Source organism: Vibrio sp. T20, assembly GCF_007858795.1.
In the GTDB taxonomy this organism is placed as follows: domain Bacteria; phylum Pseudomonadota; class Gammaproteobacteria; order Enterobacterales; family Vibrionaceae; genus Vibrio; species Vibrio satsumensis.
The window spans coordinates 1-115,343 of sequence record NZ_VFEB01000125.1; the positions used below are offsets into that span (position 1 = coordinate 1).

The 115,343-nt window shown below is 42.8% G+C and carries 92 protein-coding genes and 1 pseudogene (1 of these 93 running past the window's edge); 39 read left to right on the top strand and 54 right to left on the bottom strand.

The annotated features are described in order from the left end of the window. Window positions 1–187: 187 nt before the first annotated feature. The 5 genes and pseudogenes from FTW16_RS14425 to FTW16_RS14450 all read right to left on the bottom strand — a co-directional run bounded on the left by FTW16_RS14425 (window position 188) and on the right by FTW16_RS14450 (window position 4,235). A complete protein-coding gene (locus tag FTW16_RS14425) occupies window positions 188–391 on the bottom strand; it encodes a hypothetical protein (protein WP_146491578.1) in 204 nt (67 codons plus the stop codon). Window positions 392–918: 527 nt separating this feature from the next. Further along, complete coding sequence (locus tag FTW16_RS14435; RefSeq protein ID WP_146491579.1) at window positions 919–2,307, bottom strand: hypothetical protein; 1,389 nt, start codon at window positions 2,305–2,307, stop codon at window positions 919–921. Window positions 2,308–2,391: 84 nt separating this feature from the next. Continuing rightward, window positions 2,392–3,249 (bottom strand): annotated as a pseudogene (locus FTW16_RS14440) (ISNCY family transposase); the annotation flags it as partial. A gap of 302 nt (window positions 3,250–3,551) precedes the next feature. Continuing rightward, window positions 3,552–3,863 carry a stress response translation initiation inhibitor YciH gene (gene yciH / locus FTW16_RS14445; RefSeq protein ID WP_008221404.1) on the bottom strand — a complete coding sequence of 104 codons (312 nt, stop codon included), beginning with the start codon at window positions 3,861–3,863 and terminating at the stop codon, window positions 3,552–3,554. 3 nt (window positions 3,864–3,866) lie between these two features. Continuing rightward, window positions 3,867–4,235 carry a DUF3319 domain-containing protein gene (locus FTW16_RS14450; protein ID WP_060981728.1) on the bottom strand — a complete coding sequence of 123 codons (369 nt, stop codon included), beginning with the start codon at window positions 4,233–4,235 and terminating at the stop codon, window positions 3,867–3,869. Between the two features lie 100 nt (window positions 4,236–4,335). Between FTW16_RS14450 and FTW16_RS14455 the strand changes: the two genes are divergently transcribed. Beyond that, window positions 4,336–5,304 (top strand): tyrosine-type recombinase/integrase, encoded by a 969-nt coding sequence (locus tag FTW16_RS14455; RefSeq protein ID WP_146491580.1) that lies wholly within the window; start codon window positions 4,336–4,338, stop codon window positions 5,302–5,304. A 161-nt stretch (window positions 5,305–5,465) separates the two neighbouring features. Here the strand turns inward: FTW16_RS14455 and FTW16_RS14460 are convergent, their stop codons facing one another. Further along, window positions 5,466–6,461: a D-alanine--D-alanine ligase gene (locus FTW16_RS14460; RefSeq protein ID WP_146491581.1), complete on the bottom strand. Its 996-nt coding sequence runs from the start codon at window positions 6,459–6,461 to the stop codon at window positions 5,466–5,468. A gap of 179 nt (window positions 6,462–6,640) precedes the next feature. Continuing rightward, window positions 6,641–7,204 (bottom strand): SPOR domain-containing protein, encoded by a 564-nt coding sequence (locus FTW16_RS14465; protein WP_060981319.1) that lies wholly within the window; start codon window positions 7,202–7,204, stop codon window positions 6,641–6,643. A gap of 216 nt (window positions 7,205–7,420) precedes the next feature. Between FTW16_RS14465 and FTW16_RS14470 the strand changes: the two genes are divergently transcribed. Beyond that, on the top strand, window positions 7,421–10,102 hold the full coding sequence (locus FTW16_RS14470) for a bifunctional acetate--CoA ligase family protein/GNAT family N-acetyltransferase (protein WP_146491582.1): 2,682 nt from the start codon (window positions 7,421–7,423) through the stop codon (window positions 10,100–10,102). Here the strand turns inward: FTW16_RS14470 and FTW16_RS14475 are convergent. Next, the gene (locus tag FTW16_RS14475) at window positions 10,094–10,981 is read right to left on the bottom strand and encodes a LysR family transcriptional regulator (RefSeq protein ID WP_146491583.1); all 888 of its coding nucleotides are present in this window, start codon (window positions 10,979–10,981) and stop codon (window positions 10,094–10,096) included. The two genes, FTW16_RS14470 and FTW16_RS14475, sit on opposite strands and share 9 nt — an antisense overlap. Before the next feature lie 224 nt (window positions 10,982–11,205). Here FTW16_RS14475 and FTW16_RS14480 point away from each other — a divergent pair, with 224 nt between their 5' ends. Beyond that, a complete protein-coding gene (locus tag FTW16_RS14480; RefSeq protein ID WP_146491584.1) occupies window positions 11,206–13,353 on the top strand; it encodes a TonB-dependent hemoglobin/transferrin/lactoferrin family receptor in 2,148 nt (715 codons plus the stop codon). A gap of 339 nt (window positions 13,354–13,692) precedes the next feature. On the opposite strand, the gene galE is transcribed toward FTW16_RS14480, so the two are convergent. From galE to FTW16_RS14500, 4 genes are all read right to left on the bottom strand, one after another. Further along, a complete protein-coding gene (gene galE, locus FTW16_RS14485; protein WP_061016972.1) occupies window positions 13,693–14,706 on the bottom strand; it encodes a UDP-glucose 4-epimerase GalE in 1,014 nt (337 codons plus the stop codon). Window positions 14,707–14,791: 85 nt separating this feature from the next. Further along, window positions 14,792–16,765 (bottom strand): diguanylate cyclase, encoded by a 1,974-nt coding sequence (locus FTW16_RS14490; RefSeq protein ID WP_146491585.1) that lies wholly within the window; start codon window positions 16,763–16,765, stop codon window positions 14,792–14,794. Then, window positions 16,765–17,301, bottom strand: coding sequence for a YfiR family protein (locus FTW16_RS14495; RefSeq protein ID WP_146491586.1), 537 nt, complete (start codon window positions 17,299–17,301; stop codon window positions 16,765–16,767). Before FTW16_RS14495 ends, FTW16_RS14490 begins: the two co-directional genes overlap by 1 nt. Next, the gene (locus tag FTW16_RS14500) at window positions 17,291–19,354 is read right to left on the bottom strand and encodes a TonB-dependent receptor plug domain-containing protein (protein WP_146491587.1); all 2,064 of its coding nucleotides are present in this window, start codon (window positions 19,352–19,354) and stop codon (window positions 17,291–17,293) included. The genes FTW16_RS14495 and FTW16_RS14500 overlap by 11 nt, the downstream gene beginning before the upstream one ends. A gap of 169 nt (window positions 19,355–19,523) precedes the next feature. Here FTW16_RS14500 and FTW16_RS14505 point away from each other — a divergent pair, with 169 nt between their 5' ends. The 3 genes from FTW16_RS14505 (at window position 19,524) to FTW16_RS14515 (ending at window position 22,112) form a co-directional block, all read left to right on the top strand. After that, window positions 19,524–20,267, top strand: a complete 744-nt coding sequence (locus FTW16_RS14505; RefSeq protein WP_017095551.1) for a 5-oxoprolinase subunit PxpA — start codon at window positions 19,524–19,526, stop codon at window positions 20,265–20,267. 134 nt (window positions 20,268–20,401) lie between these two features. Then, window positions 20,402–21,169, top strand: a complete 768-nt coding sequence (locus tag FTW16_RS14510; RefSeq protein ID WP_146491588.1) for a 5-oxoprolinase subunit B family protein — start codon at window positions 20,402–20,404, stop codon at window positions 21,167–21,169. After that, complete coding sequence (locus FTW16_RS14515; protein ID WP_146491589.1) at window positions 21,162–22,112, top strand: biotin-dependent carboxyltransferase family protein; 951 nt, start codon at window positions 21,162–21,164, stop codon at window positions 22,110–22,112. Before FTW16_RS14510 ends, FTW16_RS14515 begins: the two co-directional genes overlap by 8 nt. 131 nt (window positions 22,113–22,243) lie before the next feature. On the opposite strand, the gene FTW16_RS14520 is transcribed toward FTW16_RS14515, so the two are convergent. The 3 genes from FTW16_RS14520 to FTW16_RS14530 all read right to left on the bottom strand — a co-directional run bounded on the left by FTW16_RS14520 (window position 22,244) and on the right by FTW16_RS14530 (window position 27,345). Next, window positions 22,244–23,698, bottom strand: coding sequence for an FAD-dependent oxidoreductase (locus FTW16_RS14520; protein WP_146491590.1), 1,455 nt, complete (start codon window positions 23,696–23,698; stop codon window positions 22,244–22,246). A gap of 532 nt (window positions 23,699–24,230) precedes the next feature. Next, window positions 24,231–26,669, bottom strand: coding sequence for an ABC transporter permease (locus tag FTW16_RS14525; RefSeq protein WP_146491591.1), 2,439 nt, complete (start codon window positions 26,667–26,669; stop codon window positions 24,231–24,233). Window position 26,670: 1 nt separating this feature from the next. Beyond that, window positions 26,671–27,345, bottom strand: coding sequence for an ABC transporter ATP-binding protein (locus FTW16_RS14530; protein WP_146491592.1), 675 nt, complete (start codon window positions 27,343–27,345; stop codon window positions 26,671–26,673). Here FTW16_RS14530 and FTW16_RS14535 point away from each other — a divergent pair. The 5 genes from FTW16_RS14535 to mrdA all read left to right on the top strand — a co-directional run bounded on the left by FTW16_RS14535 (window position 27,344) and on the right by mrdA (window position 35,386). Beyond that, window positions 27,344–27,961: an arylesterase gene (locus FTW16_RS14535; protein WP_076657240.1), complete on the top strand. Its 618-nt coding sequence runs from the start codon at window positions 27,344–27,346 to the stop codon at window positions 27,959–27,961. The genes FTW16_RS14530 and FTW16_RS14535 overlap by 2 nt on opposite strands. 81 nt (window positions 27,962–28,042) lie before the next feature. Further along, entirely contained in the window at window positions 28,043–29,242 is a 1,200-nt protein-coding gene (gene fabV, locus FTW16_RS14540) for an enoyl-ACP reductase FabV (RefSeq protein ID WP_146491593.1), read from the top strand. 178 nt (window positions 29,243–29,420) lie between these two features. Next, window positions 29,421–31,328 (top strand): GGDEF and EAL domain-containing protein, encoded by a 1,908-nt coding sequence (locus FTW16_RS14545; RefSeq protein ID WP_146491594.1) that lies wholly within the window; start codon window positions 29,421–29,423, stop codon window positions 31,326–31,328. A 120-nt stretch (window positions 31,329–31,448) separates the two neighbouring features. Beyond that, window positions 31,449–33,104 carry an ABC-ATPase domain-containing protein gene (locus FTW16_RS14550; protein WP_146491595.1) on the top strand — a complete coding sequence of 552 codons (1,656 nt, stop codon included), beginning with the start codon at window positions 31,449–31,451 and terminating at the stop codon, window positions 33,102–33,104. A gap of 383 nt (window positions 33,105–33,487) precedes the next feature. Beyond that, on the top strand, window positions 33,488–35,386 hold the full coding sequence (mrdA, locus tag FTW16_RS14555) for a penicillin-binding protein 2 (protein WP_146491596.1): 1,899 nt from the start codon (window positions 33,488–33,490) through the stop codon (window positions 35,384–35,386). 131 nt (window positions 35,387–35,517) lie between these two features. On the opposite strand, the gene FTW16_RS14560 is transcribed toward mrdA, so the two are convergent. Next, window positions 35,518–36,138, bottom strand: coding sequence for a DNA-J related domain-containing protein (locus FTW16_RS14560; RefSeq protein ID WP_146491597.1), 621 nt, complete (start codon window positions 36,136–36,138; stop codon window positions 35,518–35,520). A gap of 310 nt (window positions 36,139–36,448) precedes the next feature. Next, window positions 36,449–37,288, bottom strand: a complete 840-nt coding sequence (locus tag FTW16_RS14565) for an isopenicillin N synthase family dioxygenase (RefSeq protein WP_146491598.1) — start codon at window positions 37,286–37,288, stop codon at window positions 36,449–36,451. Between the two features lie 201 nt (window positions 37,289–37,489). Between FTW16_RS14565 and FTW16_RS14570 the strand changes: the two genes are divergently transcribed. Beyond that, on the top strand, window positions 37,490–38,098 hold the full coding sequence (locus tag FTW16_RS14570) for a DUF2238 domain-containing protein (RefSeq protein ID WP_146491599.1): 609 nt from the start codon (window positions 37,490–37,492) through the stop codon (window positions 38,096–38,098). 125 nt (window positions 38,099–38,223) lie between these two features. Here FTW16_RS14570 and FTW16_RS14575 read toward each other — a convergent pair whose 3' ends face one another. The 5 genes from FTW16_RS14575 to FTW16_RS14595 all read right to left on the bottom strand — a co-directional run bounded on the left by FTW16_RS14575 (window position 38,224) and on the right by FTW16_RS14595 (window position 42,015). Beyond that, window positions 38,224–38,475 carry a hypothetical protein gene (locus tag FTW16_RS14575; protein ID WP_017067298.1) on the bottom strand — a complete coding sequence of 84 codons (252 nt, stop codon included), beginning with the start codon at window positions 38,473–38,475 and terminating at the stop codon, window positions 38,224–38,226. 21 nt (window positions 38,476–38,496) lie between these two features. After that, on the bottom strand, window positions 38,497–39,405 hold the full coding sequence (locus FTW16_RS14580) for a DMT family transporter (RefSeq protein WP_146491600.1): 909 nt from the start codon (window positions 39,403–39,405) through the stop codon (window positions 38,497–38,499). A gap of 30 nt (window positions 39,406–39,435) precedes the next feature. Further along, on the bottom strand, window positions 39,436–41,127 hold the full coding sequence (locus FTW16_RS14585) for an SgrR family transcriptional regulator (RefSeq protein ID WP_146491601.1): 1,692 nt from the start codon (window positions 41,125–41,127) through the stop codon (window positions 39,436–39,438). Window positions 41,128–41,281: 154 nt separating this feature from the next. Then, window positions 41,282–41,515 (bottom strand): DUF3389 domain-containing protein, encoded by a 234-nt coding sequence (locus FTW16_RS14590; RefSeq protein WP_146491602.1) that lies wholly within the window; start codon window positions 41,513–41,515, stop codon window positions 41,282–41,284. A 74-nt stretch (window positions 41,516–41,589) separates the two neighbouring features. Further along, complete coding sequence (locus FTW16_RS14595) at window positions 41,590–42,015, bottom strand: hotdog fold thioesterase (RefSeq protein WP_048660192.1); 426 nt, start codon at window positions 42,013–42,015, stop codon at window positions 41,590–41,592. A gap of 139 nt (window positions 42,016–42,154) precedes the next feature. Between FTW16_RS14595 and FTW16_RS14600 the strand changes: the two genes are divergently transcribed. Continuing rightward, window positions 42,155–42,943, top strand: coding sequence for a M48 family metallopeptidase (locus FTW16_RS14600; RefSeq protein WP_146491603.1), 789 nt, complete (start codon window positions 42,155–42,157; stop codon window positions 42,941–42,943). Between the two features lie 137 nt (window positions 42,944–43,080). Here the strand turns inward: FTW16_RS14600 and FTW16_RS14605 are convergent, their stop codons facing one another. Then, window positions 43,081–44,163: a site-2 protease family protein gene (locus FTW16_RS14605; RefSeq protein ID WP_057622219.1), complete on the bottom strand. Its 1,083-nt coding sequence runs from the start codon at window positions 44,161–44,163 to the stop codon at window positions 43,081–43,083. 357 nt (window positions 44,164–44,520) lie between these two features. On the opposite strand from FTW16_RS14605, the gene FTW16_RS14610 reads away from it, so the two are divergent. The 3 genes from FTW16_RS14610 (at window position 44,521) to FTW16_RS14620 (ending at window position 48,998) form a co-directional block, all read left to right on the top strand. Further along, window positions 44,521–45,780, top strand: coding sequence for an outer membrane protein transport protein (locus FTW16_RS14610; RefSeq protein WP_057622220.1), 1,260 nt, complete (start codon window positions 44,521–44,523; stop codon window positions 45,778–45,780). Between the two features lie 13 nt (window positions 45,781–45,793). After that, window positions 45,794–48,220: a VolA/Pla-1 family phospholipase gene (locus FTW16_RS14615; RefSeq protein WP_146491604.1), complete on the top strand. Its 2,427-nt coding sequence runs from the start codon at window positions 45,794–45,796 to the stop codon at window positions 48,218–48,220. Window positions 48,221–48,440: 220 nt separating this feature from the next. Continuing rightward, complete coding sequence (locus FTW16_RS14620; RefSeq protein WP_017060062.1) at window positions 48,441–48,998, top strand: PhnA domain-containing protein; 558 nt, start codon at window positions 48,441–48,443, stop codon at window positions 48,996–48,998. A 77-nt stretch (window positions 48,999–49,075) separates the two neighbouring features. On the opposite strand, the gene FTW16_RS14625 is transcribed toward FTW16_RS14620, so the two are convergent. The 4 genes from FTW16_RS14625 to FTW16_RS14640 all read right to left on the bottom strand — a co-directional run bounded on the left by FTW16_RS14625 (window position 49,076) and on the right by FTW16_RS14640 (window position 54,508). Further along, window positions 49,076–50,365: a DEAD/DEAH box helicase gene (locus tag FTW16_RS14625; RefSeq protein WP_146491605.1), complete on the bottom strand. Its 1,290-nt coding sequence runs from the start codon at window positions 50,363–50,365 to the stop codon at window positions 49,076–49,078. A 338-nt stretch (window positions 50,366–50,703) separates the two neighbouring features. Further along, the gene (locus FTW16_RS14630; RefSeq protein ID WP_017059812.1) at window positions 50,704–50,892 is read right to left on the bottom strand and encodes a hypothetical protein; all 189 of its coding nucleotides are present in this window, start codon (window positions 50,890–50,892) and stop codon (window positions 50,704–50,706) included. Window positions 50,893–51,205: 313 nt separating this feature from the next. After that, on the bottom strand, window positions 51,206–52,207 hold the full coding sequence (locus tag FTW16_RS14635) for a TerC/Alx family metal homeostasis membrane protein (protein ID WP_048612514.1): 1,002 nt from the start codon (window positions 52,205–52,207) through the stop codon (window positions 51,206–51,208). A 561-nt stretch (window positions 52,208–52,768) separates the two neighbouring features. Continuing rightward, window positions 52,769–54,508 carry a bifunctional metallophosphatase/5'-nucleotidase gene (locus FTW16_RS14640; protein ID WP_146491606.1) on the bottom strand — a complete coding sequence of 580 codons (1,740 nt, stop codon included), beginning with the start codon at window positions 54,506–54,508 and terminating at the stop codon, window positions 52,769–52,771. Window positions 54,509–54,746: 238 nt separating this feature from the next. Between FTW16_RS14640 and FTW16_RS14645 the strand changes: the two genes are divergently transcribed. Continuing rightward, window positions 54,747–56,498 (top strand): ATP-dependent endonuclease, encoded by a 1,752-nt coding sequence (locus FTW16_RS14645; protein WP_146491607.1) that lies wholly within the window; start codon window positions 54,747–54,749, stop codon window positions 56,496–56,498. A 188-nt stretch (window positions 56,499–56,686) separates the two neighbouring features. Here the strand turns inward: FTW16_RS14645 and FTW16_RS14650 are convergent, their stop codons facing one another. Both FTW16_RS14650 and FTW16_RS14655 read right to left on the bottom strand, forming a co-directional pair. Then, complete coding sequence (locus FTW16_RS14650; RefSeq protein ID WP_017059817.1) at window positions 56,687–57,181, bottom strand: DUF1097 domain-containing protein; 495 nt, start codon at window positions 57,179–57,181, stop codon at window positions 56,687–56,689. Window positions 57,182–57,385: 204 nt separating this feature from the next. After that, window positions 57,386–58,291: a LysR substrate-binding domain-containing protein gene (locus FTW16_RS14655; protein ID WP_010429535.1), complete on the bottom strand. Its 906-nt coding sequence runs from the start codon at window positions 58,289–58,291 to the stop codon at window positions 57,386–57,388. 274 nt (window positions 58,292–58,565) lie between these two features. Between FTW16_RS14655 and focA the strand changes: the two genes are divergently transcribed. Further along, on the top strand, window positions 58,566–60,017 hold the full coding sequence (gene focA / locus FTW16_RS14660; RefSeq protein ID WP_146491608.1) for a formate transporter FocA: 1,452 nt from the start codon (window positions 58,566–58,568) through the stop codon (window positions 60,015–60,017). 380 nt (window positions 60,018–60,397) lie between these two features. On the opposite strand, the gene FTW16_RS14665 is transcribed toward focA, so the two are convergent. The 3 genes from FTW16_RS14665 to FTW16_RS14675 all read right to left on the bottom strand — a co-directional run bounded on the left by FTW16_RS14665 (window position 60,398) and on the right by FTW16_RS14675 (window position 61,902). Continuing rightward, window positions 60,398–60,967: a YceI family protein gene (locus FTW16_RS14665; protein WP_128164231.1), complete on the bottom strand. Its 570-nt coding sequence runs from the start codon at window positions 60,965–60,967 to the stop codon at window positions 60,398–60,400. Beyond that, window positions 60,964–61,503, bottom strand: a complete 540-nt coding sequence (locus tag FTW16_RS14670; protein WP_048660207.1) for a cytochrome b — start codon at window positions 61,501–61,503, stop codon at window positions 60,964–60,966. Before FTW16_RS14670 ends, FTW16_RS14665 begins: the two co-directional genes overlap by 4 nt. A gap of 153 nt (window positions 61,504–61,656) precedes the next feature. Beyond that, window positions 61,657–61,902, bottom strand: coding sequence for a DUF2164 domain-containing protein (locus FTW16_RS14675; protein WP_017059821.1), 246 nt, complete (start codon window positions 61,900–61,902; stop codon window positions 61,657–61,659). Between the two features lie 290 nt (window positions 61,903–62,192). On the opposite strand from FTW16_RS14675, the gene FTW16_RS14680 reads away from it, so the two are divergent. Beyond that, window positions 62,193–62,828: a hypothetical protein gene (locus tag FTW16_RS14680; RefSeq protein ID WP_146491609.1), complete on the top strand. Its 636-nt coding sequence runs from the start codon at window positions 62,193–62,195 to the stop codon at window positions 62,826–62,828. A gap of 575 nt (window positions 62,829–63,403) precedes the next feature. Then, on the top strand, window positions 63,404–64,141 hold the full coding sequence (locus tag FTW16_RS14685; protein ID WP_146491610.1) for an EAL domain-containing protein: 738 nt from the start codon (window positions 63,404–63,406) through the stop codon (window positions 64,139–64,141). 231 nt (window positions 64,142–64,372) lie between these two features. On the opposite strand, the gene FTW16_RS14690 is transcribed toward FTW16_RS14685, so the two are convergent. Genes FTW16_RS14690 through FTW16_RS14700 form a run of 3 tightly spaced genes read right to left on the bottom strand, consistent with a single transcriptional unit; the run spans window position 64,373 to window position 69,572 of the window. Further along, entirely contained in the window at window positions 64,373–67,432 is a 3,060-nt protein-coding gene (locus FTW16_RS14690; protein ID WP_146491611.1) for an efflux RND transporter permease subunit, read from the bottom strand. Next, on the bottom strand, window positions 67,429–68,484 hold the full coding sequence (locus tag FTW16_RS14695) for an efflux RND transporter periplasmic adaptor subunit (RefSeq protein WP_146491612.1): 1,056 nt from the start codon (window positions 68,482–68,484) through the stop codon (window positions 67,429–67,431). Before FTW16_RS14695 ends, FTW16_RS14690 begins: the two co-directional genes overlap by 4 nt. Next, a complete protein-coding gene (locus FTW16_RS14700) occupies window positions 68,484–69,572 on the bottom strand; it encodes an efflux RND transporter periplasmic adaptor subunit (protein ID WP_146491613.1) in 1,089 nt (362 codons plus the stop codon). The genes FTW16_RS14695 and FTW16_RS14700 overlap by 1 nt, the downstream gene beginning before the upstream one ends. 150 nt (window positions 69,573–69,722) lie before the next feature. On the opposite strand from FTW16_RS14700, the gene FTW16_RS14705 reads away from it, so the two are divergent. After that, window positions 69,723–70,469, top strand: coding sequence for a TetR/AcrR family transcriptional regulator (locus FTW16_RS14705; RefSeq protein WP_146491614.1), 747 nt, complete (start codon window positions 69,723–69,725; stop codon window positions 70,467–70,469). 132 nt (window positions 70,470–70,601) lie between these two features. Here the strand turns inward: FTW16_RS14705 and FTW16_RS14710 are convergent, their stop codons facing one another. From FTW16_RS14710 to FTW16_RS24810, 3 genes are all read right to left on the bottom strand, one after another. Next, complete coding sequence (locus FTW16_RS14710; protein ID WP_146491615.1) at window positions 70,602–71,879, bottom strand: DEAD/DEAH box helicase; 1,278 nt, start codon at window positions 71,877–71,879, stop codon at window positions 70,602–70,604. Between the two features lie 57 nt (window positions 71,880–71,936). Next, on the bottom strand, window positions 71,937–72,548 hold the full coding sequence (locus FTW16_RS14715; RefSeq protein ID WP_146491616.1) for an ACP phosphodiesterase: 612 nt from the start codon (window positions 72,546–72,548) through the stop codon (window positions 71,937–71,939). Window positions 72,549–72,722: 174 nt separating this feature from the next. Then, window positions 72,723–72,851 carry a hypothetical protein gene (locus FTW16_RS24810; RefSeq protein WP_017059831.1) on the bottom strand — a complete coding sequence of 43 codons (129 nt, stop codon included), beginning with the start codon at window positions 72,849–72,851 and terminating at the stop codon, window positions 72,723–72,725. Window positions 72,852–73,297: 446 nt separating this feature from the next. Between FTW16_RS24810 and FTW16_RS14720 the strand changes: the two genes are divergently transcribed. Beyond that, window positions 73,298–74,521 carry an aromatic amino acid transport family protein gene (locus tag FTW16_RS14720; RefSeq protein WP_146491617.1) on the top strand — a complete coding sequence of 408 codons (1,224 nt, stop codon included), beginning with the start codon at window positions 73,298–73,300 and terminating at the stop codon, window positions 74,519–74,521. Between the two features lie 148 nt (window positions 74,522–74,669). After that, window positions 74,670–76,094 (top strand): methyl-accepting chemotaxis protein, encoded by a 1,425-nt coding sequence (locus tag FTW16_RS14725; protein ID WP_146491618.1) that lies wholly within the window; start codon window positions 74,670–74,672, stop codon window positions 76,092–76,094. A 145-nt stretch (window positions 76,095–76,239) separates the two neighbouring features. On the opposite strand, the gene FTW16_RS14730 is transcribed toward FTW16_RS14725, so the two are convergent. The 5 genes from FTW16_RS14730 to FTW16_RS14755 form a co-directional block, all read right to left on the bottom strand. Then, window positions 76,240–79,323, bottom strand: coding sequence for an efflux RND transporter permease subunit (locus tag FTW16_RS14730; RefSeq protein WP_146491619.1), 3,084 nt, complete (start codon window positions 79,321–79,323; stop codon window positions 76,240–76,242). A gap of 5 nt (window positions 79,324–79,328) precedes the next feature. Further along, window positions 79,329–80,429 (bottom strand): efflux RND transporter periplasmic adaptor subunit, encoded by a 1,101-nt coding sequence (locus tag FTW16_RS14735; protein ID WP_186728073.1) that lies wholly within the window; start codon window positions 80,427–80,429, stop codon window positions 79,329–79,331. 351 nt (window positions 80,430–80,780) lie between these two features. Further along, window positions 80,781–81,506: an HAD-IA family hydrolase gene (locus FTW16_RS14745; RefSeq protein ID WP_146491622.1), complete on the bottom strand. Its 726-nt coding sequence runs from the start codon at window positions 81,504–81,506 to the stop codon at window positions 80,781–80,783. A gap of 354 nt (window positions 81,507–81,860) precedes the next feature. After that, window positions 81,861–83,669 carry an HD domain-containing phosphohydrolase gene (locus FTW16_RS14750; protein ID WP_146491623.1) on the bottom strand — a complete coding sequence of 603 codons (1,809 nt, stop codon included), beginning with the start codon at window positions 83,667–83,669 and terminating at the stop codon, window positions 81,861–81,863. A 60-nt stretch (window positions 83,670–83,729) separates the two neighbouring features. Continuing rightward, window positions 83,730–84,224 carry a hypothetical protein gene (locus FTW16_RS14755; protein ID WP_146491624.1) on the bottom strand — a complete coding sequence of 165 codons (495 nt, stop codon included), beginning with the start codon at window positions 84,222–84,224 and terminating at the stop codon, window positions 83,730–83,732. Between the two features lie 248 nt (window positions 84,225–84,472). Between FTW16_RS14755 and FTW16_RS14760 the strand changes: the two genes are divergently transcribed. The 4 genes from FTW16_RS14760 (at window position 84,473) to FTW16_RS14775 (ending at window position 90,565) form a co-directional block, all read left to right on the top strand. Beyond that, window positions 84,473–84,949, top strand: a complete 477-nt coding sequence (locus FTW16_RS14760) for a CreA family protein (RefSeq protein WP_146491625.1) — start codon at window positions 84,473–84,475, stop codon at window positions 84,947–84,949. A gap of 128 nt (window positions 84,950–85,077) precedes the next feature. Next, window positions 85,078–86,382 carry an inosine/guanosine kinase gene (locus FTW16_RS14765; protein ID WP_146491626.1) on the top strand — a complete coding sequence of 435 codons (1,305 nt, stop codon included), beginning with the start codon at window positions 85,078–85,080 and terminating at the stop codon, window positions 86,380–86,382. A gap of 293 nt (window positions 86,383–86,675) precedes the next feature. Further along, on the top strand, window positions 86,676–88,424 hold the full coding sequence (locus tag FTW16_RS14770; RefSeq protein ID WP_146491627.1) for a formate--tetrahydrofolate ligase: 1,749 nt from the start codon (window positions 86,676–86,678) through the stop codon (window positions 88,422–88,424). Window positions 88,425–88,660: 236 nt separating this feature from the next. Next, complete coding sequence (locus tag FTW16_RS14775) at window positions 88,661–90,565, top strand: diguanylate cyclase (protein WP_146491628.1); 1,905 nt, start codon at window positions 88,661–88,663, stop codon at window positions 90,563–90,565. A gap of 35 nt (window positions 90,566–90,600) precedes the next feature. Here FTW16_RS14775 and FTW16_RS14780 read toward each other — a convergent pair whose 3' ends face one another. Then, entirely contained in the window at window positions 90,601–91,206 is a 606-nt protein-coding gene (locus tag FTW16_RS14780) for a beta-phosphoglucomutase family hydrolase (protein WP_146491680.1), read from the bottom strand. A gap of 87 nt (window positions 91,207–91,293) precedes the next feature. Between FTW16_RS14780 and arfB the strand changes: the two genes are divergently transcribed. Then, the gene (gene arfB / locus FTW16_RS14785) at window positions 91,294–91,704 is read left to right on the top strand and encodes an alternative ribosome rescue aminoacyl-tRNA hydrolase ArfB (protein WP_004730912.1); all 411 of its coding nucleotides are present in this window, start codon (window positions 91,294–91,296) and stop codon (window positions 91,702–91,704) included. Window positions 91,705–91,796: 92 nt separating this feature from the next. Here the strand turns inward: arfB and FTW16_RS14790 are convergent, their stop codons facing one another. Next, on the bottom strand, window positions 91,797–92,114 hold the full coding sequence (locus FTW16_RS14790; protein ID WP_017111955.1) for a helix-turn-helix transcriptional regulator: 318 nt from the start codon (window positions 92,112–92,114) through the stop codon (window positions 91,797–91,799). A 201-nt stretch (window positions 92,115–92,315) separates the two neighbouring features. Between FTW16_RS14790 and FTW16_RS14795 the strand changes: the two genes are divergently transcribed. Beyond that, window positions 92,316–92,642 carry a hypothetical protein gene (locus FTW16_RS14795; protein WP_146491629.1) on the top strand — a complete coding sequence of 109 codons (327 nt, stop codon included), beginning with the start codon at window positions 92,316–92,318 and terminating at the stop codon, window positions 92,640–92,642. A 123-nt stretch (window positions 92,643–92,765) separates the two neighbouring features. Here FTW16_RS14795 and FTW16_RS14800 read toward each other — a convergent pair whose 3' ends face one another. The 3 genes from FTW16_RS14800 to FTW16_RS14810 all read right to left on the bottom strand — a co-directional run bounded on the left by FTW16_RS14800 (window position 92,766) and on the right by FTW16_RS14810 (window position 96,293). Beyond that, window positions 92,766–93,827 carry a S1 family peptidase gene (locus tag FTW16_RS14800; protein WP_146491630.1) on the bottom strand — a complete coding sequence of 354 codons (1,062 nt, stop codon included), beginning with the start codon at window positions 93,825–93,827 and terminating at the stop codon, window positions 92,766–92,768. Between the two features lie 262 nt (window positions 93,828–94,089). Continuing rightward, on the bottom strand, window positions 94,090–95,223 hold the full coding sequence (gcvT, locus tag FTW16_RS14805) for a glycine cleavage system aminomethyltransferase GcvT (protein WP_146491631.1): 1,134 nt from the start codon (window positions 95,221–95,223) through the stop codon (window positions 94,090–94,092). A 446-nt stretch (window positions 95,224–95,669) separates the two neighbouring features. Beyond that, window positions 95,670–96,293 (bottom strand): helix-turn-helix domain-containing protein, encoded by a 624-nt coding sequence (locus FTW16_RS14810; protein ID WP_017064652.1) that lies wholly within the window; start codon window positions 96,291–96,293, stop codon window positions 95,670–95,672. A 440-nt stretch (window positions 96,294–96,733) separates the two neighbouring features. Here FTW16_RS14810 and FTW16_RS14815 point away from each other — a divergent pair, with 440 nt between their 5' ends. The 3 genes from FTW16_RS14815 (at window position 96,734) to gcvP (ending at window position 101,427) form a co-directional block, all read left to right on the top strand. Beyond that, window positions 96,734–98,026, top strand: a complete 1,293-nt coding sequence (locus FTW16_RS14815; protein ID WP_146491632.1) for a serine hydroxymethyltransferase — start codon at window positions 96,734–96,736, stop codon at window positions 98,024–98,026. A 51-nt stretch (window positions 98,027–98,077) separates the two neighbouring features. Then, window positions 98,078–98,458 (top strand): glycine cleavage system protein GcvH, encoded by a 381-nt coding sequence (gene gcvH / locus FTW16_RS14820; protein ID WP_017105929.1) that lies wholly within the window; start codon window positions 98,078–98,080, stop codon window positions 98,456–98,458. 89 nt (window positions 98,459–98,547) lie between these two features. Next, window positions 98,548–101,427: an aminomethyl-transferring glycine dehydrogenase gene (gcvP, locus tag FTW16_RS14825; protein ID WP_146491633.1), complete on the top strand. Its 2,880-nt coding sequence runs from the start codon at window positions 98,548–98,550 to the stop codon at window positions 101,425–101,427. A 139-nt stretch (window positions 101,428–101,566) separates the two neighbouring features. On the opposite strand, the gene FTW16_RS14830 is transcribed toward gcvP, so the two are convergent. The 3 genes from FTW16_RS14830 to FTW16_RS14845 all read right to left on the bottom strand — a co-directional run bounded on the left by FTW16_RS14830 (window position 101,567) and on the right by FTW16_RS14845 (window position 105,214). Beyond that, complete coding sequence (locus tag FTW16_RS14830; protein ID WP_146491634.1) at window positions 101,567–102,403, bottom strand: alpha/beta hydrolase; 837 nt, start codon at window positions 102,401–102,403, stop codon at window positions 101,567–101,569. A 1,024-nt stretch (window positions 102,404–103,427) separates the two neighbouring features. Beyond that, entirely contained in the window at window positions 103,428–104,309 is an 882-nt protein-coding gene (locus FTW16_RS14840) for a DMT family transporter (protein ID WP_146491635.1), read from the bottom strand. A 23-nt stretch (window positions 104,310–104,332) separates the two neighbouring features. Next, complete coding sequence (locus FTW16_RS14845) at window positions 104,333–105,214, bottom strand: aspartyl/asparaginyl beta-hydroxylase domain-containing protein (RefSeq protein ID WP_146491636.1); 882 nt, start codon at window positions 105,212–105,214, stop codon at window positions 104,333–104,335. A gap of 411 nt (window positions 105,215–105,625) precedes the next feature. On the opposite strand from FTW16_RS14845, the gene FTW16_RS14850 reads away from it, so the two are divergent. Next, entirely contained in the window at window positions 105,626–107,008 is a 1,383-nt protein-coding gene (locus FTW16_RS14850) for an MATE family efflux transporter (RefSeq protein WP_146491637.1), read from the top strand. A gap of 113 nt (window positions 107,009–107,121) precedes the next feature. On the opposite strand, the gene FTW16_RS14855 is transcribed toward FTW16_RS14850, so the two are convergent. The 3 genes from FTW16_RS14855 to FTW16_RS14865 form a co-directional block, all read right to left on the bottom strand. After that, window positions 107,122–107,679 carry a prepilin-type N-terminal cleavage/methylation domain-containing protein gene (locus FTW16_RS14855; RefSeq protein ID WP_146491638.1) on the bottom strand — a complete coding sequence of 186 codons (558 nt, stop codon included), beginning with the start codon at window positions 107,677–107,679 and terminating at the stop codon, window positions 107,122–107,124. Window positions 107,680–108,257: 578 nt separating this feature from the next. After that, a complete protein-coding gene (locus FTW16_RS14860) occupies window positions 108,258–108,854 on the bottom strand; it encodes a hypothetical protein (RefSeq protein ID WP_146491639.1) in 597 nt (198 codons plus the stop codon). 478 nt (window positions 108,855–109,332) lie between these two features. Then, window positions 109,333–110,388: a DUF1254 domain-containing protein gene (locus FTW16_RS14865; protein ID WP_146491640.1), complete on the bottom strand. Its 1,056-nt coding sequence runs from the start codon at window positions 110,386–110,388 to the stop codon at window positions 109,333–109,335. Between the two features lie 402 nt (window positions 110,389–110,790). On the opposite strand from FTW16_RS14865, the gene FTW16_RS14870 reads away from it, so the two are divergent. The 6 genes in view from FTW16_RS14870 to FTW16_RS14895 are tightly spaced (at most 19 nt apart) and all read left to right on the top strand, a layout consistent with a single transcriptional unit that may run on beyond the window. Further along, window positions 110,791–111,759: an AAA family ATPase gene (locus FTW16_RS14870; RefSeq protein ID WP_146491641.1), complete on the top strand. Its 969-nt coding sequence runs from the start codon at window positions 110,791–110,793 to the stop codon at window positions 111,757–111,759. Between the two features lie 15 nt (window positions 111,760–111,774). Then, the gene (locus FTW16_RS14875) at window positions 111,775–112,707 is read left to right on the top strand and encodes a DUF58 domain-containing protein (protein WP_146491642.1); all 933 of its coding nucleotides are present in this window, start codon (window positions 111,775–111,777) and stop codon (window positions 112,705–112,707) included. 19 nt (window positions 112,708–112,726) lie between these two features. Further along, window positions 112,727–113,272 carry a DUF4381 domain-containing protein gene (locus FTW16_RS14880; protein ID WP_146491643.1) on the top strand — a complete coding sequence of 182 codons (546 nt, stop codon included), beginning with the start codon at window positions 112,727–112,729 and terminating at the stop codon, window positions 113,270–113,272. Further along, window positions 113,259–114,296, top strand: coding sequence for a vWA domain-containing protein (locus FTW16_RS14885; RefSeq protein WP_146491644.1), 1,038 nt, complete (start codon window positions 113,259–113,261; stop codon window positions 114,294–114,296). The genes FTW16_RS14880 and FTW16_RS14885 overlap by 14 nt, the downstream gene beginning before the upstream one ends. Further along, on the top strand, window positions 114,289–115,269 hold the full coding sequence (locus tag FTW16_RS14890; protein ID WP_146491645.1) for a VWA domain-containing protein: 981 nt from the start codon (window positions 114,289–114,291) through the stop codon (window positions 115,267–115,269). The genes FTW16_RS14885 and FTW16_RS14890 overlap by 8 nt, the downstream gene beginning before the upstream one ends. Beyond that, a protein-coding gene (locus tag FTW16_RS14895) for a hypothetical protein (RefSeq protein WP_146491646.1) crosses the window boundary here: on the top strand, window positions 115,263–115,343 show its start. 639 nt of this gene lie beyond the right edge of the window; 81 of the gene's 720 nt are visible here — the first part of the coding sequence; its start codon is at window positions 115,263–115,265; the stop codon falls past the right edge of the window. Before FTW16_RS14890 ends, FTW16_RS14895 begins: the two co-directional genes overlap by 7 nt.

Below are 115,343 nucleotides of genomic sequence, written 5' to 3' on the forward strand. Positions count from 1 at the left end.
GAAACTGTGAACCTATTGGTGACGTTCACCTAAATCCAGAAAGAGAAGCTGCTTAGTAAATAAGCAAATGATGACAACTACCTTGAAAAACGCCGATAATCTAGGGGCAAGTAGCCGCGAACGTGGATTTTGATGAGCTTTTCGGCCATCGTTGGTGAGAAGTCAGAATAATGCTCACGAACAAGTTTCAGTTTTTCAATTCTGAAATGTTCTGAGTAGCGTCGATTACTTGGGCGACCACGCGCTGCGTGTGTAAGACTTTGCGCGCCAGAGAGTCAAGTTGGTTCACCAAACGCCGGATATGACGCGCAGATAGATTCAAAATGACAGCAGCCTCAACTTGGCGTAGTCGTTTTTCACGTACGTCAGTCAGAACCTTGAATCTAAGCATCCGGATAACTCCTAAGCAGACCAATTTAGGTAAGCTTAGGAGGATATTTTAAAACGGCTCAAACCGAACATTACAAAATTGCTCCAACAAGCCAACTGCGTATTATGCTGAATGGTGTGTTGATTTATTGTTAATCATAAATGGTTGTATTTATAAGTTTTTTAAAGTTCTGCAAAGTGAGCAAACCTATCTTTTTTACGCAATTGAATGCAAAATGACTAAGGAAGAAGTCGCTAAACTGTGTTTCAAATTTGTGAGTACACTCTCGGAGTGGGATAAGGGGCATAACACCTCCGGGTGTAAACGACTTATGAGAATGGGGCGGGGCCGGGACTAGCTGCCAGTAATGACTGGCAGCAGTTAATAATGCACTACGATAGGCTTGAGCTTTTAACTGGTCAGCTCGTCACACCACAATAAATATTAGCTGGTATTGATTCAGTCGGACTTAGAAATAAAGCGTCCAGACAACTGCTTAAACTTGCTAGAGCAATTGCGAGAATCGTAAGCTGTTAACTAACGCAACACTAAGTTACAGCGCTAGTATCATTTTTACTGGCGTTTTTCTTTTTACGCTTGTTTTTTTTACCGGCCTTATTATGTGAGGGAAATTGCTCCTCAGTATTTTTTGCTATTGTGTTGAACATATCTGGAGCAAACCGCTCGGAGAAACCAGCAATGAATGCAAAGATATATAATGCTTTATCTAACTCTTTGAAAGTAGAAAGAGCTAAGTCTGATTCTGCTAGTATAACGGTGAAGAATCCAAATATTACACCGATAATACTTCTTGTCATGGCTTCGACACCAACCCCAGATGCACTCATTGTGGAGCGAATGTTGATAGTATTGTGTCGTTGGAGGATGGAAACAAAAGTGCCAGATAGTGCACACAACATAGCTTTGTAGTACAGGGAAAAATCTTCAAATTCGTAAAGTAAACACATCAACATTAGGCCAACAAACATAGTGAAGCTGGTTGAGTATACAAAGAATTTTACTCGTAATGAAGCTACAAATTTCTCATCCAACTCTTCCTCTACAGTCTTAAAAATTTCGTCCACATCAATGGAACAGCTATCCTCAATAGAACTATCAGCATTGATAAGTGAAATTTTGATACAGTGCTGCAGAGACATTGCGATTTTATCTAACGCAAGTTCCAATTCATCACCTTTCAACATTTGTTTGGCTAAAGTCTGTAACTCTCTAGCGCGACTTTGTGCGAGTGCAAAAGGCAGTGATTGAGGGAATTTAAAAGTAAACGTGAATTTTATATCGTTATTTTTATCTAAGTAAAGTTGATAGGTAGAGTGAAAAGCGTACGTTTTCTTGACATTCTTAGTGTCATTTTCTAATTGTTGATATACATTTTGAAAACGCTCTTTTACTTTACTCTTATCGGTGAATTTGTTGGTGTAAGCTGCTGCGTAACATTCATCAGCAATGACGTGCAAACCAGGTCGAGAAAATATCATATTTGAGTTTAATATTCTCTGTTTTACATCAGCATACAATATTTGAGCATCATACTGGCTAGGGCTAGTCCCTCCTAGAGTGAATGAGCAGAGGTTGCCTTTAGTACAATAAAAAACAATTGAATGTGAATTAGCTGCTAATACACTTGATACTTCAGAACCACCCAACTTTTGGCCGTTATCATATTCAGTGAATAGACTTAAACCTTTGCTTAGCCTTCGCTGAATTGCTCTGCGAGTTGATTGTACAATGTTACTTAAATCCTCGGAATCGATACTTAGATCAATTTCGTCTTCAGAAATAGTTTCGTCTTCAGAAATAGTTTCGTCTTCAGAAATAGTTTCGTCTGCGGAAATAAATTCGTCTTCAGAAATAGTTTCGTCTGCGGAAATAAATTCGCCTTCTAGGGTGACCCCTTCATTACTCTTACTTGTCACTGTTCTTACCGTCTTTTTGTATTATCTTTCCATTATACCATTCCCTTTAAACTATATAAAACAAACACCTAACGCACTGCGTTTGCGATGGTTAAAATCGGCGATGAAGTAGGGAAGCCAGGCGTTGGCTTGCTCGATGGTGTTGATGCCTTGTAAGCGCATCTCTTTAACCAGCCGGTCTTGCAGCGTGAGGTTGGCTCGCTCAACGCGGCCTTTGGCTTGGGAGCTGTTGGCACAGATGAGTTCTATCGCCAGTTCTTTCAACACGCGCCCGTATTGAGTTTGGCCAACTTGTTTGTGTTTCTCCTGATTCACTCGAAATATGGAGTGTTTGTCGCTGTAAAATGCAATGGGTTTACCGTGCGCGTCGAGGTATTCACGCGTCGCCAACATGTAGTCAAACGCGGATTCCGTCTCGCTGAATCTTAGGTTCATCAAGCGGCCAGTCGCATCGTCAATGAACACCAATAGGCAGCATTTGTCGCTGCGGCCTTCAAACCAGTCATGATGGGAGCCGTCAATTTGGATAAGTTCACCCAAGCAATCACGACGGTAACGAGGCTGATAGACCCGAGGTTTTCGTTGTGAATGTGGAAGCCACAGTCCGTCGGCGATCATCCATTGACGGAGTGTTTCTTTAGAGACGGATAGATTGTGTCGTTCAGTCAGTTTTTCCAGAGCGAACGTTGGTGAGAAGTCAGAGTAATGCTCACGGATAAGTTTCAGTATTTCAATTCTGAAATGTTCTGAGTAGCGTCGATTACTTGGGCGTCCACGCGCTGCGTGTGTAAGACTTTGAGCGCCAAGAGAGACAAGTTTGTTTACCAAACGTCGGATATGACGGGCAGACAGATTCAAAATGATAGCAGCGTCAACTTGGCGTAGTCGTTTTTCACGTACGTCAGTAAGCACCTTGAATCGATGAATATCTTTTTCACCCATAGTAATAAGCATCCGGATAACTCCTAAGCAGACCAATATAGGTAAGCTTAGGAGGACATTTTAAAATGGCTCAAACCGGACATTACTAAATTGCTCTAACAAGCTCAGTGCGTATTATGTACGTTATGTTAAATTGAATTTGATGTTTATAAGGCAGGACTCTTTGTGTGATGCCCTGCCTTTATTTGGTGTCGATATTCTCTGAATTATACTGTGTATTTAACCATAATGGTTATTTACCATAAAATACCTAATATCCAGTGATAATAATCTTCGATTTTAACCCTGGTATTAGTTAGAGCTTAACCGCCTGCAAATTTAACTTTGTAGCCTTTCTTTTCAAGGTGCGCTTTGATCTTGTCACGAGCGTCACCTTGAATCTCGATGTTGCCATCTTTTACGGATCCACCACAGCCACAGACTTTCTTAAGTTCTGCTGCCATTAGTTTTAATGGTGCATCATCTAGGTCTAAGCCAGTTACGACAGAAACGCCTTTGCCTTTACGGCCTTTGGTTTCTTTTTGAATTCGAACGATACCATCGCCTTTAGGACGCTGGACTTTCTCTTCTTCAGGCTTAATGCGACCTGTTTCTGTTGAATATACTAAACTCATAACTTATTTCTTTTGTTGCTCTGCTTTTTGTTTTGCGAGTAAGTAAGCTTCTATATGACGCTGAATTGCAACCTTGCCGCCTTTGATAAGACGTCCGTTAAACATGCAATACCACGCGTTAGGCTCACCTGTGTCATTCTTTATCTGATAGCCGTTGAAGTTTTCAGTTTGGCCACCAGTTCCTCTCGACTTATTTAACGTCGTGAACTCTTTCGGGTCAATAATAGATGCGGTGTCAATCCACCAATCAATACTCTTTTTCACGGCAGCTAGGTTGCCCTGAATAACATTGTTCTTTAACTTAGCACGCCAAACCGTGTTAGTGGCATCCGTCGATTGCAGATGGACGCTTCGGTAAATTGAATTAGCCATATCCATTAATCATCTTTTTGTTTTCACTACATTAATCATAAGTATACTTATAATGATATCAAGCATAATATGGTAAAAACACCTGTCGAGGTACGGTAATTTGAGAAAAAATGTCCCTATTCTAACCGACTCTGTGAGAATTAATTCATTTGTTGAAAAATTGAACAGGTGCGCGACAATTGAAATTATAGATGAGTTGACAGGATTTCAATACTCTCGTAATTCACTGTTAGGTATCTACAGTGATTGGAATCGCTATCATGCGTTCTGTACCAAACATCGTATTAACACACTTCCCGCATCTATAACCGCTGTTCGTCGTTTTCTCGAGACGGAGTCTAACGATAGAAAATACGCATCTCTAAAACGTTACACCGCAACGCTTAGTATGCTTCATACTGTGTTGAACTTTGCTAATCCAATCAAGCACAGGCAAGTTCGCTTTACCCTGCTCCACTTACAGTCGCAAATGGCCGGTGACGCGAAGCAAACCAATGCTATGACATCTAAGCATCTCACTGATTTAAATGTGTTACTCTCCGACGACAAAGCAAACTTGAAAGAGATCAGGGATATAGCTATTTATAACGTGATGTTCGAGTGTGCTTTAAAACGCTCAGAACTTAAGGCGTTATCAATGACTGATGTTGAGTACGTTGAAGATCATTACCAAGTCACGGTCAAAGGTTCGGCTTATCAGTTGTCACAAATAGCCAGTGTTGCACTTCAACGTTGGCTTTCGTTTACTGGTACACAAGATGAGTTGCCAGTATTTCGTGCGATAGACAAGCATGAGAATATTGGTTTGCAGCCTTTAGATGATTCGTCCATTTACCGGATATTGAGACGAGCTAGCGACTTACTTCAACTGCCGGAAAACCACTATTTCTCTGGAAATTCGATTCGTGTTGGTGCTGCACAAGAGTTGTCGAAACAAGGTCTTAAGGTTAGAGAGATTCAGGACTTTGGCCGCTGGCTTAGCCCCGCAATGCCAGCCCAATATGTTGGCTTTTCGGGTACTGCTGAAAGTGAGAAGATGAAGTTTAAGGCGCTAACCCCTTGGCAATAAACGGTTCGTAGATTATTTGGATATTGTTACTTGGATATAAGTAGCGGCTAAAACGATCGATTTTTAAAAACGGCCAGCTTTAAACCCAACAAGTGCTTTGGCAGAAAACTCAATGCACTTGTTGGGTTTAGCTCTAAGTGAACGAAAACGAGTTAGAAGACCTAAGAAAGACTTGTTCTCACGCAGTTCTCCAAGAACTGGCTGAATTTGTGACCGGCATGCTCAACCATTTTAGGGAACATGGAGATTGGCGTCATACCTGGGAACGTATTTACTTCGTTCAGGTAGATTTCGTTGTCTTGCGTTAGGAAGAAATCAATACGAGACAAGTGACGAAGCTTCATCTGAGTGAAGACTTTGCGTGCGCTGTCTGCAATCAATTCACGCTGTTCATCTGTTAAGTTACTTGCTTCAACTTCGGTAATGGAGTGGCTGTCTGCACTGTACTTCTCTTCGTAAGAGTAAAATGCGCCATTAGGTGCAATCACTTCCCCCGGCTTGCTAATATGTAGCTCGCCATCGATTTCATAAGCAGCAACTTCTAGCTCTCTAGGCACCACTGATTTCTCAACCAATACTTGGTCCGAAAAAGTGAACGCCTTGTTGATCGCTTCGCTTAAATCTTCTACTTGGTTAACTTGGTAACAACCTACGGAAGAGCCTTGACGGGCAGCTTTCACGAACACTTTACCCCAATTTTCAAAGGCTTGAGTCGCTTGTGAGTGAGCTTGTTCATCGTTTTCTGATAAGAATAGATAAGGCGTGTTTGGAATGCCAAGCGCGTCGTACCAAAGCTTTGAAGTGATTTTATTGAAGCTGTTGTTACTTGCTTCTGAACCACAGCCTAGATACGGAATTTTAGCCATTTCAAACAGAGATTGAATGTCACCGGTTTCCCCCGGGAAACCGTGAATACAAGGCACAATGAAATCGACTTTAGATTCTAAATTGTCACCGCGTAAGGTTTGATCGTTAATATCAAGATAAACTAATTCACCTGAATCAAGACACCAGCCCTCGTTTTTAATTTCAACTCTTACAACGTTAAAATCAGCAACGCTATTGAGTTGTTCAAAAAGGTAATTAGCTGAAACTAAAGACACTTCATGCTCTGAAGATCCACCGCCGCAAAGTAGAAGGATGTTTGTGGTGTTCATGGGTAAATTCGGTCCTTGAAACTAGGAATACTGACTTCAATGATAAACAAAAGTCGAGATAGGTACAGTGTTTTGATTGTTAAAATTGCGTTCGAAAGAGCGAGCGATTAACTATTAAACAAAACAGCGAGTCTTAAAACAAAAGAAGGAGCATTTGCCCCTTCTTTATGAATTAAAACTTAGTTCAACTTGTTAAGCGTTGGGTATTCAGAGTTCTTGATGTCATCAATGCTCTTAACAAACGGCTTCAAGTTTTGGAAAGTGCTCGGCAGCGTTGAGATTGCCTTTTTAGCTTCTAAGCGCGTTGCATAGTCACCATAAAGTACGGTGAACCACTTAGTGCCGTTAACCATTTTGTAGTTTTCCCAAACTGGCTGAGAAGTCGTAGGTAGCATTTTCACGAAAGAATCGACTTTACTTTGGCTGCCAACAGCAACAACTTGAACTGTGTAACCAAAACGCTGGTTCATGTCTTGTTGTTTCTTCGTTGGTCCTGTCACTACTGCAACTGGCTTAGCTTTAGTCGTTTGAGTGACTTTCTGTTCAACAGGTTCAGTTCTGATCACGTTGACAACGTTTTCTTCAACAACGCCTGTTTGCTCAGATTGAGATACAACTGGAGCTTCAACTTTGGCCGTCTTGTACTCTTCTTGATAACTATCTGAAGTGACATTGGTAACGTAGTCGTCAGATACACATGCAGCCAAGAGCAGTGGCAAAGTCACAATTGCAAATTTTTTCATGGAAAGCTCTATATCCTTAATAATAATTACTATAAATCATGCCGATACGTCGGTTTAGAATCAAGTTAACTTTGAGATTATACACCATTAGTGGGTGACCTATTTCACAAACTTTATGCAGTGTCTGCTTATTCATCTTAATTCGGTGAATTTGCCATCAACCCGTTAGTGAAAAGTAAGTTACGATGAACTTACGTGCATTGCTAGGATATGTCTATGAATCATCTTGATCCCCTACTTAAACCCCGCTCAATCGCTGTTGTTGGTGCTTCTCAACGAGAAATGCGTGCAGGATATATCGTCATGAACAATTTGTTGCACGGGGATTTCAAAGGTGCGGTGATGCCGGTTACGCCAAAATATGACTCGGTGGCAGGTGTACTCTCTTACAAAAACATTTTGTCGCTGCCGATCGTTCCTGACCTTGCGATATTGTGTACCAATGCGACTCGTAATGTCGCCATTTTTGAAGAGCTGGCTGAGAAAGGCATCGCTTCTGTCATTGTGCTTTCATCCGACATGCAACAACAAAGTGATAATGGCGAGACGTATGACGCAAGATGCCTGGCGATAGCCAAAAAGAACAACATCCGAGTGCTTGGCTCCAATAGTTTGGGGGTGATTGTCCCTTGGTTAAATTTGAACGCATCATTCTCTCCAGTAACAGCATTACCTGGTAAAATCGCCTTTGTTTCTCAATCTGCTGCTGTGTGTACCACGATTTTAGATTGGGCTAATGACAAAGAGATCGGCTTTTCAGCGTTTATCTCGATAGGCAATGGCAGTGATATCGAATTCTCGGAATTATTGGATTACCTGAGTACCGATTCTCATACTGAAGCGATACTACTTTACGTTGATAGCATTACTGATGCTCGGCGCTTTATTTCTGCGGCGCGTGCGGCATCGCGAAACCGACGCATTCTGGTGTTAAAAGGCGGTCGCACGGCGAAAGGCAGAGCGGCGGCCATGGCCCATACTGGCGGTGCTGACACTTTAGACATTATCTATGACTCTGCGATCCGACGTAGTGGCATGCTACGAGTTAAGAACTTACATGAACTGTTTGCTGCGGTAGAAACACTGACTCATTCAGTGCCCTTACGTGGTGAGCGTTTGGCTATTGTTACCAATGGGGGCGGCCCTGCAATTATGGCAGTGGACACCCTATTTGAGCGTGGTGGTAAACTCGCAGAGTTATCTGAAGAGACACTCGACCAATTGAACAAGGTGTTGCCATCGAGTTGGTCTCATAGCAATCCTATCGATATTGTTGGTGATGCTGGTGATCAGCGTTATATCGATACCATAAACATCTTACTCGATGGCGATGAAGCGGATGCGATTCTTATCATGCATAGCCCTTCAGCAATTGCACATTCCGCTAGAACGGCTGAACGAATTATTGAAGCGATTAAGAAGCACCCTCGCCACAAGCGCTTTAACATCCTGACGAATTGGTCTGGTGAGTTAACAGCTAGGCCAGCGAGAAAGCTGTTTACCGAAGCGGGTTTCCCGACCTATCGAACGCCTGAAAGCTCAGTGGTCGCATTCATGCACTTGGTCGAGTACAGACGTAACCAACGTCAGTTAATGGAAACGCCGACCACGGCAGAAAAAGTGCACATTGAAGACTTGGCAGATGCAAAAAATTGGATAGAGCGCCAACTGCTGGATAAAGATACAGTTAGTCTTGATACCCATCAAAACAGTCAGTTTTTCAAGCACTTCAACCTTGATGTGCTACCCACATGGATCGCTTCCGACCCAAGTGAAGCGGTACATATAGCTGAAACAATTGGTTATCCGGTTGCCGTAAAACTTCGTTCTCCAGACATTGCGCATAAGTCGGACGTTCAAGGCGTGATGCTGAATTTACGAAACAGTAGTGAAGTCGCGAATGCCGCTCAGGCAATTCTCGATCGATCTCAATTGTCGTTCCCTACCGCGCATATCCATGGGCTGTTGATTCAAGGAATGGCCAAGCTTGCAGGCGGCCAAGAACTGCGAGTTAAGGTTACAACGGACGAAACCTTTGGCCCTATCATTTTACTTGGCCAAGGTGGCTCTGAGTGGGACGAATCGATTGATGCCGCGGCTGCTTTCCCACCGCTTAACATGACACTGGCCCGTTACTTGATCATTAGGGCGATAAAAAGTGGCAAGATTCGCCTGCAAAAACTGCCTAACCCCATTGATATAGAAGGTTTGTCTGAGCTGTTGGTCCGTATCTCTCAAATGGTGGTGGATTGCCCAGAGATACACGATTTGGATATACACCCAGTACTCGCTAATGGAGACAAATTTACGATATTGGATGCCGATATTATATTGAAAGCCTACGAAGGTGATCCACAAGAAAGACTGGCGATTCGCCCTTACCCTGTAGAGCTTGAAGAACGCATCCAGTTAAAAGATGGGACAGAAGTGTTGCTGCGCCCTATTCTTCCTGAAGATGAACCACTTCATGCCGACTTCATTAATCGTGTCTCTAAAGAGGATCTCTACAAGCGTTTCTTTAGTGATGTGGGCGAGTTTAATCATGAAGCATTAGCTAATTTTACTCAGATTGATTTCGATAGAGAGATTGCGTTTGTAGTGGTACGTGAGGAACAAGGCGTTCCAGCGATTATTGGTGTGTCCCGTGCGCTGATTAACCCAGAGAATACGGACGCTGAATTCGCGATATTGATTCGGTCTGATCTTAAAGGTGTTGGTTTAGGTCGAATTCTTATGACTAAGGTTATCGATTACTGTCGTGCGAAGCAGACAAAACAGATGTCTGGTATGACAATGCCAACCAATAGAGGGATGCTGACACTAGCCCAAAAGCTCGGCTTCGAGCTAGATATCAGTTTTGAATATGGTACTGCAGATATGGTGTTACCGTTACTTTAACGCCCATGTCTTTTTAAGATGTTGGATACACCAAGACTTGGCGTCGCCCATTTTGTTGCGTCGCCAAGCCATCACAATATCGATAGGTTGCGGTTCTGTTCCCGAAATCTGCTGTAGAACGCCAGATTCGATCAATGGTTTCGCTATAACACTCGGTAATGTACCAATCCCTAATCCCGTCGTTAGAGCTTCTACTTTTGCAGGGAAGCTTGTTACGGTTAAACGAGGTTGTTTCTCTAGAATGTTGCGACTTAACGCTGGTTGATCGCGTGCAGTGTCTGCAATTGCAATAACCCTGTAACTTTCCCTCGCCTTTTGGTCGAACTCGCCAGAGCGCTTATGAACGTAGTGGCTTGATGCCGCGACCCATACCATTTCCATCTTACCAATGGTGTCACTTTTCATATCGTTTGGAATCGTGTCGAGCTTGGGACATACCAACAAATCGGCTCGGCCATCTGTCAGGGATTCCCAACATCCGGCTAAGATCTCTTCTTGTAAGCGAACACGTGTTTTGCTGATTTTCCCGAGTTCGTCGACCAACGGGAAGAAATTGGCAATAGGAATGATGCCATCAAAGGCAATGGTTAAATCGAGCTCCCAGCCATTAGCAAGAATATTCGCATCGTTAACGAGTTGTTCAGTGGCACCAAGAATGATTCTACCTTGCTCTAATATTAACTGCCCCGCTTCCGTGAAATTTGCACGGTGGCCTGAGCGATCAAAAATCATGATATCTAAGTCTTGTTCTAACTTCTGGATTTGATAACTCAATGAAGAAGGTGCTCGGTCCAGTTCATTCGCTGCAGCTGCGAAACTCCCACGACGATCAATGGCATCTAATATGTGTAATGCTTCAAGTGTTATTGGACTATGCATAGCTTTCCTACTTTATAAATGAGATCTGAATCACAAAAACAGAAGCATTCATGCCGCGAATGGAACTGTAAAAGTCTTTTTAATACAGGTATTTAAGAGTATTAATTATGAATTAGTTGATAAGATTGAAAATTATTTAAATGCAAATAATAGTAATTATCATTTGGATCCAATATTATCTTTCGCAAATCAAGATAAGACTATGGAACTAAGGTAACTATCAGATGTATAAGCAATCCCTACTCTCTGCTTCAATCGTTTTAGCGCTTTCATCAACATCAGCCTTTGCTGACGATTATGCCCTATTTGATGAGGTTGTTGTATCTTCGACTCGTACTAATCAAACACTTATCAATACAGCAGCTTCTGTTACTGTCATTTCGGATAAGCAAATTGAAGAGAATATGGCGAAAGATGTGAATGAAATCTTCGAATACACTCCGGGTGTAACGATGAATTCAAGCTCTCGCCAAGGCGCACAGACTATCAACATTCGTGGCATGGAAGGTAAACGCGTTAAGATTTTGGTCGATGGCTCTTCTCAGCCAGGTTCATTTGATGGTGGTCCATACGCATTTATCAATTCTAGCGGTATTTCAATTGATCCCGACATGCTTAAAAGTGTCGAAATTATCAAAGGTGCTGCTTCAAGTTTACACGGAAGTGACGCAATTGGTGGTGTTGTTGCCTTTGAAACTAAAGACCCTTCTGATTTCTTGAAAGATGGCGAAGACTTCGGTGGCCAAGCGAAACTGTCTTACTCTTCAGAAGATAATTCTTTTAGTGAGCATGTTGCATTAGCTAATCGATTCGGTGATTTAGAAACATTGGTTGCCTACACTCGTCGTGACGGTGAAGAGCTTCAAAACTTCCGCGACTCTAATAACTTAGAGAATTACGCAGTAGAAGATCAAGACACATCAGCCGATAACCTATTGGTAAAATTGCAATATCAATTGAATGAAAGCCATCGTATTGAGTTTCTAGCTGAGCTAATCAAAGACACTTCAGACTCTGACATTTATCACTCAAGCTACGATAGCTACACGGGTGCAGATGATACAGAGCAAAATCGATTTGCGATTAAACACATTTGGTTCGCTGATGGCGCAATTGCCGATACCGTGACCAGCAAAGTGTCGTACATTTCTAAAGAAGAGAATGGTGTGACGAAGCGCTTTAAACCTGCAGGTCCTGGTTTCCCCCCTTATGTCCCTGCTAACAATGACAATCTTCAAACAAAAGACTATGAATACACCGAAGATAAGCTAGAGATAGAAACACAGCTTGATAAAGAGATTAATAACCATTACCTAGTTTATGGTGCTACTTATACACATAGTGACATCAGCAATACAAATATGGAGTACAACTCTGATCCTGCGACTGATGACAAGCTTTATGTATACACTCCTGATGCTAAAGAACAAAAGTTTGGTCTATTTGTACAAGACGAAATTAGTTTATTGAATGACAAGCTCATTGTTACCCCAGGAGTACGCTTTGATTACTTCTCAACAGATCCAGGAAAAAATACAGCTGAATCACTAACTGATTTCTCAGATTCTGCAGTAACAGGGCGTTTAGGTACGACTTACAAACTCACAGATACAGGTACTGTGTTTGGGCAAATTAGCCAAGGCTTTAGAGCTCCTTCATTTGATGAACTGTACTATACATATGACAACCCTGGTCACGGTTACGTAAACGATCCGAACCCAGATTTGAAATCAGAAACAAGTATTTCATACGAGTTAGGGTACCGTCACAATACTCAGGCTTCTTCATCTGAAATTGCCGCTTACTACAGTGATTACGATGATTTCATTGAAACTGTGGTAACGAAGAAAGTTGGTGGTACGACACACTACTCTAATGTTAACTTAGAATCTGCAACGATTAAGGGCATTGAGTTCTCTAACACGTTACTTTGGGATGTTTTAGTGGGAGCGCCTGAAGGCATCTCAACTCATTTCGTGGCGTCTTACACTGAAGGTGAAGACGGTAACGGAAATGCACTAAACAGTGTGAACCCTTGGAATGCTGTATTAGGTCTTAACTATGATGCGCCAAGCCAAAACTGGGGTACTAGCCTTAAATTAAACTATACGGCTGATAAATCTGGTTCAGACATCAACTTTGATGATGAAAATGGCGGTAACGCTGGTCAAGCTGAGCTTCCAAGTGCAACCGTTGTTGATTTAACGGCTTACTACAAGCCTATCAAAGACTTAACGATTCGTGGCGGTGTGTTCAACCTAACAAACGAAGAATACTACCGTTGGAATGATGTTCGCGGAGATGATGAGCTTTACAAAGAAAACTCTCAAGCGGAAAGAAACTATGGCATTTCAGCTAAATACGAATTCTAATTCGTTAAAAAGCTGAACTGCAGATACTAAAAAGCCAGCTAAATGCTGGCTTTTATTATTTCACTAAAAATTGTATCAAAAAGGGGTAAGTGAAATTACTTCTCTGCCATTTCTTTCTTAACCATTACTGCAGCAGCAATGATAAAAGTGATGATTAGACCTAGTTCCATGATTAACTCCAAAGAAAATTAACATTAAACATATAATTCGCAAGCATGATAACAACAACCGATACAGAATGATACTTTTTAACCGCTAATTCAGTTTTTATTCGATTTAGATCAAAAAAGATGCTCTAAAGCATCTTTTTGTACATTAACCATTCATGAAACAACTCGGTTAGCCAGGAAAACCATCAGGGTTGGTTGACTGCCAGCGCCATGTATCTTCGGTCATTTCAGTCAGTGTGCGTGTCGCATTCCAACCGAGTTCTTTTTGAGCTTTGGCTGGGTCTGCCCAACATTCAGCAATGTCACCCGGACGACGATCAACAAGTTGGTAAGGGATATCTTTGCCGCTCGCTTTTTCAAATGCTTTAACCATATCTAATACACTTGAACCGTTACCTGTACCAAGGTTGTAGATATGAAGACCGTCTTTACGCCCTACTTTCTCGAGCGCTGCAATGTGGCCGTCAGATAGATCCATTACATGGATGTAATCACGAACACCGGTCCCATCTTTTGTTGGGTAATCACTACCAAAGACAGATAGGAATTCACGTCGGCCCACTGCTACTTGAGAGACAAATGGCATTAAGTTATTTGGGATACCTTGCGGGTCTTCACCTAGCTCACCACTTGGATGTGAACCTACAGGGTTAAAGTAACGCAGCAGTGTAATACTCCAATCCGGATTGGCTTTTTGGAAATCGGTTAAACACTCTTCAACCATTAGCTTACTTCGACCGTAAGGGTTCGTCGCACTAGTTGGAAAATCTTCTGTGATAGGCACACTCGCAGGATCGCCGTACACCGTTGCTGAAGAACTGAATACTAAAGTTTTAACACCAGCGTCACGCATTGCATCAACAAGAACTAACGTGCCATTTACGTTATTGTCGTAGTATTCAAGAGGCTTTGCCACTGACTCACCGACTGCTTTAAGGCCTGCAAAATGGATAACCGCTTCGATGTTATGTTTCTTCATGGTTTCAGTTAAAAGCGCTTTATCACGAACGTCGCCTTCAATGAAGCTAGGGCGAACGCCAGATACCTTTTCGATACGCTCTAGAACGCTTGGTTTACTGTTGTACAAGCTATCAAAAAGTACAGGAGTCATACCTGCGTTAATCATCTGGATACTTGTATGGCTACCAATGTAACCCATGCCACCTGTAACTAGAACATTCATGTTTAGCAGACCTTTTAATTAAAAATACTCAACCTATCACTTATGATACAACAACTTAGGTTGAGGTCACAAATGCCTGAGGCAATTAACCATCATGAGAGAACACAAATTGCCCTTTTCCTTTGCGTTTCGCTTGGTACATCGCCTCATCAGCAATTCTCAGAATCACGTCAATATCGCGCTCAGAGCCATCAACTAAATGGATCCCCAAGCTTGCTCCAACATGAAGTGAGCTCTGTTTATAATTTACTTCTTGTTCAATAAGCTCTAACAATCGTTCAGCTAACTTAACCAACAAGGCTTTGTTTGTCTGTTTAATAATAAGAACGAATTCATCTCCCGACAAACGTGCAACCAAATCACCTGCCCGTACCTGAGATAACAGCCTATTTGATACTTGTTTGAGAATTGCGTCGCCCGCATCGTGTCCATAATTATCGTTAACGTGTTTAAAACCATCAAGATCCAAATAGATCACCGCAAAGAGCTGATTTGAATAATGACTAGAGGTTATGACATCATCCATCACCTTATACAGTTGAGCCCTATTGGCTAATCCTGTTAACGCGTCGTGATGAGCCAAGTGTTCGAGCCTCTCCATCTCTTTGACGTTAGATAAATCCGACAGCGTTAATACCATATCAAACTCATCTTTTTCATTGTCTGATGAAACTCTATTCACTTTGACAAACATTGGAATCAAGGTGCCAGACGCACTCTTCTCCCAGATTTCTCCTTGCCACTGGCCATAATTTTCCAATGAGCTACGAATAGTCGGCATTAATGAAGAGAATTGTTGCCAAGAAAATGCTTCAAATGGTGTTTTGTCCACCAGCAGATCGGCGTGATAACCGAGAAGTTGAGTCACAGCTGGGTTAACCATAGTAATTACATTAGACGAATTTAATACTATAAGCCCGTCTTTACTGTTCTCGAAAACACCTGCCGCAATACGTTGGCGGCTCATTGCTATCTCTATTTCAGTTACATCTTGTATTGCATAAAGTATACGGCCCTGTTTTGACAGCGAACGACTACTCACACGAAGCCAGCGCTTTGATTGAAATAGATCTGTGGTTTCAAGTAGTTCGTCATTGAGCTCAATATTGGCGTCGATGACGTCTTGTAAAAATCCTTTTTGCTTCGTTGTGATCAGCTCTTGGATCAACAAGTTGTCAAGAAACGCTTCTGAGCACTTAAAAATATCACGAGTGGCGACATTCGCATGAACGATGAGCCCTTTGTCGTCCACGACTAACAACGAGTGCTGAACGGTTTCAACCACTTCATTTGCGAATGATTTTTCTTCTTGTAATTTATCTAGCGTAAAATTGATTTGGTTATCGCGATGTTGAAGCCTTTCCAGCATGGTATTGAATGCGCGAACCAGATCCCCTATCTCATCACGGTTGGTTGCGACTAATTTTGGTTGTTCTGATCGGCGCTCAACAAAGGCTTGCATCGCCTCATTGAGGTCAAACATCGGCTCGATAATCAAGCGTTGAACCAATTTGACCAATATTCCCCCTAATATGACCAGAAACAACAGGTAGACGGCTGCAACCTTGAAAATATTCGTTAAGATCGAATTAAACGTCTGTTTTGATATCGTCACTCTCAAGTTCGCGATAACAGCATCATCCAGAGTCACCGGAACAAGCAAAAAGATGAAATGTTCAGAGATGGCAAATTGATGATCCGCGATATCAATTAATTCATCAGCAGTCGGCCTTGGGATCAAGGTATTGCTCACTTGATAGTTAGCAAATAACTGCTCATTAGTGTCATAGAGCTTTACCCTCACAATATCTCTATCTGCAATGAACGCTGATAAAATCTCCTGAGCAGACGACTTATCTTCAAATAAGATTGCTGCTTGTAGGTTATATGCTACCCCTTGCGCCAATACCTTAACTCGCTGGATCAGGCTCTCTTTCTCTCGCTCAAAAGTGACAGTGTAATTAACTGATTGAATAGTGACGAAAGTAACCCCGATAAAGATAATAATCGGCAAGATCAACTTGTTTTTAATCGATATATTATTAATGAAAGACAGCATTACTGGCCCTCCACTATAGCGATTCGTAACAAATTTGAACCGATGATATATTCACCACGTCTCGCGTTTGTTAAGTTGATTTTAGGTTTGAGCTTGTTATCAATGTGCGTTAACTCAATGATACCTCCCATATCCGTAAAGTTAGGAATATCACTGATCGTGACAGTATGGGGTGAGTGTGCATTGCTACTAAATTCGTTATTATCCAGATCAGATAGATAGGTGATATCACACTTAGGCGCCACCGATTGTTGAACTCGGATATCGAGTGAACGAATAGATTTCCCTTCTGTAATTGACGCTAGTACTTTGCTTACTTTTTTATCGCCGATAACGCAAAAGTTAACAACATTCATTGTGCTTTCGTCATTCCAACGAATAAAGTTCGCAATTCTAAACAGGTACACCGCTTTAACTTCATGCGGTTTGAAGCTAGCCGCCGATGTATTCCAAGGCACAATAAGCATAGTCAAAGCGGCCAGGCTTAATTTAGTGAAGCAGAGCTTAATGCGGTGCTTAAGCCATTTAGAATTCATGAGAGACCCTCACATACACCGACTCTTGATTGACGCTTTTCTGAGATGTGAATTCAGCTTGATAGCCGTCACTCTTACCTATGTTTTCAACAACCACTTCAATTAAAGGCGCTGCGGACGATTTTTTCCATGCGAGACGCGCATCAAAGGTTATTTCATGCGGGTAAGATTGCCATTCATATTGAGTGCCATCACCCGCTACCCAATAGTCTGGGTAATTCACATTAATGTACTGGCCTATCACATCGAATTGCCAACTATCGGTGATATTCCACATCAACTGTGCCGTAGCTAAATGTTCATTATCAATATCGTAATAAACACTCGTTTGAGGGCTAGATTTAGGGTCATCACCTATATTTTCACCTTCTAGCGTTGTGTAAGCGTAGCTTAGGTAGCTGGTTAGATCTTCAGTTAGGTGATAACTCGCCCCCAACTCTAACCCATAAGTTTTCGCTTTATAGTCGTCAGATAGCGCGCCGACATAGACATGATTTGCCGGGATATCGCTAGCGTCATAACTATGGAAGCGAAGGTTGTCATGTTCACTTAAATATATCGTCGCATCGAGCTCGAAGTTTGAATTGTTAGAATAGCGATATCCCATCTCAGCTGTAATGACACTCTCTGTTTCTAGGTTCGAGTTCGATTTATAGACATCGAGGTAACTGTCATTTGAATCGGCATAGTAACTGTTGAAGTAGTATGTGGAGTTTGAATCCATATAAGAAGGCGCAACGACCGCACGACTTAGTCCCGCCCAGACAGAGTGACGTTGATTTAACTTGTATAAACCGCGCAGTTGAGGTGAAAGTTCCGTCGAATCACTCTGTGTAAAGTGTTCTACCTTAGCGCCAACCGTAATAGATAGTGCTTCGGTCAATTGAATTTGAGATTGAACAAAAGCATTCGCAATATAGTCATTTGCTGATTTAATGTTATAAGCTCGACCGTAGTAATCTGGGTTATACCAATCGACGTCAGAAACTTGGCTTGAAGAGAAGTCGAGATACATGTATCGCAATCCACCGCCGAGTGTCATTTGATGGCTTACCGATAACTGGCTGATATAGGTAGAGTCAAAATCGATGGTGGAATAGCTTCCCGGGGCGTCTGGCGCATTGTCCTCATTATACTCTCCCCATAGCGAATACGAGAGTGTCGAATTTTCTTCAAAATGAAGGGAGTCGTTAAATTGGACGTAAAAAGATTGACTCTTGTTATCGAAATCATTGGATTCTGATTCGACAAACGATCCTGAGTTGTCATACTGGAACGTGTACAGCTCAGACTCATAAAAGCTTTTTTCACCGCCTATACGTAATGACCAACTTTCATTGGTATTGCTCGGTTGAAACACCATACCAGCAGTTTGCGCTTTCCATTTTTCAGATTCGTTTGTGCGATACGTTGGTTCTTCTCGGTACTTATAAAACGCACGAGCGTTCACATTGTCGTTCAAGCTTAAGCCCTGACGAACGCTAAACTCATAGTTATCCGTATTAGAAGCGACACCAGAGAGATAAGTCCCCTGTGTATCATTAGCAGACTTAGTAATGATATTTACGACGCCGTTGACAGCATTGCCTCCCCAAATTGTACCACCCGGCCCTTTTAGTACTTCGATTCGGTCAATATCAGCGAGTACGTAATCAACGTCGGACCAATAAGTTCCACCATAGACAGGGCTAAATAGGCTCCGCCCATCCATCATCACCAACATTTTGTTATAGAGACCGTCATGAAATCCTCTTGTAGAGACAAACCAAGATGTTTCATTGAATTTAGTAACTTTTAAACCCGGTACGAGTTTTAAAACTTCGGCGATACTTTTTGCACCGCTGCGCTGAATTCGCTCGTTTGAAAGTACATACACAGACGAGGGAATATCTGTGAGTTTTTGAGTAACCTTAGATGCTGTTTCCATTTCAACATCTAACATAGATAGCTCTTCAAGGCTCATTGACATGAGTTGATCTAGAGAGTTTTCCTGAGCCATTACACAAGCTGGTGTGGTCAATGCTAATCCTAAGCAAACTGGTCGGGAAATCATACGCTCACCTAATATACAGACAAATATTAATGTTTTTATTGATAATAGACTATATATGAAATGCTGTACTAATAAATTCATAACCGCAAAACTTTGAGTTAGGTCACTGTTTAATTCTGTCATTTATACGAACGTCTTTAGATACAACAACGTAAAGGATTAACACCACGTGACAACGAAGATTCTGCTTAATTGCGACATGGGAGAAAGTTTCGGTAACTGGAAGATGGGCGATGATGAATCTGTCATGGAATGGGTTGATATGGCGAACATTGCTTGTGGTTTTCACGCTTCCGATCCGCACGTTATGTCCAAGACCATTAAACTGGCTCAGCACTATCATACTCAAATTGGTGCTCACCCCGGTTATCAAGATTTAGTTGGTTTTGGACGTCGCTCTATCCCCCATACCATGGATGAAATCAGTGAACTGGTTTGCTATCAAGTCGGTGCACTACAAGCGCTTTGCCGCTATCACCATACCTCTGTCGGCTACGTGAAACCTCATGGTGCCCTTTACAACGATATGATGGCAAATATCGATGTGTTCAACGCTGTTGCCCAAGCGGTCGCTGAGTTTAATATCCCCTTGATGATTCTCTCTTCATCAGACAATCAGCAATACTTGGATATTGCTGACGATCACGACTTGCCACTCTTATTTGAAGCATTTGCCGATCGTGCCTATTTAAATAACGGACAGTTATCACCGCGAACTCAAAAAGGCTCGGTTTACGTCAATCAAGACGACATCTACAACCAAGTCATGCAAATCATTAACTATGGTTCTGTCACGACCATTGAAGGTGAAAGGCTACCCATTGAAGCGGATACCATCTGTGTCCATGGCGATAACCCTCAATCCATCGCATTAATTAGAAAAATCAGACAAGACCTCAATGCTTTTAACTAGCGCGTGTGATGTGTAGGGCGCACGGCTTAATCGCTTGCCTAACCAATAACTCATAAAATCTAGTTCCTGGACATGGAAGTTAGACACGCCAAGTAATCAAACCAAAGGTAAGCAAACAAACGTATGGAAACGAAATGACGACGAATCAGATTGAATTCAATATAGTGCCAGTCGCAGAATGTAGTATCTTGGTCACCTTGACGCTATCGCCTTCAAATAAACAATCTAGTGCTGAATATGCGCAGTACATGGCTCACTTTTCCGATGCTATTCGCCAAAACTTAGCATCAGTGTTGATGAATGTGACACCGGCTTACCACACCGTTCTGGTAGACTACTTGCCTTATCGAGTTTCAGAACATCAGTTCATTCAACAACTCAATGATTTGTTGAATCACTCTCTATCGTCTTTCTCTAATGTGAGTAACACTCGTAATACTATTGATCTTCCTGCCTATTATTCACCCGAAACGGCGCTCGATTTAGACAGGTATCAAGACAAAGACCTGTCTCTGGACGATATTATTCAATACCACACCTCACAGACATACAGCGTCAGTGCGATTGGGTTTACGCCTGGCTTTGCGTTTATGTCTGATGTGGTTAATGAGCTTGCTTTGCCCCGTCATTCCACACCCCGCTTAAATGTACCGAAAGGCAGTATCGCCATCGCGGATACAAAAACGGCTGTGTACCCTTCGGATTCACCGGGTGGCTGGAATATTATTGGCAATTGCCCGCTGCCGTTGTTTGAGCACAGCCAATTGAAGAACGCTGGTAACACGCAAACGCCACTATCACTACTTAATGTCGGTGACACCGTTCGTTTCACCGCGATATCAAAACAAGAATTTATTGAGCTTAGGTTTATGGCGATTAGTGGAGGTGCCGTTAATGGTTAAAACAATAGCTAAACCAACACTGACAGTGATTAAGCCCGGACCGTTGAGTCTAATTCAAGACTTTGGGCGATTTGGTGTTGCTCACCTTGGATTGACACAAGGAGGTCCGGTTGATGATTACTCTTATAGCTGGGCCAATCACTTATTGGGAAACCCAGTAAACCGAGCGGTATTGGAAATTACGCTTGGGCAATGCGCGTTGCGAATCGATTTTGATTGCGAAATGGCATTATGTGGTGGCGATTTACAAGCTAAGCTCGATGGTAAACCACTATCTAACTGGCGTACTTTTCAAGCTTTCGAAGGGCAAGTTCTTTCATTTGGTTTACCTAAAAATGGTCTAAGGGCGTATTTAGCCGTTAAGGGTGGCTTCGATGTTCCATTAACTCTTCATAGCTGTTCTACAGTGACTCGTGAAAAGATTGGTGGATTAACACAAGATGGAGAGCCATGCCAGCAAGGGCAACAAATAGCTTTTACCCAACACCAACTATCTCGCCCATTTAAAGCACTGAGTGTCACCTTCCGATACACACCTAATTACAACCTACCAGTGAACCTACGAGTTATTGAAGGTTATCAAAGCGAGCTATTCTCGAAGTCAGCAAAAGAGACTTTGTATAACGCACAGTATAACGTTGATCAAAACTCTAATCGGATGGGCTATCGACTTAGTGGCGACCCAGTCGCCTCGCCTGAGATTTCGCTTTTGTCAGAAGGTATCGCCTTAGGCTCTATTCAAATCCCCCAAGATGGGCAGCCTATCGTGTTGCTAAATGATAGGCAGACCATTGGTGGTTACCCGAAGATTGGTTGCGTCGCGAGAATCGACTTACCACGCTTAGCACAAGCCAAGCCTGGACATGAAATATCGTTTAGTAAAGGCGACAGGCTGGGCTTACAAGATGTATGGTGTCAGTGGGCGCAATTTTTCGGTTATTGATGCGCACCTTTAGATAAATGCCACTCGATCAAGACGTATAAACTAAAAGTCCAGCTTACTGTTGGCAGCAAGCTGGACTGTGCTTTTGGCAAGACAATCGCGATTTAAGCGCTAGGCGAATTAGCGTAATTTTAACCGTGTTCTTGCCCTGATACCTTAGCAAGAGCATTTGGGTAGCCGCGCTCTTGAGTTAAACCTATCGCTCTATTTTCAATATCACCCAACTCAAGTGACAGTGTCACTGGGTGGGTCTCTTCAATCGAAACAGCCTCCGCAATATCAAACCATTGCTCAGCAACTTTTTGCGCCGCCTCTAACGTTGAAGACGCTTTTACTACTTCAAGTCGAGCATAGCGATCACCACAGAATGAAACGTCTGAAGCTCGTAAGCTAGGATCGGTTCCCGGAATCTGTTGAGCACCGAACAACGGCTTGCCGCCCACCTGTGCAGAGAGAAAACTTGGAATGAACTGAGACATATGCTTTATTGCAGCACGAGTTCTTAATTCAAGCTGCTCTTCACTCCAACCCGATACGATTTTCTTAAGAAGCTTCGAAGGTAACTGTGGCTGTGACGAATCTGTTGATGAAGAAACAAGACCACCCTCAAACAGAGTAATCCCTTCTGTCATACCGTGAAGTTGGAACACACCATCAGCATACGGCGTTAATTGGGCCATGCCTTGCGGTGTGCCTCTAGGACCATGGAAGATAACCTCTGGCCACTCTTCCTTACATTGTTGTGAAGATGGCCACTCTGTAACGTATGCAGCTTTAAACTCAACAAGTCTTTGCTGCTTAGAGCCAACAAAGTCGTCCACGATACCCGTTTCAAATCCACTCGCATTGATCAAGTAATCGGTCGTTAGTTGGCAACTTTGGTTTTCGGCGTCTGTATAAGTCAAAATCCAAGCTTGGCCTGTCGACTCAACAGATTGTAATCGGCTGTTGGTTAACACAGTACAGTTTGCTTGTTGCCCCAAAGAGAGTTGAGCGGTTGCAGATAAGCGGAATACGCTCCAACCATACTCTTGAACCATAGCAACAGGATACTTAAGGGCTTCTAAATCGGTATGTTTGGCAAAAGGAATACACCAATCATCAAGCGATGTGGGTTTCAGAGGCTGTGTTTTCGCAGAAAGCGCTAATAAATCTTGTTTGCTGTACAGCTTGTAATACTCTTCCGGATCACCCAGCACTTGGTTGCTTTTATCTTGTTTAACAAGCGCGGCATAAGCGTTCTTGATTATCTTAAGGCGAGGAAGTAGATCCAACGGTTCTCCACCATCACTGTGCGGAACCGCGATGATTGTAGGACGAATATTGATCGTATGAGGGAACAAGCGGACGGTATCAATTGACTGCGTGAGTAACTGAAGACACTGCTCTACAGAAATATCTCGATACAAATTGCCGCCAGCGTGCAAGTGGCAAATGGGTGGCCCATTAACCAAACTTGGCCCTTTTTCCAAGATAATGACCTTAAAACCCAGCTCACTAAAATGAATAGCGCTCGTGGTTCCGGCAATACCACCACCAACAATGGCAATAGAAGGTTGATTTGTATCCGTTTTGTTGTGGTTCATCGTGTTCTGTAGAATAAGATTAACTGCCGCTATTCTACTTTTGTTCTGAGATGAATTAAAACACATTTTTATCAAGGTCTTAGATAGGCGGGATTTAATATCTATGTAAAAAACATAAATAACCTCTTGACTCAATAACTCCAGATAGAGTTTTGAAGGTTATTCTAACAGTCAAATTTGTCCTAAGTGACGCCACATAAAGGCTGCCTAAGTACTCTTAAAACATAGAGGTTAACTTATCCCTAAAGTTATCCACCGTTTTTGTGGATAACTGTTGATAACGTTCTTGCTAAGTTGCGCAAACCCTTTGTTTACAGGGACTAACCACTGTTCATTAAATCGGCATTATTGCGCAATTAGTTTTAAAAAATACTAAAAAGTTGGAAAATAAAGGTGAGATATTTGCTAGTTGTGCTACGCGTTGGTCAAATAAAAAACGGTCTAAAGCGACGCCTTATAAATAGTGCATGACTAAATACAAATAATCTCACTTTTAAACCGTTTTAAGCATTTGGTTAGATCACGCTAATGACTAACCAAAATCCTTGTTTACTGGTGCCAATAGACGTTTTATCAAGCTGTTCACCACTGCGGCCAATGTTATAAATGTTAGCACAGGTAGCACCACCCAAAGCATCGGGTGGAGTGAAGGTTCTAGTTCGAAGCCAAAGTTCATTACCCCTGCGACACTGAGCTCAGAACCGAGCGCAGCAATTGAGCCTGCCACTAATGCCATTAAACCGTACTCACACCAAATGGTATTGAGAATGCGTTTCTTACTTGCGCCTAACGTTCGGTATAAACGTATTTCTTGTTGTCTTTGAGATAAGCTCAATCTCAACAAAGTAAAGATAAGCAACAGCCCCGCAACCACACCTAACGCCGCAAGTACCGTTATCGACCAAACAATCTGTTTGAGCAACTCTTGGATCTTGCTGCCCATCTTACGAATATCCATCAAACTCACGGTTGGGTGATTTCGAGAGAGTTTGTTGAGCATTTGATTGTGTCGCTCTTCTAATCTAAAGCTCACTAGCCAAGTAGAAGGAATAGAGCTCAAAACATCTGGCGTAAATATGAAGTAGAAGTTCGGCTTCATTTCTCGCCACTCTACTTTACGGATGCTGTTAACCTTGGCTGATACATTTTGACTGTTGATGGTAAAAGCAAGTTCATCTCCAATTTTCAGACCTAGCTGCTCAGCCACGTCAGATTCAACAGATACGCCCTGCTCCTGCGTCCATTTGCCTTCAAGCACTTCATTGTACTCGGGCAAGCTATCTCCCCATGTGAAGTTGATTTCGCGACTTAGAGCATCAGTTCGCTCTGATGTGTCGCTATACTCAGATGCTTCGACACTATTGATAGTCGTCAATCGTCCACGAATGATTGGGAATGCTTGAGTACGTTCGACTTCATTTTCATCAATGGTTGCAAGGTAACTGTCTTTCTCATAGCTTGCAATGTTAAGTGCAAACGCGTTGGGCGCATTCTCGGGCAAGGTTTGTTGCCAATCTGACAGTAGATCGCTTCTCACCAACCAAATGATCGATAGCAGCATCAAAGATAGCGCTAAAGAACCAAATTGAATCCCTGTTGCTAATGGTGTGCGATTAATTCGGCTTAATGCCAAACGCATAGATGTCGTTGTCGGCAGCTTGCCAACTAAACGCAGAACAAACGTACTGACAATCGCGAGCACTAAGAACAGGCAAGCGATACCCGCTAGAACTATCCATACCAATAGATTGTCGCCATACATCAGCATCATTGGAATAATCGGTACCAGTAACAACAAGTATTTCTTGTAGCTTTCATTGGACTGATGACTTGATTGAATAACGCTGATTGCAGAAGTGTTGACCAAGCCAATTAACGGAATACCAAGAGCAGGAGCACCAATTAAGATGCTTGATAAAATAGCCAAGATAGCAGGTTCAATACCATAGCTAGGAAGTGGCGTTGGTAATAAGTCGCCCAGAGGTATACGAAGCAAAAACTCTAAGCCGATACCGATGGTAATTCCCAGTACTGCACCGATAACCACTAACAGAGATACCTGTACTGACAACCATTTAACGATCCACTGCTTGCTTGCTCCCAAACTCTTAAGCATCGCGATGGTTTTGCGACGACTCGCAACATAATGTTGGCACGTGAGTACCAAAGTGGTCGCAGCCATGATCACAACGATAGCAACCGTTAACGAAAGATATTGAGTTGTGCTTTCGAACATGTCGTTGGTACGACTGGCTGAATCTTGAGTACGCCAGCGATCGCTTGGTGTTAATTCTATACTCTCTTGCGCGGCTTTCAGTTTTGTATCATCACCGTTTAGAAACAGCCTAAAACTAACACGACTGCCCGGTTGAATCGCTCCAGTGGCCTCGATATCGCTGGTATGAATTAGCACAGCAGGCATTTGTTGGAATGGGTTAAAGCTCAAGCCTGGTTCTTGTTTGATTCGCCCAGTTATCGTTAAATCGGCATCGCCAATAGTGACATTGTCACCAATATCAACCTCTAACTGTGCGAATATTCGCTCGTCTAACCAAAGTTCACCCGGCTTAACATGGTTACTGGATGCTTTATCTGCACCCTCTAAGATCATCTCACCGCGTAAAGGGTAATTACTTTCAACCGCTTTCACCGTCACTAACTGCATCGAGTTGTCACTGAATGCCATGGTTGAAAAACGAGTCAACTGAGAGCTTTCAAATTGCTCAACTTTAGTGAGGTCTAATAAGGATTGCGGGATTGGGTTTGCTGAGATAAACACACTATCGGCAGTAAGCGCATCTTTGCCTTGTTTAACAATCACCTGCTCCATACGTTCGGCCAATGCCGACAATGCAAAAACACACGCAATGATCAGTGTTAGTGCTATGGAAACTGGCCACAACTGACCGTGTCGAATCTCTTCGACACTCCATGAGAACAGGCGTTTGTTCAGTCCGTTTGATGAATTCAATTTAGACTTCCTCTATCTGACCGACATGCATCTTAAGTGTTCTTTGGCAACGTTGCGCAAGCTTAGGATCGTGTGTCACTAATACTAATGTGGTGCCGTGAGAAGAGTTGAGCTCAAATAATAGTTCAACGATTTTTGCTGCGGTTTGTTGGTCTAAGTTACCGGTTGGTTCGTCAGCAAAAAGGATTTTTGGCTTGATCATAAAAGCACGAGCTAAAGCGACCCTTTGTTGTTCACCGCCTGATAGCTGAGATGGCAGGTGATCAAGTCTGTCTTGCAAGCCCACGGACTCAAGCAAAGCCGTCGCACGTTCGATGTCTTCGTCTTCACCTTTAAGTAAACAAGGAAGCGTGACATTTTGTAGCGCAGAAAGGCTTGGAATTAATAAGAAGCTTTGAAATACAAACCCGACCGACTCACTTCGGATTTTCGCCCTAGCTTCGTCATCAAGCTGTGAAAGTGACTGCCCTAGTAAACTGATTTCGCCATTCGTTGGTACATCAAGCCCGGCAAGCAACGTCATTAGGGTCGATTTACCTGCACCAGACGTGCCGACAATCGCGACAGTTTCGCCTTCGCGAATGTTAATATCAACATGCTCTAGGATTGTTAAATGTTCTTGATTAGTAGACACTGTCTTCGAAACGGATTCGGCTTTAATGATGGATGTATGCATGACTAGACTAATTTCCTTTTTATTCTTTATTTTATTTTCAACCGCTTCTTTGGCTCAAGATACCGAGTTAGATTCTAAGTTACTGGTCCTTGGTGATAGCTTGAGTGCTGGTTACAACATGGACATCAAACAGAGTTGGCCAAGCTTGTTACCAGACGCGTTAGCAAAGCATGACAAAACGGTAACCGTAGTTAATGGAAGTATTTCTGGTGACACAACTGGCAATGGTTTAGCTCGCCTACCACAACTGCTTGAAGAACACGCTCCAGACACCGTTCTTATTGAACTTGGTGCGAATGATGGGCTTCGTGGATTCCCACCTAAGCTGATGTCTGCGAATCTTGATCAAATCATTGAGCAGATTAAAGCTGCGGGCGCGAAACCTATAATGATGCAGATTAAAATCCCACCGAATTACGGAAAGCGTTACAACCAGCAATTTGAATACGTTTTTGCAGCGCTTGCTGATCAACAAAACGTGCCACTTTTGCCGTTTTTCCTAGAGCATATCATCCTTAAACCTGAGTGGATGATGAACGATGGACTGCATCCAAAACCAGAAGCTCAACCTTGGATTGCTGAATTCGTCGCCGAAGAATTATATCAGTATCTTTAAGTTTTAATGGTCTAGCTCAATAAATTTTACACAGCTTTACGTTAGCCTGAGTGCATATCACCGTTAACTGTAAGGTTATTTATGCTGATCGAACCTGTTATCAAGGGTGTGGTAGCCAAAAGCGCTCACCCTCTTGGCTGTCAAGAAGCCGTAAAGCAACAAATCAAGTTTGTTAAGAGTGCGCCGCAAATCAAAGATGGCCCTAAACGAGTACTGATTATCGGAGCTTCCTCGGGCTTTGGCCTTGCCGCTCGTATTGCCCTTACTTTTGGCGGCGCAAAAGCTGACACTATAGGCGTCTCATTCGAGCGTGGTCCAAACGAAAAATCCCTAGGTAGTGCCGGTTGGTACAACAACATCTACTTCAAAAAAGAAGCCGAACGAGAGCAACGCACTGCTATCAACATCGTTGGCGACGCATTTTCGCAAGAAACACGTTCACAAGTTGTCGAAGCCATTGAAACCTACTTCGAAGGGGAGGTGGATCTAATTATCTATAGCTTAGCTGCAGGCGTTCGTCCTAAACCAGACTCTGAGGAATTTTGGCGCTCTGCGATTAAGCCTATTGGGGAAAGCGTAACGGGTGCAACTATTTCGCTGGAACATGACAACTGGGTGACCAACACTCTTGATGCCGCGACGGAAGAAGAAGCCGAAAGCACACTCAAAGTGATGGGCGGCGAAGATTGGGAACAATGGATAGATGAGCTCATCAACGCTGAATCTATTGCACCAGGTTGCAAGACAATCGCATTTTCATATGTTGGTCCAGAAGTCACGCACCCTATTTACTTAGATGGTACGCTGGGACGCGCTAAGATTGACCTTCATCAAACAAGCCACGCACTCAACCTAGAGTTAGCAAACTTTGATGGCAACGCTTACGCTACGGTCTGTAAAGCCCTAGTCACTAAAGCGAGCGTTTTCATCCCAGGACTCAGCCCGTACCTACTTGCTTTGTATAAAGTGATGAAAGAGAAAGAGACCCACGAAGGTTGTATCCAGCAAATGCAGCGTCTGTTTAGCAGCAAACTTTATGGTCAATCAAAAGTACCACTTGATGGCGAGCGATTGATTCGTATGGATGATTGGGAACTAGACCCAGAAACCCAAGCTCACGTAACTGAGCTAATAGAAAATATGGATGAAAACAACTTCCAAACTTTAGGCGATTACCAAGGGTTTAAAGAGGAATTTCTGCAATTAAATGGATTTGCTCAACCATCGGTAGACTATAGCCAGAAACTTAATACAGAAGATTTTATAAAATTAAAGCCTTAATCGAAACTTATCTCATTACTGAGATCCGGATTCACATTTGAAAACCTCTGCAAAATTGCGGAGGTTTTTTCGTGCAACATTTCTTATACTTACTAAACGTAAGATTCATAGTTTATTTGGTTCATCATAATTAACACAGGATGTGTTGATGCATTTAGCATAATTGACTCGGAGTCATATGAAGAAAATAAAAACGCTAGACTTAGATATTCCAGACGATATGGAGTCCGGTTGGCAGAACATTGTTGACCTCTTAGCTCAAATCACTCAAGTGCCTGCTGCACTCATCATGCGTGTTCACGCCAACTATATTGAAGTGTTCTCAACCAGTCGCAGTAAAAACAACCCATACAACAAAGGCGATTCTGAAACCTTAGGCAATGGGCTTTATTGTGAAACGGTGATGGAGTCTCAACAACAACTTGTTGTGCCCAATGCCCTCGCTGATCCTGACTGGGAAGACAACCCTGACATCAAACTAGGCTTAGTCTCTTACTGTGGTATCCCACTACTTTGGCCTAACGGCGAATTGTTCGGTACCATTTGTATCTTGGATTCGAAAGAGAATCACTACACACCAACCTATATTAAGCTTTTGGAAAGCTTTCGTACCTCGATAGAATCTCAGCTTAAAACCCTGTTTCAGCATGCTAAGCTCACTCAAATGAATAGAGACTTGAAAAATCGTGTTTATACACGTACTAAAGATCTCGCTAGCCTCAATTATTCATTAAATCAAGAGATTGATAAGCGAAGAGCGGCAGAACAAAAGATCAATTTTCAAAAGAATCATGACCTCGGTACGGGTTTTTTGAACCGAAACGCATTTGAATCCCGCTTAAACCACAAGCTAGCGTCACAACAAAGACTGACAGACTGCTCATTTGCCGTCGTTCATATTGGTTTTACCAACGGCAGACGCATACAGGCTCGATACGGCTATAACGCGTTAGACCAAGTGCTTGTTGAATACCGAAAACGCATCGACAGTATTTCTGATATTGATGTATTAACTGCACGCCCTACTTCGGTTGACCTCGTATTGGCGTTTAGCGTTAAAGATTTGCACCAACGCCTCGAAGAACTCTGCCAAACGCTAGTTAAGGTCGGGCATTCAGAATTCGATATCGAAAGTGACAAAGTGCATCTGCATGCCTTTATAGGAATTGCAATTACGAACGGCGAAGATGACGCGGAAAGCATTCTACAAAAGTCTTCTGAAGCGATGTTAGCGTGTAAAGATTCAGGACAAAAGTTCGCTTACTACTCTCAATCTCATACCGAAGAACAAACCCACATTAATAAGATCGAAGGCTATTTGCTTCAAGCCGTTCGTAATGATGACCTTATGCTCTACTTTCAACCCAAAGTCTGTCCGTTAACACATCGCTGGGTTGGTGCAGAAGCTTTGCTTCGTTGGCGACATCCTGTTTTGGGTGACATTTCTAACGAAACCCTGATACATATGGCTGAGCAAAACGGTTTGATTTTCGAAGTGGGTAGCTTTGTTCTACGTAATGCGATTGAAAAAGCCAAAGAGTGGTCCGAATACGTCGACGATTTCAAAATGGCCGTGAATGTATCTGCAATTCAACTCAAGAACGTACACTTTGCGGAACAAGTGGTTCACCTACTCGAAACCTACCACTTAGAGCCTAGCTTCTTAGAGCTTGAGGTCACGGAAAGCGGCCTTATTGCAGATGAAGTTGTCGCTAAGAACACCTTGGAATCGTTGCACGACATTGGAGTTACATTGTCACTTGATGACTTTGGGACAGGCTACGCCTCTTTCAGTTACCTGAAGAAATTTCCGTTCGATACCATTAAAATTGACAAGAGCTTCATTGATCAAATGCTTAACTCTCAGGAAGACTCGGAAATTGTTCGTTCTATTGTCCAAATTGCCAAAAAGCTCGACCTAAAAGTAACCATTGAAGGCATAGAATCGGAAGTTCAGGAGCAATTTATTATCAATGAAGGCTGCGATGTGGGCCAAGGTTACCTTTACGGAAGGCCAATGCCGAGCCAAGAATTCGAACACAGCTTAATCAATCAAAACTATTTGGGGACTACTCGTTACGCTTAAAGCGAAAAAGAGCAGTTAGTTTTGGATTTAGGTCTACTTTCTCTTTACTCTAAAGGTGGTGATTTTTATAATCGCCGCCTTTCTGTTTTTATCTTTCCCCTTATATAGGCATTCCTCGTTATGGATCAGTTGACTGCAAAGCTTAAAAAGCTCGAAAAACAAAACTACCGTGCATATCAACAAATTAAAGGTCAATACGACTTTGCTGATTTTGAATTACACATCGACCACATCCAAGGTGACCCATATGCGTCAGCTTCTCGTTTTCGTGCAACGCGCGCGTGGTCGTTAACTGGGTTAGATTGGCTGAAAGAAAAGTCTTACGAATACCAAGTAGCAGCACGTGATTTTATCGCGCGTAGCTTCTCTGAGTTCGCAAAACAAGAATCGACCGTGTCTATCGTACTGACAGGTCAAACGGTATTAGACAACACAGCCGTTGTTTTCACAGAACACGGCATCGAAATCCGTTTCCGTATCAATCTACCTGCCGATGGCCGAAGCATTCTTGCTAAGAAAGCGAACAACATTATTACGTTTTACTTACCGAAGTTTATTCGTCGCGCGACGCTTGAGCGTGAATTGAACATCGACGCAATGATTAAACATTGTGAAACGATCGAAGACCAAGAAGCGCTGCGTGCTCAACTAGATGAAAACAACCTAGCGGCATTTGTTGCTAACGGCAGCGTGCTACCACGTATCGCGGGTAACTGTGACCTACCAATGAAAGATGCAGTGCCTTTCGTTGCTCCAAAATCATTGAGCGTTACTTTAAACACACCAAACCAAGGTGATGTGACAGGCCTAGGAATTCCAAAAGGTATCACGCTGATTGTTGGTGGTGGCTTCCATGGTAAATCTACGCTGTTGAACGCGGTTGAACGTTCTATCTATAACCATATTCCCGGTGACGGTCGTGAAGGCATCGTGACTGCGATTGATACGATGAAGATCCGCGCTGAAGATGGTCGATGTGTGCACAACTTGAATCTATCGAACTATATCAATCATTTACCAATGCAGAAAGACACCTATAATTTCAGCACACAAGATGCGTCTGGCTCTACGTCTCAAGCTGCTTGGTTGCAAGAATCGATTGAAGCCGGTGTTCAAACTCTACTTATCGATGAAGATACGTCAGCGACTAACTTCATGATTCGTGATGAACGTATGCAAGCGCTAGTGTCAAAAGGCGACGAACCAATTACCCCACTTGTTGACCGTATAGGCCAATTACGTGAAGAGATGGATATCTCTACCATTGTTGTAATGGGCGGTTCTGGTGATTACCTAGATGTAGCGAACACTGTGATTCAAATGCACGACTACCAAGCGGTAGATGTGACTGAAAAAGCAAAAGACGTTATTGCTCAGCACCCTACTCAGCGTACTAACGAATGTGAGACGGCTTTAGAAACGTTTGTGCCGCGTTCATTGAACCGTGCTTCACTCATGAACATTCTGACTGATGGTAAGTTCCGTGTTAACGCGAAGGGCAAAGAGTCACTGCGTTTTGGTAAAGAGTTTGCAGACCTTTCTGCCCTTGAGCAATTAGAGTCGCCGTCTGAAGTGAACGCGATCGGTTGGGCTTGGTTCCAATTCGCACAAACTCCAGGTTGGTCAAACAACCCTGCGAAAGAGTTCAAAGCTATTTTAGAAAACGAATGGCACGCTAACATGCCTAACTACGGTGACCTAGCGAAACCAAGAACATTAGATGTGATGGCCGCTCTGAACCGAATGCGTAAATCTCAGTTCAAGCCTTCGAACTGATTTCGTTAAATAATAGATTTATTGCGCTTCTAGGCTTTTGAAGTTCTAAGTTTCTAATTTACTAAAGCTTCTAAGCTACTAGCTACTAAGTAAGCAAATTAACGTTCTACGGCTCTCATTCTGAGGGCCGTAAATTTATCTGACCTCTATTTATCTAACCTCTAGTACTCTCAAAACTCTTCAACTCTAGAAATTCACAAAACCAATCATTACATCAATTACTTATCAACTTTTCTAATGAGAAAATTAAAGGCGTTGTTTACCGCCATCTAATGCCTTAGATCTCCTAAATCATGACACAGCTTTTACAAAACCCTAGTGATATTCAGATAAAGTCCCGACTCGACAGGTGTAACCAAATGTAACAAAACTTTGAGGCTTCAATGAATCATAAACGCGTTAAGATGCGTGACCATAAAAAAGAAGTAAACCTATTCAAAAATCGTGTAATCGTCGCGTTTTGTGGGATCTTGCTCTTCACTCTTGTCTTAGTTGGTAACCTGTACCGACTCCAAGTCGAAAACTTTAAAAGTTATCAAACTCGTGCCGATGGCAACAGAATCAAAGTACTCCCTATCGCCCCTACTCGAGGGCTGATTTACGACCGTAACGGCGTCTTGCTTGCGGAGAACAAGCTTGTCTTTGATCTGACGATGATTCCAGAGCAAACCGACAATGTCGATGCAATGCTCGCCAAGCTAGACAAATACGTCCCGCGTGATGCCGAGCAGATCGCTCGATTCAAAAAACGTTATCACAACACTCGCCGTTTCAAATCAGTGACGATATTAGAGAATCTAACGGAAGAAGAGATTGCAAAGTTCTCTGTGCATCAATACCAATTCCCCGGCCTATCTATTGATACCAGCTTAAAGCGCTTTTATCCGAATGGTGAAGTCCTTACTCATGTATTAGGCTATGTAGCACACATCAATGATAACGACCTCAGAAAGCTCGAAGAACAAGGTATAGACGCAAATTACCAAGCTACAACAATCATCGGGAAGCTTGGAGTTGAACGTTACTATGAAGATATTCTACATGGGACTAAAGGCTATCAAGAAGTCGAAGTAAATAGTCGTGGACGAGTTGTCCGAACTATTGAGTACGTGCCGCCAGTAGCTGGCAAAGATATCGTGCTAAATATAGACCTTGAGCTACAAAAATACGTCTTTGAACAACTTAATCACCGAACTGGCAGCGCAGTTATTCTCGACCCTAAAGACAATAGTGTGTTGGCGATGGCATCAAGCCCAAGTTATGACCCGAACCTATTTGTGGATGGCATTTCGAGTAAGAACTACCAACGTCTATTAAATGACCCTGCTCATCCGTTGGTAAACCGCACGACCTTAGGTGTTTATCCTCCTGCATCAACTATTAAACCATTTATGGCAGTGGCAGGACTGCAAGAACATGTCATCTCTGAGGATACCATTCGTAATGACCATGGGGTTTGGAGAATTCCGGGGTCAAAACGAAACTCTAAATCATGGCGAGATTGGAAGCGCTGGGGTCATGGCCCTGTCGATGTCACCCAAGCCATCGAAGAGTCCGTTGATTCATTCTTTTATCAAACCGCGTTTGATTTGGGTATCGACCGCATTTCAAGCTGGATGAATCGCTTTGGCTTTGGTGAACCTACGGGTATCGATATCTATGAAGAAAGTACCGCCAACATGCCGACTCGAGAGTGGAAGATGATGCGTTATCGTACCCCGTGGTATCAAGGCGACACTGTCCCGATTGGTATTGGTCAAGGTTATTGGACATCCACGCCAATGCAACTTGCGAAAGCGACCTCGGTACTGGTTAACCATGGAAAGGTAATGCCACCGCATATATTAAGAGCCACCTTAGAACACGGTGAAGATTTTAGTACACAGCAACTTGTTGAACCTGAGTCGATGCCTTCGATTACGGAAGTACCCGATAGAATTTGGGATGTACCACTCAACGCAATGCGACTCGTAAACCATGGCAGTCGTGGTAGTGGTAGACGTGCATTTAAGGGAAGCAATTACACGAGTGGTGGGAAATCAGGTACGGCACAAGTGTTTGATCTTGCCAAAGATCAGGTCTACAACTCGAAGAAACTCGCTAGGCATTTACTTGACCACGCCCTTTACACGGCTTTTGCACCTTATGAACACCCAGAATATGTCGCGACTGTGGTTATTGAACATGGTAACGGCGGTTCAAAAGTCGGCGCACCTTATATTCGTAAAGTACTCGACTATGCATTTGAGCATAAAAGTGGTGAGAGTAAAGATCACTCGTAGCACCAACAAATAAAGTAGTTACAACGCCTAACGTAATTACAGCACTTAGCGAGCCCCGCTTGTATCACTCACAATGTGGGGCTTTCTATTTTAGGTGTCCAACCAACTAGGCAGCTAAAAGCTACGTTCGATTACGAGCTTCGTAATACATGCCATGCTTCACAGAGTGTCTGAAATTTTGCGGTGTTACCTTGCTCTCTGTCTGGATGCCATTTCAACGCCAGTTGTCGCCAACGCTTTCTAATCTCGTGGTGGGTCGCATCCAGCGGTAATTCAAACAGGTTCAATGCTCGGCTTCGATCCATATCGAGTTCATCACCACCAACAAACTTTCTGTATCGAGTCCAAAACTCGTTCAACAGCCTTTTGACTTCGCCCTCATCCGCTTCATAGTTAACCCAATTAATATAGTAGTCTCGAAGTGGGTCTTGATGATCTATGCTATGGCTGCTTCCGTGATAACGACCGTTCATCAATTCAATGTCCATCGCTTGGACTTGGAGCCAACCATCAGGGTGTAAAGTTTCTTGAAGCTGATATAGCGCATTCATGATGAGGAAGTTCTTTTTAAACAACTCTTTCTCAGGTATCGGGTCTAACACTGGCACAAACCCAAGGTCGTTCAAATGAGCCGCCAATGTATGTACTTTCCATCCGCTTGGCTTTTGCTTAAGCACTTCCATTATCGGCCAAAGCAACGGGTTTTCCATATGGCAATGAAAGTTTGCTCTCACATCTTGATGATTCGACATAGTTGACTCAGTTAACATCTCTGAATTAATGGATTGTTCGACTAGTAGATACTATACGTAACCTATTTCACACCCGTAACGTATCTCCTTTAATTGAAAGCGATTTTCTTCGGTTTGTCGAGCTTAAGGACAAACAACTTTCTAACGTTTTGCTTAAAGACACCTTTCATCGTCAAAAACTGAGTACCATTTAGTTGAACACAATCGTTAGCAATAAAGCCGCTCTTCTTTGGTGCGGATACAAAAAAGGTCAGCAATTTAGCTGACCTTTCACATCTATCCTAGTTTTAGGGACGAAGCATTTAACTCATTAGATAACGCCAAGCTCTCTCAGGCGTTCCATTAGGTATTCATTTGCTGTGTACTTTTCAGATAGCACAACTTCTGGTTTAGGGTGAAGGAATAGAGGCAAAGAGATGCGAGATTTCTCTTGGCGTTCACCTGATGGGTTAATTACACGGTGAGTTGTCGATGGGAAATAACCACCTGATGCTTCTTGAAGCATGTCACCGATGTTGATGATCATGTTACCGAAATCACATGGTACATCTAACCACTCGTCATTTTTAGCTTTAACTTGAAGGCCCGGCTCGTTTGCAGCAGGAAGTACAGTCAGTAAGTTGATGTCTTCGTGTGCCGCAGCGCGGATTGCACCTGGCTCTTCATCACCTTGCATTGGTGGATAGTGAAGAACACGAAGCAGAGTCTGCTCACTGCCGTTGATCATTTCTGATAACGCAATAGAGAATTTCTCTTGTACTTCTTTAGGAGCATGAGCTTCAACCCAACCTAACAGCTCTTGAGCAAAAGCGTTCGCACGTTGGTAGTAATCTAGAATCTGTTCTTTCAGCTGCTCAGGGATTTGGCCCCAAGGGTATACGTGAAAGTACTCTTTGATGTCTTTTACAGTGTGGCCCTTAGCAACTTCAGACACTGAAGGTGGAAAATATCCATCTTGTGTTTCAACATTAAAGTGGAAGTTTTCTTTATCTTCAGAGATGAAGAATTGGTACCAATTTTCGTAAATTGACTCAACAAGCTCTTTCGGGATTGGATGGTTCTTAAGAACACCAAAACCAGTTTCACGTAGAGAGCGAACAAATTGTTCTGCTGCGTCGTCAGCAAGGTAATCGACAGTTTCCAGTTTCATGACTTTCTTTCTTGTTATGTAGTAATAAAGCAATTTTAAGGATCGCTTTGTTGTAAATCAAACTTTTGTGAAACTCTAGCAACCGTTTGTCTAGATACTGGGCGATAACGCTACTTTTCAACAAATCTGGTGATTAAAGCCCAATTGAACACTGTTCATTATTGTGTAACACTATTCAAAACTTCGACGAGAGATCTTGATATGACAATCACGCCACTTGCTCAAAATCGACCATTACTGTCATTGACGACGCTGTATTTAATTGTGTTTCTATTTTCAGCGTTTGCTCCCTCTTCAAGAGCGGTATGGATTGCCGAAATTGTCCCAGCGCTTGCGATATTGGTGGGGATTTGGTGGTTATCAACAAAGCTCACCTTCACTAAGACAGCCTATGTTTTGATGTTTATCTGGCTGATTTTACACACGATAGGCGCGAAGTATACCTTCGCCGAAGTACCATTTGATTGGTTCAATAACGTGATAGGTTCTGAACGCAATAACTTTGACCGTGTCGCCCATTTCTCTATTGGCCTTTATGCTTACCCACTCGCTGAGTACTTAATTCGCAAGAAGTTGGCTCAACCCATGATTGCGTGTTTCTTCGCACTGTTTGCAATCATGAGTGTTGCAGCTGGTTACGAGATTATTGAGTGGTGGTATGCAGAGATTGCCGGTGGTGACGAAGGTATCGCGTTCCTAGGGTCACAAGGCGATATTTGGGATGCACAGAAAGATATGCTGTGTGACACCACGGGCGCAATTGTCTCGTTATTACTTCTTAAGCTTCAAGGTCGTGTCAGAGCTTACTAAGCTCAATCCTTTATTCTGAGTATCAAAAGCAACGTTGAAATGCCACACACAAACGGTGCTGTGGCATTTTTAGTTTCAACATTGTTTGCTCGTTTTAATATGACTGCTTGTTTCATCGTGACGGGTTATTTCATCGTTACCTTGCCACCAACAAATTTGTAGGCTGGCGTACCTCGAACCAAGGTATCTCGCGCGAACTCAATACCACACTCAGGGCATACGCATGGCTCTGTCGTGAAGTCTTCAACTATACGTTCCTTAAAGCACTTTACGAGCGCACCTTTGCCACCTTTTCGATACTTGAAAAGTTGTGTCTTACATTTAGCGCAGAATATCTGAACTGTTTTGGTCGGTTGTTTCTTGTTAGGTTTAGCCATAGCAGTTAGTGATTGTACTTATTATTTCTTAAGTTTAGGAGCGACAAGAACCAAGCTTATCCCAAGTAAAATGACAGTCGATGAGATAACAAATTGCATGGTGACAGGTTCGGATAGCAACAAAACGCCGCCAATTGTCGCGATAACTGGAACAGAAAGCTGGGCAATCGATGCGAGGACGGTATTCAGCTTTTTCACCACGTAATACCACAAGCTATAACCAATACCAGAAGCCACTGAGCCCGACAATACTGCGTAAATCAAACCTTGCTCAGTGATGGATATTTGCGATGCCACGCTTGGAATCACCGCTAACAGGCTTAATAACACAAAGAGCGCTAACGAGCTAAATCCAAAGTTGGCAGTCGTAGATTGCAACGCGTTTGTGGATTTCTTACCCGCCAATGTGTAAATGCCCCACCCAATTCCAGCCAGAGCCATCAATATGATGGAGGTTATATCTGGCGAACTTGTCGATTCCGTCGGCATGAGTAAGTAAATGAGCCCAGAAACTGACAACAAACAACCACACCACTCTAACAAAGACATTCTGTTACCAGCTAGCAGGTGTGCGGCAATCATCGTGAATTGAACCGCGACAAACAGGACCAAAGCACCAAGCCCTGCCCCTAGCGTTAAATAGGCAAACGAGAAACCGAACATGTAAACGAGTAACGCTACTATGGCGGTTAAATCAAACTGAGAGCGAACCTTGGTATACATTGATGTGTCATTGATTGCTTTATCTTGTTTGCGTTTAGCGTTTGAAGATAAACTTAATAAAATCAACAGGGTGAGCGCTCCCGACAAGATACGCACGATCGAAAAACTCAAAGGATCAATCGTTTGATCCATCAATGCCCAACGACACAACACAGAATTGGCAGCAAATGCCACCAGCGTAATAAATGTGATAATCACGGTTTGCATTACGTTATCCTAATCGAGTTATCTCTGGTTTCAGTCAACGTCAGGTTTAACCCAAACTTGGCTAAAGTCGAACCACCCCAATGCATTACACTTTGCGTTTTGCAACGTACCACACTGGTCTTTGTTTACGCCTAGCCAACAATGGAACATCGGAATCAATTGGTTGCTTTGTACCAGTTGCTTACCGAGTTGCCTTGCTGGGAACTGTTCAAACTCACCAGAGCGCCAACGATCAATCATATGACACCATTGATCAAAATCGTCTGCGGGGCTCGATTCATCGAGGAAACTATAATCCATAAGCCAGCATGCCAGTGCATCGTCTCTGTTATTAGCGATACCCATTGGGTTAATCCAAATATCAACATCATCTGCATGTGGAGGATCCGTTTCGTAACCGTAAAGAGCAACGTCGATATTGTATTGTTTCAACATGGTGACAATGGCCTTGGCAATTATAGGGAACATTGAGTGCTGGCATTGGTATGCCAATCTTATGGTAGGCTTCGAATCTGCTGGTGGACAAACTGGTGTCTTTAACTTTATGTCATACCAACCCGGTTTTATTCCATATGCGTGCAACATGCCTAAATCGATCAAGGTTTCTTTCGGAATATGCATAAACAGATCTGCGGCATTCAAAGCGTTAGACAAAAATTCTGCCCATGCAGGGTTTTGCGCGATGCCCTTCTTTCTATTCAACAGTAAATACGTACAGCCAGGGTCAAGTTCTACCTCGTCACTTTCACTACGGTCTGCCATTACTGGTTTAGACAAGCTTGGGTAAACCATTGAGGAATAAGCCTCATCGACCACCCATACCTCTACACGATCAATCAACGGCCTGAAACCGAAATAACCGTTGAATGCGTTCAACACGAGTTGCTTTTCGTCATTCTTTTCAATGCGGTAAGGTCCCGTACCAATCGGTCGAATATCGTAGTCTTCACCACGTAAAGTCATTGGTAAGGTAACTTTAGCGACCGATTCCGTTAGCGCGAGCGGAAAGTACTTGTCTGGGCGTGTGAGAAAGACATCAACTACACAATTTGCAGGTGAAGAGACATCTTTGATATGTGAAAACATGTTGAGAGGTTCGAGCGCAAGAAGCGTATCTACAACATGATTGGTTAACAAAGGCTCCCCGTTATGGAAACGAACACCCGGTCTCAAGAAAAATCGCCATTGATAGTCACTGATTTTTTGCCACGAATGAGCAAGGTCGGGCTGTAACTGATCATTCTCATCCAAACGCGTTAAGCCACTGAATACCTGGCAAACGATATGTTGTTCAGAGCGTCGCATCGATTTGGTAGGGTTAAGCATTGAAAGCGGTCGGTAATAAGGCAAACGAATAACTTGTTCGCCTTCTTGATACTGTACGCCCAAGTAGTTTTGAATAACTTGGGTGAGTTTGGCTGCATTGTGATCAAGCACTGACAGTGCCTGTCCAATTTTGCCTTCTTGTAAATAGCGTCTTGCTAAGTTCTCGCTGACATCACAGCGATTTTGCTTAAAGATGAGTTGAGATAACTTCCCTCTACCAGCTGCAGGTAACCATTCTACCCACCCTTCTTCTTCAAGCTTGTTGAGTACCATTCGGGCATTACGACGGGTACAACAGAGCACATCCGTGATGTCGTCGAGCTGAACATCAGAATCTTTACCATCGAAGTATTCAAACAGGATTTCAAATTGAACGCGAAGTCTTGGGCTGCTCATAAAGAGGAAAACTTATTCAAAGGATATTGAATTCAGTTTCCCTATTTTATGGCGTAAAATCAATATTACTGACACGATTTTATTGTGAATTATTGAGTATGACATCCTAAGATGTTATTCAATCTGAAGGGTTAAGTTCTTTTGCAGTAAAGGATTATATGACATCGCAGCCAATTTCATTTGCAATATCACGAAGCTGTTGTTCGTCGTCTAATTTTATCGACCATTTACACTCTGATCCGTTGGCTGAAATGACATTTGCCCCTTTTCCGATAAGTTGAATTGCATCAACTTGAGCTTGTAGCGTGACTCTATGCTCACCATCTAAACGAACAACCAGCTCATGTGCGGTTGCGATGACTTTTCCACTTTTAAACGTTATGACCATGGGCTTCTCGGGTTACTTCTTTAAATACTGATTGCTTCTTCTAAAGACAAAAACAACTGACGACTCTCAGGCTATTATCGCTTGTGTTTCTTTACAGCAATGGTTAAGCGGCTGGTACAAACTAAGCGTTGACGTTCATCAGTGATATTGATCTGCCATACTTGTGTCGATACACCAAGGTGAATAGGTTCAGCAGTACCGATGACGTTGCCTTCGCGCATTGATCTTACGTGGTTCGCATTGATATCGAGACCAACGCAATAATAGCCTTCTGGTACGCAGAAGTTTGCAGCCAATGAGCCAAGCGTTTCTGCTAGCACAACCGACGCACCGCCATGAAGCATACCCAGTGGTTGGTGCGTAAAATGACAAACCGGCATGGTTGCCACCAAAGAATTGTCATTTACTTCGGTATAAACAATGTTGAGGTGTTCAATTAAGGTATTTTTTGAGGTCGCGTTGAAGGTATCTAAGTCAACGGGCTTTTTCCAAATACTCATGTGGGTTCCTTAATTATTGATCTTGTTATCACGTACATAGCTTTTTCTATATTACTGGCTGCTAGTTATCTTACAGCCCTTAGTTATTACGCAAGTTGATGTTAACATGCATAAAAACCGAATACACAGAGGATATTGTATGACGTCATGGATGAAGTTTGCCTCGCTTCTCACACTTGCAGGCCTAACTGCGTGTAGCGCTTCTCCGACAGGCAGAAACCAATTGCTGCTTTTTTCAGATAAAGACATGTCTCAGCTTGGAGCGCAGTCTTTTGAACAAATGAAAAAAGAACAACCCATCAGCAAAGATGCCAAAACAAACGCTTATGTACAGTGCGTAGCGAACAGCATCACTCAATATATTCCTAAACAAGGTTTTAGTGAATGGGAAGTTGTTGTGTTTGATAGTGACCAAGTGAACGCATTCGCCCTACCTGGCGGGAAAATCGGTGTGTACACAGGGTTACTCAAGGTCGCAGTCAATCAAGACCAACTCGCGACGGTTATCGGTCACGAAGTGGCACACGTTTTAGCGGACCACAGTAATGAACGCTTATCTCAGTCTCAAATCGCTAATACTGGTTTGTCTATTACCAGTGTTGCCTTGGGAGCATCAGAGTACAAACAATACCAAGGTATGACGATGGCGGCGTTAGGTTTAGGGGTTCAATATGGTGTTATTCTACCGTATGGCCGAACTCAAGAGTCTGAAGCCGATGTTGTTGGTCTAGAGTATATGGCTCAAGCAGGGTTCGATCCTAATCAAAGTGTCGACTTGTGGCAGAATATGGCGAAAGCATCAGGTGGTAACCAACCGCCAGAATTGCTGTCTACGCACCCTTCCCACAGTACGCGTATCAAAGATCTGCAGGCGACGATAAAAACGTTACCTAAATCAGGCTCTCCAAGACCAAATTGCAAAGCGTAGTCTAAGTTAGAATCGCTTAGCTAGTGTAAATACGAAAATGCCCTATCCATATTGGTTAGGGCATTTTTAGTTTCTTGCTAACTATCAGTTCAAGTGAACTATGTTGCTAAATAAATCCAACAACAGAAACTCATTGGTTAAGTACCAAGAATTTGTAATGGTAGGCTTAATAGCTGATCACCAGTCGATGCAAAATACCAGATAACACCGATCAAACTACTGACTAAACCCACATACCAAACGAATGACACGACTTGACCGTATTTGTCTAACGGTAACAAATGACTGTGATGACGCCCTTTCCATTCGAATAGTATTTCAACACTGCCCATGATCAATAAGAAACCAAACAGGGTTAAATTCAATTGATAACTCAATACCACGCCAGCAACGGCAGCCGCGACACAGAGTACGATCCCAAGCACACTGTTCATCGAAAAACTGATACTTTTAAGAACATGTCCACCATCAAGAGGCAAAATCGGCAGCAAATTAAATAGGTTTAACAAAGCGTTGAACACGGCTAGACCAGCAAAGAACATCTCACCAGTTACCCAGTACAATACAGTAAATATCAACGACAATATCAAACCAAACAGTGGCCCCATGATTGAGATAACCACATCTTGCCAGCGCGTATTAATCTTTTCGTCGGATAACGCCAAACCACCAAGGAATGGTATCAAATAAATGCCTTTGGTCTTCATGCCGAAGTATTTCATTGCTCTGATATGACCGTATTCATGGAACATAAGACAAGCGATCAAGGCAAGCGCGAACTGAATTGAAAATAGCCATGAGTAAGCCGCTAAACTCGCGGAGGCAAGTACCACCTTGATTAACTTGGCACTCTTAAGGGCTTTCATTCCCAGCGAAACTAACCCGATTAAGCTAAAACGCTTCTCTGGTTTTGGTGCGACAACCGGGGTTTGTTGCTCGATATCTTTGGTGTTTCGATTGCCTTCGGTAACAGTTTGGCCATTCACCGACGTTTTATACGTCATCTCAAACGGTTGCCACTGAACGGTTGACTCAACGTGACACTGCAACGTTTCTTCGCCAGCACGTAGTGTAAATTCGTGTGTTCGTGCGTCTTCTTGGTCTGTGGTCGCATCTAATTGAGATACCAGAGTGTTATCCCAATACAACTGTTGCCACCCTGCCATTGAACCTTCTAAACGAAGCGGTTTACCAAGAAACTCTATCGCGAGTAATTCCAAACTTAAATTCCAATTTAATGACTTCTAACGAGTGTCGATATTATGCCGATTTAGCGATCGGTGGTAAACATAAACAAAGTTGTTACATATCGAGCAATTGAACACTATTTGTACCAATAGTTAACATAAACATTCTGGTCACACCTCCAACCACAAATAAATCATTGATTGTAATTATATTATTAGTGTTAAAGTGCCGCCCCTTAAAAATATAACCTCACAAAATAACAACTATTTCTTTGACTTTATATAAAACATGAATTTAACATGCTGTTTACATTAGAGCTTCAACACCAACAATGCTCAGTGTGTTTTCAAACGATAATAATGAAATTCGATGCCCTAGGAGGGTCAAGGATGAAAACAATACAACGCTCTCTCGTTTCTCTTTCTGTGCTATTTGCATGCAATTCACTTGCGGCTGGTTTCCAAGTTGCTGAGCATTCTGCCTCAGGTCTTGGTCGCTCGTTCTCAGGTGAAGGTGCAGTAGCTGACAACGCGAGTGTACTAGCGAGAAACCCCGCCGCAATGACCCTATTTGATACAGCCCAATTTTCAGGCGCGGTTTCTATCGTTGATCCAGAGGTGGATATTACTCAAAACAATGTTCCAGGTTCTGGTGGACAAAGCCAAGTATCGAAAGATGTTGCACCTTTGCAAGTGGTTCCGGCTGCTTACTACATCAGCCCAATCAATGACAAATGGGCTTGGGGCATCGGTATGTTTTCTAACTACGGCGTTGCTACCGATTACCCAGATGATATTTATGCTGGTGATCTTGCCGGTGATACTTCACTTGTGTCAGTGAATCTGAACCCGAATGTGGCGTATCGAATTAATGACCAATTCAGTGTTGGTGCTGGTGCAAACCTTGTTTACGCAGAGGCAGAACTTAATCGTCACCAGGGTTCTATATCGAACATCACTGGCGATCCTGCTTCTACAAAACTGATTAGCATGACAGGCGAAACCTTTGCATTTGGTTGGAACGTAGGCGCGTTATATGAACTGAATAAAAACAATCGATTCTCTATCGCATATCGTTCAGAAGTGGACCTAGATTTTGATGATGGCGACTTCAGCGATTACACGGGTAGCATCGTACAAGGCAGTGCAACGACCACAACCGGTCGTCTAAAAATTACATTACCTTCGATCATTGAGGTTTCAGCTTTCCATCAACTCACCGATCAATGGGCTATCCATTACGGCTGGCAACAAACGGGTTGGAGTAGCTTTAAAGAGCTTAAAGCGACGAGTTCAGATTGCGCAAATGGCGAGTGTTTTAAAAAGACCGAAGACTACGACGACAATAACCGTTACTCACTGGGTGCAACTTACCAGTTAAACCAAGAATGGACCTTAAGAGCGGGTCTAGCTTATGACGAGCAAGCTGGTGAAGCGACATTGAGTATTCCAGATAGCGACCGTTTCTGGTACAGCGCAGGTTTGACTTACCAATACAGCCCTAACCTTTCAATCGATGCTGGTTTCGCTCTTGTTCAAAGTAAAGAAGGTGATTTCACTGAAACCAATGAACTTGGTCAGGAACTTGAATTCTCTGGTGATGCAGTCGCTTACCTATCTGCAATTCAAATGAACTACACCTTCAACTAAACGGAATTAAAACATGAAAAAGTTATTTAATGTTTCGCTGCTCGCTTCAGCAATGTTTCTTGCTGGTTGTGGTGATGACTCTTCGAGTTCAGGTGCTTCAACAGCGATTCAATATGAGCAATACATTCAAGATTCACTCGCACAAGCGACGAGCATCAAGTTTCAATTAACGGGTGCTGATATTGCTGTTCCTCTTCCTAGTTTCGCGTTGATGGATGCTACCGACGGTACACTTGGCTTGCCGACTGGCGGTGATGATTCATTAACCAACCCTATCGCAGCAATGAATACAATGGATGGTTGGTCAACTTCAATGCCAATCATCATGGACTTTGAAGGTACGGGTTTAGCGGACGGCGTAGCTACTGGTGGGGTTTACCTATTAAAGCTTAGTGGCTCACTCACTTCTGAAAATGCACCAAGTGTCGCTGGAATATTGACTCTAGGCACTGATTTTAACGTTCTATCTAGCGCCTCAACTGACACATTTACAATTGTGTTCAATGATTCCTTAGATGCTTCAAGTGAATATGTATTGGCGCTATCAAATGAACTAACGGACGTTAATGGCGATCCTGTTGGCATGTCGGCAAGTTACGCTGCGCTGAAATCAAGTGCTGTAATTTACACCGAAGGTAGCCTCGCTCAAGCGCAGCAAGTCACCCAAGGTGTTGAAAAGATCTTCGCTGGAGCGAACGCTCAAGGCGCTATTACTCTTGATACGAAAGATATTATCTATTCGACGTGGTTTACGACTGAGTCTGTTGGTGACTCCCTTTTCGCTACCAAAGCGGCAACAGCTACAGGGTTGGCTGCAGCCAACCTTAATAGCGTTTGGACTGGGAGCGCAAACCCTAACTCTGTTGACCTGTCGACAGCTTATGCGATGCAGTTTGGTGCTACAGAATTGTTCAAAACAGCGCTAGCAAACGATACTGACTTTGATAAGTATGTTGCCGGCGGCGACGCGACAACTATCGCAACCTTGAAAGGCGCGATTAATGGCTTGTATGGCGCGACAGACAACGTAGATGTGACTCAAGGTTTTGTTCAATTACCTTATTATCTAGAAACAAGCGCTACTGAATGGAACTCACAGCCATTCGAATCGGGTATGCCTAGCTTAGCAAAAGTTTCAAGTGCTTTAAGTGATGCTAACGAGCAAGCTAACATGGCCGCTCAATTAGTTGCTGCAGGTATCGATACTAGTGTATTAGCGACTGACCAAACAGAACAGCTCAAACTGGTTGGCCTAAACCTTACTCTAGTAGATGGCTCACCGCTTGATAGCGAAAGAGTTATAACGAAATACTCTCCAGTTCCTCAGGTAAAATCATTAGAATCTATAGAGTTTTTGTTATTTACACCTGATAGTGCAGATCCTACTGATGTGGTTATTTACCAACACGGTATAACCTCTGCTAAAGAAAATGCTTATGCGTTCGCTTACAACTTAGCGAGAGCTGGCGTTGCTGTTATCGCAATTGACTTGCCAATACATGGTACGCGCAGTCTAGATGATACCCGTTCAGCAAACGCAGATGTGTTGGCTTATTTGAATCTCGCTAACCTACCTGTAGCTCGCGACAACGTTCGTCAAAGTGCACTCGACGTCATGGGCTTAAGAGCTTCTTTAACTGCTTCTTTGCAAGCTGGTTTACTTGCTAGTTCACCTTTGAAAGCATTTGCTGGCTCACAGGTTAAATTTTTAGGTCATTCATTAGGAGGTATTGTTGGAACAACTGCAGTTGCATCATCTAACCGTACGTTAGGTAGTGCTACTGCCGATGCTTTATATAGCTTCAGTGCTGCAGCTATTGAAAACTCTGGCGGACAAATATCTAACCTTTTGTTGGGTTCACCATTCTTTGGCCCACAAGTTAAGCATAACGTTGCACTAGGCGCTTCTACTGAATACGCAAGCTTCGCTAGTGCTAACTGTATAGGGTTAACAGATCAAGTTTGTTACAACACGTTTGAAAGTAATGCAACTGCGGCACAAAAAGCAACCATGACCGCAGCATTCCAACAGTTCTCTTATGCGGCACAAACCGTGTTAGACACTATTGATCCATACACTAATACTGATTACTTGCTAGCAGCTTCTACTCAGATGCCTATTTATATGGGGCAAGCACAAGACGACCAAACAGTGCCAAATACTGTTGCGGATGCACCTTTTGCTGGTACAACACCGCTCGCTACGAAACTTGGCTTAACTGTGGTAGATGCGAGCAATACAACACCAAACGGCACTAAAGATTTTGTTAAGTTTAGTGATGTGGCATCGCATAGTACATTTGTCGCTCCTCAAGATGACACTACACCTATGCCACTAGATTTAAACCATCACATTAGCATGCAGACACAAGCTACAGATTTCTTGGTAAACAACGCTTTATCAGCAGTCTCAATTAATGGAGCAGTATTGGAACAATAACTTTTCCTTACTGAACCAAATGCCAGCCTAATCGCTGGCATTTTTGTATCTGTCGTTCGAACACGTCCCCTAGTTAACCGTTTGCATAAACCTTTAAAACACAAATGGTTGATCTCAGCTAAAATTAATCAAGACAGAATACCGTACGACCTCTTTCTTTATTGCAAATAAAGTGGATAATAGCCCCGTAAATTTAATACCTAATAAATGTGAGTCCATTATGTCTTCTGAAGCTACTATGCTAGAACGCTGCCAATCTAAATGTGAACTATGTGGTTCTGATTCTTCTCTTACTGCATACGCAGTGCCGCCACACAGCCACGTAACAGTGGATCACGGCATCATGGTATGTGACAAATGTCTTGGTGAGATTGACGATCCTAAAGATATCAACCACTGGCGTTGTCTGACTGACAGCATGTGGAGCCAGGAAGCGCCAGTTCAAGTAACTGCATGGCGTCAACTAACTCGTCTGAACACAGAAAGCTGGGCTCAAGACGCGCTAGACATGATGTACCTTGAAGAAGAAACGTCAGTTTGGGCACAAATTGGTATGTCTGCTGATGACAAGCCTCTTGACGTGAACGGCGTTGAACTGAAGAAAGGTGACGACGTAACAGTAATTAAAGACCTGCCAATCAAAGGTACTAACCAAGTGATTAAGCAAGGTACTGTTATCCGTGGTATCAGCGTTGGTGATGATCCTAAGCTTGTTTCTGGTAAAACAAACGGTGGTCAATCAATGTACGTAATCGCTGAGTTCTGCCGTAAGAAGTAATTTCTTTTTACTGTTTGAATTAAGAAAGGCGCTCAATTGAGCGCCTTTCTTGTATCTACTATCTAACTGTTTTCAATTTAGTTATTTCTTAACCAAACATCTTGATTGGTTTGTGCTTTTTTCTTTTTCTTCTTTTTACCTGTGCCAGCCGGTGGCGCAACAGGTTTTAGTGCTGCGATAAGTTCAGCCGTCGCTTCTTCATCCACTTCAAAGCCTTCAATTTGCTCACGCTCAAGACGAATTTTGTTCTTCTTCTCGATGATTTTGAAGTGGTGGTAATCTTCGTGATCGATCAAAGATAGCGCAAGACCAACCTCGCCCGCACGACCACTTCGGCCGATACGGTGCATGTAGTCTGACGGGCTACGCGGTAAGTCAAAATTGATTACTACTGGCAGCTTCTCAATATCCAGACCACGTGCCGCAATGTCTGTCGCGATAAGAACGTCAATCTCGCCAGATTTGAAATCTTCAAGGATACGAGTACGTGAACCTTGCCCTTTATCACCGTGGAATACTTCAGCGATGATGCCGCGCTTGTAAAGCTTGTCTGCTAAGTGCTCACAGCTGTTCTTAGCATTTACGAAGATAAGAGCTTGGCGCCATTCGTGTTGTTGAATTAGGTGTGCGAGTAACGCTGTCTTGCGACCTTTTTCTACTTCAAATACACGTTGAACCAGTGTGCTCGCATTGGCACTTTGAAGTTGAACTTCAATGGGATCGCTTAGTAGTTCGTGAGTAAGCGTTTGAACTTGCTCTGGGAAAGTCGCAGAGAACAATAATGTTTGTTTCTTGCTCGGCAATAGCTTCAAGATTGCATCAAGTTCTTCGGTAAAACCTAGGCTTAGCATTCGGTCGGCTTCATCAAGCACTAACGTTTTTACTTTGTCTAGCTTGATTGCGTTGCTTGAAATGAGATCAAGCAGACGACCTGGCGTTGCTACCAAAATATCAGTGCCGCCACGTAGCGCCTGCATCTGAGTGTTTACCGATACACCACCAAACACACAAACCGTTTTAATCGCGCCGTTGAAATGTACAGCGTAAGATTTAACGCTGTCAGCCACTTGCTTAGCAAGTTCACGAGTGGGAACCAAGATAAGGCCAGAAACAAAGTTACCTTTGCCTGAACGACGGTCCAGAGGTGCATCTTCATGAATCTTTTGTAACAGTGGAAGTGCAAATGCTGCGGTTTTACCTGAACCGGTATTTGCGCCTGCAATTAAATCGCGTCCTGCTAACACACTTGGAATAACTTGCGCTTGGATAGGCGTTGGCTGTTGGTATTCAAGCTCAGATAAACGAGCCATCAAAGGTGAGATTAAGCCAAGATCAGAGAAGTTGGTTGATGTTGTGGTGTTAGTCATTAATTGCAGGAACTCAAAGCTAAAATAATAGCGCGCTATATTAACGTATTTCAGCAGTATTACGTAACTAAATCGCCCTTTCGCTTCTATTTCCCCGATTAATACCCTTCAGAAACCAAGTTATCGATGCTAGAGCGTCACTACTCACTGTATCCACCTCGTCTGCATACATTCTTAGCTTTATCATTGCCGCATTCGACGTGTGACAGACCGTTATGCCTAAGCTTTTTTTCAGGTGCTTAATTTGCGAAGAGATAGAATTTATTTCAGATACAAAAACGCCAGCTTGGGAAGCTGGCGTTTTCTTAAAATTCTATATTTACATATTAACGCTGAGATTAACGGTTAATGCCGATATCGCGTTGCATGTGACCAGATAAGTCGCTTGCGTAGTAACTACGTGGAGAGTTGTCTACGAAAAGAATATCGAAAATGTGTGCAATCAATCCTTTGAAGTTAACCGAGTAGGTCTTCTTATCCATAGAGTTAGGAACAGCGATAGTATTCATTTGTACTGCTTGAGCCATGATTGCCTCTCTATAAATTTGTTAATGTGTTTCGTTCTGATGACAAGAATAATAGGTGATCTTTTGTAGGTTAAAAAATGACTAAAATTAGACTTTGGGATTAGTTTTTCTAATAAAACAAACCATTAACAATGCCAAGAAATAGATATGCACATCAAGTGACTACAAATTCAATATGGTGTTTAAATCATGCATTTAGTACAAATACCCCGCAAACAACAGTGGCCAATGTCACAGAAAATTTACATAAATAAATTTTTCACTTCATCAGCCACGTATTCATTATCGACTTTTCGATAAGTTATATTTGTTTTTAATTTACTTGTTCAATACCTGGCTTCTTCGCATAAACCGACGCTATAACCGCAATCGTCATAGTCGAAATCAGTACAGCGAGCGACCAATAAGTTGGGATAGCCCACTCACTGTCAACCAATAGCATTTTCACACCGATGAACACCATGATGAATGCCAGTGCTGGTTTCAAGTAGATGAACTTATCCATCATACCTTGTAGTACAAAATACAACGAACGAAGGCCAAGTAACGCAAATACATTTGCCGCTAAAACCAAGAACGGTTCTTGTGTTACCGCAAAGATCGCAGGGATAGAGTCCAATGCAAACATCACGTCCATGACTGCAATCGCACCGATGACCAACATCATTGGAGTAAACGCCCATTTAGCACCCTGTTTAACCATTAATGCAGGGCCATGGAAATCCTCTGTTACCGGCATCACTTTACGAAGTAACTTTTCAGGCAGTGTATTCACACTCTCCTCTTCACCCTTGTCTAATGCCAGTTTAATACCAGTACCAATCAAGAACGCAGCGAACACGTAAAGTACCCAGTGGTATTCAGCCAATAGCTGTGCGCCTAATGCAATCATAATTGCACGAAGCACAAGTGCACCAATTACACCCCAAAGAAGCGCACGTGGTCTCAGATGCTCAGGAACTTGATATTGAGCAAAGATCATCGCAAAAACAAACAAGTTGTCTACGCTAAGGGATTTTTCTAACAAGTAACCCGTAATGAATGACACGGTTGCTTTTTGCGCTGTGTAATCACTATTCGGCGCATAAATGTCCCAAAATAGGTAAATAGAGCCAGCAAACAAAAACGCAAGTACAAACCAGAAAACACTCCAGATTGCCGCTTTTTTGATAGTAACGTTGCCGCCACGAGTCTGATAGATATCAATAGAGACGAGAATAACGGTCAGCAGGAAAAAGCCCGCATAAGTCGTCATGATTGGCGATGAAAAAAAGGATTCACTATTTGTAGATAATAGAGATTGAGTTGAGTTCATTATTCCTCCGGGCGGAAGAACTGTACAAAGACCTTCCGCAAACAAAGCATATCAAGCTCCATTACGGATCTTGACTGTGATTGCGTTGGTCTCGTTGAAGTGAAATATGGGATTTCACCTTTACATACCGGATAGACTCTTGGCCTAACGAGATGACGATATGTAAACTTGCGCTAACTACTCCCCAAACGCGTGGATAATAATCCTCTGATTGTGTTTCGTCTATATAAATTTGCACAGAAAAAGCAAAAAAGGAGCAACCTGCTCCTTTTTTATTTCTTCCACTTACGCTTGGTATAGCGTTTATTGATAATGGGAATACTGCGACTGTTCAAAGCTGATCTTATCCAGCACGTAGGACCATTACAAACCTGTAGTTGGCACCAAATACACTAACGCTGACCAAACTGATACCCAACCGACAACCGCTACCGCATCTAACCAATCTTTCTTATCCATGCATATCTCCACAAGAAGGCGACCTGCAGAGGTGAAGCATAAACAATGCCAATTTTATAAATAACCCCAGTTAATAGCATTTAACATCAGTATTAGCTTCGCTTATCTAAAACATTCCATACAATTCAACGGTTCAATGTGTTGAAGAGACTCTGGGTGGTCTTGCAGAAACTCAATGAAGCAGTCTGCCATAGAATCAGTGGTTACCGTGCCATCGCCTATCATATCCAACACGGCGTTATAGCCCTCTTTCCCTTTCATTGTGTAGGCAGACGACGCGCCACGGTAAATACGCTTGCGAGAAATAGTCTGCCAACCCGATTCATCAGAGTGGATTTCTAGATGGTGAATCCTGTGCCCTAAAGGCGCTTCTTTGTGGTAACAAAACCTCAGATTGTACGTATAAGGGAAACTGCCAGACCCCGTCCCCACGACGCCATTATCAATCGCGTTATTGATTGCACCTTCAAGCATGCCAGCGATCGTTTCACCTTTTACTTCATACACACCAATGGGTACGGCAAACGGTAGTAGTTTTCCGGCAATATCGGCAACAGAGACATCGCCGCTATTCAGTGAATTTCTTACACCGCCAGAGTTATGGATCGCAAAGTCTACCTGATGGCCTTTCTTATTCATTAAGTAATGGAATGACTGAGCAACCAAGGGCGCAAGTTGGCTCGGGCCTTTCTCGTCCGGGATACGTACATGGCGAAGTTTTGTATCTGCATGAGCAATAATTTGTTGCTGAAGCTTTCGAACTCGCGGCTGGTATTTATCCGTAAGAATACTCTGCAGTTCAGGATCTTTTTTACACACTGCAATATTGGGGTGATTGTTCAAAAACTCACACGCCATATCATGTGCGTCGTCTTGCCCTACTTCACTCAATTTCGCGTCTATAAAGAGTCGACGACCTAATAACAGTTCGTTCTTACCATTAAAGTGCGTCACTTTGCCTTGAGCATCGAATTCAATTTCACAGTGGCCTAGACTCATTGCGTGGAAACCCGCTTGCACAACATAGGTGTCACCAATTTTTACACCGTAGTCATCGTCTTTCACTAAGCCGATATCCGAGAAATCACCTTGTAAGCGGTGACTGTGGCCACCAACAATCACACCGATACCTTTCACATTCGCAGCTAGCTCTAAGTCGGCTTCATAACCAAGATGACTAAGTAACACAATCTTGTTGATACCTGCTTGATGGATTTGCTCAATGGTCGCTTTTGCTGTTTCCAAAGCATTTTCAAACGGTGTATCGATATCTGGGTTAGCGATGCCTGCCATCTTGTCGATGCTTAAACCGAATATTGCGACCTTCTCGCCATCAAACTCTTTCGTTATAAAAGAAGCACTTCGTGTTTCAGGCAGATAAGGCTTAACAATTTCGTTGTCCGCTAACGTATGAGTTTTATTGATATCCTCATTCGATAGATTCCAGTTACCGGCTAACAGTGGGAATTTGATTCTTTTCGCGAAAATCGCAACGGGTTCATTACCCATGTCTAACTCGTGATTGCCGAGTGTCATGGCATCTATATTAAGGGCGTTCAACAAATCGGCGTTGGCTTTTCCCTTGAATAAAGAAAAGTACAAAGTGCCTTGGAAGCAGTCGCCAGCGTGTAGGAACAAGGTTCCAACCTTCTGGCGCTGCGCATCTTGTTCTATTTGTTTAAAGCGTGTTGAAATTCGAGCAAAGCCACCAGCACTGACATAAGGTTCAATGATGTGATTGTTCATTTTAAGTGATAGCTGTAACGAGGTTGGTTCAAAGTATGAGTGGGTGTCGTTGATGTGTGCCAACACTATTTTTGTCGGCTTATTCTTTTTAGTCATATTTTCTTCTCTCTTTGTCCCTTCATACTAGGTCGAGAATCATGACAGAATCGTGAATTTTATGAAACTGCACTGCAAAAAAATACTCGAGATAGATCAAAAATCTCATTTTGCACCGTATTAATAAACAACGGGTTTTGTGACAGGTGAGCATACCGGATTAGTATTTTTCGATTATGATTAAAGATATCTGTTAGCTTTCAAACAATTAGCAGAGCCTTCCGTTAGGAGTAAGCCTATGCAACTAGAAAGAATCGAGATTTCTGGCTTTCGAGGTATCAAGCGCATGTCACTCGCGTTTGACGAGCTAACCACGCTTATTGGTGAAAATACTTGGGGTAAGTCTTCATTATTGGATGCCCTTTCCGTCGTACTGCCTTCAGACGGTGTACCATATCACTTTGAAATGACCGATTTTCATGTCGATTACTCTGTGTCACATCCACAGTCTCAACACCTTCAAATTGTTCTCGCATTAAAAGCTAACGACAAGAGCGAACTTAACGCAGGTCGTTATCGCAAACTCAAACCTATCTGGGTTCAAGATGAGTTTGGCGCATTTCGCATCTATTACCGAATAAGCGCGACGTTAGAGCAGTACGAAACGACCACACACTATGCATTTTTAGGTTTGGATGGTAATCCGCTTAAGCTTCATCATTCGGAAAAGCTCGCTCAAGAATTAATGACCTTACACCCCGTCATCCGTTTGCGTGATGCGAGGCACTTTGATCGTCCTTTCAACGGCAAGTCTCTTAATCATAATGCTCACCTCCCAACTAACGGTCAGGCTAGCAATACGAATGGAAATGGAAACGGCAGTAATCATACAAGCAATGGTAATGGGGCGAACGGAAATGGTACCAATGGTAATGGGCGCCAAGCAAGAATAGAAAAACGCATTGACAATACCTGCCGTCGCTTAATGGCGATACCTGGCCATGTCAATAAAGGCGAAATGCGCAGTAGCCTAGAGTCAATGCAAAGCCTAATCGAGCACTACTTTTCTTTCAAAAGTACTTCTCGTCGTAATCCTAGAAAACAAAGGGATGGCCTACTCTACTCAGCTGGTGCGAACGACAAGAGCATTCATCAACTTGTTGAAGAGACAAAAAATAAACAAACCCGCTTATTATTCATGGGGTTACTTAACGCCTACCTGCAAGCTAAAGGGCCAAACGACTTACGACGATGTGCTCGTCCTCTTCTGATCCTTGAAGATCCCGAAGGTCGATTACATCCAACCCATTTAGCAAGGGCGTGGAGTTTGATGCAAAAGCTACCCATGCAGAAAATCCTTACAACTAATAGCGGCGATTTACTTGCAGCAGTGCCATTCCAATCAATTCGTCGCTTGGTACGTCAATCTGACAAAACCATCGCCAATCAGCTCAACATGAATCACTTCAGTAAAGATGAACTTAGACGAATTGGGTTTCATATTCGTTTCCACCGTTCCGGTGCCCTGTTTGCTCGCTGTTGGTTATTAGTTGAAGGTGAAACCGAAGTTTGGTTATTCAATGAACTCGCCAACCAATGTGGTTACAACCTTGCAGCAGAAGGTGTGCAAATTATAGAGTTCGCTCAATCGGGGCTTAAAGCTCTAATCAAAGTAGCTCAAGAGTTCGGGATTGATTGGCACGTGGTTACCGACGGAGATGCGGCAGGTAAGAAATACGCCGCAACAGTATTATCTAAGTTAGGAAAAGACCAAGCAAGACATCGCCTCACTGAACTACCAGATAGAGACATCGAGCATTACTTGTACATGAATGGTTTTGAAAACTTTTTCCGGGATATGGTTAAGATCCCTTATGACCATCCTATCCCTCCCAAAAAAGTGGTCGCGAAGGTATTAAAGAAACACGCGAAACCCGACCTTGCATTAGCTATCGTTTCTCATTGTGAGGACCAAGGACAAGAATGCATTCCGTTATTATTGAGGTGGACGTTAAAACGCGTGATCACCATGGCGAACGGGAATACCTAAGCATAATTTGTTTTATAGATGCTATCAGTTGCTCTACTGATGAAATCTTTAGTTTATTGCCTTAACCAAAACCTCAACAAAAAAAGGCACACCAAATGGTGTGCCTGTATAAATCGATATACAAATTAATTGGGGGTTATCTTGCAAGAGTTCACAGTGACTAAACCATAGCTTTCTTAACGTATTTATTAAGCCTTTGCCTGTTTAGCGTGTTGTTCAACAACTTCCGAAGATTGAGTCGATTTCTCGTGAAGCCATAGCCCTGTTGCTTTCATCAAGTATCCAAACACACCACCAAGCAGTAAAGATGGTACTACAAGTTGCCAATCGCCACCTGCAGCAAACGTCGCACAGCAACCAATGAAGGTTCCTGGGATATAACCTAGCCACGCTTGTTTCGCTTGAATACACATAAAGAAAGCCACAATAGCAGTAATCATGTAGCCTAAAATCTCTAACCCTGCGAAGGTTGAGCTTTCGATAATCACCATTGCCCAGAATACGCCTGTCATGTTGGTCAATAAGCTTCCTGCTAGTCCTTTAACGCCGCCTGTTGGCGAAGCAAAGTAGCTGGTGCAGCCTAGGAAACCTGCCCATGACAATAAGCCGAAAGAGATAGCTATCCATCCCCAAAGACCTGACAAAATACCTGTTGTTAATGAAATCGCGACTAATGTACTCATACTATTTCTAAAGCCTAATTACGTCATTGAACGCAACCGGATTTAGCCTCACTTAAAATCAAGTAAGCATACTATGGTAAGAACGCCTTCATTTAGACGATCACGATCACATTAATAATGTACGTGAATGTGCATTTATCACCAGATAGAGACCGGAAACGCTTATTCAACATATTTAGTTATTAGTGTTTTATCAAATCTACCTTACAGAACCGACCGTTTGCCTTTCATCATTCGCTTACCTTCTCGCTTAATACATTCAGCAAGTGGGTTTTCTGCCATGTCGGCACGCCAAATGAATGAAAGCGTACGCTCCATTTCAAGCTCAGGAACATTCAAAGTCACAAGCTGCCCTGATTCAACAAACTGCTCGACATCGAGATAAGGTAAACACGTTAAATATGGGCCGTTTGCTACCAAACTTCTTAAAACAGGAACGTGTTCATACTCTCGCCAAACATCGAGATCACCAATTAAATGGTGAATAGAGCTATCAAAAACTTTGCGAGTACCCGAGCCGTGTTCGCGCAATACCCACTTCGCTTGCTCTAACTGTGCCAAACTCACTCGTTCACGCTTCGCAAACGGGTGATGAGCCGAAGCAACCACCGTTAAATGGTCAGTACACCACACTTCTTGGTGAACTCGATTGTCATCACAACGACCTTCGATAACACCCAGATCATATTGATAATCTAATACACCATCAATGACAGCATCGGTACTTTGTACACCGAGCGAGATTCGCATCTCAGGAAAGTCGTTATCAATAATACTGATGAGATCCGGAACGAGGTGTTCCGCTGGCGTTTGGCTAGCACCTAATTTGAGTTCACCACTCAACAAATGCTGCTCATAGAAACCCATCTCAATTTGCTGTGCGTCTTGCAGTAAACGCTTCGCTTTTGGTCTTAACCACATGCCCCAATGAGTGAGGGCCATTTGCTTGCCCTGCCTTTCAAACAAAGGCCTGCCGAGCATTTTTTCCAACTGTGCAAGAGACATACTTGTCGCCGACTGAGTCAACGCCAATTTGTCTGCTGCCTGACTGACACTCCCGGAGTCTGCTACTGCATCAAATACCGCGAGTTGTTTTAATGAATAACGCAAAATTCATCCTTAATTCTTTTAATAACTTATGTCCTGCTGCTCGTTTTTTGTTAAGCCGATGAGCAATTGATTTCATTCTACGCTTAACCAAATCTATATCAATAATTTTGATGTGGTTTCTAAAAATTATCAATTTTACCTCTACCCCTCAACCCCCTAATCTGGAATGGCAGGACACAAACGAGCCCTGCAAAACATTACTGATTAACCATTACGGATTAACCAAGTCATTAACACTAGGAATTACACATGACGGATTGTTCAAGGGGGGGATATGGCAACCAGCACTTCTAAAAATCAGCAACTGTTCTCGCCAACAGAAATGATGGCGGAAGCCGAGAAGTTTGCATTAAGCAAAGCAAATAAAACCAGCAGCATGACATTGAGTTTGGCAATCATGGCTGGCGCATTCATCGGGCTTGCTTTTTTATTCTACATCACGGTAACCACAGGTAGCGCTGATGCTGGATGGGGATTGAGTCGTTTAGCCGGCGGTCTTGCATTCAGCATGGGGTTAATCCTGATTGTAATTTGCGGTGGCGAGCTGTTTACCAGTTCAGTGTTATCAAGCATCTCATGGGCTAACAAGCAAATAACCTTCACTAAGATGCTGTCTATCTGGGGCAAGGTTTACGTCGGTAACTTTATCGGTGCCATGTTCCTTTTGGCTTTGGTAAGCGCAGCAGGCTTATATCAATTAGATGGTGGCCAATGGGGCTTAAACGCTCTTAACATTGCACAGCACAAGCTACACCACAGCCCTGTTCAAGCTTTTGCTTTGGGTGTGCTTTGTAACTTGCTGGTGTGTTTAGCCATTTGGTTAACGTTCAGCTCCGCTAACGCAATGACCAAAGCAATGATGACCGTGTTACCCGTTGCAATGTTCGTAAGCTCAGGCTTTGAACACTGTGTGGCGAATATGTTCATGGTTCCGCTAGGCATCACAATTCAAGCATTCGCACCGGAAAGCTTCTGGATGCAAATCGGCGCAACACCAGCGCAGTACGCAGACCTAAACATCATGCAATTTGTCACCGCAAACTTAATACCAGTGACAATCGGCAACATCGTAGGTGGTTCAGTATTGGTCGGCTTAGCCAACTGGAGTATCTACCGTCGCCCACAACTTAAAGCAGCAAAAATTACTGCAATTACACAAACAACAGAAATTACGTCAGTTAAGGAAATCACTATGAACACAGCAACGACTATCAAGCAAATCATGAACACTCAACCAATTACACTAAGCGTAGAAATGCCTACATCAGTGGCAATTGATTCACTTTTAGACGCTCAACTTGTTAGCGCTCCTGTTTGCGATGTTGAAGGTCGTCTGGTTGGTATCTTCTCTGTTCACGACGTAATGGTCGACCTTTGGTGCCAAGACTACATCCCAACTAAAGGCCAGAAAGTCGTAGACCTAATGAGCCGTGACGTGGTGGCAATCGATGCAAACGACAAGCTGGTTGATGTAGCTGAGTTCCTATGTATCGACAAAGAGCAACTGTACCCTACTACCAGCATGGGCTTCGCAACTCGCTTGACTTCTCTTTCTCTAGAAGAGCGTGCAAAAGCGATGAAAGTGAGCCAGCCACATATGCTTCCAGTATTGGAAAACGGTGTGATGGTGGGTGTTCTTACTCGTACTGAGGTGATGCAAGCACTTCGCCCAATCTACGGTGACCGCCTAAACGTAGTACCAAAAGCGGAACTAGAAACGGCTTAACTGGTCAAGGGGTTAACTTGCAGTGGTTTAATCTACAGTGGATTAACTTGCAATGGTTTAACTAGGAAGCGTGTAGCTAACGACTGTTTTACTAGGAAGTGGTTAGCTAACTAGAACAAGGTTGAACAATTAGGGATTAGTTGTTCTCCTCGAAAATCAGTCATGGCAACGTTGACTGGCTAAAAGTAAATGGTGGCTTAAAGCGCAACTAAAGGTTTGACACAAAACAGATCTAAACGCGTTACCATTTACCGTAATAAAAAGGCGCAAAGTGAATACTTTGCGCCTTTCTCTTTTTCTAACTGTTGCTTTCTAGGTATCGATTCAACTTTTGGTGCTACATAAAAGATTGATACCTGCAGCAATCATCAATAGCTAGATTACTTCTTTACACCTTCAACGTGTAGATCCATGTCTACGTAGCTTGAAGCGCCCATTACTGGAATGTTGAAGTCAGCAAGTTCTAGACGAGTTGTACCAACGAAACCAGCACGCTCACCGCCCCATGGGTCTTGACCAGCGCCGATGAATTCAGCTTCGATAACGATAGGCTTAGTTACGCCGTGAAGTTTAAGGTCACCCATTACTTCAAGTTTGCCATCGCCTTTATCAACCACTTTCGTGCTGTTAAAAGTAGCGTCTGAGAATTTACCTGCATCAATGAAGTCAGAGCTACGGATGTGCTTGTCACGCTCAGCATGGTTAGAGTCTAGACTCGTTGTATCAACAACAACGTTTACTTTTGATGCTTCAACGTTGTTTGCGTCATACGAGAAATCACCAGAGAATGTGTTAAAACGACCTTGGATAAAGCTGTAACCTAGGTGGCTAACTTTAAAGTTAACTGAAGCATGCGCACCTTTTGTATCAATCACGTAATCAGCGGCGTTCGCAGCGAAAGGCATTGCCATAGCAAATGCTAATCCTGTAGCGATAATTGACTTTTTCATTTTGAAGCTCCTATCATTTTTCGTAGCGTATCGTCTTTGTCGATAACGTGGTGTTTTATCGCCGCTAAGGCGTGCACTGATGCCATAATGATCAGTACCCATGCAGCATAGTAGTGAACCGTACCTGCGAGATCAGATTGGTTTGCAAACAGTTCGCCCATACTTGGTACAGTGAACCAATTGAATACCTCGATCCCGCGGCCATCTGATGTTGAAATCAAATAACCTGAAATAAATAAAACCGCTAAGTTGATGTACATGAAGCCGTGAGCGATCTTCGCTGCTGCAACTTCATAGCTTTTCCCTTCCACCTTAGGTGACGCGGTAACTAGTTTCCAAAGCAAGCGAATAACGGTAACGGCAGCCAAAAGAATGCCTACCGAACGGTGATAATCTGGTGCTGTTTTGTACCACTCGCTGTAATATGAAAGATCAACCATCCACAGGCCTACACCAAATAAGCCAAAAATCGCGAGTGCTGAGATCCAATGCATCGCTCTTGCTAAAGGGTTGTAATTTCTAACGTTGTTGTCCATGCATCTCTTCCGAATGTTAACGAGTAGTGTAGTTTTGAAAAGCGTACCCTACACCAAGTTTGTGTAACATATTATTTACCAAGCTTTACATTGGTAACATCATTTCAAATTAAACGAGTTATTCAAATTATTTGAACAAGTTTGGGCTAAGCGTTAGATTTCAACGATTTGTTCGATCTCGTAAAGCTCATCTGAGATATCTAACATTTTACGCTCCATCACTTTTTGAGCGTCTTCTATCCCTTTGTTGTAATAAACCGCCCCAAACTTTTTACTTATGAAGTCGACCAAGAATTCTGTGTCGAACTGGCCAAGCTCCACATCGAGTTCATCTTGCAGGTATTTTTGTAGAGTATGGGTGAGCTCAGACTTTTGCTTCGAATCTAGTTGAATTGTCATGAATGTTTCCAAGTAAAGAGTAAATAAATCCATCGTGAACAGCTGACTAAACTATAATCTAGCTAGCTCACTTGTAACTTTGCAGCTAAAGATAGTCTTTCTAACTGATTAGAATTCCTCATAATTTAGAATACAGACCCGCGAAGTGCCAGTGCTATCCATAAAATCGCTCCGCAATCGCTAATTTTGATAGAGGGATCAAGAACTCGCACTTTGGCAATAGGTAATGACACATTAATTACCGTACTATTGCCCATCAATAAGATAGTAACTGTGTATAAGGGACTTCATTGTTATTAGATCTCGTGATTAAAAGCGTCAATCAGTTTCAAGACGATTGTCTAAAACTCTGTGAGCGTCATTATCCTACGGTGCACAACCAAGGGATCAGTGAGCATCACATCGGTAAAGCCTTTGCCCGACGAATGGAACACACCTTTGTTAGCTTTAACCATGCAAGCAACATCAGCCCACTCGAAATGCTCTCTTCTGGTGAAAACCCTAGACACTTCCGAATCTCTTCTGAAATCGGTACCGTTTGGATGATTAGCCATCATATGGTGAGCGCGGGAAAAACGTGTCGTAAAAAGTTGATGTTAGACATTCATAACTGGCAGCAAGAGTATGGATTCGCAATTCAGCCCAATGACGTTTTGATCATTGTCTCCGACCATTGGATAAGCCGAAGTAAAAACAGTAGTGAGTTGTTACATTGGTGGATGGGAGAACTCCCAGACGAGATAACGGAATACAGCCAGCAAGGCATCACTCTAAGGGAGAGTGATTCTCAATTCGCTTCCGATTTAAATAACAATTTCAGAATCAGCCCTTGCTTTATTAAATTCGGCCACCCACTCAAACGGTCAGTAAATCAACAATTGGTTCGTAAATACCTGCAACTTTATGCGGTACTTCAATGGCAGTGATAATACGGGTCAACTTTTTCATTCAATATTTAAAGTAAATTGTTAGACCTTCATCCCAATATTTTATAAAAGAAAACTCATTCCCTGTTCATTAATTATTCGAACCTTCTGTTTTAATTATTAATAGTTGTTGTACTCGTCGTCTCGATTTTGAGAGATAGATATCATTTCTGTGTAACTCTCTTAGTCCCTCCATTTTGTAACTTTGACATTCCCCCACAATCTAAGCCTTTAACCCTACTTTTCGCTGGTGTATCAGCGTTATAGCCTTATATTGGCTGAGGTTAATATGAGAGACGTTACTTAGCCATTAAATTCACAGCAACTATCAAACACAGCGAATGATAAGTAAATTTAATGACTAATGTCATTTATCATGCTGATTTTTCGTTAATTATCTTTATTTAATTATTGACCCTACATATGATTTTTTATTAATTGACAATTTACTTACACCTGTCAATATTGTGACAGCCATGACGTATATTTTCGTCATTAAATAAACACCTTTATTAGCGACTATGATTTTATCAGACAGAAGTGAATTTATTAGCTGTATATCTGTGGATGCCGATATGCAGTTTATTGCGAAATATCAAGACTTAACACTTAGAAGTGTCTATCAACCTATATTTGACAGTTCAATGACTCAGATAGGCGTTGAAGCTTTGGTGCGTATTTCGAATAGCAAAGGGGATGTTGTTCGTCCTGATCACTTCTTCCATTCCGACGATACCTTATGCACTGACAAGATCAATGTAGAAAGGCTGAGTCGCGCTATCCATATCCGTAACTTCGCACAATCGAATATCCGCCATTTAGACTTGTTTTTGAATGTTCTTCCAAACGTTGGTGAGTTATTTGCTGCAGAAAAGGTCAGTGACAGCCTTCTGGCAAAACGTCTTCATGAGTTGAACCTTTCATGTGAGCAGATCGTGATGGAATTGGTCGAACTGAATGCCGAAAGTGAAGAGCGCTTGAAAGATGCAGCCCTCTCTCTTGCGGAGAATGGTTTTCAAATCGCGGTCGACGATTTCGGAACACAAGCATCAACAGAACAACGCGTCCGCCACATCAATCCTCATATCATTAAGATCGATCGCTCAGTGATGTTAGATTTTGAGCAAGGTGACACACGAGAAATGGAATTAGTTCTAGAACTCTCGAAGCAAATCGGCGCTAAGACTGTCATCGAAGGCATTGAAACAGAGCATCAACTCACGGCAATGCAAAGCTTGGGCTTTGACATGTACCAAGGCTACCATCTAGCGATGCCTAAACCGATTGAGTTGGATATCCGTTTAGCAATCTAAAACCGCCCTTACTCTTCTTAAAGCCGCTAGCCACTGGTTAGCGGCTTTTTAATACCTGTTACTGAACACATTCCTTTATTAACGAAGTTCTTTGTTCGTGTAGCGGTTTTCACATCGTTTTCTCTGCATGCAGATGTTTACTTAAATCGATGTTGCGTAAAATCACGCGCATAAAAAAGCCCAGTCAAAATTGACTGGGCTGGCTTAAAAGAATCTGTTTTATATCATTCCCTAATAACCCGCAGTGGACGGTTTGATTCTATATAGAATAGCGAACATCACTGGTACTACTATTAGCGTTAGTACTGTAGCAAAGCCTAAGCCTGCCATGATGGTAATCGCCATCGAGCCGAAAAATGCATCGAATACCAAGGGAATCATACCCAAGATAGTCGTCAATGCTGCCATAGATACCGGTCGTACACGACTAATCGCACTGTCGACAACCGCTAAGTATGGGTCTTTACCTGTTGAGAGTTCAGTGTTGATCTGGTCAAGCAGTACGATACCGTTTTTCAAGATCATGCCGCTTAAGCTCAGTAGACCTAGGAATGCCGTGAAGCTGAATGGCATATTAGTCCCTAGCAGACCAATCGAAACACCAATGATAGAAAGTGGTACCGTAAACCAAATCACAAGTGGCTTACGAAGCGAATTAAATAGAAGCATAGTGATGATAAACATCAGCAAGTAACCCATTGGTAATGAACCAAATAGAGATTCTTGTGCATCTTTTGAGCTTTCGTATTCACCACCCCAACTGATGCTGTAGCCTTCTGGCAGGTCTAATGCTTCTACCTTTGGTTTAACACGAGCAAATAAGCTAGCCGGCGTTTCTTCACCAAGTACGTCGTGGTCAGCCAGTACTGTTAGTGTACGCTTTCTATCGCGACGTTGAATCAGTGGTTCGGACCATTGAAGCTCTACACCATCAATCACTTGCTCAACTGGAATGTAAGTTTGTAGCGATGGGCTCCAAATCTTCACATTGTTCAGTGATTCAAAGTCAAAACGCTCTTCTTCTGGTAAACGCGCAACGATAGGTAACATATGAGTACCATCACGCAGTAAACCGATGTTGTAACCGCCGAATGCCATTTGTAACGTCTCAGACAGATCAGTTTTTGAAATGCCAAGGCGACGAGCCTTTGATTCGTTAAACAGTGGCACTAGCTCTTTAGTGCGTTCACGCCAATCGTGACGAACATTTCGTGAGCCTGGATCGGCAAGCAAGATGTCTTCGACTTCAACGGCAATGCTACGCAATACTTGAGGATCAGCACCGATAATACGCGCTTCAATCTTTGAAGCTGGTGACGGGCCGAATTCAATCAGTTTGAACTGGAACGTTGGTTGCTCAAATTCATTCGCTAAGTTTTTGTCTAACTCCGCTAGAACCTTAAACATGGTGTCACGGTCAGTGGTTCTTACCTGTAACTGGCTGTACGCTTCGTAGCTTTTTTCTGGTTGGTATGTCAGAGCGAAACGTTGCATGCCCTGCCCAACCGTTGTGGTTACAAACTCTACGTCGTCTTCTTGACGAATGTAGCTCTCAACCTTTTCAGTCTGCTTGATCGTTTCACGTACATCCGTACCTTCTGGCATCCACATGTCTACGTAGAACATCGGCGTATTTGATGGTGGGAAGAACTGCTGCTTCACCTTACCAAAACCAACCACAGACACCGCTAGCAAAGCGATCATGCTGACGACAGTTAACCATCTAAAACGCAATGCAAATTTCAGAGATGCACCGAATATAACGAACAGAATACCTTTGTATGGGTCTTCGTTCTGATCGACTTTGTCTTCTTCTTTAAGCAACATTTCAGCAAGGAATGGCGTTAGTGTTAGCGCTGTTACCCAACTCAAGAATAACGAGAAACACAGTACCCAGAACAATGAACCCATGAACTCGCCCGTTGCATCTTTCGATAATCCGATAGGTGCAAAAGCGGTAATAGCAATAATGGTCGCGCCCAATAGTGGCCATTGCGTTTGTGTCACAATGTCTTTTGCTGCTTGAAGCTTGGTCTTACCTTTCTTCAAGCCAACCAATATACCTTCAACGACAACAATCGCGTTATCCACCAGCATACCGAGCGCGATGATCAAAGCACCCAGTGAGATACGGTGCAGTTCGACATTGTTGTAGTCCATCAATATGAAGGTACCAAATACCGTCAATAGAAGAACCAAACCGATAATCAAACCACTGCGTAAGCCCATTGCGAACAGCAGCACAATGATAACGATCGCTACCGCTTCAACTAGGCTGATTAAGAAGTCAGCCACTGATTTGTCTACTTCTTGTGCTTGGTTGTAGAAGTAATTCAGCTCCACACCGGCAGGCTTAATGCTTTCTAATCGGTCTAGCTCCGCATCTAGCGCGTTACCAATCTCAACGACGTTTACGCCTGAAGAGAACGCAATACCTAAGTTAATTGCTGGTTTGCCGTTGTACGTTAATACATTGCCTGGCTTTTCTTGAATACCGCGAGTCACTTCAGCGACATCTTTCAAACGAATCAGGTTGCCCGTATCACGACCATGAATGATTAGATTTTCTAGCTCTTCAACCGTGCTCAATGTGCCGTTAGGCTTGATCGTTAGGCTTTGACCATTCAGCATCACCTCGCCTGCCGATACCACACTGTTTTGTTGTGCTAACAGTGACGTAACCGTCGACATATCTAGGTTCAATGCGGCTAAACGTTCCAGTGACATCTCAACAAACAGTTGCTCTTGTTGGTCGCCTGCGATACTTACCTTGCCTACGCCTTCAACCAGTTCGATTTCACGTGTGAGGTAATCAGCATACTGTTTTAACTCAACGTAATCGTAGCCATCACCGGTCAGCATGATCATCACACCAAATACGTCACCAAAATCATCAATGATCTGAACGGAATTAACACCACTTGGTAGCGTTGGCTGTAGATCGTTGATCTTACGACGCATTTCATCCCAGATTTGTGGTAGCTCGTCTGGACCGTAATCCATCTTCATGCTGACCATAATTTGAGACATACCATTCGATGATGTCGAAGTGATCTTGTCGATATAAGGAAGCTGTCTTATCTCTTTTTCAAGCGGATAAGTTAGCTCTTCTTCAACTTCCATAGACGTAGCGCCAGGGTAAGTTGAAATAATCATTGCATCTTTAATGGTAAAAGCTGGGTCTTCTAAACGGGATAGATTACCAAAAGACGTCACACCGCCAATGGCCAAAATGACTAGAAACAGCCAGCTGATTACTTTGTTCTTTATTGAATATTCTGCGATGTTCATTCTGCTTTTCCTGACAATTGCATTCCGTCACGGAGTTTTCTTAGATTCGAATTTACGAGTAACTCACCTTGTTCGACGCCATGCGCGATAAGTGCGCCTTGGCCACTGATCTTGTCGACTTCCACTTCACTTTTGAATGCTTGGCCGTCTTCCATCTTCCACACGTAAAATTGGTTCGCTTCAGCGCCTGCTTGTAGCGTCGTCATCGGCAACTGATAACCTTGAACATCACTCAAGCCCGCTTTTGCCATATCGACATTTACCGTAACGCTGGTACCCGGCAGAATTTCACTTCTAGGTTGTTGCATCTGCATCCAAAACTCGTAGGTGCGAGATTGCGGGTGCAGTTCACTAGTGTGCTCTAGATACGTTAGAGCGTATTTTCCAGAGTGGCCGCCAAAGGTTGCGTCAGGTCGATAGCTGTTCGAACGCATATCTGGGCTGATAGACGCTAAGATCGAATCTGATACTTGAATTCGCACATACACCTTGTCGTTCTGGTACACGCTGAGTAACGTTTCACCCGGTGTTGTGTTTTCGAAACGTTGCTTATCGACTGTTGAAACCGTGCCAGCAAATGGCGCTAAAAGCTCTGTGTAACTCAGCTTACGTTCTGCCGCAGCCAAATTAGCCGATGCCAGTTTGTAGTTAGCGGTCAGTTGATCGTGTTCCGATTGCGACAACATCTTGCTGTCAAACATCTCAGAACCACGTGCCAGTTGCTTACTCGCTAATTTGAATTGAGATTTAGCGTCTGTAAGATCTTGCAGGTATGTCGCGTTGTCTAAGGTCGCCAGTAGCTGACCTTTATCTACCTTGTCACCAGCTTCAACCAATACTTGTTGAATCTCACCAGCAAGCTTAAATGCCAATGGTGTGAGTTCTGCAGGCATCACCTGTCCATTAAAGCTTCTGAATTGGTCAGTCAGTGGCGCACCCACTTCAAAGGTTGAAACCAAAAGTGAAGGTTGCTCACGGTGGTTGGTTTCATTGTTACAGGCTTGAAGCAATAACGCAGATACAACCACAACTGATAATTTGGAAAGGTTCATTAAATACCGCCCTCACGTAACCAAGCTTTTACTTGTTGCCCATCAGATAACACATCGACACCCGCTTCTACGATTAAGTCGCCAGAAGACAGGCCTTCAATAACCTTGCCTTGACCATCAAGGGTGACTTGTACTTTAGAAATCAATTGAGACTCTGGGTTGTAGCGCCACAGTTCACCGTGATCTGCTTCTTTGCTTAGCCAAGCTGAATCGACAATGCCAATACCGTAGTCCGACTTATTTTTCTGAACTTCAACTTGTGCCGTCATACCAGAAAGCAGATTAATACCTTCAGGTTTCTCGATAGACACAACCGCTTGGTAGCTGTTCGTGTCTTCGTCTGGTTGCGTTGAGATCTCTTTAAAACGCGTTGGGATACGAATGCCGCGGTGGCTATCCATCACAACCCACATGTATGAGCTAGTTAGGTCTTGGATAGAACGGTCTTCAAGCTTTGATACAGGGATAGAGAAAGTCACATCCATCTCGCTGTGATTCAAAATATTAAGTACAGGCTGTTTTTCAGCGATTAACTGATATTGCTTACCAAACACCATCGATACCACGCCATCGAATGGAGCAACTAATGTGGTGTAACCAAGGTTTGTTTGTGCTTGGTCCAACTCAACTTCAGCGGCAGTAAAGGTGTTTACGGCTTGGTCGTAGTAATCCGTGCTTACAAGCTTCTTCGAGTACAGCTCAGACGCTTGCTTGTATTGGCTGTTCGCCAGATCAAATTTTGCTTGGGCTGCATCAACCGCAATACGATAGTCCGTTGCATCTAGCACAGCGAGTACTTGGCCTTTCTTCACCTCTTGTCCCATACGAACAGAGAACGTTTCAATATCTCCACCCACTTGGAATGAAAGTGCGGCACGGTCGGTCGCATCCACTTTTGCGATAAAGCTATCAAGCTCGATATCCGTCTGCTGAGGGATCTCAAACAGCTTGACTGGCTTAACAACTTGAACCGTTTCTTCTGACTGAACCTTATTACATCCGGTCAAAGAGCTTGCGAGTAATAGTGCAGCAAACGCCAGTCCTATCTGCTTACCCGCCTTGGCTTGAATAGACAACTTGGATTGCATGATGCTTCTCCATCTAATTATTATGATTTATTACACAGATGGGCAGTATATTTAATATTTAATAATTCTCAAGCTTTACTTTCCACCTGTGCAGTATTTTTTATTTCAGTAAAAACAGTGTAGAATGTGGTAATCAGGTAAATGTGTGAAATGAAGATGACAGAAAAGAAACAAGGTAGAAGAAGCGCAAAAGACGCTGAAGAGACTCGATTTTTGATCATGAGTGTTGCTGCGGAAATGTTCTGTGAGCATGGTTATGATAGCGTTTCACTGCGAAACATCAGTGAAAAAGCCGGCGTCTCGCATAGCCTTATTCGCCATCACTTTGGTAGCAAAGAAAAGATCTGGCACTCCATAAGTGATTGTTTACACGAATATTTTCAGTCTTACATTGCTAAAATTATGGAAGAGTTACCAAAAGGTGTTGCGCCGAGTATTACTATTTATCTATTTAGCATGCGCCTCTTTAGCAACATGATTCATTCACGTAAGCCAATGCAACTTATCACTGACTCTGTGCGCCAAAAAGACAACTTGGTCGATTACTTTATCGACAATGTTGGTGATGTCGAAAAAGAAATCAATATGTTGGCAGAAGAATATAATGATGCGAACCCAGATAACTTGATCAACATTTATGAAATTAAATGGCAAATGATTATGTATGCACACGGAGCGGTATGCCTAACCCCTTTCATGGAAAGCACATGGAATGAAGGTGACATGCAATCGACACCGGAAGAAGCGTTGTTAAAACATTGGCAACTGTTCAACAAGCAAATGATCAATACGTTCAATATCAGTGATGAATGGGTATTGAATCCAAGTTCGATTGAAGAGCTAGTTTATGAAGTACCTTGCGTGTGGAAATGCGAACACGAGCAAAGTAAACACTAAAGACGCTGCTTCAAATTCAATGCTTAATACGAAAATGCCCCATTACTGAATGACAGTAATGGGGCATTTTTATATTGGATTAGATTGATGCCTTCACGTCAATAAAGCGATAAGCATCAACCACCAAAAGAATTAGCGACGTGCTTTCGCTTTACCACGGTTTTGATGAATCTTAAGCTTTGCTTTCATCTTACGTTTTTCCGATGAACGACTCTTGCTACGGCCACTGCGATCAGGTGCAAGGTCTTTTTCAAGGCTTGGTTCAAAGCCATCTAACCACTCTTGAGGCAAGCGTGTATCCAGTAGTCGCTCAATGTCACCCAATAGGTAGGCTTCGTCTTGGCTCATCAATGAAATTGCCAAACCGCTGTTACCGGCACGACCTGTACGACCAATACGGTGAACGTAGTCTTCTGCTTTAAATGGCATATCGTAGTTCACAACTTGTTCTAGTTGCTGAATATCGATACCACGCGCTGCTACATCCGTTGCAATCAACGCTCGCACTTTGCCCGATTTGAAATCATCCAATGCTTTTTGGCGCGCACCTTGGCTCTTATCGCCATTGATTGATGCCGCTTTAATGCCGTCTAGTTTAAGCTCTTTTACTAGCGCATCGGTACCCTGCTTAGTTTTAGTGAATACCAGCACTTGTTGCCAGTTCTTTGAACCGATCAAGTAAGCCAGAAGTTCACTCTTACGCGATTTATCAACCGGATAAACCATCTGTGTTACGGTTTCAGCGGTGCTGTTTTTTGGCGTAACTTGAATTTCACTTGGCTTCTGCATCATACGATGTGCAATCGCTTTGATTTTGTTATCAAACGTTGCAGAGAAGAACAGCGTTTGACGCACTTCATTCATACGAGAAAGGATACGTTTGATGTCAGGCATGAACCCCATATCCAACATACGGTCTGCTTCGTCTAGCACCAGTACTTCTGTATGGCTCAACATGATGTTCCTAGTGAACATGTGATCGATAAGACGACCAGGTGTAGCAACAAGAATATCTGCACCCCCGCGTAGGTTATCCGTTTGAACCTTCATGCTAACGCCGCCGTACGCTACAACCACTTTAATTTCAGTGCCCTTCGCGTAGCTAGTGAGGTTGTCAAACACCTGCTGTGCGAGTTCACGTGTTGGTACTAGCACAAGCGCGCGAACGAGCTTAGGGTTCGGAATAACGTTGTCTTTTGTTTCGATTAATCTTTGGATAATCGGTAAACCAAACGCAGCCGTTTTACCCGTACCCGTTTGAGCACCAGCCAGTACGTCTTTGCCTTCTAATACCAATGGAATCGCTTGTTCTTGAACACTGGTTGGAGCCGTAAAGTTAAGCTCTGATAGCGTAGCAAGAAGGTGCTCAGACAATCCTAGTTGGTTAAAAGATTTAGTAGATTCAGACATAGTATGATGCTCAAAGATTAAATAGGCGCGGATTGTAGCAAACCTGCATTACGCTGTTTACCTTTCCTTTTGATTTTTCTTCATTTGAAGCGCATTAAACTGCTTTGCTTCTTCTAAAACGTTGGGATAAAGCTCAACAAAGTGACACTGCAACGTATTATAGTGACGCTCGAGGTCATCGTAACATGCTTCGAGCATACCGAGCTTAGGCCTTCTCAGTGCCATTCTTTGCAATACCACCTCTATAGATGACATGTCCTGATAGCTTTCCAACCAACGTTGTTCTGCCATTTTTTGATGCATCGTAATGAAATTCTCAGGCCAGTGCAGCTCTTGATGTTCAAAGATCTGTTGATGGCTATCTAAACAAAAACGCTCTAATGTCTGCTGCGAGAACTGAGCCCAATGATTGGCTAAGCAGTGATCCCAAAATACATCGAGTGCGATAGGCGCAAAGCGTCGTGTTTGGTCTGAGAACAGCGATTTAGCAGAACGAGATACATCATGACGATCAGTATAGCTATCAACAAATCGATGAAGCCTAATGCCGTCAGAAAGTGAATCCGAATACTGTTTATTGGGGTCGCCTTTAACAAAATCACCCAACAGGTTACCTGCTAAGTTGCTGTTACAATGCTTGGCGATGTGAAGGTGTGCGAGAAAGTTCATTGAACCTCATTAAAGTATCGAGAACTAAGTAACATGGTAAACGTACTCGTTTATCTTCGCGAACTTTAATGAGGATAGCTTTGTTATGACGTGTGAGCGAATGAGATTTGCTCAGTTTAAGAATTGTTTAATTTGAGAACGTTGAACTACAGAAACCTTTAGTTCAGGTAACGCCTAGTTTGAAGACTTAAAAAGTTCTTCTGCTAATTGTTTAACCGTCTGTTCATAGTCAGATAAATCGATGCCAATTTCCATAGCATCTAACAACTCAAGACTTTCGTCATTGTAAGATTGGTCACTCATAGTGCCCCCTCTATTCCTTAGTGTGGACATGATGTCCGATTAACTAGTGCACCATCTTGGACTTATATTATGTCACTTTGATGAAAGCACTCTACTCTACCCATTCCATATTCATAGCTTGAAGCTACTCGCGATCATTAGCGCTTTTTACGCTAAAGGGGTATACGCGAACGACATATGTACTGCCACCTTACACCAAGTACAACAAATTACTCTACAAATTTTGAAGCCGATCATGGTCAAACGTTTGCTTTGGTCAGTTCAATGCTGTTACACCCTCTATGTGTAAGTATAAATTTACAGTGGATATTTTTAATTACATTAGGCATTGCATTTGGCATTAAACTCAATCAGAATACTTCAAAATCGAGATATTCTTTGGGTTTATGCGCTTAAGCTAGAAGAATTACAATCAAAACACCCCCTAACGTAAAGAATTATATACAATGAATAAATCAAAGGTTTTTGGTAGTACTTTGATCATTGCAGGCACAACCATCGGTGCTGGCATGCTCGCCCTTCCACTTGCTTCTGCAGGCATTGGCTTTTCAACTTCACTTTTCTTGATGCTTGGTTTATGGGCATTAATGGCCTTTACGGCTCTATTAATGGTAGAGCTTCACCAATTTGCAGAATCTGACGCAACCCTACACACTTTAGCTCACACCATTTTAGGAACAAAAGGTAAATGGATTGCGAGCTTCGCTGTTATGTTCCTATTTTACGCGCTATGCGCTGCATACATCGCGGGCGGTGGTGCGCAGTTTAACCAACGTATTTCGGATATCGCGGGTATCGAACTCAATGGTCAAATCACCACACTACTATTTACCCTATTAGTTGCCGGCGTTGTTACGATTGGTACTCACAGTGTTGATAAAGTTAACCGTGTTTTATTCGGACTCAAACTGATTGCAATGGTACTAGTACTCAGCTTCCTAGCACCAAACATTACATCTCAGTACCTATTAAGCATGCCTTTACAGCAAGGTTTGATTGTTGCAGCGATTCCTGTTGTATTTACTTCTTTTGGCTTCCACGGCAGTATCCCATCTATTGTTCGATACCTAGACGGCGATGTTCGTTCTTTACGTAAGGTTATGATTGCAGGCTCTGCCCTACCATTAGTTATCTACGTTTTCTGGCAGAGTGTTACTTTGGGTGTGGTTAGCCAAGAACAATTGTTGTCCGATACAAGCTTGGGGGCACTTTTAGTATCACTATCGCAAACCGTTCATCAATCAAACTTAAGCGTCATCGTCGGTGTATTCGCGGATCTTGCACTGCTGACTTCTTTTATTGGCGTGAGCTTGGGCTTATTTGAATTCATGGGCGATTCGTTAAGCAAGAAACTAGGCAGTGCTAAACGTGTTAAAACGGCCGCTATCACTTTCTTACCGCCATTAGGTTTTGCCCTGTTCTACCCACAAGGTTTCATAATGGCATTAGGCTATGCAGCCATTGCACTTTCAGTACTCGCGATTCTTTTGCCGACAGTCATGGTATACAAGGTCCGTTACACTGACTTCTCAGTTAAACCTCAAGCTCCAGAAGCGACGTACCAAGTGTTAGGTGGAAGCAAAGCGCTGTTTTTAGCAGGTAGCGTTGGCGTGTTTATCATTGCGGTTCAAGTCCTTATTTCAGTAGGGCTATTGCCTTCTCTAGGTTAACAAATCCATACCGCACAAAAATACTTGATTGAGATCTCATAAACGATATGTTGGTATCATTAATTTTCACAATTAGTCGATTGATATCACATTTTTATTAGGGTCGGTTATTTAGAGTCCACGGTAAAGGATTTACCGTGGAGTTTTTATGAAAGAAGTACAATTTCGAACGATAGACAAACTGTTTATTAAAATGTCTATTAACGACAAGTTTTGGGTCATTTTCTTAATCTTTGTCGCCGCAGTGGCAAGTCTTGCTGGCCTCAACTACGTCAACACAATTAAACAAATCGATACTAGTGCTAAACAGCAGGTTGAACATCAACTGCAAGGCATTTTATTAGCGTCAGACTCCCCCGGTTCTCTTCGCTCTGTTAGTCAACAAAGCAGCCCTCAAAAAACCTCTCTTTCAAACAATGGTTCGGTGACTGCAACAGCACTTGCACAGGATGGTAACTACTACTCACTTACCGTTTCAACTAAAGATATACAGAATCAAAAGCAGCAAGCACTTTACTCTATATTACTCAGTTTTTTATGGTGTGTTCCTTTTGGTCTTTTTTGTTACTGGGTAGCGACTTTCCTAGGCGGCGCACTTTGGGTTCTTTATTCAACGACACAAAAGATTGGTGATGGTGACTTAACATCACGCCTTGGCTTCCACCCTGGCCGAGACGAGTTTGGAACGATTGGTTGTGCTCTTGACCGCTCAATGGACACCCTTAGTGAGTTAGTCAACAACGTAAACCACAGTGCAGCAACCCTAAGTGAAACGTCAGCTTCTTTCGAAACAGAGATGAAGCGCAGTGAGACTCAAATCATGAGCCAGAACGCATCTTTAGATTCTGTTGCTACTGCAATGGATCAGATGACGGCTTCAGCGAATGAAGTATCTAACATTTCTGCACGCTCAACAGAGCAAACTGAACAAGACGCACAGCAGATCAACGATAGCCACGCAAAGGTTCAACAAGCAATTTCAGAGATCACGACTCTTTCTGCTTTAATTGAGCAAACCTCTTCTTCTGTTACGAGCTTGAATGTAAACACAAGCCAAATTAACGAAGTCATCACGACGATCAACGCTATTTCAGAGCAAACTAACTTACTTGCTCTGAATGCCGCGATTGAAGCGGCTCGTGCAGGCGAACAAGGACGTGGTTTCGCTGTCGTTGCTGATGAAGTAAGAACACTGGCAAGTCGCACTCAGTCAGCAACGGTAGAGATCCAAGCGATGATTGAGCGCTTACAACAAGAGAGCCAAAATATCGCGAAGATCACCGAACAAACGGTTGATCAAGCGCAAACCAGTAGCCAGCTGATTTCAGACATTGGTCACGATGTAAACTCTATTGCAGATTCAGCTCAAGCGCTGATGGATATGAGTATTCAAATCGCAACTTCGGCAGACGAGCAAAGCAACGTAGCCAATACCATTGCAGCAGAACTTAACGATATTCGCAGTCAATCTGATGTGATTAAAGAAGTGGCTCAAAACTCGTCAAATGGTGTATCTAGGCTAACAGAGGCATCGGTTTCTCTGTCTCAAACGTTGGCGCGATACCGCACTTAATTAGGATTAACATTCAGCTCAATCTGTTTTGTTTCGTCAAATGGCACCTAAAAACTAAGTATGGCAACATAAAAAGGACTCAAATGAGTCCTTTTTCTTTAACTAATTAGTAAGCCCACAGAGCTAGCTTAATTAGTGAATTGACTCAGTAAGCGGGCAACACCAGCCCTCTCTTATTGGGTTCTTTCACTGATTCTCGAAAGAATAAGCTATAAAGCACAGGCACTACACCGAGTGTCAGAATAGTGCCGACTACCATTCCAAAAATCATCACAATCGACATTGAATACCAAAACTCACCGCCAGAAACCGCTAACGGCACGAGTCCAAGTATGGTGGTTAGCGTGGTCATAACAATAGGTCTAAAGCGACTCGTACAAGCTTCAATAATGGCGCGACGTACACTCATCTCGTTATTACGATTCTGTTCAATGCAATCAATCAGCACAATTCCGTTGTTAATAATGATCCCCGCTAAGCTGAAAATACCGAGCATCGCAGGAAACGTGAAATACGCGCTAGTAATCAATAGGCCCGATACAGCCCCAATCAAAGACAGTGGAATCGTCAGCAGTATAATCAGCGGTCGACGAATAGAATTGAATTGAAGCAGCAACAACAAAATCATCACAGCGAAGCACTGGGGCAAATACCCAAACAAAGCGCCATTAGCTTTACTTGCACCCTTAAGTTCCCCACCTAGCGCTATATGGTAGCCCGGTGGAAGCTCAATCTGAGAAAGCTTAGGTTGAACCAACTTGTTAAGTTCACTCGCTTGTAAGCTTTCATGCTTCACACTAACAGTCACCGTTCTTTGTAAATCAAAACGACGAATGATCGAAGGTTCACTGGTTGCTTTAATGGTGGCAAATTGAATAAGCGGCAAAGCCTCACCATTAGTTGAAGATACGATCTGTTTGGTAAAGAGCTTGTCGATGGTTTTCTCTTTATCTTCTGCACCAACGATAACTGGAATCACATTTTCATTTTCTCTAAAACTGGTGACCTCTTTACCACGCAAGTAGCTGTCTAAACTTGTGGCTATGTCTCGGCTACTCACACCAGCACGAATCGCTCGAGCTTGATCTATATCGAGAATAAGTTTAGGGACGTTATTTTCCCAATCATTCGAGACTCCAACGGCGCCGGGTACTTGTCGCAAGGTTAACTCAATCTGTTTTGCAATATGCTGGATGGTCGATATGTCTTTACCCACCACTTGGTACTCAACCAATCCCAACTCAGTTCCCCCCAACCACATTCGTTTGGCTTGCCCACTCGCTTCTGGCAACTGTTCGACAATAAAACGGTTGGTTTTATTAACCATCGCCAACGCGGCCTTGTAGTCTGTTGTATTAACAACCATAAAAACGCGATTAGGCGCTCTATCGATTGGTGAAAGTGCTAAGAAAAAGCGCGGCCCACCGTCTCCTACATATCGAATAGTACTGGTGACGTTCGGGTTTTGTTCGTTATCCAACAACCAATCTTCAAGTCTCGCGGACACCCTTTCAGACTCTTCAACTTTAGTCCCTGCTGGAAGGTCGACAAACACGAGATACTGATTTCGCTCTGAGCCTGGCATGAACTGTACAGTGACGAACTTGAAGCTATAGATCGAGGCAGCAAAGATACTCAGCACCACGGCCAAAGTGACTAAGCGCATGCTTAAAATAGTACTGATAAAGCGTCGGTAGCCTAGATGAAAACGAGAAAGCGATCGCTGCCTATCGTCATGTGCTATTTGTTTGATTGGTTTCATGAACCAAACACACATAACCGGAGTTGCGAATAAACACAGAAACCACGAAGACAATAACGCTACAGTAATCACTTGTGACAAAGATCGTAGATACTCTCCGGTAACATCTTGGGCCAATAACAAGGGCATAAAGGCCAATATCGTCGTCAATGATGACGTTAACAACGGAACTGCCATGGCTTTCGATGCCGAGACTGCCGCTTCAACACGGTCGACACCTTCAGCCATTTTACTTTTGATGAACTCTGCGATTACGATTCCATTATCTACCAGCAAACCGAGTGAAATAATGATCGCTGCAATAGACATCCTTTGCAGTTCAACACCCCAAATCGACATCCCAATAACGGTAAGGAGTATGGTTAACGGAACAATACTGCCAATGATCAACCCCATTCTTACACCGAGAAACGCCATCACAACGGCTAGTACGACACCAATGGTTTGCATTAGGTTATTGGTTGCGGAACTCACTGCCTCATCAACTTTTTCTGGTTGAAAAGTCGCGAGCTCTAAATTCATACCTAACGGCAGTTCAGCTTGAGCAGATTCAATAAACTCCAAGACTTCAGCACCAAAAGCATCACTTTGGCTACCTGACGCCATAGACGCAGCAATGACAATCGCGCGCCTGCCATTGAAATAAACGGGTGTATTAAATGGGTTTTCATAACCACGCTCAACGTCGGCCAAGTCTCTCAAGTAAACCGAGTTTCCGGACTCTCGCTCGATCAAATCAAGATCGAGAATCTCATCTATGCTGTTGAAGTTGCCTGTAGGTTCAATCTCGATTTGCAAAGTATCTGTTTCAATTAAACCACCGGGTAACACAACATTACGAGCCTGAAGTGCCGATACGATCTGACGAAACTGAAACTTTTCGTTGGCCAATGCACCACTTCGTGCGTTAACCCAAATTCGCTCTTCATTAACGCCATAGAGTTCAACTTGCGACACCATTTGAACACTACTTAATCGGTCCTGTAATGCTTCAGCCGTTTTTCTCAACTCTTGGTCATCGAAAGCATCACCAGTAAGAGCAATCGTAGACGAATAAACACGACCAAACTCATCGTTGACAAAAGGACCTTGTGTACCATCTGGTAAGCTTGATTTCATACTGTCCATACGATTTCGAAGCGTGTCCCAGATAGGCTGTAGATCGAAGTACTTATCATGAACGGTAACGGTAATCTGTGTAACCCCAGTCCGTGACCAGGACTTTATCTCTGTTACTTCGGGGATCTGTTTGATTTCTCGTTCTAAGGGCTTAGTGATGAACTTCTCGATACGGTCTGGTGACATACCCGGGAATTGTGCAATAACGACAGCACTACGAATTATAATTTCCGGGTCTTCGTTGCTTGGCGCATTCTTAAAGGTGCTAATGCCTATAACAAAAAGCATTACCAAGAACACTTGCGTAAATCTATGATATTTCAGGGCGAGTTCAGTAATTTTATGCATGATACTTACAAGCCTTCCCACAAAGTGACTTGTTGGCCTTCATAAAGATAAGGAATGCCCGCAGTGACGACATGTTCACCCTCTAAAAGGTTTCCGATCACGACAACTTGAGTATTGACACTGCGATTAATTTCAACATAACGTTTTTCAATCACATGACGTTCTGGATTCACTACAAAGATTGCAGCATTGTTTCTCTCTGAGCTTGAATCGCGATCGTTGAAGTTAAATGAATCGATAGGAAGTAAAACAACGCCATGATTTTCAGTACCAATATTGAGCTGAATTTCAGCAGACATGCCGTTTCGCAATTCAACCTTTGGCTCACTCAGCTGTAATGTCACCGAATACGCATTACCTCTTTCAACCACGGCACCAATTTCGGAGACGATGCCGGTTAATAGGCCGTCATTTAGTGCAGGGATTTTGACCTTAGCTTCTTCGCCGAAATAAACCTCAGAGATCAATGACTCCGGTACCAATAAATCAACTTCGTAGACAAAATCGTTAACCAGTTCAATGATCTTCTGCCCAGAATTGACCTTAGTAAATTCATCAACAGATAGCTGAGTGACTTGACCCGAAAATGGCGCGTATAGTTTGGCACGCTCTAAGTTCAGCTCGGCATTCGACAAGTCGGTTTGAGCGAGGTTCTCTTGTTGCTGCTTAGCATCTAAGTCTGCGCGAATTGCGATCAGTTCAGATTCTGATACAAAGCCTTTAATACTCAATTTTGCAGAACGTTGGTACTTATCTTCGGCTTGCAACCTAGCGACTTTTGCCGCTCCTAATGACGCCTTTGCTTTGCGTAACGCAAACACCAGATCATTCGTTTCAAGTCGAGCAAGCACTTGCCCTTTTTCAACACGTTGCCCCTTAGAAACAGTAAGCTCACTGACCGTTCCCCCCACTTGAAAGCTCAAAGGAGACGTTTGTGCACTGCGCACTATGCCGCTAAGCTCACGAGTTTGCGTATGTGATTGAAAGACAGTGGTTATGTATTTGACGCTACGAATGGGGTTAGTTGCGTCAGAATCCGATATAGCAGTTTGTTGCTTACATCCCGTTAGGGCAAAGACAATAAATAACAGAGCAATAGATTTCACGGGATGGTCCAAAGTTACAGTACTCCATACCAGCATATCAAACCGTATAATATTTAACTATTCTATTATCATTACCATGAAGTTTGTCGCAAAGGGGAGATTATGAGGTGTCAGAACTGTCTAATATTCGAGCTTAGGGGTAATCTAATTGAACGGGTCTTTTTCGCTTACCCTCTTGCTGCAGGTGACACATAATGAATAAAACAGAAGCACCAAACACCGACGATATTACATGCCCTTTATGCCAACACGACGAATATCTAATTTCAGAAAGTGGAGAAAAGTTCACTTGCGCATCTTGTGGTTTCCACACAAAACAATTTAGTAAGGTAATCAGCCTTTCACTAGGCTCTACCCCACCAAAGCTGCAGAATTCGATATACCACCACTTGAGCAGTGCTTGCCATTAATCCAAACCGAAATCTCTTCCAAACTGTAGATATCCTGAACTGCTAGCTCTGTTGAGCCGGCTTCGGGATCTACGACTGCTTCATCAATACTTGGACGTAATCGAAACGATTGAATACCCGCACGAACACCCGCCTCAATTCCTTTCAAAGTATCATCTACATAGATGCACTCATTAGGTAGAAAGCCCATATTCATTGCGGTGTACATAATAAGATCAGGCTCTGGTTTCCAACTATTAGCATCGAAAGCAGAAAACACTTTGCCTTTAAAGTCGTCGAGCATTCCGGTCATTGCTAAAGAAGATTCCACTCGAGATTTCGGTGCATTAGAAGCGATACAAAACTCAATGTCTTGTCTCTTTAGAAATTCAATAAGCTCAATAGCACCATCCATCGGCTTTAAATGACGTTGGAACAGTGCTTCTAATTCAGTGCGATAAAGTGGTTCAAGTGTATCAATCGAGATAGATAACCCTAAACGTTCTTGTGTATCCATCAAGATGTCAGCCAATTTTCCACCTTGAAAGTGGGCATAGCAATCAATAACGTTTAACTTCGCCCCAAAGCCAGAGAATACATTCACCAAGGCTTGGCAACATAGCTTTTCGCTATCGATGAGTGTCCCGTCACAATCGAAAATTACACATTTAGTCTGTTCTAACCGCATAGCTCTCTCACTCACATTGAATTCAATGCCTTATCCTATAGGGTTATGTGAAATGTCGAGATGATTAAGGTAACACTTTACCGACACAAGCTTATTTCACTTCGCGAAATATGCAGTTGATCACTTTATGACTCAGCATAAGCAACAGTTTTCACCAAATTGACAAGGTTTCTATAAAGTCAAGCCTTGATAGGTATACAAAGTTAGCCCAACTGCAGTTGAAAATATAAATTTACGATAGAGAATGGTACGAAGGATAACAGGCAGATGAACTAGAGATATAAGAACCCGCTCAATTACCTATTTATATCAAGATGACTAAGCATGGAACGAAGATAAATGAGAAAAAGACCGTTAAATAATAGTCGACTCTTTCGAAACTTTAGTTTCGGTCACGGGCATAGGAACCAGCTCAATACTACCTGTGTCTGGATACGAATCACGGATAGCAACATACTCTGGTAAGTGGTTCAATAAAAGCTTAGTAAGCTGAGGATCAAATTGATAGCCACTTTCTCGCTCGAACAAATCGACAACCATCTCTAATGGCCACGGCTCTTTGTAACAACGAGTACTAAGTAGCGCATCAAACACATCCGCAACTGCCGTGATACGAGCAAACAGATGAATGTCTTCCCCCACCTTACCACTAGGATATCCAGTACCGTCCCAACGCTCATGGTGTTCGTTAGCAATAATTGCAGCCAAATTCGTAATATCGCCAGATCCGCTCTTTAATAAGTTATAACCTGCAGTAGTATGAAGTTTCATTACTTCCCACTCTTGATCGGTTAACTTACCTGGTTTATCCAAAATTGATTCTGGGACTGAAATCTTACCCACATCGTGCATCGGGCTAATGATCTCAATCATTTCGACCTCACGATGGCTTAAGCCACGTTGCTTAGCAAGCAATGCCGATAGTTTAGCAACACGCTTAACGTGATTACCGGTTTCACCGGAGCGAGTTTCAATCGCCTCCCCTAAAACGTGAATCATATCTTTCTGAATATTTAGCGTTTGTTTCTGAAGTTTTAAAATTCGTTTGTTCTTTTTCGCGAGTTCTTTCTTTTGACGCAAGGTGACAAATTGCATCAAAATAATCAGGCTCAAACCCGCAATCACCAGCGATAAACCCAATAACAACTGAAAATTTTTGCGAATGAAAGATGAAGGCTCGTTAATAAATACAGCCTCATCTGGCAAAGCGTTTGTGCTAATCCCGTGTCGTTTCATTGCAAGGTAATTAAATACAAAACGTTTATTGTCTCCGGGGGTCAACGGTGTCGTAAAACCAAGAGGAAGGTACTTATCGAGTGCATCGACAGCCTCTTCACCCATACTTTGTGAATGGTTAACATACCCACCGAGTACATCACCTGAAATGTAGAACTGCCACAAAGCAAACACAGGAGCTGCACTTGCCGTAGACAAAGTGTCCGCAATTTCTTGATAAGTGTGATAGATACCTTGTTTCAACTCGGTGTTGTAGTGACTAAGTAAAACTGCGTCGTCCGCAGAAATTCCTTTCAAAAATTGGCTTGTATGCTCGAGTGATAGATCGCGTATTTCTACCAAATTAATATTTGGGAATTTGGCCATCCTGATATTCATTTCTTTGCGGATCAGCTCAGAAGTGACACTGTAATCATTTATGAAATAGAGATTCTTTAGATTAGGTCTTAGTTTAGAAATCAGCTGGATATTTACGTCTATCTGATCGTTCTCGTAAAGCACAGTTGCTCTGTCAGATACTGCATACATATCTGTACTGGTGTCATTAATCCCAACGGCCACCACTGGTGTCGAACGATCAATTAAAGTGCTTAATGATTCAAGGAAATTGGCTGCGTTATCGTCAGTAGCAATTACACCGTCAAATTCGTAACCAGCATATTTAACTTTCAAATAGTTCGAGAGAGAGCCGTAGTAGTCAGGGCTATGGATACGCTTTGAATCCAAATACTCGATCGAGAGTTTAACTTCGGTTTGAGATTGGCTGAACGCACTGTCTATCCCTTTTTGGAAATCAGCGGTCCATTGGTAAGAAGGTTCGTATGAGTGTAAAACTAGGATGCGTTTGATATCCCAGTCGTTAGCAAAACTGAGTGAAGAATAAGCGCTAATACACAATACAGCGATTGATATCAATAGCTTGCACATACAATACCCTTTAAATAAGATGGGGTATTGTACTTAGATTAACGCTTTCTCAAAGAATCTTTAGTTCTCGATCCACACTTTATCGCAAGAAGCATGATCTTGTACCCAAAAATCGTGTAACTGCTTAGCAAAGTCGTTGATACTTTGACCACTCCCAGCAACCACGTCCGATATCAACAGCGAACCTTCCACTGCTGTGACAATTGCACTCGCCACCACTTCACCACTTTGAGTACCAATATATAAAACATGATCATCAGACAGCATAATTTGGCTCAAGAACTCAAGCATGTGCGCCCTTTCGGCTTCATCTTGGTACACACTGGCTTGGTTAAGCGAGAACAGAACGGTCAGTTTATGGAAATCGACTTTATGCAGTTCATCTATTTGGGAAGGCGTTTGATCTTGAGCTAGGAGTTGGTATGACTTGGATGGGAGTTTGCTTTGATAAAGTTCACGACCTAGGAGGCTTTCTTTTGCGGGGTAAGCAATGTCGAGCTGACTAAACAGCCATTGATTTTTCTTATGTGCTATTTCAGGTATTTCGTTATTCATTCTTTTAGTACCTACGGTTAGTATCCCCAAATATCGCAGCTATTTGGAAGACATAGGGTCGGCTGAGGTGCCGAGCTACAAGCAGAAAGCATACAGAGCATGACCAAGGCCAACAAGTACTTTAAATGCCTCATCTTTTTCATCATCCAACAACACCCTTTAAGAACTTAACGAAAAGCTCTACACTCGTACTCAAGCTTTCAATATCCTTATAGTAAACAGAACTATATAAATAAAAAGGACTTCTTATGAAAAAAGCCTTAATAGCAGCAGGTATCATCACAATGTTAGCTGGCTGTTCAGACAATGAGGTTGGCGACGTCTCACTGGGTTTCTTCACCATGAAGGATATCAAGATGTCTTCATTAGATGACGATAAGATCGCAGGTGTTACCTGTCATATCGCATCAATCGAAGCAAACCTAAGTCTCTCTGATCCAAGCGATAGCTCTATCTCTTGTCGCCAAACAGGTGAAATTACACCAGAAATGATAGCTCAAATAGACAAGAGCAAATCAGGCGAAGTGGTATTCAAGCAGTCAAAAAGTATCTTCTTTAAAACAATGAAGGTCCGTCGTATCTACGATGCAGAGAATCAGTCACTGCTTTACTTGTCTTACACCACCAAAGAAACGGAAGGCAGTTTCAAACATAGCCTTTCAACTGTTCCGCTTTGGGGTACAGAGGCTTACGTAGATCCAGCAACGCTTGTTCCCGCTGAATAGCCTCAAGCCAAAGTAAGACTATTCACCTGTACACTCATTGTGCAGGTGATTCAAAATGTAATAAAAATGAAAGAAACAGAAACAAAATGTGATATCATGCGGCAAAATTTTTTCACTGTATTTTTCATATGAAGTTTCCTGGACAGCGTAAATCTAAGCACTACTTTCCAACTCACGCACGTGATCCGTTGGTCAACCAAATTCAACAAACACCTAAGCTTCACCGCGCAACGATTGTCGGTGTTGGCCAAACGATTGTTGATATCGAGGCCCGTGTTGACAACGAGTTCCTAGAAAAATACGAGCTGAGTAAAGGTCACTCACTGGTATTGGAAGAAAGTAAAGCAGATGCGCTGTATGAAGAGTTAGTTGCGCGCGGTTTGATCACGCATCAATACCCTGGCGATACTATCGGCAACACACTGCACAACTATTCTGTACTTGCAGACAGCAAATCTGTACTGCTTGGCGTTATGTCTAAGAAGATTGAAGTTGGCTCATTCGGCTACCGTTATCTGTGCCGTACTTCTTCTCGTATGAATCTAAACCACCTTCAAACTGTTGATGGTCCAATTGGTCGCTGCTACACGCTGATTTCTGAAGATGGCGAACGTACGTTTGCAATCAATGAAGGCCACATGAACCAACTACTTCCAGAAAGCATTCCTGAAAAAGTGTTCGAGAAAGCTTCTGCATTGGTTGTGTCGTCATACTTAATGCGTGGCAAACCTGAAGATCCGATGCCAAAAGCGGTACAAAAAGCGATTGAATATGCGAAAGCACACAATGTGCCTGTTGTACTTACGCTTGGTACTAAATATGTGATCGAAGGTAACGCTGAATGGTGGCAAGAATACCTGAAAGAAAACGTAACCATCGTCGCGATGAACGAAGACGAAGGTGAAGCGCTAACAGGCGAAAAAGATCCTCTGCTAGCTGCTAACAAAGCACTTGAGTGGGTTGACCTAGTTCTATGTACTGCAGGTCCTATTGGCCTATACATGGCAGGTTACACTGACGAGCCAGCGAAACGCGAAACCACACTGCCATTGTTACCGGGTAATATCCCTGAATTCAATAAATACGAATTTAGCCGCGCTATGCGTAAGCAAGACTGCAAAGACCCAGTAAAAGTGTATTCTCATATTGGCCCTTACCTCGGTGGCCCACTTGAAATTAAGAACACAAATGGTGCTGGTGATGGTGCACTTTCAGCACTGTTACACGACATGGCAGCAAACAGCTACCACCACGTGAATGTACCAAACTCTGAGAAACACGAGCACGCTTGTCTAACTTACTCTTCACTGTCTCAAATTTGTAAGTACGCAAACCGTGTAAGCTACGAAGTATTGACTCAGCACTCTCCTCGCCTTTCTCGTGCACTACCTGAACGCGAAGATAGCTTAGAAGAAACATATTGGGATCGTTAACCGACCATATTGGATTGCTGACTGATTGAGGTTAGCGCCTAACTAGATTACCTTTTCCTAAAGGGCTGCCATATGCAGCCCTTTTTTTATTCGACACTAATATAACTGCAGCTGAGGGTAATCTGTTCGAATATTTTGCTCGTTTAAGATTTGATCTCGCGCAATGACTCTTGAGATCTGTCATTTTCCAGCACATAATTCGTGTGGTTTGCCTTTACTTGGCAAATTTATACAGTACCATCGCCACGCAAACGTTTACGTACCACCTTTCGGTTCTGATATAAGGATCAAATATGCTGTCTGATATTGATATTTGTCGCTCTACTCCCCTTAAAAACATCAGTGAGGTTGCCAAGCAAGCAGGCCTGCACCACAACGAACATCAGCCATTAGGGCAATACAAGTCTAAAGTGTCTCTCACATCACTTGAACGCCTCGTCAACCAACAAGATGGTAAATTGGTCGTGGTAACGGCTATCACACCAACGCCTCTTGGTGAAGGCAAAACCGTCACCACTATTGGATTAGCACAAGGCCTCGCAAAGATTAACCAATCTTCCATGGCCTGCATTCGCCAACCTTCAATGGGCCCGGTATTTGGTGTAAAAGGTGGCGCTGCGGGTGGTGGTTACTCTCAAGTCGCTCCTATGGAGCAATTAAATCTACATCTGACGGGTGACATTCATGCTGTGACGGCCGCTCACAACCTCGCTTCTGCCGCCATTGATGCGCGTTTGTATCATGAACAGCGTGAAGGGTTAGAAGCCTTTGAAGTGCGCTCAGGCTTAAAAGCACTAGATATCGACCCAAGTAGAATCGTTTGGCGGCGTGTGCTCGACCATAATGATCGCGCATTGCGCATGATCACGGTTGGCAAGAACGAAGCAGACAAAACAATTAATGGCTTTGAGCGAGAAGATGGATTTGATATCTCAGCCGCTTCAGAGCTGATGGCTATTCTTGCTCTAGCTGATAATCTTCAAGATTTAAGAAAGCGTATCGGACGAGTGGTACTTGCTTACAATAAACAAGGCTTGCCATTGACCGCAGATGATTTCAACGTAGCGGGCGCAATGACAGTGACAATGAAGGACTCTATCGAGCCTACATTGATGCAAACCCTAGAAGGCGTACCGACCCTCATACATGCAGGGCCTTTCGCAAACATCGCCCACGGTAACTCTTCCATTATTGCCGACAAGATAGCATTAAAGCTGAGTGACTTTGTTGTAACTGAAGGTGGTTTCGGCTCAGACATGGGTTTTGAGAAAGCGTGCAACATCAAAGTAAAAGCATCCAACAAGAAGCCTGATTGTGCTGTCGTTGTCGCAACATTGCGTGGCTTAAAAGCCAATTCTGGTTTATACGATTTGAGACCGGGTACTCCGTTACCAGAGTCAATCTTTAGTGATGACCAAGACGCGCTTATTGCGGGTTTTGAGAACCTGAAATGGCATATCAATAACGTAAAGCAATACCGAGTACCGACAGTTATTGCGATTAACCGATTCCCGCAAGATTCAGCTCAAGAACTAGAAGCATTGAAACAGATGATCACTGACTTTGATTCAAACGTTAGCGTTGAAGTGAGTGAAGCATTTGGTCAAGGCGGCGAAGGCGCGACTCAGTTGGCGCATGCCGTGGTAAAAGCATGCCAAAGTGAGAGTGAATTTAAGCCTTTATACAACTCGGAGCAAAGCATAGAAGAAAAACTGATGGCTGTCGCTGAAGTCGGTTATGGCGCAGCAAGTATCTCGCTATCGCCACTGGCGAAAAAACAACTGGCTGAGTTTAATCAACACGGCTATAGCGACCTCTCAGTTTGTTTGGCAAAAACACCTCTATCGATCTCTACAGAAGCACATATAAAAGGTGCACCAACTCAGTTTAACGTACCCGTTAGAGAGCTAAAACTGTGTGCGGGCGCCGGCTTTATTTACGCGCTGTGCGGAAATGTAATGACCATGCCTGGCCTACCCGACAAACCGGCTTTCATGTCATTAGATATTGATAGTAATGGAAATATTATCGGCCTGAGCTAGATGCTCTTAGCTAGATAAACTGCGAAAAATCGCGATTAACTGGCTCTGATTACAGACTGTATCGATCAATTGAGCAATGATTTTAATACGAAGTGATTGCTCAATAATCAAGCTTTAGTGCAAAAAGTTGCACTAAAATCGTCGTTATATGCGCATCTTATCTTAAGTTCTGGGGCAAGATCACATTAAAAACCCTATAAAATATATAGTATTGCGCTGATTCTTTAAGGACAGTGATGAATACGAGTATAAAAAAACTAGTCAGCCAATTTCTATGCACCATATTCGCTCTAGGATTAGTCCCTGCCCTGTATATCAATTCTGAATTTGACAGAGTTGAAGCTCAGCATACGCTAAATATCAAGCAATCGAGCCAAAATCAGATTGAATACAGCTTTCATGAACTCGCCGTTATCGTGGAGCAAATTTCTAACTCTGTCCCTTCTATTGCAGACTCTCAAACGTTACTTCGTGCAGTTCAAAATCCGTCACTCATCCACAAAGAAACACTACAAGATCTTTGGGTCATGTTAGCGCGTGGCCAAAAATACTATTCTCAGCTACGCTACCTAGATCTAGATGGTAACGAAGTCTACCGTGTTAACTACAAAGACGGCCAAGCCACGGTAGTTCCGGATAACGAACTGCAAAATAAATCTTCGCGTGATTATTATCAGGCACTAAAAAAATTAAAGATTGGAGATGTCAGCTCTAAAGGCATTGATCTTGAAATCGAAAACGGCAAAATTGTCCGCCCTTTGATTCCTGCACTTCGAATTATGACCCCCGTAGCTGAAGGCGACAGTATTGTTGGTTACTTCATTGCGAACCTGAACATGCTTGAGATTTATAAGCGATTACATTACCAGATTGGCACATCAGCAGCAGTCCCAGTCATTCTCAACAAAACCGGGCATGTCATTATGGGGCCAGATCCGACTGAATCATTTGGCCATGTGATTGAGTCGCGCGCCGACAAAACATACGCAAAGCTATACCCTGCTCTGTGGAAAGATATTCAAGGCAATTCATCATCGAGCTATTTTGATGGTAAGAATTGGTATTTTCACTCCGACATCAGCCCTAAGATAAAGCAGTTTGAAGGCCCTATTTACATGGTTCTTCATATTGAAAACCAGCAATTTAACAGCCAATACCGACAAGAAAAACAAGCGATTTTCGTTCAGATCATCACCTTATCTTTCCTAATTTCGATGATCTCCGCAGGCTTTGTTCTGTGGAACAGAAACCATAAAAAAAACAGCATAGATAGCCAACTCGCAAAGGCCGCCATGAATGGTATGTCTGCTTTAGTCATTACAGACAGAAACAACCGAATCATCAAAGTAAACCAAGAGTTCACTCGTGTTAGTGGGTATGAGTTAGAAGATGTAAAAGGCCGACAACCATCTATGTTTGCCTCTGGCCGCTACAATCAAGACTTCTACATCAAAATGTGGAGCATTATCACTAAGACCGGAGTTTGGGAAGGTGAAGTGGTCAACCGCCGCAAAGACGGGTCTTTGATCACTGAAATACTGCGCATCCAAACCATTAAAGACTCTAAAGGTGTAATTCAGTTTTATGTCGCGTCATTTGTCGACATCAGTAAACACAAAGAACTTGAAAACAAACTTAGAAACCTAAGTGAGAAAGATGCATTAGCTGGGTGTTGGAACAGACGAAAGTTTGACCTTGAACTTCGAGATGAGTGTTCTCGTGTTAATCGTTACCCTACTCGCGAACAATCTTGTTTAGCCATCTTGGATATTGACTACTTCAAACGCATAAACGACAGGTTTGGGCATGATTATGGTGATCGAGTCATTCAAACAGTTGCTCAAGTACTTCAACGTGAATGCCGTGAAACTGATTTCGTCGCTCGCATTGGTGGCGAAGAGTTTGGCGTAATTCTACCTCACACAACAACTGAAGAAGCAGAATACGTTCTAAATAGGCTGAGAGTCGCTGTCAGCCTTGAACTCGACAACGTGGTCACCGTGAGCGGTGGGATTACTAACGTAACAAATGATCCAGCACTTAATTACAAGTGCGCCGATTTAGCGTTATACGAAGCTAAAGCGGCAGGTAGAAACAACGTATGCTTGTTCCTAGACAAAGAGATGAGCGAAATAGCCTAGCAAAAGACAATGGCATCTCCTTGCTAGGCAACCGATCAGCTTGGAGCTGGATAAAATTCTAACTTGTTCCCCTCAACTACAAGAACACAATCCATGTTCGCGGCATGAGCGGCTTGCTTACCAAGATTGGTATCTTCAAACACAACACACTGCTTTGGTTGTAATCCCATACCAAAACACGCATCTAAGAAAGTATCTGGATTTGGCTTGTGGTTTTTAACGTCTGTTGCTGTCACTAGGATATCGAGCTTATTCAGGATATCCGTTTTATCTAATAGCTGCTCCGCACTTTTACGTTGACTCCCCGTCCCGACAGCTATCTTCTTACTTCCTAGATTTTCTAACAGTAGAGAATGAGTACACGGGATGATATCGCCTTTATCTTCAATAGCGGCAAATGATGCCATCTTAAACGCTGAAACAGCTTGTGGATCGAGCGATAAGCCGTATTTACTGTTCACCTCATCGGCTATCTTATAACTCGGCATTCCACCTAAGCTGTGCAGCCAAGATGCTTCGAAGTGAAAGCCGAACTCTTCTGCCGTCTGCTGCCATGCTTTGACATGTGCTGGCATTGTATCGATCAACGTACCGTCCATATCAAAGATTAATCCTTCATACGCCGTTAAATCTATTTTCATCACTACTACCACTCTTTAAGAAAATTACTGATACCATAACCAATATTCAGTATCATGACCCCATATTACCGTTCAAAATGGATGTTTATGTTACAAATATCTAACTCTGTTTCGATTCAAGACTGGGAACTTCAGCTAACTGCGATCAGAGCACAAGGAGCCGGCGGCCAAAACGTCAATAAAGTATCGAGCGCGATACATTTACGTTTTGACATCAAGCACTCCACCCTACCTGATTTCTATAAAGAAAAGCTCCTCGCACACAAAGATAGCCGCATTACTAAAGATGGTGTGATTATCATTAAGGCGCAGCAGTATAGAACTCAAGAACAAAACCGTGATGATGCTTTGGTGCGTTTGAAAGAACTGATCCTGGAAGCGACAAAGGTTCAAAAAGTAAGACGAGCAACTAAGCCGACGCGTGGCTCTCAGAAAAGACGTTTAGAAGGTAAAAAGCAAAGAAGTACCACCAAGCAACTGCGCGGAAGAGTAGAATAATAGTTTCATGTCATCAGTGAACACACCACCTAGCAAACAACCGTTTTAACTCTATTTGCTTGAGCAAAAACGATACCTATTAGACCAAATCGCTACGGCTGTTTTTTGACCGACAAAATCAGTTTGATCAACAACATTCTCTCTTCGCTGGTCAGTAAACGACTGACCGCTGCAACATCTTCTGCTGTAGCTTGTGATGCGCCAACAATATCAAGCACGACATCCAAATCCGTCACTTTTAAGGTTCTGGTGATAGAACGATACTGAGACATTTTGATGTCAGCTTCACCACGTTCAATCCTTTGATAGGTTTTTAAACTCATTCCCGCACTTGAGGCTAATTTTTCTTGCGACAAATTGGCGAGCTTTCTGCGATCAATCAGCGCCATTATTATGGGTTCTTGTGACATAAGCTTATCCTCAATAGACAGTTATGACCTAATTTCAGCAAGAAGCAGACCATATTGACTCGCAACGGTTTACATACGCCATTAAAGGCATATTATTCGATCATTAAAAAACGTTACGTTTCATAAACTTTGACACTTAGAGCGGTCGTGAACGTACAGGCTAACAAACTTGATTACTCAAGTGTTGGGAAATAATAAAAATTGCAAATTGCGAATAACAAAGACGTCAAATTGGAAATTGCGAATCGTTATACATTGGCATTTCCTTGCATAAAGCACGCTTTAGAATCAGAGAATACCCGCAGTCAAATTATCGCGGTACAGCATAGGCTACTCACCTACAAAGAAGTGTTGTTGCACGGGAACATGTTGGAAGATAAGGAATTAAAACGGGCTTTTTCTGCATTGAACCCAAGCGAAAAAGGTGTCGCGCAAGGTGGCATCAAAAGCATCAATGATGCAATAAAAGAGATGGATGAGATTATCGAAAGATACAGTAGAAAAGCATCTACTGAATTATGCGTCTAATCAATTAGTATCAACGAGTAGCGCAAAACTCTCAACGGCTTAAACAAACAGACCAGACCAAAACAAAACAGCCAATCATTATTGAATGACTGGCTGTTTGTTTAACTAACATGAGGAATCAATCTAACGAGAGGTAGCTCTTCTAAACCCACCTAGTAACATCAATGCGCCTAGTAAGCCAAACGACACACTCCCCCCGCTGCTACCAGAACCAGACGAAGTACGTGCATTGACATAAGCCGTTCGTTTGGCGTCTGTTGCAACAAACTTAGCGGTTTCATTCCCTGCAATAACGCTATCGATCCAATCTCTATAATCATAGATTTCTGTAAATACAGAGGTCACCGCAGAATTACCACCACATGTGTCCGGGCCAAAGCTCGTGATACCAACCTGTCGATAGTCAGCACCATCTTTCCAATAGACTGGACCACCAGAGTCACCTTGACAAGTACCATTATAAAGACCAGTAAATACGCTGTAGTCACCATTAAAACAAATTTGATTATCCGTTAATACCGAACCATCAATAAAGGCATTTGCACAAGTCGCGTTGTCTACGTAATTAAGAGATGCTTTTTGCAATAAGGTAGTAGCGTCATACCCTGAACGTGTATCGCCATGACCAACAGCGGTAAACATCTCCAAAGAACTACGGTAACCGTCGGAGCTTGGGCGCTTAACAACATCGTTCACTGAATCTATATTAAGTGCACTTTCAAGCTTTAGGACAGCCACATCGTTACGTAGTAGATCACTCAACGCATTTGAGTAGTCGCTGCGATAGTAAACTTCGGATACACGCGATTTTTGAACATTACCATTAGGAAATTGAGACGTATCTTCGAGCTGTGGAACCACAGTAGTAAATAACTGTCCCTCCTCATCACCATAAATACAGTGCGCAGCCGTTAAAATATGCTTTGGGTCTAAAATGGTTGCTCCACAGTATGGGCCGGTAGAATAAACACCATCGTAATCAATACGATCAATGAACAAGCTCGCCATTGAAGGAAATTCAGTCACTGAAGCGTCACTACCATTCACGATATAAGGTGTTACGCTCGCGTCAGGAGTACTTTCGACCGAGTTTTCCGTTGCCATAACACTTGATGTGTAAATCAATGGCGCTAAAAGTCCAACAACGGCCTTACGAACCGGACTCAATTTATGGTTCACATTCATAGATAACTCCTTGTAACCCCTACTACTTATTTACAGAAATGATGAATTGCCACCATAACACGTCACAACCAACAGTATAGTAAGTATTTGTAACGATATGGCCACATCTCTCATTTTATAAACTAATTTTGAGTAACCGAACTGAGTTGTAATACAGAAGGTTATACTATTCCAACAACAAAAAAGCCTAACGTTTGACATCTCAATACAGAGAAGTGAACGATAGGCTTTCAGTTAGCTTAGTGGTTTATCTTAAAAGAGATTAGCCACGGTAGTAACGTTGAGGTACGAATGGCATTTTTTCTACTGTCATTGGTAGCTTCTTACCACGAACTTCAGCAAATACTTCTGTACCGATAGCAGCAAGATCAGTGCGTACGTACGCCATTGAAACAGGCTTACCCGCGTTAGGACCAGCAGTACCACTCGTTACCACACCGACTTTGTTTCCTTCCGCATCGAACAGCTCAGCACCTTCACGTACAGGAGCTTTAGTTTGACCCACTAGGCCAACACGCTTACGTTGAACGTCTTTAGTCGCGATTTGCTCAAGAATGATATCAGCACCTGGGAAACCGCCCGCACGCTCACCGTCAGTACGACGCACTTTTTGAATACCCCACAGAAGGCTAGCTTCTACTGGTGTTGTCGTTGTATCTAGATCGTGACCGTATAGGCAAAGACCACATTCAAGGCGAAGTGAGTCACGCGCACCAAGACCAATCCACTCTACTTCAGCTTCTGCCGTTAGTTTACGAGCTAGTGCTTCAGCATGATCGTTCGGTACAGAGATTTCGTAGCCATCTTCGCCTGTGTAACCACTACGGCTTACGATGCATTCAACACCGTCTACATCAACTTTTTGAACGTCCATGAACAGCATGTCTGCAACACTCGGTTGGAAACGAGCAAGAACTTCAGCCGCTTTAGGGCCTTGAAGTGCTAATAGTGCACGGTCATCAATCACTTCCATCTCTACATCTGCAGGAAGATGAGCGGTAAGGTGGTCGATGTCTTGTGTCTTACAAGCTGCGTTAACAACAACAAATAGGTGATCACCTAGGTTTGCAACCATAAGGTCATCCATAATGCCGCCCTGCTCGTTAGTAAAGAACGCATAGCGCTGCTTACCAGAAGGAAGGTCAATAATATCTACAGGAACCAAAGATTCTAAGACAGCAGCGGCGTTCGCTCCATGAAGACGAAGTTGCCCCATGTGAGAAACATCAAAAAGACCGGCAGCATCACGAGTGTGTAGGTGCTCTTTTTTAACACCTAGTGGATACTGAACTGGCATATCGTAGCCAGCGAAAGGAACCATTTTTGCACCCTCTTCAACGTGAAGTGCATGCAGTGGTGTTGTTAATAGGTCTTGATTAGCGTGTTCTTGAGTCATTTTCTTCTCCATGAAGCGTTGCAGGCTTTCCAAACCGAGTCTGCCGCTTATATCTCTATTTAGAGTCGCTTCTAACGATACGGATTAACATTAGAAACAGTAGATAGTAAAAAGTGTTGTCTTTTATATAGGCTTATATTGTTGCTTTATAAATATGAATAGCTGTACAAATCCCATACAACTCACTTTCTAAGAATTCACTTCAGTAAACTTCAATCAACATGAGTAAACCGTGTTCACTATAATAAACAAGCCTGAGTGAGTTTTACACCCTTAACAAGATTAAAACAGCTCAAAATGTGACATTTAACAATTTAAAAACAATTTATAGATACATACAAAAACGCGATATTGATGATTTTCACATCAATATCGCGTCTATTGGCTAACGTTCGAAACAAAAGCAAACGTTTGCATTCACTATAAGAAATACTAAGTTTGTTAACTTATTTTGCTGTCACCCACAAAATGAGTGCATCTTCTGTACTGGTGGAAATCAGCATATGGCCCATATTGGCATCATAATACATGCTATCGCCTTCGCTCATAGGCACAGGTTCGTAGAATTCTGAGTAGAACATCACATCCCCAGAGATGATCATTAAGAACTCTTCACCGTCATGACGCACCCAATCGTTATACTCTTCAAAAGTACGTGCTCTCACTCGACTCTTAAACGGCATCATCTTCTTATTAGAAAGCTCAGTCGCAAGCAGTTCATGCTCATAAGTCGGTGTTGGGTGCGGTTTACCTTGGCCTGCCTTGGTTAAGTCTCGACGTCCTGTTGCCACTTTTTTTCTTGGCGGTTCAAAGAGTTGTGGCATGTCTATTTGCAACCCCATCGCCAACTTCTGCATTGCTTGAAACGTTGGCGAGATCTGTTCGTTCTCGATTTTACTGAGCGTAGAGCGAGCTAAGCCTGTTCTTTGACTTGCCTCTTCTAATGTAATTCCAAGCTTGCCGCGGATATCTTTAATACGTTGGCCAAGCCTAAGTGGTTCGATATTCTGGTCTAACGTCTCTTTCGCCAACGTTAAAGATGGGTACTCATCATAAATGTCTTCTGACATAGGTCCCTCATTAATTTCTTGCTTCCTGTCTATTAATTTCATTGTTGCATGAAGCGCTTTGTTGATTAAAGAGCACACAGAGAAATAAAGCGTGCTCCCTGTAGCAAAACCAGAAAAGTTGTTTCCTATTGGAAATTTTTGTTGAAAATTGATTTTATCGGAGCTATGTTATCGACTTGTTAGATGAAGAGATGCTACTTCAGCTTGCAGCAAATGATAGATTTAACATTTGTAAGAGCTGTTTTTACCCGAACTTTTTGGGAAACAATTCGTGCTGCATTGACCCTACAACGATCGCTTAGACGCTGTAAGAGTATATTTATAACGCAATTCACGTTTATTTATACCTATATAGCGCAAACGATTCCGATGCAGAAATCAACGTAAGACCTAATGGACTATAAAAACAATCACCATTAGCTTAATGAAAGGTCTCGACAATGAACGCTTACCAAAACCATAGCTTAGACAGTTTTTTCACTACGAACCTATCTGGTACTGACGATGCAGTATTTGCTGGCATCCAAGCAGAGAATACTCGTCAAAATGAACAAATCGAACTTATTGCTTCTGAGAACATCGTTTCTAAAGCAGTAATGCAAGCTCAAGGCACTTGCCTAACAAACAAATACGCTGAAGGCTACCCAGGCCGCCGTTACTACGGTGGTTGTGAACATGTAGATACAGTAGAAGCTATCGCGATTGAACGCGCTAAACAGCTGTTCAAATGCGAATACGTAAACGTACAGCCACACTCTGGCGCTCAAGCCAACGGCGCAGTGAAACTTGCCCTACTTCAACCTGGTGACACTATCTTAGGCATGTCCCTAGATGCTGGTGGTCACCTTACACACGGTGCACGTCCTGCAATGTCTGGTAAATGGTTCAACGCGGTTCAATACGGCGTAGACCGCGACACTCTTGAAATCGATTACGAAGCAGTCCGCGCTTTAGCTATCGAAAGCCTACCTAAAATGATTATTGCTGGTGGTAGTGCTATCCCACGCGTTATTGATTTCGCTAAGTTCCGTGAAATCGCTGACGAAGTTGGCGCAATCCTAATGGTTGATATGGCACACATCGCGGGTCTTATCGCCACAGGTGCTCACCCGAGCCCACTACCACATGCACACGTTGTTACAACAACAACGCACAAAACACTTCGTGGCCCACGCGGCGGTATGATTCTGACTAACCACGAAGACATCAACAAAAAGATCAACTCTGCAGTGTTCCCTGGCCTACAAGGCGGCCCACTAATGCACGTTATCGCGGCTAAAGCAGTGGCGTTTGGCGAAGCACTTGGCCCAGAATTTAATACTTATATTGATTCAGTGATCGACAACGCAAAAGTTCTTGCTGAAGTGTTGCAAACTCGCGGTTGTGACATTGTGACTGGCGGAACAGACACGCACCTAATGCTGGTTGACCTTCGCCCTAAAGGCTTGAAAGGTAACGTAACTGAAGAAGCATTAGAGCGTGCAGGGATCACATGTAACAAAAATGGCATACCATTCGATACAGAGAAGCCTATGATTACTTCTGGTATCCGCTTGGGTACGCCAGCTGGAACCAGTCGTGGTTTTGGCACTGAAGAATTCAAACTTATCGGTGAATGGATCGGCGATGTTCTTGACGGCTTAGTTGAAAGCCCTGAAGGCAACGCTGAAGTTGAGCAACGTGTTCGCAAGCAAGTTAAAGAGCTTTGCAAACGCTTCCCTCTTTACCGTTAAACCGTTTTTAAGATTTAAATTAAAACCTCATAAATTTTTGGAGAATAAGCAATGGACAATACACTAAAGTTTGCAGACAGCCACGAGTGGGTAAAAGACAACGGTGACGGTACTGTGACTATCGGTATTTCTGAGCACGCTCAAGAGATGCTAGGTGACGTTGTGTTTGTTGACCTGCCTGACACTGGAGACGAAATAGAAGCTGGCGAAAGCTTCTCTCTAGTTGAATCAGTGAAAGCAGCTTCTGATATCTACGCACCAATCTCTGGCGAAATCGTAGAAATCAACGAAGAATTAGAAGATAGCCCTGAGTTAATTAACGAAGAATCTTATGAAGGTGGTTGGATTGTTAAAGTGAAGATGTCTGATGCGTCTGAACTAGACAACCTTAAAGATGCGGAAGAATACCTAAGCTCTATCGAAGAAGACTAATAGGTAACCTCATTACGATAAAGCTGCTCTTTTGAGCAGCTTAATTTTAGGGGCTAGCTCACGGCTCCAAAGAGAAAGTAGAACATATCATGACTGAATTACTTCAAAGCCAATTACTAAAAGACCTGGGTACTCAAAACGAGTTTGTTGCTCGTCATAACGGCCCTAATAAAGCAGACCAGCAGAAAATGCTTGAAGCGATCAACGCGACTAGCTTAGACGCACTGATCGACGAAACGGTTCCTGCACAAATCCGTCTTGAAAAACCAATGACACTTGCTGCGCCACTGAGCGAAATGGACATGCTGACCTCTCTTAAAGAGATCGCTAACCTAAACCAAGTGAAACGTACCTTCATTGGCCAAGGCTACTACAACACATTCACTCCAAACGTTATTCTGCGTAACGTTTTAGAGAACCCAGGCTGGTACACAGCTTACACACCATACCAACCAGAGATTTCTCAAGGTCGTCTTGAAGCTCTACTGAATTACCAACAAATGGTAATGGACCTTACTGGTATGGAAATCGCAAACGCATCTCTTCTTGATGAAGCGACAGCGGCTGGCGAAGCGATGACACTGTGTAAGCGTGCTGGTAAAAGCAAGAGCAAAGTATTCTTCGTTGCTGACGATGTTCATCCTCAAACACTAGAAGTTGTTAAAACTCGTGCTGAGTACATCGGTTTTGAAGTAATGGTTGGCGCTCTTGAAACACTTCCAGAGCAAGACGTATTTGGTGCGTTAGTTCAATACCCTGGTACTACAGGTGAAGTTCGCGATCTAACCGACATCATTGCGAAAGCTCAAGCAAATAAGACTCTTGTAACGGTTGCAACTGACCTACTTGCTTCTGCTCTACTTAAGCCAGCTGGCGAAATGGGCGCAGACGTAGTTATCGGTTCAGCGCAACGTTTCGGTGTTCCTATGGGTTACGGCGGTCCACACGCTGCATTCATGGGTACTCGTGAAAAGCATAAGCGTACAATGCCAGGTCGTGTAATCGGTGTATCTATCGATACTCACGGTAACCAAGCGCTACGTATGGCAATGCAAACTCGTGAGCAACACATCCGCCGCGAGAAAGCGACATCGAACATCTGTACAGCTCAAGCACTTCTAGCGAACATGGCGTCTTTCTACGCGGTTTACCACGGTGCAGAAGGCCTACGTACTATTGCTCGCCGTACACACCATATGACAGCTATTCTAGCGGCTGGCCTGACTAAAGCGGGTTACGAGCTAACGAACAACAGCTTCTTCGATACGATCACGATCAACTCTGAAGAGAAGACAGATGCGCTGTACGCGAAATCGCAAGCAGCAGACATCAACTTGCGCCTTCTTAAAGGTAAGATCGGTATCAGCTTAGACGAAACAACAACGATCGACGACGTGAATGCCCTATTCGCTATCTTCGACGTGAAAGAAGACGTTCAAGCACTATCTTCTGACATTGCATCAAACGAATTTGCAGCAATTCCAGAAAACTGCCGTCGTGAATCAAAGTTCCTAACTCACCCAGTATTCAACACGCACCATAGCGAAACGCAAATGATGCGTTACCTAAAACAGCTTGAGAACAAAGACTTCTCACTAACGCACGGCATGATCCCACTGGGCAGCTGTACGATGAAGCTGAACGCTGCTGCTGAGATGATCCCAGTAACATGGCCTGAGTTTGGTTCAATTCACCCATTCGCACCTCTTGATCAAGCGGCTGGTTACACAGCACTAGCGAAAGATCTTAAAGAGAAGCTATGTGAAATCACTGGTTACGACGATTTCTCACTACAGCCTAACTCTGGTGCATCTGGTGAATACGCGGGTCTAATCGCGATTCAACGCTACCACGCAAGCCGCGGTGAAGCTCACCGTAACGTTTGTCTGATTCCAAGCTCTGCGCACGGTACTAACCCTGCAACAGCATCAATGGTTTCAATGAAGGTAGTGGTTGTTAAGTGTGATGAAGATGGCAACATCGACATGACAGACCTAGCAGCGAAAATCGAGAAGCACAAAGAAAACCTATCAAGCATCATGATCACTTACCCTTCTACGCACGGCGTATACGAAGAGCAAGTGAAAGAAGTGTGTGAACAAGTACACGCAGCGGGCGGTCAGGTTTACCTAGACGGCGCGAACATGAACGCTCAAGTAGGTCTAACTTCACCTGGCTTCATCGGTTCAGACGTATCTCACTTGAACCTACACAAAACATTCTGTATCCCACACGGTGGTGGCGGTCCGGGTATGGGTCCTATCGGCGTTAAATCGCACCTAGCACCTTTCCTACCAGGTCACATCGAAAACGGTGTACAAGGTTCAGACTACGCGGTATCAGCTGCAGATCTAGGTAGTGCTTCAATCCTACCTATCTCTTGGGCTTACATCGCAATGATGGGCGAACCTGGCCTAACAGACGCAACGAAAGTAGCGATTCTGAACGCGAACTACGTGATGGAAAAACTACGTCCTCACTACCCTGTTCTTTACCGTGGCACTAACGGCCGCGTAGCACACGAATGTATTATCGATATTCGTCCACTTAAAGAAGACACAGGCATCAGCGAAGAAGATATTGCTAAGCGTCTAATGGACTTCGGTTTCCACGCGCCTACTATGTCTTTCCCAGTAGCTGGCACACTAATGGTAGAGCCAACTGAATCAGAAGATTTAGAAGAGCTAGACCGTTTCTGTGAAGCGATGATCGCAATTCGTCACGAAATGGCAGCAGTGAAAGCCGGTGAATGGCCACTAGACAACAACCCTCTAGTGAACGCACCGCACACACAAGTTGACCTTTCAGGCGCAGAATGGGATCGCCCTTACTCTCGCGAACTGGCTTGCTTCCCATCGAAAGCAACGAAGAACTCGAAGTACTGGCCTACTGTTAACCGTGTAGACAACGTATACGGCGACCGTAACCTAATCTGTTCTTGCCCAAGCATCGATAACTACGAAGACTAATTTTTGTCGATTTTAGATAAGCAAAAGCGAACCATTTGGTTCGCTTTTTTTTGTTGGATAGTCAATTATTTTAAGCTGATAGGCTAAGATCCTTCAATCTGGTCCGCAATACACATATTGGTTTGAGTATGGCTAATGGTTACCTAAGCTTTGGTGCGCTTTTAACACAAGTAATAAATTTGTCTACTTCTGCATAGAACTTAGCCGGATCGTTTTGCACCCAGTGGTTTGCGCCCTCAAACGAAACATTGCCTAGCGTACTAATAAACACTTTCGCACGTTCACACCCCTTTAAGCTGTCAGTACCCCAAAAATATACTTTAGGTATGGATAAGTTTTCGTAGATTTGTCCCCAGCCAACCACGCCACGGATATCTTGAGTCGCATGTTGCCCGTAGATTTCACTGGCGGTTTGACCAAGAACCTCTGGCTCACATCGTCTAACTGACGAAAGATACTTAACACCCGCTCCGTGTCCCCAAGCCATGGCAAAACGTTTTGAGAAACCTTCTCCTTTCACCCAGTTCGTAAATTCATCAGTACTTAGTTCAGAATATGTGTCTGCAATAATCTGGGATAGAATGATGCTTTCTTCGTGCAACCCGCCTTCAGCATTAATGAAACCACGCACGATACCTTTCGTGTCGTATTCACAAACCAACGTCGATGTATCGCCGCCCCAAGAGTGCCCAAGTAGAAAGCAATCATTGATGCTCAATAGGTCGAGAGCTTTCAATATTCGCTTTGCTTGGGTTTCTGTTGAATGGGATATGTCTGAAGCAGGAGAATAGCCATAACCACAAAGGTCGAACATGACTAAGTTGTAATTCGGGAGCCAATCTAACGAGTCGGCAAAACATAAATGTGACTCACCCAACCCATGAATTAACACTAATGTTTCCTGAGACTCTTTGATGTCAGTCGACAAGCAATAAAGCTGGTCACCATCAATCTCTAACCACCTTTCTATCAACACATTACCCTCTCACTTCTAATCGCAGAATTTGGATTTATCATAACGAATCCAACACGATAAGAAAGGTTAATTTGGTGAAGTTTTATAAACTCATTGACCTTACCGTAAGGGAAAGGTTTAAGGTTAACTCACGAGTTCAATATGACTAGGAAACGATTATGGGATGTTGTAACAAAGCGCCAAAAGGTGGAGCCCCTCTTGGCTTATTTTTGAAAGTCACACTTGGGATTGGTCTTTTTGTGTTTCTGTTGGCTTTGTGGCAGTAAGAAGTTTACACGCTGCCAGATTTGAAGCTAAGAAGTGATGGTATACAAAAATAGTTGGTGCCATAGTAGTGTGTTCAATGTGTTGTTTAAACCTAGCGGTATGACGTTTATCCTTTCTTTCACGCCACAACCAAATTATGAAATTAAGAGGAAGTCTGCCAACAGATACCCAAACACCACTCATTAGTACATTAGTAGTTTTCGTCCAACTTCAAGCTGTTTCTAAAAAATAGACAACGGGGCAATACTTCGACCGATCATCACCCCAAAAATAGCAGAAAATGCAGTACGAATAACAAATTCAGGCGCCCCTTTATTCTCTCGAGTTTCCACTTAGAACACTCGCTATCTGGATCTTTCATTATCCCCTCAATAAGATATCCAACCTGGGCATATAATGTCCACGTTAAGCGGACTAAAATTATGTGGTAAACTTGTTGAGAAACGAAACATTGAAAGGTGATTCAGTTTTATTTAAATGACTTGGATTAAACATTTTTAATGTAGCTTAACCTTGGCCAGTTTTCATATAAACACAAAAGGCCCAAAAGGCCATATAGACCATTCGCGAAGGACTATAATTAATAATCAGACAAAGACTCAACCAATAATTAACACTGCCCGCAACGTCATCTTCTTTAATAAAATTATTATATTTCCTATCATAGGAAAAGACCACGTTTATAAGTGGTCTTTATAATATATCATTGTCGACTATAGAATAGACTTAGTAAGCAAAAAAAATAGCAAACCTATACTTACGCTTTCTGCTTGGCTCTATTTTCAAAAAAAACATCAATCCAATTTTGGTTTTGTATAAGCCAAGTGCATCCAAATATCAAAAACATACCCAACATCATATTTACTGTTATTACAGAATCAAAAAATATGTATGCCATTACGGCAGTGGCAGCTGGGACACAAGAAAAGTACGTAGATACATTAGTCACCGTACCCGATTTTAAGGCTTTTATAAGGAGCATAGATGAAAGCACAGAAATTAAAAGTGACTGCCAAAGTAATGCTGATATGGAAATATTGTTTACATCAAATTTAAACTCACTAAAAATAATGGTTGTAGGCAATAGTATTAGTGTTGCTGAAAAACATTGAAACAACATGTTTTTTTCAATAGGTATGTTTGAACAATATTTTTTTTGATGTATAGAACCAAATGTAACACCTAATAACGACAAGATTGCAAGTATAAGATTTTCAAAATTTGTCGTTCCCAAGCTGAAATTTTCCACCGAAAAAATCAATGTACCGAGTACACAACCTAAGACCCCATAAATTTGAAATTTCGAATTTAGATCTCTAGATACTATTAACGTTAAAACTGGCTGCAATCCTAAGACTATCGTCAACATCGCAGGACTGATTCCTGACACCAATGAATAAGAGAAAAAGACCGGATAGAGAAATTGTATAAACACTCCTACAATCATGGCATGTACCATACTCCTATTATCTACTTTATTATTTCTTAATATTAAAAAATTAATAATTACGAAAACAAATAATGCAACAATCACTCTAAGTGTTATAAAAGTAAGTGGGTTAGTGTAACTCAATCCTATCGAAGACGCGATATAGCCGGAAGCCCACAGAAAAACAAAAATCCATCCTAAATATTTCACAGATAGCCTCCCAGCTATAAAAACTACACTGTAGTGAATCTTTCGCCTAACTTTCTATTAACAGTGTAATATTCCTTCATTTCATGGCAAGTATTATATATATCGCCACCTTTAGACTTCGTAGCTTCAATAAGGATATCGTACGTCTCTTTAATTGGTATATCGTGATGAACATGAGCACTAGATACTTTCAAAATCGCACTTTTAAGATCTTCAAGGTTATAAATTGACTTTGAGATATCAAAAATAAAATCTGAAACATCTTGCTCTCGAAGGGGGGCCCTTTTAAATACCATAGCTTCTATGGTTTCATCATGAATAGATTTGTCTTTGAATATAAGTGAGGGCTCTACATTATCTACACCATCATATTGAAAATCTAAACAAAGAATAACTCGGTTCCCATCACCAAAATTGTATGCTGCATGGACTACACTTGCATCAAGCATCCAAATATCACCCTTAAGCATTCTAAATACCCCGTAGTCTTCATCACTATGATAAGAAGTTAACGAAGTTTCAAGAGGAATTAATACACGTATATATTTTCCCTTATTATCACCCAATTCAATAAAATCTTTGTGCGGTATAACTTGACCATTTATTAAGTTACGCGTCCTAACCATTTTAAGATTTTCTACGTCAAAGTACTTATTGATAATTTCATTGATATATAACGTTTGCTTACCTAGTTCGGTCATCTTCGCTTTGTTTTTATTATCTTTGTACTGGGTATTTTGATAATCCCCGTCATCATTCCACAATGAATTGTTTATCCACGTACCACTATTAAATTCGTTGTATTCTTCTTCAAACACAGGGAACTTAGATATGATATCAAGGTCTTTCCTTAAAGAATTACTTTCAAAGTCGATTCTTCCTAGCAACTTAGTTTTGGATTTCAATTTATTAACCTTTTATTTTTGTTTTTATTAATATTTTGTAACACGCATTTTACGTTCGACATAGTACTCAACAACAAACAACTATCAATGGTTTAATTATTTTTAAAATCAATATGTGACTTAACACATATAAAAGCATACTTTTAATTATATAAATGCCATTTAAACAAGAGTTAGTACCGTTTTAACCTCAGATAGAACCACCACAACTCAGATTCAGAAAAATTATAAGTGTTTGATTAAAGTGCAAAAAACAACACCACATTACTCGCTATTTAGTTTGTTCAGTTCAAAGCTTGACCCTATACGGTAAGGTGTTTATATTGTCGCCCGCCCAACGAGGCACATCCTAAAATGCACACCGGCCATCCTGCCATCATTCGTGTATTTATATTGGTGTTGTGAACTTCCATGCTAACGAAACTTCGTCCTTTTACTCGTGAATCGGGTGCGCTTATGCATCTTTCGGTTCCAATCATTTTGACTCAAATAGCTACCCAAGCGATGGGATTTGTCGATACGACAATGGCTGGCCAAGTAAGCCCTGCCGATCTTGCCGCTATTGCACTTGGTACCAGCCTTTGGATTCCTGTGTTGCTGCTACTGCGTGGCGTGATTATGGCGTTAACGCCTGTTGTCGCTTACCACCGTGGCGCACGTGACTTTCAAAGTATCTCTGTTGAATTCTTCCAGATGGTTTGGTTGGCATTAATAGCGAGTGTGCTACTTATCGCTTACTTGGTGAGTGCGAAACCGATCTTAGAATGGATTGGGGTTGCCGCTGAGATCATCCCTATCGGCAGTGATTATGCCTTTGCCCTAGCCTTTGGTGTGCCAGGTATTGCCCTGTTCTACACCTTGAATGGCTTCTGTGAAGGTATGAACAACACCAAAGTACCGATGATCATTTCTGTGGTTGGTCTGTTGGTGAATATTCCGGTCAACTACGTGCTTATCTACGGTAAATTCGGCTTCCCTGAAATGGGTGCTGTGGGTTGTGGCTGGGCGACAAGCTTAGTGTATTGGTTAATGTCGGGGATGCTGTATTCCTACATTAAAGGTCATCACCACTACAAGACCATCATCAGCTTTGCAGACGCGAAGCCAAAAGCAAAAGAGATGCTTCACCTTCTAAGATTAGGTTTACCTATCGGGATGAACATCGCCGTATGTGGCAGCATCTTTGCGGTAATCGCATTAATGATTGGCCGTATTGGTGCAGAGAACGTGGCAGCAGCACAAATTGCACTTAACATCTCGAGCCTCACTTACGTGATTCCGATGAGTATCTCATTTGGCATCACGATTCGTGTTGGACACGCGCTAGGTGAAAAAGATGAACTAGGCGCAATTGAACGCAGCAAAGTCGGCATTTTGGTTGCCGCGTTGATATCATTACTTTCGGTTGCGATGTTCCTTCTGTTCCCTGAATGGATCATTAGGCTTTACACCACCGACCCAGCAATTAGCGCGACAGCAGCAGTATTGTTGACGTTTACGGCGATGTACCAATTCAGCGATGCATTGCAAACCTCAGCCAACGGCGCGTTGCGTGGCTATAAAGACACTAAGATCCCGATGATCTTAGCTATCGCTTCATACTGGGGCTTAGCATTACCACTCGGCATGGTGTTGGGCTTAACAGACCACATTGTTCCTGCGATGGGTGAAGAAGGCTTTTGGATTGGTATTCTGACGGGATTGAGCGTATCAGCGACACTGATGTTAATTCGCTTACGATACGTGATTAAGAAGCGTGACTTGCCACCAGCAAGTGCTCCATTGGCAAACTAAGACAAATCAACAAGCTAATACAAAAAAGCGCGTTATTGCTACTCGGCAATAACGCGCTTTTTTATCTAATTCGAATAAGCTTTATTCCAAATAGAGTCGTTTAGCTTCTCTGGTTAACACTCGTCGTTCACCACTTCAACGGTACATTCACAACCACCATCAGGACACGAATTTCCACTTACTCGACCACCGAAAGAATCGTAAAGAACATAACATCCAGATGGAAGAACATTTATAATTGGGCCATCAAGTTCTGATGTAGTAAACGGGTATTCATAACCAACCACTGTATACCTATTAGCAAAGTCAGACGTTAAGCTGTCATCATCTGACAAGGTAAGGAAATCGAGCATGTTCAATTTATCCCCTGATTCCCCTCGGCTTTCAGGGCAAAGCGTTCCCCAATCGACTTCCACACTACCAATACCAAAATCGATCACATAGTTACTTTGGTCACTTGGGTTGCTAGCAGCTGGGTCTAATCCGACAATAATAGCCTTAGAGGTTACCTGCGTGATTACCCCTTCCATCGCACCTGCGACGCCCTCAAGTACCGCTTCTCTTGCTGACTCTTGGATACCGAGGAATCTTGGAGCCGCAGTTACCGCTAATACTCCGAGTATGATAATCACCACGATCAGTTCAATTAAAGTAAATCCGTTTTTCTTCATGACACCCACATCAATTTGAAACTTAAACATTCGATAAGTAAATGACTTATCAATAACTATACATCGCAAAGAGAACACATGAAACATCCTCAATGAGCAACAGGTAAAGCAAACATAAGTCGATTGTTGGCTCAATACTTTGTCTAATTGACCAGAAGCCTTGTTGCATAAGGTACGAGCAATCATTGAAGATCCGATACAACGACATAAATACCAGTAAGGTACAGATAATGTTTAATCGATTTATTTGAGGTAACGCAAGTTAGGCAAGCTGAGATTTAAACTGTTTAAGTCTCATCCATTTCTTAAACGTCTTCGCACACACTGATAATTCAACACAGCAGACAACTAGGCATATATCTAGGTACTAAATGAAAAACAGCGTACTGCCACTGCCAATAAACGCGCTTATTGAATCGATATTGTTCTAATTACTAATGAAATTAAAGTTATGAAGTGTTAGAAGGAAATGTTATCAATGTTCACTGGTGTCAAAATGTAAAACCCAAGCTTGTTCGTTAACTTTATATTCAAGGTCGCTATAATCATTCTCTCTAAAGTATTTTTTTGGTCTTGAGTTAAAAAGCAACCTTATAGTTTAAAAAGTATTGTTCTTCATCGTTGCTGATCATATTAACACCAAGTCTGAATCTATGGCGACCATGTTGATATCCTACGAACAAGTCAGTCGATAAACTGTCCTGATATTCACTACCATATTGAGAGGAATAAAAAGGGTCTAGACCAAGGTGGAAATTATCTGCAAACTTATAACGAGTATACCAACCCAATGTTGATGTCATATCATAATCATCTACCACTTCATTATTTGTATACCCTAGCATTGCAACTGGATATATCACTAAGGCATCTAACTTAAATGTCATAATATAACCAGCACTCACATTTCTAACATCGCTATTCCCTCCTACTTCAGTGTAGAAGCCTTGGCCATCTTTCATATTTGCATATGTTAATTTTAGTTTATCGAAGCCATCTTTTGACTCCAATAAAGCCAAGTGTCGACCAGAAGCAAGCCCCACACTCATATCTACACCTGCGGTATTAACTTCAGCCCCCAAACTACTGTAGACAGCGGTGGGATCTGCCATATCGACTTTAGCTTGTAAGCTTAAGCTCAATAAACAGGAAATTAAGAACACTAATTTTTTCATGTACTGCCTTCTTTCTAATTTAATTTTAATTTAAATGGTTAATACCAATATCTACTTCTAGATTTTCAATCTTATCAATCGAATTATCATACAGCTCTCCGCAATATCAATTCCCGTTAAAAATCACCACAACCAAGTGTTGATATAAGAGATATCACAATTAGGATAAATATAAAAACCAATACAACTTAAATATCATCAAGGAATTACAACTCGTCAAAAAGATATATTTAACATTAAAAAAATAAAATACAATTATCACTCGAAGAGTGTCCATATTAATTTCTACGTAATATCTGGTATTTCATTGTAATAGCTTATTTATTGGGGGGGGTATTTACATAATTATCGAAACAGAATATAAAACTCCTACTAACACTAATCAAAATAGTCTATAAGACTATAAATGCGAAAAAGCACGTTACTGTCATTCGGCAACAACGCGCTTCTCGAATTGATATTTGACTATATCATTTATTTAATTAATCGCTTTCACAGAAGGAAGTACTCGGAACCCATCGCGTACTTTCTGGCTTGGGATGTAATGACGGAAAGCTAAGTTAAACGCACCAGAGTCATTTTCGGTTTTGATATTATTTACAGCGCCATCACCACAGCCGAAACTTAGTGTGTAAGTGCCGTCTGCATTTTTATCAGCCGTATTCGAGCTTACATTCGCTACATCATCAAACATGAAGCCTTGCTTGTTGTAGACCGTTACTGACCAAAACGCTTGGTTTTTAGGGTCTTCAAAAGTTACCTGATGACAAGTATCTGTTGGGAAGTTTCCAGAGATTTCATAGATGTTATCTTCTAGCTGTGCGCCTCCCCAACCGACAGCTGCGCCAACTGCGTATTTCTCTTTAGTAAACATCTCTTTTGAAGCATCTTCAGGGCTTGTAAACATACCAAATGTCGCTTGAGCGCCATCTCGCTTAAGTATTGTTGGCATTTCCATCTTAAGGCTCGTCTCTACCTCTTCAAAAGATTTCTCATCCACTTGCATAGCAGTAAACTCGCCATCCGCTTTTGCATCAATGCTCATTTTATCTTGGATTTCATGAACTTCATCTTTCGAGAATGTCGCGTCGGTACGAACAATGACGTAAACGTGATCACCGCTATGAGTAGAAAGATCAAACGTACCTGAACCGTATTGCATTGGCTGAATGCGGTGATCTTCAGTAATCACTTCCATCGACATGTACTTGCCTTCAGGGATCTCAGGTAACGTGACGGTCGCCCCCTTTGATACATTAATTACTGCCATTGAGTAGTAGGTGTCTCGGTTCATTCGAACCACATCCTGTTCATCTGTTGGCGTTAGCTCGCGTTTGTGACGGAATGTATTGACGCCAACAAGCTCTTGGTTTTTCAAATACTGACGTGAAGTTTCGTACACCGCGTAATTGTCGACGGTAGTCACTTCACCATCGGCATTGAAGAACTCTGTTAGAGTTGAAACTTCTTCAGCTGCGTAAGAAGAAAGAGAAACTGCGCTTAAACCTAAAACTACTAATGCTAATTTTTTCATTGTTGACCTCTAATAAAATCGATAACGCTAAATCAATACATAGTCCATTTGTCTTTGTTCGAACAGTTAGTTCGTTAACCGCTCAACTTGTGAACAATGTTATCAAGGCAGCATAAATTCACAAATGACATCGCCGTATAATAGATATGCAGCAAAGTAATGTTACTTATCAACCTTTATTCTTGATTAAAATACAAACAATACAGTAGCCTATTTATAGACCATGAAATTCAGTATTTCCAAGGTGAGTCGTTTACAAAGATATGTTGAACGCGTGTGTCGAAATTATTTTCGACTACCCTTAGCAAAGGTGATTTAAATAGTTGCTTTAACTAACAATATCTATCTTTTCGCCATCTGGTACCTGAATCTCACTTGATTAATTAGTCAATAGGTAAGCAAATGAACCCAACTTTAGACTCTATAAACCACCTAAAGCAGCAAATGGAATCCTCGGTAATTGGCCAGCAACATATGGTCGACACATTACTGGTTGCGCTACTTACAAATGGTAATGTTCTGCTTGAAGGATTACCCGGAACAGCAAAGACTCGTTCTATCAAATCATTGGCTTCAGCCCTACAAGTTGACCTTGGTCGTGTTCAATTTACTCCGGACTTGTTGCCTTCGGACGTAACAGGCACAGAGGTGTATCAGGACGTAGATGGCAAACCGATGCTTACCTTCCAACCGGGCCCAGTTTTCAACAATCTATTGCTGGCCGATGAGATCAACCGCTCCCCGGCAAAGGTACAAGCTGCATTGTTGGAAGCAATGGAAGAGCGACAAATCACAGTAGCAGGTAAGACTTACAAACTGCCTGACCTATTCATGGTTTTAGCGACACAAAACCCGGTTGAACAAGAAGGTACTTACCCTCTTCCCGAGGCGCAAATGGACAGATTTATTATGAAAATAAATCTCGACTATCCAGATGCGAATGCCGAAGAGCAGATCATTAAGATGGTTCGTAGTGAGGAAAAGCCAAGCACAGACAAACCAGAACCTATCGATCCTCAATGTATTTTTGATGCTCGTGACCAACTACGCGACATACACTGTAGCGACGCAGTTCTTAAATACATTGTCGCGATTGTTGTTGCGACGAGACAACCCGAGTTGTACCCAGAGTCACCAATTTCACAGTGGGTCGGTGTTGGCTCAAGCCCCCGTGCAACCATAGCGTTAGACAAATGTTCAAGAGCAATGGCTTGGCTAAACGGTAAGGACTTTGTCGACCCTGATGATGTTCGTAAAGTGGTTCATGGGGTTCTGCGTCATCGCCTTATTCTGTCTTACGATGCGCTTGCTGAAGGCGTCAGCTCAGACCGCGTCATCGATGAGATTTTGTCTCAGGTTGCAGTAGCTTAACGGCGAGAGGTCACCATGGAGACGAAACCAACACTTGATCCTGATATTTATACCAATCTGAAGGCATTGCGACTTTTGAAATACAAGGCGCACGGCTTTGACTTTTTACCTGTTCAGCCAATCAACAGCGCGTTAACGGGTCGTCATGTATCTAAGCTACGTGGACGTGGATTGAACTTTGAAGAGATGCGTCACTACCAAATTGGCGATGATATTCGCACCATGGATTGGAAAGTGACAAATAGAACGGGCAAGCCACACGTCAAAATATTCTCTGAAGAGCGCGAGCGTAACGTTTATGTCATGGTCGATCAGCGCACCAGCATGTTCTTCGGCAGTACAGGTCGAATGAAATCTGTAGTTGCTGCAGAAATCGCAGCTTTGATTGCTTGGAAAGTCATAGACAGTACCGATCGTATTGGTGCGATTGTTTATAACGACAGCACTGCACTGCCAATTCCTCCACAACGCAGCGCAAACCACGTACTCAAAATACTCAATGAAATTGCGAGTAAGAATCAGCAGCTAAAAGCGGGAAAGGCTCAAGACACGCAATCCAATTCGTTCGAAAAATTGTTTCATCAGGCGCAAAGGTTGGTTAAGCATGATGGCCTAGTGATCTTGATTACCGATGGCTACGGCTATAACGAGCGTAGCGAAGAGCAAATCAAGGCTTTGTGTCAACACAACGATGTGGTGTTGTGCCATGTCACCGACCCGCTGGAACATGATTTAGCCACGCTTAATAAGATGGTACTTAGCGACGGACAATTGCAGTTATCCGTATCAGGCCAAGAAGCACAGTTACGCGATGCGTTCGCCAAAGATGTTGTTCGAGCCATCGATAATTTCACGGCGGTGGCGAAGAAATATCGAATCCCTGTATTGCCGTTCAACACAGTCGACCCCACCGATGTTCAGCTTAGAAAAGCACTCGGCGCGATTTAAATAACTGAGAATGCAAACTATGACGACTAACACTGGGCTTGAACCTTTACAGCCAGAAAACGTGAATCCATTAATGGCCTCTTTGTCTGAGCCTTCTTTGCCAGAAAGTATCTCATGCCTACCGAATGCACCTGGCTGGTACTGGTTACTCTTGTTGCTGTTTTGCTTTGCTTTATATCGTGTCTATTTAGTTATTAAAAAGTACCTAGCAAACACATACCGACGCGCTGCCTTAGTAGAGTTAGAGCAACTCTCTTTGGAGGCTCAATTCGGTGAAATTTCATCATTTCAAAAGCTACCACAACTGCTACGAAGAACCGCATTGTATGCCTTCCCTCGTACAGAAGTAGCCCCTTTAACCGGCACAGATTGGGAGAAATGGTTAGATGACCATTGCACCAAGCGTCAATTTTCATCCGAGTTCTCTACATCAAAACTCTCAGGCGTACTTGCTCAACTCGCCTACTCTTCAGCAGCGACATTAACGGAAGAACAACGAAACGCCATCATGGAGAACGTTGCACTTTGGATAAAACATCACGAGGTGTCACATGATCGAATTTGAATACCCAATAGCGTTTGCACTGCTCTGCTTACCCTTTGCCGTGTATTGGTTATTGCCTGTTTACAAAGAGTCAAAAAGCGCGATTCAAGTGCCCTTTTTTGATCGCCTGATTGCAGTGTCTTCACAAGAGCCCTCTGAAACCGCGGTCAAGATGAGCCGTCGTAAAGTCCAATGGCTATTGGTCATTATCAGCTATCTTGCTCTAGTCGTCGCGATTGCCAAACCAATGTGGATAGACGAACCAATCGAACAAAAGAAATCCGCTCGTGAAATTATGGTCGCACTGGATCTATCTGGTTCAATGTCAGAAGAGGACTTTGCCGATAAAGAAGGCAATAAACACGACCGCCTAACCATTGCAAAGCAGGTATTGCGTGAATTTGCAGCCCAGCGAGAGCATGACCGCTTAGGGTTAATCTTATTTGCAGACTCTGCTTATGTTCAGGCACCATTTACTGAAGATATTAACGTGTGGCAATCGCTACTCGAAGACGTTGAACTTGGCTATGCCGGATTTCAAACTGCTTTTGGCGACGCGATTGGCTTATCAATTGCCGTATTCGAACAAGAAGAAAGTCGTCAACGAGTGATGATTCTGCTAACCGATGGTGATGACACAAGTTCGAAAATGCCTCCTGTCAAAGCCGCGGAAATCGCAGCTAAATATGGAGTGAAGATTTACACCATTGCAATTGGTGACCCAAGTACCAAAGGTCGCTACAAGATGGATCTTCCTACTTTAGAGAAAGTATCAGCAGCAACTGGCGGGCAAATGTTTCATGCCTTGGACCGAAAGCAACTAGAACAAGCCTACGCAACGATCGACGAACTAGAGCAGCAAGAGTTCGAGCTTTTATCTCACCGTCCTAAACACAGCTTGCACCACTATGCATTTGGCGTGTGTCTGGTGAGCAACCTACTCGCGGTCTTAATTGTGTTTGGTGCAAATCTGCGTCGTCAAAGGCGTCATCAGAAAGAAATAAAGCGTGTTATTCGCCGTAGAGAGGAGCTCACCAATGACTGATTTCAATACATTGTTTGGGGGCGATATCACCCAGTTTCATTTCATACGCCCATTGTGGTTGTTAACACTGGTTCCGTTCGTGTTGTTTTATCGCGCACTCGTTCAACAAGACGATTTAGTCACCCAGTGGCAGCCCGTCATGTCTAAAAACATGGTTGAACATCTGTCTCTCAACCAAAATAGAGTTCGTATAGTTTCTCCTAATCGATTGTTTCTGGTGTTTGCGGTTCTAGCCACGCTCATTATGGCGGGTCCAACGTGGCAGCAACAACCTTCACCATTTTTTGAAGACAATTCCGAGCTAGTGATTGCCTTGGATGTGTCTGATTCAATGAATAAAACCGACATTCAGCCGTCACGATTAGATCGTGCTAAACAGAAGATCAATCAGCTCGTTGAACTGCGCGGCGATTCAAAAACCGGGTTAGTGATATACGGCGGAAGTGCTCATGTCGCGATGCCTGTCACCAAAGACAAAGAGTTAACGCGATACTTCCTCGATGTATTGGATGGAAGCTTGCTGCCAGAGAACAAGAACAAACCGGCTTCGGTATTAAAGCCGACGCTCGAGCTAATTTCACAAGCAAAAGCGCCATCAACAGTATTGATACTGACAGACAAGACCAATGACGAAGCGATAGAAAAATTCACTAAAGCGTTTGAACAACAGCACCACCAAGTGATCGTGTGGGCTATGGGTGAAAACTCGCAGAGCGGCGGAAATGGCACAGCAGGTTTAACCGAAACTCAACTCGCTTCACTGTCCCAACTGGCGCAAGCAGGTCATGGTAAAATGGTTTCATTCACTCACGACGCTAGCGATGTTGAAGCGGTTTATCAGAGCATTCAGAACAACCTGTTTGCGGTCAGCGATAACGCCCTACCTTGGTTAGATGCGGGCTATTGGTTGCTGTTTTTGTTGCTGCCTATCCAATTAATGTGGTTTAGAAAAGGGTGGACGCTTCAGTGGTAAATAATAAACAGGCAGTAAATCAAAAGTTATACAACCTGACGAAATCAGCCTCTTCGACTACACATCAAATCAAT

Excerpts from the sequence above, each read along its gene's own strand:
- FTW16_RS14600 (WP_146491603.1), top strand. The coding sequence starts at position 42,155 with ATGACGTCATGGATGAAGTTTGCCTCGCTTCTCACACTTGCAGGCCTA.
- FTW16_RS14475 (WP_146491583.1), bottom strand. The coding sequence starts at position 10,981 with ATGCATAGTCCAATAACACTTGAAGCATTACACATATTAGATGCCATT.
- FTW16_RS14685 (WP_146491610.1), top strand. The coding sequence starts at position 63,404 with ATGCAGTTTATTGCGAAATATCAAGACTTAACACTTAGAAGTGTCTAT.
- FTW16_RS14620 (WP_017060062.1), top strand. The coding sequence starts at position 48,441 with ATGTCTTCTGAAGCTACTATGCTAGAACGCTGCCAATCTAAATGTGAA.
- arfB (WP_004730912.1), top strand. The coding sequence starts at position 91,294 with ATGTTACAAATATCTAACTCTGTTTCGATTCAAGACTGGGAACTTCAG.
- FTW16_RS24810 (WP_017059831.1), bottom strand. The coding sequence starts at position 72,851 with ATGAGTGACCAATCTTACAATGACGAAAGTCTTGAGTTGTTAGATGCT.
- mrdA (WP_146491596.1), top strand. The coding sequence starts at position 33,488 with ATGAATCATAAACGCGTTAAGATGCGTGACCATAAAAAAGAAGTAAAC.
- yciH (WP_008221404.1), bottom strand. The coding sequence starts at position 3,863 with ATGAGTTTAGTATATTCAACAGAAACAGGTCGCATTAAGCCTGAAGAA.
- FTW16_RS14565 (WP_146491598.1), bottom strand. The coding sequence starts at position 37,288 with ATGAAACTGGAAACTGTCGATTACCTTGCTGACGACGCAGCAGAACAA.
- FTW16_RS14590 (WP_146491602.1), bottom strand. The coding sequence starts at position 41,515 with ATGGTCATAACGTTTAAAAGTGGAAAAGTCATCGCAACCGCACATGAG.
- FTW16_RS14765 (WP_146491626.1), top strand. The coding sequence starts at position 85,078 with ATGAAGTTTCCTGGACAGCGTAAATCTAAGCACTACTTTCCAACTCAC.
- FTW16_RS14720 (WP_146491617.1), top strand. The coding sequence starts at position 73,298 with ATGAATAAATCAAAGGTTTTTGGTAGTACTTTGATCATTGCAGGCACA.
- FTW16_RS14725 (WP_146491618.1), top strand. The coding sequence starts at position 74,670 with ATGAAAGAAGTACAATTTCGAACGATAGACAAACTGTTTATTAAAATG.
- FTW16_RS14575 (WP_017067298.1), bottom strand. The coding sequence starts at position 38,475 with ATGGCTAAACCTAACAAGAAACAACCGACCAAAACAGTTCAGATATTC.
- FTW16_RS14730 (WP_146491619.1), bottom strand. The coding sequence starts at position 79,323 with ATGCATAAAATTACTGAACTCGCCCTGAAATATCATAGATTTACGCAA.
- FTW16_RS14585 (WP_146491601.1), bottom strand. The coding sequence starts at position 41,127 with ATGAGCAGCCCAAGACTTCGCGTTCAATTTGAAATCCTGTTTGAATAC.
- FTW16_RS14695 (WP_146491612.1), bottom strand. The coding sequence starts at position 68,484 with ATGAACCTTTCCAAATTATCAGTTGTGGTTGTATCTGCGTTATTGCTT.
- FTW16_RS14610 (WP_057622220.1), top strand. The coding sequence starts at position 44,521 with ATGAAAACAATACAACGCTCTCTCGTTTCTCTTTCTGTGCTATTTGCA.
- FTW16_RS14870 (WP_146491641.1), top strand. The coding sequence starts at position 110,791 with ATGAACCCAACTTTAGACTCTATAAACCACCTAAAGCAGCAAATGGAA.
- FTW16_RS14520 (WP_146491590.1), bottom strand. The coding sequence starts at position 23,698 with ATGAACCACAACAAAACGGATACAAATCAACCTTCTATTGCCATTGTT.
- FTW16_RS14880 (WP_146491643.1), top strand. The coding sequence starts at position 112,727 with ATGACGACTAACACTGGGCTTGAACCTTTACAGCCAGAAAACGTGAAT.
- FTW16_RS14570 (WP_146491599.1), top strand. The coding sequence starts at position 37,490 with ATGACAATCACGCCACTTGCTCAAAATCGACCATTACTGTCATTGACG.
- FTW16_RS14810 (WP_017064652.1), bottom strand. The coding sequence starts at position 96,293 with ATGTCAGAAGACATTTATGATGAGTACCCATCTTTAACGTTGGCGAAA.
- FTW16_RS14790 (WP_017111955.1), bottom strand. The coding sequence starts at position 92,114 with ATGTCACAAGAACCCATAATAATGGCGCTGATTGATCGCAGAAAGCTC.
- FTW16_RS14635 (WP_048612514.1), bottom strand. The coding sequence starts at position 52,207 with ATGAACTCAACTCAATCTCTATTATCTACAAATAGTGAATCCTTTTTT.
- galE (WP_061016972.1), bottom strand. The coding sequence starts at position 14,706 with ATGAATGTTCTAGTTACAGGTGGCATGGGTTACATTGGTAGCCATACA.
- FTW16_RS14850 (WP_146491637.1), top strand. The coding sequence starts at position 105,626 with ATGCTAACGAAACTTCGTCCTTTTACTCGTGAATCGGGTGCGCTTATG.
- FTW16_RS14700 (WP_146491613.1), bottom strand. The coding sequence starts at position 69,572 with ATGCAATCCAAGTTGTCTATTCAAGCCAAGGCGGGTAAGCAGATAGGA.
- FTW16_RS14560 (WP_146491597.1), bottom strand. The coding sequence starts at position 36,138 with ATGTCGAATCATCAAGATGTGAGAGCAAACTTTCATTGCCATATGGAA.
- gcvT (WP_146491631.1), bottom strand. The coding sequence starts at position 95,223 with ATGACTCAAGAACACGCTAATCAAGACCTATTAACAACACCACTGCAT.
- FTW16_RS14775 (WP_146491628.1), top strand. The coding sequence starts at position 88,661 with ATGAATACGAGTATAAAAAAACTAGTCAGCCAATTTCTATGCACCATA.
- FTW16_RS14780 (WP_146491680.1), bottom strand. The coding sequence starts at position 91,206 with ATGAAAATAGATTTAACGGCGTATGAAGGATTAATCTTTGATATGGAC.
- FTW16_RS14640 (WP_146491606.1), bottom strand. The coding sequence starts at position 54,508 with ATGACTAAAAAGAATAAGCCGACAAAAATAGTGTTGGCACACATCAAC.
- FTW16_RS14465 (WP_060981319.1), bottom strand. The coding sequence starts at position 7,204 with ATGAAAAAATTTGCAATTGTGACTTTGCCACTGCTCTTGGCTGCATGT.
- FTW16_RS14515 (WP_146491589.1), top strand. The coding sequence starts at position 21,162 with ATGGTTAAAACAATAGCTAAACCAACACTGACAGTGATTAAGCCCGGA.
- FTW16_RS14630 (WP_017059812.1), bottom strand. The coding sequence starts at position 50,892 with ATGGCTCAAGCAGTACAAATGAATACTATCGCTGTTCCTAACTCTATG.
- FTW16_RS14530 (WP_146491592.1), bottom strand. The coding sequence starts at position 27,345 with ATGCATACATCCATCATTAAAGCCGAATCCGTTTCGAAGACAGTGTCT.
- FTW16_RS14800 (WP_146491630.1), bottom strand. The coding sequence starts at position 93,827 with ATGAATGTGAACCATAAATTGAGTCCGGTTCGTAAGGCCGTTGTTGGA.
- FTW16_RS14450 (WP_060981728.1), bottom strand. The coding sequence starts at position 4,235 with ATGGCTAATTCAATTTACCGAAGCGTCCATCTGCAATCGACGGATGCC.
- FTW16_RS14650 (WP_017059817.1), bottom strand. The coding sequence starts at position 57,181 with ATGAGTACATTAGTCGCGATTTCATTAACAACAGGTATTTTGTCAGGT.
- FTW16_RS14890 (WP_146491645.1), top strand. The coding sequence starts at position 114,289 with ATGACTGATTTCAATACATTGTTTGGGGGCGATATCACCCAGTTTCAT.
- FTW16_RS14770 (WP_146491627.1), top strand. The coding sequence starts at position 86,676 with ATGCTGTCTGATATTGATATTTGTCGCTCTACTCCCCTTAAAAACATC.
- FTW16_RS14690 (WP_146491611.1), bottom strand. The coding sequence starts at position 67,432 with ATGAACATCGCAGAATATTCAATAAAGAACAAAGTAATCAGCTGGCTG.
- FTW16_RS14425 (WP_146491578.1), bottom strand. The coding sequence starts at position 391 with ATGCTTAGATTCAAGGTTCTGACTGACGTACGTGAAAAACGACTACGC.
- FTW16_RS14865 (WP_146491640.1), bottom strand. The coding sequence starts at position 110,388 with ATGAAAAAATTAGCATTAGTAGTTTTAGGTTTAAGCGCAGTTTCTCTT.
- FTW16_RS14510 (WP_146491588.1), top strand. The coding sequence starts at position 20,402 with ATGACGACGAATCAGATTGAATTCAATATAGTGCCAGTCGCAGAATGT.
- FTW16_RS14670 (WP_048660207.1), bottom strand. The coding sequence starts at position 61,503 with ATGGACAACAACGTTAGAAATTACAACCCTTTAGCAAGAGCGATGCAT.
- FTW16_RS14645 (WP_146491607.1), top strand. The coding sequence starts at position 54,747 with ATGCAACTAGAAAGAATCGAGATTTCTGGCTTTCGAGGTATCAAGCGC.
- FTW16_RS14875 (WP_146491642.1), top strand. The coding sequence starts at position 111,775 with ATGGAGACGAAACCAACACTTGATCCTGATATTTATACCAATCTGAAG.
- FTW16_RS14580 (WP_146491600.1), bottom strand. The coding sequence starts at position 39,405 with ATGCAAACCGTGATTATCACATTTATTACGCTGGTGGCATTTGCTGCC.
- FTW16_RS14595 (WP_048660192.1), bottom strand. The coding sequence starts at position 42,015 with ATGAGTATTTGGAAAAAGCCCGTTGACTTAGATACCTTCAACGCGACC.
- FTW16_RS14480 (WP_146491584.1), top strand. The coding sequence starts at position 11,206 with ATGTATAAGCAATCCCTACTCTCTGCTTCAATCGTTTTAGCGCTTTCA.
- FTW16_RS14535 (WP_076657240.1), top strand. The coding sequence starts at position 27,344 with ATGACTAGACTAATTTCCTTTTTATTCTTTATTTTATTTTCAACCGCT.
- gcvH (WP_017105929.1), top strand. The coding sequence starts at position 98,078 with ATGGACAATACACTAAAGTTTGCAGACAGCCACGAGTGGGTAAAAGAC.
- FTW16_RS14545 (WP_146491594.1), top strand. The coding sequence starts at position 29,421 with ATGAAGAAAATAAAAACGCTAGACTTAGATATTCCAGACGATATGGAG.
- FTW16_RS14490 (WP_146491585.1), bottom strand. The coding sequence starts at position 16,765 with ATGCTGTCTTTCATTAATAATATATCGATTAAAAACAAGTTGATCTTG.
- FTW16_RS14855 (WP_146491638.1), bottom strand. The coding sequence starts at position 107,679 with ATGAAGAAAAACGGATTTACTTTAATTGAACTGATCGTGGTGATTATC.
- FTW16_RS14885 (WP_146491644.1), top strand. The coding sequence starts at position 113,259 with ATGATCGAATTTGAATACCCAATAGCGTTTGCACTGCTCTGCTTACCC.
- FTW16_RS14470 (WP_146491582.1), top strand. The coding sequence starts at position 7,421 with ATGAATCATCTTGATCCCCTACTTAAACCCCGCTCAATCGCTGTTGTT.
- FTW16_RS14755 (WP_146491624.1), bottom strand. The coding sequence starts at position 84,224 with ATGAATAACGAAATACCTGAAATAGCACATAAGAAAAATCAATGGCTG.
- FTW16_RS14860 (WP_146491639.1), bottom strand. The coding sequence starts at position 108,854 with ATGAAAAAATTAGTGTTCTTAATTTCCTGTTTATTGAGCTTAAGCTTA.
- FTW16_RS14715 (WP_146491616.1), bottom strand. The coding sequence starts at position 72,548 with ATGAACTTTCTCGCACACCTTCACATCGCCAAGCATTGTAACAGCAAC.
- FTW16_RS14710 (WP_146491615.1), bottom strand. The coding sequence starts at position 71,879 with ATGTCTGAATCTACTAAATCTTTTAACCAACTAGGATTGTCTGAGCAC.
- FTW16_RS14495 (WP_146491586.1), bottom strand. The coding sequence starts at position 17,301 with ATGAATTCTAAATGGCTTAAGCACCGCATTAAGCTCTGCTTCACTAAA.
- fabV (WP_146491593.1), top strand. The coding sequence starts at position 28,043 with ATGCTGATCGAACCTGTTATCAAGGGTGTGGTAGCCAAAAGCGCTCAC.
- FTW16_RS14750 (WP_146491623.1), bottom strand. The coding sequence starts at position 83,669 with ATGTGCAAGCTATTGATATCAATCGCTGTATTGTGTATTAGCGCTTAT.
- FTW16_RS14460 (WP_146491581.1), bottom strand. The coding sequence starts at position 6,461 with ATGAACACCACAAACATCCTTCTACTTTGCGGCGGTGGATCTTCAGAG.
- FTW16_RS14745 (WP_146491622.1), bottom strand. The coding sequence starts at position 81,506 with ATGCGGTTAGAACAGACTAAATGTGTAATTTTCGATTGTGACGGGACA.
- FTW16_RS14705 (WP_146491614.1), top strand. The coding sequence starts at position 69,723 with ATGAAGATGACAGAAAAGAAACAAGGTAGAAGAAGCGCAAAAGACGCT.
- FTW16_RS14615 (WP_146491604.1), top strand. The coding sequence starts at position 45,794 with ATGAAAAAGTTATTTAATGTTTCGCTGCTCGCTTCAGCAATGTTTCTT.
- FTW16_RS14665 (WP_128164231.1), bottom strand. The coding sequence starts at position 60,967 with ATGAAAAAGTCAATTATCGCTACAGGATTAGCATTTGCTATGGCAATG.
- FTW16_RS14500 (WP_146491587.1), bottom strand. The coding sequence starts at position 19,354 with ATGATTTCCCGACCAGTTTGCTTAGGATTAGCATTGACCACACCAGCT.
- focA (WP_146491608.1), top strand. The coding sequence starts at position 58,566 with ATGGCAACCAGCACTTCTAAAAATCAGCAACTGTTCTCGCCAACAGAA.
- gcvP (WP_146491633.1), top strand. The coding sequence starts at position 98,548 with ATGACTGAATTACTTCAAAGCCAATTACTAAAAGACCTGGGTACTCAA.
- FTW16_RS14550 (WP_146491595.1), top strand. The coding sequence starts at position 31,449 with ATGGATCAGTTGACTGCAAAGCTTAAAAAGCTCGAAAAACAAAACTAC.
- FTW16_RS14760 (WP_146491625.1), top strand. The coding sequence starts at position 84,473 with ATGAAAAAAGCCTTAATAGCAGCAGGTATCATCACAATGTTAGCTGGC.
- FTW16_RS14815 (WP_146491632.1), top strand. The coding sequence starts at position 96,734 with ATGAACGCTTACCAAAACCATAGCTTAGACAGTTTTTTCACTACGAAC.
- FTW16_RS14675 (WP_017059821.1), bottom strand. The coding sequence starts at position 61,902 with ATGACAATTCAACTAGATTCGAAGCAAAAGTCTGAGCTCACCCATACT.
- FTW16_RS14625 (WP_146491605.1), bottom strand. The coding sequence starts at position 50,365 with ATGACTAACACCACAACATCAACCAACTTCTCTGATCTTGGCTTAATC.